Source organism: Actinoplanes sp. NPDC051513 (assembly GCF_044454685.1).
Lineage (GTDB): Bacteria > Actinomycetota > Actinomycetes > Mycobacteriales > Micromonosporaceae > Actinoplanes.
Genome location: NZ_JBITDW010000014.1, coordinates 112953 through 196218 on the forward strand (window position 1 = coordinate 112953; position 83266 = coordinate 196218).

At 72.5% G+C, this 83266-nt stretch carries 63 protein-coding genes, 1 tRNA gene and 1 pseudogene (1 of these 65 running past the window's edge); 32 read left to right on the top strand and 33 right to left on the bottom strand.

Annotation, left to right across the window (positions count from 1 at the left end):
* The 3 genes in view from fdh to nrfD are tightly spaced (each overlapping or abutting the next) and all read left to right on the top strand, a layout consistent with a single transcriptional unit that may run on beyond the window.
* On the top strand, window positions 1–881 hold the end of the coding sequence (fdh, locus tag ACIA5D_RS34145; RefSeq protein ID WP_396034520.1) for a formate dehydrogenase. 2350 nt of this gene lie to the left of the window's left edge; the window shows 881 of its 3231 coding nt (coding positions 2351–3231); the start codon falls outside the window, past its left edge; the stop codon is at window positions 879–881.
* Window positions 874–1848: a 4Fe-4S dicluster domain-containing protein gene (locus ACIA5D_RS34150; RefSeq protein ID WP_396034521.1), complete on the top strand. Its 975-nt coding sequence runs from the start codon at window positions 874–876 to the stop codon at window positions 1846–1848. Before fdh ends, ACIA5D_RS34150 begins: the two co-directional genes overlap by 8 nt.
* The gene (gene nrfD, locus ACIA5D_RS34155) at window positions 1845–2771 is read left to right on the top strand and encodes an NrfD/PsrC family molybdoenzyme membrane anchor subunit (RefSeq protein ID WP_396034522.1); all 927 of its coding nucleotides are present in this window, start codon (window positions 1845–1847) and stop codon (window positions 2769–2771) included. Before ACIA5D_RS34150 ends, nrfD begins: the two co-directional genes overlap by 4 nt.
* Before the next feature lie 50 nt (window positions 2772–2821).
* On the opposite strand, the gene ACIA5D_RS34160 is transcribed toward nrfD, so the two are convergent.
* Both ACIA5D_RS34160 and selD read right to left on the bottom strand, forming a co-directional pair.
* Entirely contained in the window at window positions 2822–3403 is a 582-nt protein-coding gene (locus ACIA5D_RS34160; protein ID WP_396034523.1) for a hypothetical protein, read from the bottom strand.
* A 66-nt stretch (window positions 3404–3469) separates the two neighbouring features.
* Entirely contained in the window at window positions 3470–4468 is a 999-nt protein-coding gene (gene selD, locus ACIA5D_RS34165) for a selenide, water dikinase SelD (protein WP_396034524.1), read from the bottom strand.
* 18 nt (window positions 4469–4486) lie between these two features.
* Between selD and ACIA5D_RS34170 the strand changes: the two genes are divergently transcribed.
* A tRNA-Sec gene (locus tag ACIA5D_RS34170) sits at window positions 4487–4582 on the top strand.
* A 7-nt stretch (window positions 4583–4589) separates the two neighbouring features.
* Here ACIA5D_RS34170 and ACIA5D_RS34175 read toward each other — a convergent pair.
* Window positions 4590–4796 (bottom strand): hypothetical protein, encoded by a 207-nt coding sequence (locus tag ACIA5D_RS34175; RefSeq protein WP_396034525.1) that lies wholly within the window; start codon window positions 4794–4796, stop codon window positions 4590–4592.
* Between the two features lie 209 nt (window positions 4797–5005).
* On the opposite strand from ACIA5D_RS34175, the gene ACIA5D_RS34180 reads away from it, so the two are divergent.
* A complete protein-coding gene (locus tag ACIA5D_RS34180; RefSeq protein WP_396034526.1) occupies window positions 5006–5332 on the top strand; it encodes a hypothetical protein in 327 nt (108 codons plus the stop codon).
* 46 nt (window positions 5333–5378) lie between these two features.
* Here the strand turns inward: ACIA5D_RS34180 and ACIA5D_RS34185 are convergent, their stop codons facing one another.
* A complete protein-coding gene (locus ACIA5D_RS34185) occupies window positions 5379–6587 on the bottom strand; it encodes an RNA polymerase sigma factor (RefSeq protein WP_396034527.1) in 1209 nt (402 codons plus the stop codon).
* A complete protein-coding gene (locus tag ACIA5D_RS34190; RefSeq protein WP_396034528.1) occupies window positions 6575–6946 on the bottom strand; it encodes a YciI family protein in 372 nt (123 codons plus the stop codon). Before ACIA5D_RS34190 ends, ACIA5D_RS34185 begins: the two co-directional genes overlap by 13 nt.
* An 82-nt stretch (window positions 6947–7028) precedes the next feature.
* Here ACIA5D_RS34190 and ACIA5D_RS34195 point away from each other — a divergent pair, with 82 nt between their 5' ends.
* The gene (locus ACIA5D_RS34195; RefSeq protein WP_396034530.1) at window positions 7029–7451 is read left to right on the top strand and encodes a YybH family protein; all 423 of its coding nucleotides are present in this window, start codon (window positions 7029–7031) and stop codon (window positions 7449–7451) included.
* Between the two features lie 3 nt (window positions 7452–7454).
* Here ACIA5D_RS34195 and ACIA5D_RS34200 read toward each other — a convergent pair whose 3' ends face one another.
* Window positions 7455–7661, bottom strand: a complete 207-nt coding sequence (locus tag ACIA5D_RS34200) for a hypothetical protein (RefSeq protein WP_396034531.1) — start codon at window positions 7659–7661, stop codon at window positions 7455–7457.
* An 87-nt stretch (window positions 7662–7748) separates the two neighbouring features.
* On the opposite strand from ACIA5D_RS34200, the gene ACIA5D_RS34205 reads away from it, so the two are divergent.
* Window positions 7749–9125: a pyridoxal phosphate-dependent decarboxylase family protein gene (locus ACIA5D_RS34205; RefSeq protein WP_396034532.1), complete on the top strand. Its 1377-nt coding sequence runs from the start codon at window positions 7749–7751 to the stop codon at window positions 9123–9125.
* 10 nt (window positions 9126–9135) lie between these two features.
* Here ACIA5D_RS34205 and ACIA5D_RS34210 read toward each other — a convergent pair whose 3' ends face one another.
* On the bottom strand, window positions 9136–10188 hold the full coding sequence (locus ACIA5D_RS34210; protein ID WP_396034533.1) for an iron-siderophore ABC transporter substrate-binding protein: 1053 nt from the start codon (window positions 10186–10188) through the stop codon (window positions 9136–9138).
* 108 nt (window positions 10189–10296) lie between these two features.
* On the opposite strand from ACIA5D_RS34210, the gene ACIA5D_RS34215 reads away from it, so the two are divergent.
* From ACIA5D_RS34215 to ACIA5D_RS34230, 4 genes are read left to right on the top strand one after another with little or no spacing between them, the layout of a single operon-like run.
* Window positions 10297–11355 (top strand): FecCD family ABC transporter permease, encoded by a 1059-nt coding sequence (locus ACIA5D_RS34215; protein WP_396034534.1) that lies wholly within the window; start codon window positions 10297–10299, stop codon window positions 11353–11355.
* Window positions 11352–12425, top strand: coding sequence for a FecCD family ABC transporter permease (locus ACIA5D_RS34220; protein ID WP_396034535.1), 1074 nt, complete (start codon window positions 11352–11354; stop codon window positions 12423–12425). The genes ACIA5D_RS34215 and ACIA5D_RS34220 overlap by 4 nt, the downstream gene beginning before the upstream one ends.
* Entirely contained in the window at window positions 12422–13246 is an 825-nt protein-coding gene (locus ACIA5D_RS34225) for an ABC transporter ATP-binding protein (RefSeq protein ID WP_396034536.1), read from the top strand. Before ACIA5D_RS34220 ends, ACIA5D_RS34225 begins: the two co-directional genes overlap by 4 nt.
* A complete protein-coding gene (locus ACIA5D_RS34230) occupies window positions 13243–14904 on the top strand; it encodes an ABC transporter ATP-binding protein (protein WP_396034537.1) in 1662 nt (553 codons plus the stop codon). Before ACIA5D_RS34225 ends, ACIA5D_RS34230 begins: the two co-directional genes overlap by 4 nt.
* On the opposite strand, the gene ACIA5D_RS34235 is transcribed toward ACIA5D_RS34230, so the two are convergent.
* Complete coding sequence (locus ACIA5D_RS34235; protein ID WP_396034538.1) at window positions 14901–16097, bottom strand: RNA-guided endonuclease InsQ/TnpB family protein; 1197 nt, start codon at window positions 16095–16097, stop codon at window positions 14901–14903. The genes ACIA5D_RS34230 and ACIA5D_RS34235 overlap by 4 nt on opposite strands.
* Before the next feature lie 230 nt (window positions 16098–16327).
* Here ACIA5D_RS34235 and ACIA5D_RS34240 point away from each other — a divergent pair, with 230 nt between their 5' ends.
* Window positions 16328–18052 (top strand): ABC transporter ATP-binding protein, encoded by a 1725-nt coding sequence (locus ACIA5D_RS34240; protein ID WP_396034539.1) that lies wholly within the window; start codon window positions 16328–16330, stop codon window positions 18050–18052.
* A 17-nt stretch (window positions 18053–18069) separates the two neighbouring features.
* On the opposite strand, the gene ACIA5D_RS34245 is transcribed toward ACIA5D_RS34240, so the two are convergent.
* The 5 genes from ACIA5D_RS34245 to ACIA5D_RS34265 all read right to left on the bottom strand — a co-directional run bounded on the left by ACIA5D_RS34245 (window position 18070) and on the right by ACIA5D_RS34265 (window position 44437).
* Window positions 18070–18276: an MbtH family protein gene (locus tag ACIA5D_RS34245; RefSeq protein WP_396034540.1), complete on the bottom strand. Its 207-nt coding sequence runs from the start codon at window positions 18274–18276 to the stop codon at window positions 18070–18072.
* A complete protein-coding gene (locus ACIA5D_RS34250) occupies window positions 18273–28811 on the bottom strand; it encodes an amino acid adenylation domain-containing protein (RefSeq protein ID WP_396034541.1) in 10539 nt (3512 codons plus the stop codon). The genes ACIA5D_RS34245 and ACIA5D_RS34250 overlap by 4 nt, the downstream gene beginning before the upstream one ends.
* Entirely contained in the window at window positions 28808–39142 is a 10335-nt protein-coding gene (locus tag ACIA5D_RS34255; RefSeq protein ID WP_396034542.1) for an amino acid adenylation domain-containing protein, read from the bottom strand. The genes ACIA5D_RS34250 and ACIA5D_RS34255 overlap by 4 nt, the downstream gene beginning before the upstream one ends.
* Entirely contained in the window at window positions 39139–43407 is a 4269-nt protein-coding gene (locus tag ACIA5D_RS34260) for an amino acid adenylation domain-containing protein (protein ID WP_396034543.1), read from the bottom strand. Before ACIA5D_RS34260 ends, ACIA5D_RS34255 begins: the two co-directional genes overlap by 4 nt.
* 85 nt (window positions 43408–43492) lie before the next feature.
* On the bottom strand, window positions 43493–44437 hold the full coding sequence (locus ACIA5D_RS34265) for a methionyl-tRNA formyltransferase (RefSeq protein WP_396034544.1): 945 nt from the start codon (window positions 44435–44437) through the stop codon (window positions 43493–43495).
* 105 nt (window positions 44438–44542) lie between these two features.
* Between ACIA5D_RS34265 and ACIA5D_RS34270 the strand changes: the two genes are divergently transcribed.
* From ACIA5D_RS34270 to corA, 3 genes are all read left to right on the top strand, one after another.
* A complete protein-coding gene (locus ACIA5D_RS34270) occupies window positions 44543–45877 on the top strand; it encodes a lysine N(6)-hydroxylase/L-ornithine N(5)-oxygenase family protein (protein WP_396034545.1) in 1335 nt (444 codons plus the stop codon).
* Window positions 45878–46018: 141 nt separating this feature from the next.
* On the top strand, window positions 46019–46669 hold the full coding sequence (locus tag ACIA5D_RS34275) for a SprT-like domain-containing protein (RefSeq protein WP_396034546.1): 651 nt from the start codon (window positions 46019–46021) through the stop codon (window positions 46667–46669).
* 13 nt (window positions 46670–46682) lie between these two features.
* Window positions 46683–47759, top strand: a complete 1077-nt coding sequence (corA, locus tag ACIA5D_RS34280) for a magnesium/cobalt transporter CorA (RefSeq protein WP_396034547.1) — start codon at window positions 46683–46685, stop codon at window positions 47757–47759.
* Window positions 47760–47768: 9 nt separating this feature from the next.
* Here the strand turns inward: corA and ACIA5D_RS34285 are convergent, their stop codons facing one another.
* Complete coding sequence (locus ACIA5D_RS34285; protein ID WP_396034548.1) at window positions 47769–48380, bottom strand: nucleotidyltransferase domain-containing protein; 612 nt, start codon at window positions 48378–48380, stop codon at window positions 47769–47771.
* Between the two features lie 27 nt (window positions 48381–48407).
* The gene (locus ACIA5D_RS34290) at window positions 48408–49349 is read right to left on the bottom strand and encodes an LLM class F420-dependent oxidoreductase (protein ID WP_396034549.1); all 942 of its coding nucleotides are present in this window, start codon (window positions 49347–49349) and stop codon (window positions 48408–48410) included.
* 82 nt (window positions 49350–49431) lie between these two features.
* Between ACIA5D_RS34290 and ACIA5D_RS34295 the strand changes: the two genes are divergently transcribed.
* Window positions 49432–50016, top strand: a complete 585-nt coding sequence (locus ACIA5D_RS34295; RefSeq protein ID WP_396034550.1) for a TetR/AcrR family transcriptional regulator — start codon at window positions 49432–49434, stop codon at window positions 50014–50016.
* Here the strand turns inward: ACIA5D_RS34295 and ACIA5D_RS34300 are convergent, their stop codons facing one another.
* Entirely contained in the window at window positions 50017–51045 is a 1029-nt protein-coding gene (locus tag ACIA5D_RS34300) for a uroporphyrinogen decarboxylase family protein (RefSeq protein ID WP_396034551.1), read from the bottom strand.
* A complete protein-coding gene (locus ACIA5D_RS34305; protein WP_396034552.1) occupies window positions 51005–53443 on the bottom strand; it encodes a putative bifunctional diguanylate cyclase/phosphodiesterase in 2439 nt (812 codons plus the stop codon). The genes ACIA5D_RS34300 and ACIA5D_RS34305 overlap by 41 nt, the downstream gene beginning before the upstream one ends.
* A 63-nt stretch (window positions 53444–53506) precedes the next feature.
* On the opposite strand from ACIA5D_RS34305, the pseudogene ACIA5D_RS34310 reads away from it, so the two are divergent.
* Window positions 53507–53632: pseudogene (locus ACIA5D_RS34310) on the top strand (winged helix-turn-helix domain-containing protein); the annotation flags it as partial.
* A 42-nt stretch (window positions 53633–53674) separates the two neighbouring features.
* Here the strand turns inward: ACIA5D_RS34310 and ACIA5D_RS34315 are convergent.
* Entirely contained in the window at window positions 53675–54358 is a 684-nt protein-coding gene (locus ACIA5D_RS34315; RefSeq protein WP_396034553.1) for an alpha/beta fold hydrolase, read from the bottom strand.
* Between the two features lie 53 nt (window positions 54359–54411).
* Between ACIA5D_RS34315 and ACIA5D_RS34320 the strand changes: the two genes are divergently transcribed.
* Entirely contained in the window at window positions 54412–55404 is a 993-nt protein-coding gene (locus ACIA5D_RS34320) for a helix-turn-helix transcriptional regulator (protein WP_396034554.1), read from the top strand.
* Between the two features lie 33 nt (window positions 55405–55437).
* Here ACIA5D_RS34320 and ACIA5D_RS34325 read toward each other — a convergent pair whose 3' ends face one another.
* Window positions 55438–56553 carry a cellulose binding domain-containing protein gene (locus ACIA5D_RS34325; protein WP_396034555.1) on the bottom strand — a complete coding sequence of 372 codons (1116 nt, stop codon included), beginning with the start codon at window positions 56551–56553 and terminating at the stop codon, window positions 55438–55440.
* Window positions 56554–56701: 148 nt separating this feature from the next.
* Between ACIA5D_RS34325 and ACIA5D_RS34330 the strand changes: the two genes are divergently transcribed.
* On the top strand, window positions 56702–57748 hold the full coding sequence (locus ACIA5D_RS34330; RefSeq protein ID WP_396034556.1) for an alcohol dehydrogenase catalytic domain-containing protein: 1047 nt from the start codon (window positions 56702–56704) through the stop codon (window positions 57746–57748).
* A 27-nt stretch (window positions 57749–57775) separates the two neighbouring features.
* On the opposite strand, the gene ACIA5D_RS34335 is transcribed toward ACIA5D_RS34330, so the two are convergent.
* Window positions 57776–58381, bottom strand: a complete 606-nt coding sequence (locus ACIA5D_RS34335; RefSeq protein WP_396034557.1) for a YdeI family protein — start codon at window positions 58379–58381, stop codon at window positions 57776–57778.
* Window positions 58382–58586: 205 nt separating this feature from the next.
* Between ACIA5D_RS34335 and ACIA5D_RS34340 the strand changes: the two genes are divergently transcribed.
* Complete coding sequence (locus ACIA5D_RS34340; RefSeq protein WP_396034558.1) at window positions 58587–59423, top strand: alpha/beta hydrolase; 837 nt, start codon at window positions 58587–58589, stop codon at window positions 59421–59423.
* A 73-nt stretch (window positions 59424–59496) separates the two neighbouring features.
* Here ACIA5D_RS34340 and ACIA5D_RS34345 read toward each other — a convergent pair whose 3' ends face one another.
* Window positions 59497–60117 (bottom strand): S8/S53 family peptidase, encoded by a 621-nt coding sequence (locus tag ACIA5D_RS34345; protein WP_396034559.1) that lies wholly within the window; start codon window positions 60115–60117, stop codon window positions 59497–59499.
* Here ACIA5D_RS34345 and ACIA5D_RS34350 point away from each other — a divergent pair.
* Window positions 60101–60751 (top strand): hypothetical protein, encoded by a 651-nt coding sequence (locus ACIA5D_RS34350; RefSeq protein ID WP_396034560.1) that lies wholly within the window; start codon window positions 60101–60103, stop codon window positions 60749–60751. The two genes, ACIA5D_RS34345 and ACIA5D_RS34350, sit on opposite strands and share 17 nt — an antisense overlap.
* 86 nt (window positions 60752–60837) lie before the next feature.
* Here the strand turns inward: ACIA5D_RS34350 and ACIA5D_RS34355 are convergent, their stop codons facing one another.
* From ACIA5D_RS34355 to ACIA5D_RS34365, 3 genes are all read right to left on the bottom strand, one after another.
* Window positions 60838–61440: a hypothetical protein gene (locus ACIA5D_RS34355; protein WP_396034561.1), complete on the bottom strand. Its 603-nt coding sequence runs from the start codon at window positions 61438–61440 to the stop codon at window positions 60838–60840.
* Window positions 61441–61568: 128 nt separating this feature from the next.
* Window positions 61569–61898, bottom strand: a complete 330-nt coding sequence (locus tag ACIA5D_RS34360) for a hypothetical protein (RefSeq protein WP_396034562.1) — start codon at window positions 61896–61898, stop codon at window positions 61569–61571.
* Window positions 61899–61986: 88 nt separating this feature from the next.
* On the bottom strand, window positions 61987–62832 hold the full coding sequence (locus tag ACIA5D_RS34365; RefSeq protein WP_396034564.1) for an AraC family transcriptional regulator: 846 nt from the start codon (window positions 62830–62832) through the stop codon (window positions 61987–61989).
* Window positions 62833–62877: 45 nt separating this feature from the next.
* Here ACIA5D_RS34365 and ACIA5D_RS34370 point away from each other — a divergent pair, with 45 nt between their 5' ends.
* Entirely contained in the window at window positions 62878–63438 is a 561-nt protein-coding gene (locus ACIA5D_RS34370) for a dihydrofolate reductase family protein (protein WP_396034565.1), read from the top strand.
* 13 nt (window positions 63439–63451) lie between these two features.
* On the opposite strand, the gene ACIA5D_RS34375 is transcribed toward ACIA5D_RS34370, so the two are convergent.
* The 3 genes from ACIA5D_RS34375 to ACIA5D_RS34385 are packed head-to-tail and all read right to left on the bottom strand — an operon-like array spanning window position 63452 to window position 66411.
* A complete protein-coding gene (locus ACIA5D_RS34375) occupies window positions 63452–64969 on the bottom strand; it encodes a tripartite tricarboxylate transporter permease (protein WP_396034566.1) in 1518 nt (505 codons plus the stop codon).
* Complete coding sequence (locus ACIA5D_RS34380) at window positions 64957–65406, bottom strand: tripartite tricarboxylate transporter TctB family protein (protein ID WP_396034567.1); 450 nt, start codon at window positions 65404–65406, stop codon at window positions 64957–64959. The genes ACIA5D_RS34375 and ACIA5D_RS34380 overlap by 13 nt, the downstream gene beginning before the upstream one ends.
* The gene (locus tag ACIA5D_RS34385; protein WP_396034568.1) at window positions 65407–66411 is read right to left on the bottom strand and encodes a tripartite tricarboxylate transporter substrate-binding protein; all 1005 of its coding nucleotides are present in this window, start codon (window positions 66409–66411) and stop codon (window positions 65407–65409) included.
* 200 nt (window positions 66412–66611) lie between these two features.
* Between ACIA5D_RS34385 and ACIA5D_RS34390 the strand changes: the two genes are divergently transcribed.
* Window positions 66612–67472: an NAD(P)-dependent oxidoreductase gene (locus ACIA5D_RS34390; RefSeq protein WP_396034569.1), complete on the top strand. Its 861-nt coding sequence runs from the start codon at window positions 66612–66614 to the stop codon at window positions 67470–67472.
* 3 nt (window positions 67473–67475) lie between these two features.
* Here the strand turns inward: ACIA5D_RS34390 and ACIA5D_RS34395 are convergent, their stop codons facing one another.
* Entirely contained in the window at window positions 67476–67691 is a 216-nt protein-coding gene (locus tag ACIA5D_RS34395) for a hypothetical protein (protein WP_396034570.1), read from the bottom strand.
* A gap of 118 nt (window positions 67692–67809) precedes the next feature.
* Between ACIA5D_RS34395 and ACIA5D_RS34400 the strand changes: the two genes are divergently transcribed.
* The gene (locus ACIA5D_RS34400; RefSeq protein WP_396034571.1) at window positions 67810–68538 is read left to right on the top strand and encodes a TSUP family transporter; all 729 of its coding nucleotides are present in this window, start codon (window positions 67810–67812) and stop codon (window positions 68536–68538) included.
* A 50-nt stretch (window positions 68539–68588) separates the two neighbouring features.
* Window positions 68589–69308 carry a hypothetical protein gene (locus ACIA5D_RS34405; protein WP_396034572.1) on the top strand — a complete coding sequence of 240 codons (720 nt, stop codon included), beginning with the start codon at window positions 68589–68591 and terminating at the stop codon, window positions 69306–69308.
* 18 nt (window positions 69309–69326) lie between these two features.
* Here ACIA5D_RS34405 and ACIA5D_RS34410 read toward each other — a convergent pair whose 3' ends face one another.
* Window positions 69327–70829, bottom strand: coding sequence for a serine/threonine protein kinase (locus ACIA5D_RS34410; protein WP_396034573.1), 1503 nt, complete (start codon window positions 70827–70829; stop codon window positions 69327–69329).
* 95 nt (window positions 70830–70924) lie between these two features.
* On the opposite strand from ACIA5D_RS34410, the gene ACIA5D_RS34415 reads away from it, so the two are divergent.
* The 7 genes from ACIA5D_RS34415 (at window position 70925) to ACIA5D_RS34445 (ending at window position 78342) form a co-directional block, all read left to right on the top strand.
* Window positions 70925–71338 (top strand): hypothetical protein, encoded by a 414-nt coding sequence (locus ACIA5D_RS34415; protein WP_396034574.1) that lies wholly within the window; start codon window positions 70925–70927, stop codon window positions 71336–71338.
* 23 nt (window positions 71339–71361) lie between these two features.
* Window positions 71362–72471 (top strand): M23 family metallopeptidase, encoded by a 1110-nt coding sequence (locus ACIA5D_RS34420; protein WP_396034575.1) that lies wholly within the window; start codon window positions 71362–71364, stop codon window positions 72469–72471.
* Between the two features lies 1 nt (window position 72472).
* Window positions 72473–73603, top strand: coding sequence for a hypothetical protein (locus tag ACIA5D_RS34425; RefSeq protein WP_396034576.1), 1131 nt, complete (start codon window positions 72473–72475; stop codon window positions 73601–73603).
* A 17-nt stretch (window positions 73604–73620) separates the two neighbouring features.
* Window positions 73621–74820: a hypothetical protein gene (locus ACIA5D_RS34430; RefSeq protein ID WP_396034577.1), complete on the top strand. Its 1200-nt coding sequence runs from the start codon at window positions 73621–73623 to the stop codon at window positions 74818–74820.
* A 68-nt stretch (window positions 74821–74888) separates the two neighbouring features.
* The gene (locus ACIA5D_RS34435; RefSeq protein ID WP_396034579.1) at window positions 74889–75170 is read left to right on the top strand and encodes a hypothetical protein; all 282 of its coding nucleotides are present in this window, start codon (window positions 74889–74891) and stop codon (window positions 75168–75170) included.
* 94 nt (window positions 75171–75264) lie between these two features.
* Window positions 75265–75855: a hypothetical protein gene (locus ACIA5D_RS34440; protein ID WP_396034580.1), complete on the top strand. Its 591-nt coding sequence runs from the start codon at window positions 75265–75267 to the stop codon at window positions 75853–75855.
* Window positions 75856–75972: 117 nt separating this feature from the next.
* Window positions 75973–78342 (top strand): glycoside hydrolase family 65 protein, encoded by a 2370-nt coding sequence (locus tag ACIA5D_RS34445; RefSeq protein ID WP_396034581.1) that lies wholly within the window; start codon window positions 75973–75975, stop codon window positions 78340–78342.
* Here ACIA5D_RS34445 and ACIA5D_RS34450 read toward each other — a convergent pair.
* From ACIA5D_RS34450 to ACIA5D_RS34465, 4 genes are all read right to left on the bottom strand, one after another.
* The gene (locus tag ACIA5D_RS34450) at window positions 78335–79480 is read right to left on the bottom strand and encodes an amidohydrolase family protein (RefSeq protein WP_396034582.1); all 1146 of its coding nucleotides are present in this window, start codon (window positions 79478–79480) and stop codon (window positions 78335–78337) included. The genes ACIA5D_RS34445 and ACIA5D_RS34450 overlap by 8 nt on opposite strands.
* A gap of 112 nt (window positions 79481–79592) precedes the next feature.
* Complete coding sequence (locus ACIA5D_RS34455) at window positions 79593–80594, bottom strand: NAD(P)H-dependent glycerol-3-phosphate dehydrogenase (RefSeq protein WP_396034583.1); 1002 nt, start codon at window positions 80592–80594, stop codon at window positions 79593–79595.
* A gap of 45 nt (window positions 80595–80639) precedes the next feature.
* Window positions 80640–80960, bottom strand: coding sequence for a hypothetical protein (locus ACIA5D_RS34460; RefSeq protein WP_396034584.1), 321 nt, complete (start codon window positions 80958–80960; stop codon window positions 80640–80642).
* A gap of 235 nt (window positions 80961–81195) precedes the next feature.
* Entirely contained in the window at window positions 81196–82947 is a 1752-nt protein-coding gene (locus ACIA5D_RS34465; RefSeq protein WP_396034585.1) for an alpha/beta hydrolase, read from the bottom strand.
* Window positions 82948–83266: the final 319 nt, after the last annotated feature.

Consider the following 83266-nt stretch of genomic DNA (forward strand, 5'->3'; position numbering starts at 1 on the left):
GCGCGTCCGCCGACCCGGACGGCAATCCGTGGTCCGAGCGAAAGCGGTACGTGTGGTGGGACACCGACAAGGGTGAATGGACCGGCGAGGACGTTCCCGATTTCGAGAAGACGAAACCGCCGTCGTATCGCCCCGAGCCGGACGCGACAGGTGTCGCCGCGATCGCCGGGGACGACGCGTTCATCATGCAGGGCGACGGGAAGGGCTGGCTCTACGCGCCGTCCGGGCTGATCGACGGGCCGATGCCGACCCACTACGAGCCGGCCGAATCGCTGGTGCGCAACTCGCTCTACGGCCAACAGGCCAATCCGACCCGCAAGGTCTACGAACGCGAGGACAACCCGACCAATCCGAGCCCGCCGGAACAGCACAGCGACGTCTTCCCGTACGTCTTCAGCACCAGCCGCCTCACCGAGCACCACACCGCGGGCGGGATGAGCAGGCAGCTCGCGTACCTGTCGGAGCTCCAGCCGGAAATGTTCGTCGAAGTTTCGCCGGAGCTGGCCGCGGAACGCGGCCTCACCCACCTCGAATGGGCGCACATCGTCACCGCGCGCGCCGCCATCGAGGCGAAAGTTCTGGTCACGTCGCGCCTCACGCCGCTGCGCGTCGAGGGCCGCGTCATCCACCAGCTCTGGCTGCCCTACCACTGGGGCTCGGAAGGCCTGGTCACCGGCGACTCGGCCAACGACCTCGTCGGCATCACGCTCGACCCCAACGTGCTGATCCAGGAGAGCAAGGTCGGCACCTGCGACATCCAGCCGGGCCGGCGTCCGACCGGGAAAGCCCTGCTCGCGTACGTCGAGGAGTACCGTCGCCGCGCCGGGCTGGTCCCGGGGCACCACACGCCGATCGTCACCAGCAGGGACGCCGATGGGTAACAGCCTGTACGGACCGCTCGACCCGGCGCCCGACGCCGGCTACGAGGACGCGCCGCCACGGATGGGTTTCTTCACCGACACGTCCGTGTGCATCGGGTGCAAGGCATGCGAGGTCGCCTGCAAGGAGTGGAACGCCATCCCGGACGACGGGTTCGATCTGCTCGGCCAGTCCTACGACAACACCGGCGGGCTGTCGGCCAACACGTGGCGGCATGTCACCTTCATCGAGCAGCCCGCGTCTCCGGCGCCGGTCTTCCTCGGCATGCCCGGCAAGGAGCTGCCCGGCGCCGACCCGGAGGCCGAGCGCGAAGATTTCCGCTGGCTGATGATGTCCAACGTGTGCAAGCACTGCACGCACGCGGCGTGCCTCGACGTCTGCCCGACGGGGGCGCTTTTCCGCACCGAGTTCGGAACTGTCGTGGTGCAGTCGGACATCTGCAACGGGTGCGGTTATTGCGTGCCGGCGTGCCCGTACGGCGTCATCGACCGTCGCGAGGGCGACGGGCGCGCCTGGAAGTGCACGCTCTGCTACGACCGGATCGGCGACGGGCTGACCCCGGCCTGCGCGCAGGCGTGCCCGACGCAGTCCATCCAGTACGGCGAGCTTTCCGAGCTGCGCACGCGGGCGGAGGAGCGCGTGGAAAAGCTTCAGGCCGAGGGCGTGTCGTCGGCGAAGCTCTACGGCCATTCCGACGACGATGGCGTGGGCGGGGACGGCGCGTTCTTCCTGCTGCTGGACGAGCCCGAGGTGTACGGGCTGCCGCCCGACCCGGTGGTGACGACGAAGGCTCTGCCCGACATGTGGAAGCGGGCCGGACTAGCGGCGCTGACCATGGCCGGCGCGGTGGTCGTGGCATTTCTGGGCCGAGGCGGAAACGGCCGAGGCGGAAACGGCCGAGGCGGAAACGGCCGAGGCGGAAACGGCCGAGGCGGAAACGGCCGAGGCGGAAACGGGAGGCGTGGATGAGCCCGCGCGGCGATCGGCCGATGGTTCCTCGCGCCGAGTTCAAGTCCTACTACGGACGGCCGATCGTGCGGCCGGCGCCGTGGACCCACGACGTCGCGGCGTATCTCTTCACCGGTGGGCTGGCGGCCGGGTCGGCGCTGCTCGCCGCGGGCGGGCAGGTCACGCGGCGGCCGCGGCTACGGCGGGCCGGACGGGTCACGGCGCTGGGCGCGCTCGCGGCGAGTGGCTATTTCCTGGTCGCGGACCTCGGCCGGCCCGAACGTTTCCACCACATGCTGCGCGTCGCGAAACCGACCTCGCCGATGTCGATGGGCACCTGGGCGCTGTCCGCCTTCGGCGTCGCGGCGGGGGCCGCGGCGCTGTCCGAGGCGGCGCCGCTGGCCCCGTCACGTTTCCTGCGGCGGGTGGCTCCGCCGGTGGGGGCGGTGGCCGGGCTGGGCGCGGCGGCGGTTGCTCCGGTGGTCGCGACCTACACCGCCGTCCTGCTGTCGAACACCGCCACGCCCAGCTGGCATGTGGCGTACCCGGAACTGCCCTTCGTCTTCGCCGGAAGCGCGCTGGCGAGCGGTGCGGGAGTCGGGTTGATCGCGGATCCCGCGCCGCCCGCCCGGCGCATGGCGGTGCTGGGCGCGGCCCTCGAGCTGTACGGCGCGCGCCGGATCGAGACGACGAAGGGACTGCTCAGCGAGCCCTACACGACCGGCCGGGCTGGAAAGTTTCTGCGCGCCGGGCGCGCCCTGACCGCGGCCGGCGTCGCGGGGGCGGTCCTGGGCCGGCGCAGCCGGGTGGTGTCGGCGCTGTCCGGGCTTTCGCTGCTCACCGCCTCGGCGCTGACGCGGTTCGGAATTTTCGACGGCGGCATGGCGTCGGCCCGCGACCCGCGGTACACGGTGATTCCGCAGCGGGAACGACTCGGCGGCTGACGATCTCGGAGACGGGGGGCGGCCGCCGGCGCCGGCGGCCGCGCCCTCGGCTACGGAAGAAACTGCTCCTCGAGCTTGACGACGGAACCGCGCCGGACGGTCAGCCAGAACGGCAGCACCGAGAGATGGTGCGCGTCGATTGTGATTCCCTCGTTCTGCTTCTCGAGGAAGGCCGGGAGCGCGGCGAAAGTGATCGTCTTGGTATCGGTGCCGCCGAGCGTGGCCAGCACCACGCACGTGGCGCCGGCGGCGGCCGGCAGGGTCCGCAGCTTGGTGTTGTTGTTGATGATCATGTAGTCGTTGTCGGGGCCGTCGGGCTGGTCGGGATGCTGCTTCTTCCACTCGGCCTTGGCCGCCTCGCCGGTCAGGAACTCGATGAGGTCGAAGGTGACGGTGTTCTTGGTGGCGTCCAGCCCGGTGAGGTAGACGGGGCTGCGGCCATCGGGCAGGACCGGCGACGGGGCCGCGGACGGCGTGCTCGCGGCGGTTGCGGCGGGCGTCGCGGGCGCGTCGCCCACCCCGGCGGCGGCGCTGCCGCTGCTGTCGCCACTCGGCGCCGCCTTGTTCGCCGTCGTCGGCCCGCTGCACCCAGCGAGCGCGAGGGCGACACAAACCACCATTACCGACTTCATATTCGCTCCACGTCTATCGAAACGGCGGCCGGGCCGCCGTGAAGGTGGCTAAAGTTTGGCGGCCCTCTAACGGACCTCCACGGTCACTCCCCCGGCGCGGGCCCCAAGCAGCTCCCCCACCACCGGGTGCCCCGGGATCTCGCCGGCCACCAGCAGCCCACCCGAGGTCTGGGCGTCGGCGAGCAGCAGGAGCTCGCCCTCGGCGGCGTCGCCAGGGTCGAGGTGCGGCCGCACCCAGTCGAGGTTGCGCCGGGTGCCCCCGCTCACGAAACCGTCGGCCAGGGCCTGGCGGGCGCCCGGCAGATACGGGACGGCCGCCGCGTCGATCCGGGCCGTGACCCCGCTGGCCCGGGCCAGCTTGTGCAGGTGCCCGAGCAGCCCGAACCCCGTGACATCGGTCGCGCAGACCACGCCCGCCTCGAGCGCCGCCGCCGAGGCGTCCCGGTTGAGCGTCGTCATCGCCGCCACCGCCTCGGGGAAAGTCTCGCCCGTGGCCTTGTGCCGGCTGTTGAGGACGCCGATGCCGAGGGGCTTGGTCAGCGTGAGCGGCACGCCCGCCTTCCCGGCGTCGTTGCGCATCAGCCGCGCCGGGTCGGCCACGCCGGTCACCGCCATGCCGTACTTGGGCTCCGGATCGTCCACGCTGTGCCCGCCCGCCACGTGGCAGCCGGCCTCCCGCGCGACGTCCAGCCCGCCCCGCAGCACCTCCGCCGCAAGCGACATCGGCAGCAGCTCCCGCGGCCAGCAGAGCAGGTTGACCGCCACCACGGGAGTTCCGCCCATGGCGTAGACATCGGACAGCGCGTTCGCCGCGGCGATCCGCCCCCAGTCGTACGCGTCATCCACCACCGGCGTGAAGAAATCCGCCGTCGCCACGACGGCGGTTCCGCCGGCGATCCGCACGACCGCCGCGTCATCGCCGTCGTCGAGCCCGACGAGCAGCTCCCCCACCCCGCGGGACGGGCCGCCGACCAGCCCCGAGACCACCGCCTCGAGCTCCCCCGGCGGAATCTTGCAGGCACATCCGCCGCCATGCGCGTACTCCGTGAGCCGTTTGATCGTCACTCGTCTAGTGTGTGCCCCGGAGGCGTTCAGGTGGCTGGTGCCCCTCCCGGTCTTCAAAACCGGTGCGGTCCGGCATCCGGGCCGGGCGGGTTCGATTCCCGTCCGCCTCCGCCATCGGCTTTTACGGCGAGTGAAGGCGGGGCAGGAACGTCCGGAGCTCGCTCGCGGCGACGCCGTCCGAGGCGCGCCACCAGCAGACCGGATAGGACAGCTCGACGTAGTGGGCGGGCGGCAGTTCCCGCGCCGCGTACGGAATGAAGGCGTCCGCATAGCCCGGCCGGGAGCTGGTCCGCAGGATGCCGCAGACCCCCAGGATGTCGAGCACCACACTCCGCTCGTCCTTGTTCCCCGGCAGGCGCCTTCAGCGCCGAGGCGGCCTGGGCCGCCGTGGTCTTCGCCGGCAGCGCCCGCAGCGCGTCGATCAGTCTCTGGGCCAGCTCCCCGTCGGCGTCCTGGGGCTCGAGACGCGGCGCGCGGGCGAACTGCTCGAGGTCGAAGGCCACGTAGCCGAGGTCGTCGCGGCGGACTCCGCCCCACTTGAACCGTTCGAAGTTCATCGCGTTGCGGTCGATCGGCTGGGCCTCGTCGATCAGCCCGCAGACGTCGCAGCGGTGGGCGTCCACCCCCGGCCGGAAGCCGTGCGCGGGCAGATGCCGGGCCACGGCGTACGACCCGAGGGCCGAGCGCAGGTCCATCCGTTTCGCGGTCAGCCCGGCCAGGAAGGCGTCGCCGACCTCGTCGGTGCTCAGCCGGGCGACCGCCGCACGGGCCGCCTCGACCACCTCGTCGTGCCCGGCCACCCACGGTTCGTCGAACATGATCCCGGCCTCCCCCTGTGTGGGCCACAAGATCGGGGAACGCTAACCGCTTGAATGGATACGTGCAAAGACGCGGATGAACCCGGCGCACGTCACGAAAGTTGCGCGGCCCGCGACTCGAGATACCGCCGCTCCGGCAGGCTGAGCGTCAGCTTCGCGGCCGTCCGGTATTCGTCCCGCGCGGCGTCGAGCGACCCGGCTCTTTCCAGCAGGTGAGCGCGCACGGCCGCGACCCGGTGGCGACCCGGTGGCCCGGCCGCCTCCAAAGCCTCCACATCCGCCAACGCCTTCAATCCCACCAGCGGGCCGTCCACCTCGGCCAGCGCGACGATGCGGTTGAGCGTCACCATCGGCCCGGGCGCGAGCGCCTCGAGGAGCCGATACAGCTGGAGAATCTGCGGCCAGTCGGTCGCGGCGGCCGACGGCGCCTCGTCGTGGATGGCCGCGATCGCCGCCTGCACCTGGAACGGGCCGACCGGAAAGCGCGCCAGCGCGTCGGTGATGAGGGAGACTCCCTCGCCGATCGCCGCGGCATCCCACCGTGAGCGGTCCTGGTCGGCCAGGGCGATCAGCATGCCGTCCGCGCGCGTGCGCGCGGGGCGTCGCGCGTCGGTGAGCAGCATCAACGCGAGCAGGCCGGCCACCTCGCCGTCGTCCGGCAGGCGGTCGCGCAGCTGCCGGGTCAGGCGGATCGCCTCGGTGGTCAGTTCCACGCGGTGCAGCGATCGTCCCGAGCTTGCGGTCGAGCCCTCGTTGAAGATCAGATACAGAACCTTCCGTACGCCGGTGAGCCGCTCGCCGATCTCGCCGGTGGGCGGCATGACGAAACGCCCGCCGGCGGCGCGGATGCGCTGCTTGGCGCGGCTGATCCGCTGGCCGATGGCCGGCTCCGGGACGAGCAGTGCCCGCGCGATCTCGGCCGTGGTCAGGCCGCCGACCGCCCGCAGGGTCAGCGCGACCTGGGCCGGCGGGGTCAGCGCGGGGTGGCAGCAGAGCAGGAGCAGCGTGAGCTCGTCGTCACCCCGTACGGCCGGGGGTGGATCCGGTGGGATCGCCTCCCGGCGCCGTCGCGCCTGCTCGCTGCGCACCGCCTCGATGTGGCGTCGGGACGCCACCCGGATCAGCCAGGCCCGGGGATCGTCCGGAACGCCTTCGGCGGGCCACTGGCGGGCGGCGGCGAGCAGCGCCTCCTGCACGGCGTCCTCGGCCGCGCCGAAGTCGCCGTAGCGGCGCGCCACCGCGGCCAGGACCTGCGGCGCCGCGGTGCGCAGCAGGTCCTCGAGGGCGGTCAGAACTCCCATCCGCTCATGTCGAGCACCGGGCGCACCTCCACCTCGGTGTATTTCGCGTCGGGCACCTTCGCCGCCCAGGCGACGGCGTCGTCGCTCGAAGCGCAATCGATCAGGTAGAAGCCGGCGAGATGCTCCTTGACCTCGGCGAACGGGCCGTCCGACGGGATCGTGCGGCCGTCGCGGACGGACACCCACTTCGCGAGGGACGGGTCGGCCAGGCCCTCGGAGGCGACCAGCACGCCCGCGTCGGCCATCTCGTCGGTGAGCCGCAGGTGGTCGCGGCCGAACGTCATCCGCTCGTCGTCGGACATGGTGTCCCACGCGGCGAGGCTGCGCGGATTCGACTGGATGAGAATCAAGTACTTCATGTTTCCTCCTTCGCTCACCAGGATGTCGAAGCCGGCCGCACGGTTTCGACGTCCCCACGGAAACTTCTTCGAGGAGGACGACATGCAGGAGATCAGGGACGTCATTCTGGCGCGGGCCGAGCGGTTGCAGGCCGGCGACGCGGCGGGAACGCAGCAGCACAACGCGCCCGAGGTGGTGGAGTACACCCTGGCCCCGCCGCTGGGCGGGCCGGCCGACGGGCGCGACCCGAAGCCCCTGGAGGCGTGGCTGGCCGGGTTCGAGGCGCCGCCGCGGCGCGAGGTCACCCATCTCGAGATCACAGCGGACGGCGACGTGGCCTTCGCGACCAGCATCGACTCGATGTCGGCGACGCCGAAGGGGTCGAGCGAGTCGTTCACGCTCTGGTACCGGGTGACGCTCGGCCTGCGCCGCATCGACGGCCGCTGGCTGGTCACCCACAGGCACGAGTCGGTGCCGTTCCTCATGGACGGCTCGTTCCGGGCCGCGATCGATCTGGAGCCGTAAGGATCAGCGGTCGGCCGGGCGGTCGGCGCCGTCGCAGGCGTCATCGGTCAGATCATCGAGGACGTCGATCAGATCGGGGCCCTCGTGGCCGACGTCGACCGACCGGCCGACCAGGCCCAGCTGCACGGCGCATTCCCGGCCGAACCCCTTGACCATCCGGTCGGCCCGGGTCGGATGCCCGCACCGCGGGCACCGCCTCATCTCCGCCATGCCCGCACCATAGTCTGCGCCCGGGCCGGATGGCCCAGGCCCTTGCGTCGACTGGCGTCCCCGTTCCGCGTGCATTACACCTTGCTTATGTCGCAGTGGAAAGAAGTGCTGGAGGAAGCGGCCCAGTACGCCGTGGGCTATCTCGACGGGCTGCCCGACCGGCGGGTCGGCAGCAGCGCCACCCTCGACGAGCTGCGCGAAACGCTCGGCGGCGAGTTGCCGGAGCGGGGCGAAAGTCCGCGGGACGTGATCGCCTCGCTCGCCCGGCACGCTGATCCGGGAGTGGTGGCGTCGTCGAGCGGCCGGTTTTTCGGTTTCGTGATCGGCGGGGCCACGCCGGCCGCGCTGGCCGCGGACTGGCTGACCTCGGTCTGGGACCAGAACGCGGGGCTCTACGTGATCGGGCCGGCGGCGAGCGTGGTCGAGGAGACCGCGGGGCGGTGGCTGGCCGGCCTGCTCGGGCTGCCCGACGGGGTGTCGGCCGGATTCGTGACCGGGGCGCAGATGGCGAACTTCACCGGGCTCGCGGTCGCGTTGCACGAGGTGCTCGGGAAGGCGGGCTGGGACGTAGCGGAGAGCGGGCTCCGGGGAGCGCCGCCGGTCCGGGTTCTCGCCGGGCGGGGGCGGCACGGGACGATCGATCGGGCGCTGCGGTTCCTGGGGGTGGGTACCGGGGCGATCGTCGAGGTCGAGATGGACGATCAGGGGCGGATGCTGCCTTCGGCCCTGGGCGACGCCCTGAAACTTTCCGCGGGCCCGGCGATCGTGTGCGCGCAGCTGGGGAACGTGAACAGCGGGGCGCTCGACCCGGTCGGCCAGATCTGCGACCTGGCGCACGCGCACGGGGCCTGGGTGCACGTCGACGGGGCGTTCGGGTTGTGGGCAGCGGCGAGTCCGCGGCTGCGGGGGCTGGTCGACGGCGTGGGGAAGGCCGACTCGTGGGCCACCGACGCGCACAAGTGGCTCAACGTGCCGTACGACTCGGGGCTGGTCTTCTGCGCGCACCCGGACGCGCATCGGGCCACGATGGGGGCGCGGGCCGGCTATCTGGTGCACGCAACGGAGGGTGAGCGGGACGCGCTCGACTACGGGCCGGAGCACTCGCGGCGGGCGCGGGGCTTCGCCGTGTACGCGACGCTGCGCGCGCTCGGCCGGGACGGCGTGGCCGAGCTGGTCGATCGGTGCTGCGCGCTGGCCGCGCGGTTCGCCGAGCGGCTCGCGGCGTCCGGCCGGGTCGAGATCCTCGGGGATGTGGTGCTCAATCAGGTGCTGGTCCGGGTGCCGGGTGCGGATGCCGACGCGCGGACCCGGGAGCTGATCGATCGGGTCCAGCGCGACGGCACCTGCTGGATGAGCGGCACGACCTGGCAGGGGAAGGCCGCCATGCGGATCTCGGTGTCGAACTGGTCCACGTCGGAGGCCGACGTGGACCGTTCGGTGACCGCGATCCTTTCGCTGATCTAGGCGTACGGGGTCAGGCGGCCGGGCGCCCCACCGGGGTGGCCGGGTCGCCATCGACCGCGGCCTGCAGCAGCGGGGTCAGCTTGTCCAGCAGGAACGGCAGGCTCAGCGGGGTGACGAACGAGGTGGCCGCGCCGGTCAGCTCCTCGTTCTCCAGGTAGATGTCGCGGCCCTCGGTCTTCACCTTGAGCTTCGCGTAGAGCGGGTCGGCCTGCACCTTCGCCTTGTCGGTGTCGTACTTGTCGACCAGCCAGATCAGCACGTCGGTGTCGAGCAGGTCGGTGCGCTCCTTGCTCAGGTTCGCGCCGAAGTCCTTGCCGGTCACCTCGGCCAGCCCGTCCGGCAGCTTGAAGCCGAGATCGGTGAGGAAGCGCCCGCGCGCGTCCTGCGGACCGTAGACGTAGTAGCCCTCGTACGTGGTGGCCATCAGGGCGGTGGCGCCGGCGAATTTGGGGTTGGCGGCCTTGACCGCCGCGAACTTCGCCTCGACATCGGCGACGACCTTCTCGGCCTGTTCCGACTTGCCGACCGCCTTGCCGACCGTCCGGGTGACCTCCTGCCAGGAGACGCCGTACTCGGCCTGGTCCTTCGGCTGCGCGAGCACCGGGGCGAGCTTCGACAGCTTGTCGTACTCGTCCTTGGTCAGGCCCGAGTACAGGCCGACGATCAGGTCCGGTCGCAGCGCCGCGACCTTCTCCACCTGGACGCCGTCGGTGTTGGTGAGCACCTCCGGCTTCGCGTTGCTGCCGAGCGCGGCCTCGGCCCACGGCCAGATCGCGCCGGGCTTCTCGCCGAACCACTCGGTGGTGGCCACCGGCACCACGCCCAGCGAGAGCAGCGCGTCCTGCTCGACCAGTCCGACCACGACGATCCGCTTGGGCTCGGCCTTGACGGTCGTGGTGCCGTACTTGTTGTCGATCGACACCGGGAACGCGTTGGCAGCGGGAGCACCGCTGTTCGAGGACGCCGCCGGCTCCTCAGTGCTCCCGCCGCACGCCGCGAGAACGAGCAGGAGCCCGGTCGCCGCTGTCGCGCCGACGGTCCGCCGGATATGGGTTAGCCGCACGGCTGATCCTTTCTGCGTCAAGGGGGGAGGCCGACCTGGGATGGCCTCCGACCCGCAGTGTAGGTTAGCCTCACCTAATCCTACGAGCTCAGAGGGGTAGGAAAACGCGTGACCGCAGGCACCGGCGTACGCCCGGCGCCGGCGAGCGTCCCGCCGGACCAGAAGGCGGCCTCGCGCATCGTGCGCCGCTGGACCGGGCTCGCCGTCGGACTCGCCCTGCTCGCCCTCGCCGTGGCGCTGAGCATCGCGGTCGGCAGCCGCACGATCGGCCTGTCCACCGTCTGGCAGGTGCTCTGGCACGACGACGGAACGCCGGAAGCGGTGATCGTGCACCAGCTGCGCCTGCCGCGGACGGTGCTTGGCATCGGCGTGGGCGCCGCGCTCGGCCTGGCCGGCACGCTCATGCAGGCGCTGACCCGCAACCCGCTCGCCGAGCCCGGCCTGCTCGGCGTCAACCTGGGCGCCTCCACCGCGGTGGTGCTGGCGATCGCGTTCCTCGGCGTCTCCTCCCCCACCGGCTACGTCTGGTTCGCGTTCCTCGGCGCCGGGCTCACCTCGGTCACCGTGTTCGCGCTCGGCGGCTCCGGCCGCGCCCCGACACCCGAGCGGCAGGTGCTCGCCGGCGTCGCGTTCACCTCGGTGCTCGGCGCGATCGTCTGGGCGATCCTGGTGTCCAAACGCGAGGTGTTCGACCGCTACCGGCACTGGGACGTGGGCTCGCTCGCCGACCGGGAGACCTCGACGATCGTCCAGCTCGCCCCGTTCATCGTGGCCGGGGTGGTGCTCGCGCTGGCGCTGGGCCGGCAGCTGAACGCGCTGGCGCTCGGCGACGAGTCGGCCACCTCGATGGGGGCGAAGCCGGGCCGGATCCGCGCGCTCGGCATGGTCGCGATCACCCTGCTCTGCGGGGCCGCCACCGCCGCGGCCGGGCCGATCTGGTTCCTCGGGCTCGCCGTCCCGTACGCGGCCCGCATGTTCGTCGGCTCGGACCACCGCTGGATCCTGGCGTACGCGCTGGTTCTCGGCCCGACGCTGCTGCTCGTCTCGGACGTGATCGGCCGGGTGCTGGTCGCCCCGGCCGAGTTGCCGGTCGGCGTGGTCACCGCGTTCCTCGGGGCGCCCCTGTTCATCGCGCTGTGCCGCCGACGCCGGCTGAGTGTGCTGTGACCGCCCCGGGGTTGCGCCTGAGCCGGGTCGGCGGCGCGCGGCGGATCGTCATCGGCAGCCGGTCCGGCCGTTTCTCGCTGCGGCTGCCGTTCCGCTCGGTGCTCGTCGGCGCCGGGCTGGCACTGACCTCGCTGGCCGTCTCGGTGGTCAGCCTGACCTCGGGCGACTTCCCGGTGCCGGTGTCCGACGTGCTCAAAAGCCTGATCGGGCTGGGCGACACGGCGACCGACTTCATCGTCCTTGAACTGCGGCTCCCCCGGGTGCTGATCACGCTGCTGGTCGGCGCGGCCTTCGGGGCCAGCGGCACGATCTTCCAAGGGCTGACCCGCAACCCGCTGGGCAGCCCGGACTTCGTCGGCCTGACGGTCGGCGCGGCGACCGGCGCGCTGATCGTGATCCTGCTGCTCGGCGGCGACGGGTTCAGCGTGGCGGTCGGCGCGATCGCCGGCTGTCTGGCCACCGCGGTCGGCATCTACCTGCTCGCGTTCCGCCGCGGCGTGCAACCGTTCCGCCTGGTGCTGATGGGGATCGGCATCTCCGCGCTGCTCGAGGCGGCGAACTCGTACATGATCTACCGGGCCCGGCTGGACGAGGCGATCGCCGCGCAGGTCTGGCTGATCGGCAGCACCAACGGGCGCGGCTGGACCGAGGTGACACTGGTCGGCGTCGCGGTCGTGGTGCTGCTGCCCATCGTGCTCTACCACGGCCGGCACCTGGACATGCTGGCGCTCGGCGACGAGACCGCGACCCTGCACGGCGTCCCGGTCGAGCGCAGCCGGGCGGTCCTCGCGCTCTGCGGGGTGGCGCTCGCCGCCGCCGGCACCGCCGCGGCCGGGCCGATCGCGTTCGTGGCGCTCGCCGCCGGCCCCCTGGCCGGACGGCTCACCCGCTCGCCGCACGCCGGGATCCTGCCCGGGGCGCTGATGGGCGCGGCGCTGCTGAGCGTCAGCGACTGGCTCGCCCAGCACGCGTGGCCGGGCGGGGACATCCCGGTCGGCAACGTCACCGCCGCGCTCGGCGGCATCTACCTCACCTGGTTGCTGGTCCACGAGCGACGGAGAGTGGCATGAGCACGAACGACCCGCGGCTCGAGGCGGAGACCCTGACCCTGGCCTACGACAAGCGGGTGATCGTCGAGGACCTCGACGTGAAGATCACCGACGGGTCGTTCACGGTGATCGTCGGCCCGAACGCGTGCGGCAAGTCCACCCTGCTCAAGTCGCTCGGGCGGGTCCTCAAGCCGCGGTCCGGGGCGGTCCTGCTGGACGGCCAGGCGATCGCCTCCTACCCGTCCAAGCAGGTGGCCAAGCAGCTGGGCATGCTGCCGCAGTCGCCGGTGGTGCCGGGCGGGATCGTCGTGGAGGAACTGGTTGCCCGCGGCCGGTTCGCACACCAGAAGCTGCTGCGGCAATGGTCACCCGAGGACGAGGCCGCGGTGACCGGCGCGATGCGGCAGACCGAGGTGACCGACCTGGCCGACCGGTTCGTCGACGAGCTCTCCGGCGGCCAGCGCCAGCGGGTGTGGCTGGCCATGGCGCTGGCCCAGCAGACCCCGATCCTGCTGCTCGACGAGCCGACCACCTTCCTCGACCTGTCCCACCAGTTCGAGGTGCTCGACCTCTGCGCCGAGCTGCACGAACAGGGCCACACGATCGTGGCGGTCCTGCACGACCTGAACCACGCCTGCCGGTACGCCACCGAGCTGATCGTGATGAAGGCCGGCGCGGTGGTCGCCCAGGGCGCGCCGTCCGAGGTGATGACCGCGGAGCTGGTCGAGCGGGTGTTCGCCATGCCCTGCCAGGTGATGGACGACCCGGAGACCGGCACCCCGATGGTCGTTCCGGCGAGCCGGGAACGCCGCAGGGCGGGGTCCTCGAAGGTGTCCGCGTGAGCGGGGTCCTTCGGGAAGCACTGACGGGGCAGCGCCGCGATCTGATCCTCGGGACCGCGATGGTCAGCGGGCATCAGGCGGGCGAGGCCGCGGTCCCGTTCCTGATCGGCGTGATCATCGACCAGGCGGTCGACGGCGGCGCGGACGAGCTGGTCCTCTGGCTGGGCGTGCTGGCCGCGGTCTACGTGACGCTCAGCTACAGCTACCGCTGGGGCGCCCGGTTCGGCGAGCGCGCCTCCGAGCGGGCCGCGCACGAGGTGCGGATGCGGATCACCCGGCGGGTGCTGCACGAGCGCGGCGGCGCCGAGACCGACCGGCTGCCCGGCGCCCTGGTGTCGATCGCGACCGGCGACGCGGCGCGGGTCGGCGCGGTGGCGGTCGCGGTCACCTACGCGATCGCCGCGAGCTTCGGCCTGATCGTCGCGGCGGTCCTGCTGCTGAACATCTCGATCCCGCTCGGCCTGCTGGTCCTGCTCGGCACCCCGCCCCTGCTGTGGCTGACCCACAAGGTCGGCGAGCCGCTCGAGGAGCGCAGCGAGGCCGAGCAGGAGCACGGCGCGCAGGCCTCGGGCATCGCCGCCGACCTGGTCGCCGGGCTACGGGTGGTGAAGGGGCTGCGGGCCGAGAACGCCGCGCTGGCCCGCTATCGGCGGCGCAGCCGCAGCGCGCTGACCGCGACCGTGCGGGCCGCCGGGGCCGAGGCCGCCTATCAGGGCGTGGTGCTGACGCTCAGCGGCGCGTTCCTCGCGGTGGTCGCGGTGGCCGGCGGTCTCCTGGCGGCACGCGGCGACCTGACCGTCGGGCAGCTGATCTCCACGCTCGGCCTGGCCCAGTTCCTGGTCAATCCGATGTCGACGTTCGCCTGGGTGGGCGCCGACTGGGCGCAGGGCCGGGCCTCCGCCCGCCGCGTGCAGGCCGTGCTGAACGCTCCCGAGGCCGTCAACGGCGGAGATCAAGAGCTTTCCCTTCCCGTACGGGGTGAGCTCACGCTCCGCGGCATCCGGGGCGGCATCGACCTCGACGTCGCGCCGGGTGAACTGGTCGGGATCGTGGCGAGCGACCCGGCCGACGCCGCCGACCTGGTCCGCCTGCTGGGCCGTGCCTACGACCCCGCCGACGGCCGCATCGAGCTGGACGGCCGGGCGCTGACCGCCCTGGCCCCCGAGCGGTTGCGGGCCGCGCTGCTCGCCACCGAGCACCACACCGACATCTTCGACGGCACCGTGCGCGACGCGGTCTCCCTCGGCGGCCGGGCGGACCCGCGCACGGTCGACGCGGCGGTGGCCGCGGCCGGCGCCGACGAGGTGGCCCGCACCCTGCCGGACGGCCTGGACACGATGCTCGACGACCGGGCGCGCTCGCTCTCCGGCGGCCAGCGGCAGCGGATCGCGCTGGCCCGCGCGCTCGCCGGGGAGCCGCCGGTGCTGGTCGTGCACGACCCGACCACCGCGGTCGACGCGGTGACCGAGGCCCGGATCGCCGGCCGGCTGCGCACGATGCGCGCGGGCCGCACGACCGTGCTGATCACCACGAGCCCGGCGCTGCTCGCGGTCACCGACCGGGTGATCGTGATCCGCGACGGCAAGGTCCGCACCGACGGCACCCACGCGGGACTCGTCGCCCACGACGCCGAATACCGGGAGACGGTTCTCGCTTAACGGCTCCCCACGGATGAATCCGGGGGATTCCCAGCTCGGACTGCATACCAACCACCGTCCCGGAAGGAGGCGATCGTATGTCTAACGTCGTCAGCACTGGCACGGCCACGTTCAGCCGTGGCGAGGATCATCCTCGCGGCGTTGAGGTCACGGTCTGCGGTGTACCCGCATTCCGCGCACTCGAAGACGCGCAGACCCAGCCCGAGACGTTCCTTGGTTCTCGTACCGCACTGCGAGCAGGTCATCGTGGTGTAGGCGGGCGGCACCAGCACCACCGTCCGGCCCGCCCGTGCACCCCGATAGATCAGTTCTCGTTTGCACGCACCGATCGCCGCGTCGGCGGCCTTGCGAGCCATCCGGGTCTTGGCCAGGAACCTCGGCTTGAAGTCCTCGACCGCGATCAGGTTGTGGTGGTCCACGACCCGCTTGGCCCATTGGCGCGCGTCATGGGTGTTCTGCCGGGCGGCCCGCTTCTCGACCCGCGCCGCCCGCCGCTTCGCGTCCAGGTAACCCTTGGACGGAGCCAGACCTTTGGCCCGGCGGCGACGGGCCATCGCCCGCTGCGCCCTCGCCCGTTCGGCGGCACACCGCTTGCGGTGGCCCAGGTGCGGCAGATCGAACACCGGATCGGTCGTAGCCGCAGTGGTCTTGACACCCCAATCCACGCCGATACCCGCTCCGGCGGGCTCGTCGGCGGCCACGGCCGCACGTCGGACCACAAAGGACGCGTACCAGTGGCCCAGATTGTCGCGGTAGACCCGCACGCTTGTCGGCTCGGACGGCAGGTCACGCGACCACACCACCGGCACCATGACCTTGCCGGGCAGGCAGAGCCGGCCGTGCTTGATCCGGAAGCCACGGGTGGTGTATTCGAGGCTGGGCAGGGACGTCTTGCGCTTCTTCGCCTTCGGTCGGCCCCGGCCCTTGACCGTGAACGACGCGTCCAACGCGGCCGCGTAAGTGCGCAGCGTCTGCTGCTCGGCGACCTGCGAACCCAAACGCAGCCAGGCGTTACGACCCCGGGCCTCGGTCAGCAGCTTGGACAGCTTGCACATCGTCGGCTTGCGGCCGGTCTTCTGCTGATGGACGGCCTCGTTCCAGAGCCACCGGCAGCGGCCCCACTCCGAGAGCAGCGCAGCCTCGGCCCTGCGACCGGGCCGCAGACGGTAGGTGTAACGCACTGTCTCGGACATACTAGACACGGTAGTGATGGTAGTTATGTAGTGTCAATCAAGGATGGGGCCAGGTTCCTGTACCTCAAGTCCCGCATACCCACGCTGTGGACCAACAGGTATTTCGCCGCCACCGTCGGCGCCGCCGCGGAAGTGGTGAAGCGATATATGTCGAGAAGCAACGCAATCTCCAACCTACCGCTCCGTTACCTACCCATGGCTGAAGCCAGGGGTTTCTCAGGAGCTAAACGATGAGCACCGCCGCGCTGCTGCCGATCGCGACCGGGCGGCGGACCCGCGCCCAGCTGAAGGTCCTCGTCCGGCCGCTCCGGCGCCGCCTGGCCGGCGCGATGCTGCTGATGATCGCGGGCACGATCGCCGGCCTGGTCACCCCGCCACTGCTCGGCCACATCGTCGACCTGGCCACCACCGGGGGCAGCACGGCCGATTTCGTGCTCACCGGGGTGGGGCTGATCGCCGGGGCGCTCGGCGAGGCGGCGCTGGCCGGGATCGGGTTCGCGCTGCTCGCCCAGGTCGGCGAGAGCGTGCTGGCCGGGCTCCGCGAGCGGTTCGTCGAATCCGCGTTGCGGCTGCCGCTGGAACAGGTCGAGCGGGCCGGCGCGGGCGACCTCACCTCGCGGGTCACCAACGACGTCACGGTGATCGCCGAGGCGGCCCGCAGCGCGCTGCCCGAGTTCGTCCGGGCGATGCTCACGATTGTCCTCACGCTGGCCGGGCTGGCCGTGCTGGACTGGCGGTTCCTGGTCGCCGCGCTGATCGCGGTGCCGGTGCAGGCCTACACCGTCCGGTGGTACGCCCGGCGGGCCGTGCCGCTCTACGCCCGGCAGCGGATTGCCGTTGCCGATCAGCAGCACCACCTGCTCGCCACGATCGACGGCGCCCCGACCATCCGCGCGTTCCGGCTCGCCCCCGAGCACCGCGACCGGGTCGGCGCGAAGTCCGAGCAGGCGGTCGACCTGTTGCTGCGCGGGGTGGCGCTGCAGACCCGGTTCTACGCGCGGCTGCACGTCGCCGAGTTCGCCGGGCTCGCCGCGGTGCTCGCCACCGGGTTCTTCCTGGTGCGCGGCGACGTGGTGACCATCGGCACGGCGACCGCCGCGGCGCTCTACTTCCACGGGCTGTTCTCGCCGATCAACACCGCGCTGGCGCTGGCCGACGACGCGCAGGCGGCCGCCTCGGGGCTGAACCGGCTGGTCGGCGTCGCGGACCTCGCCGTCCCCGATCGGGTGCCGGCCGCGGCCGGGGCGGGACCGGATGCGGTCGTCGTACGCGATCTGGGGTTTTCCTATCGGCCCGGGCGCCCGGTGCTGGCCAGCGTCGACCTGACGATCGCGCGGGGCGAACGGGTCGCGGTGGTCGGCGCCAGCGGCGCCGGCAAGACCACCCTGGCCAAGATGATCGCCGGGGTGCACCAGCCCACGGCCGGCCGGGTCGAGGTGCCCGCGGGCGAGGTCGCATTGATCACCCAGGAGGTGCACGTTTTCGCCGGTCCGCTCGGCGACGACCTGCGCCTGGCCCGGGCCGGCGCCTCCGACGAGGACGTTCGCGCGGCGCTGGCGAAGGTGGACGCGCTCGGCTGGGTCGGCCGGCTGCCGCACGGCCTGGACACCGAGGTCGGCTCGGGCGGGCACGTGCTCACCGCGGCCCAGGCCCAGCAGCTGGCGTTCGCCCGGCTGATCCTCGCCGACCCGCCCGTCGCGATTCTGGACGAGGCGACGGCCGAGGCGGGCAGCGCGGGCGCCCGGCTGCTCGAACGGGCCGCCACGGCCGCGCTGGAGGGGCGCACGGCGCTGATCGTCGCGCACCGGCTCACCCAGGCGGCGGCCGCCGACCGGATCGTGGTGATGGAGGCCGGACGGGTCGTCGAGGTCGGCCCCCACCAGGACCTGATCAAGCACGACGGGCCGTACGCGGTGCTCTGGCAGGCCTGGTCGGACCAGCGCGCCCAGGACTGAGCGCGCCGGTCCCCGTCCTACGAGGCGTCGATCAGGCTCTGCGGGCGCATGTCGGTCCAGTTCGCGTTCACGTAGTCCAGGCAGTCCTGCCGCCCGGCCGGGCCGTGCACGGTCCGCCAGCCGGCCGGCACCTCGGCGAACACCGGCCACAGGCTGTGCTGGTTCTCGTCGTTGACCAGCACGAGAAACGTGCCGTCGGCGTTGTCGAACGGGTTGGTGCTCATCGGATGCTCCTCGTGCGGATGTGGGTTACCAGGGCTTGCAGGGCGTCGAACCAGGCCGCGGCCAGGTCCTGGACCTGCTTCTCGGCGAGCACGGCGTCGGGCCATGCCCAGGTGGCGGTCAGCTGCGGCCCGGCCACCCGGTCCTCGGTCTGGGCGTTGACCACCAGCTCGTACGTCTCGGGCATGGCGTCGTCGGCGCCGTTCTCGGCCGCCTCCGCCTCCGGCGCGTACTCCCAGTCCTGCGCCTCCGGGAAATCGAACCGGCCCATGTAGTTGAACTGGATCGGCGGATGCGGGAGGGCGGCCAGCGCCGGTCCGGTGCGCGGGTTGAGGTAGCGCAGCAGGCCGTAGCCCATGCCGCTGTCGGGCAGCGCGGCCAGGTGCTCGCGCACCCGGGTCACCGCCTCGGCCACCGCCGATCCCCCGGCCGCCAGGTCGATCCCGGCCGTGTCCAGCAGGATCGGGAAGATGTTGGTGAACCAGCCGACCGTGCCGGAGAGGTCGGCGCCGGGCACCAGGTGCTCCTCGCGGCCGTGCCCCTCCAGCGCGACCTGCACCGCGTCGCCGGGGCGCCAGCGGGCCACCGCCACCCCCAGGGCGCCGAGCAGCACATCGTTGATGCTCGCGCCGAGCGCGGCCGGCACCGTGGTCAGCAGCGCCTCGGTGACGTCGGCGGGCAGGGCGAGGGTGTGGTCCTTGAGCGTGCCGGCCACGTCGAGGCTCGGGTCCAGCGGGCGGATCACCGGCAGCGGGTCGCCCTGGCCGGCGATCTCCGTCCACATCGGAAGCTCGGCCTCGCGCTGCGGCGACTGAGCCTGGGCCGCCAACCCGGTGGCCCAGCGCCGGAAGGAGGTGCTGGTGGCCGCGGTGATCAAGGTGCGGCCGGCGACCGCGTCCCGCCAGGCCGCGCCGATCTCGGGCAGCAGCACCCGCCAGGACACCCCGTCGACGACCAGGTGGTGGACGAGCAGCAGCAGGCGGCCGGGCCGGGCCGGCCCGGCATCCAGCCAGACGGCCCGGATCATCACGCCCTGGTCCGGGTCGAGCGCGGCCTGGGCGATCCGGGCCTGTTCGGCCACCGCGTCCCGGAGCCCGCGCTCGTCGAGCCCTTCGACGTCGACGCGGACGGTGAAGCCGGCGGCTTTCCTGGAAGAGGGCGGCGGCACAGTCAGGGACCAGTCGCCGCTGCGGTCCAGTCGCGCCCGCAGCAGGTCGTGCCGGTCGGTGACGGCCTGCAGCGCGGCCAGCAGGTGCTCCCAGCCGAGGTCGGCCGGCACCTGCACCACCGCTGACTGGTTGAAGCCGTCGATCGGCCCCTCGACCTCGCTGAGCCAGCGCATCACCGGGGTGAGCGGGAACGACCCGACGCCGTCGGCGGCCTGCTCGCCGGCCGGGTCGAGCGCGGTGGCGACCAGCGCGAGCCCGGCCACCGTGCGCTCGGCGAACACCTGCCGCGGGGTGATCCGCAGGCCGGCCGCGCGGGCCCGGCCGACCAGCTGCATGGCCACGATGCTGTCGCCGCCGAGCGCGAAGAAATCCGCCTCGACGTCGACCGTCTCCAGGCCCAGCGCGGCCGCCACGACCTCGCTCAGCGCGCGCTCGCGGTCGTTCGCGGGCTCGCGGCCGGCGTTTTCTCCGGCGAGGCCGGGGGCGGGCAGCGCGGCCTTGTCGAGCTTGCCGTTGGCGAGGGTGGGCAGCCGGTCGAGCCGGATCAGCGCGGCCGGGACCATGTAGTCGGGCAGCTCGGCGGCGACCGCGGCCCGCAGCGCCGCCGGGACCAGGTCTTCCGCACCGACCACGTAACCGGCGAGCCGGCGGAGACCCGGTCGGTCCTCGCGGGCGATCACCACGGCCTCGGTGACGCCGGGCTGGGCGGCGAGGACGGTCTCGATCTCGCCGAGCTCGATCCGGAACCCGCGGATCTTGACCTGCTCGTCGACCCGGCCCAGGTATTCGACCCGGCCGTCGCCGGTCCAGCGGACCAGGTCGCCGGTGCGGTACATGCGATCGCCGGGCGCGCCGAACGGGTCGGGGACGAACCGCTCGGCGGTCTGCCCGGGACGGCCCAGGTAGCCGCGGGCCAGCCCGGCGCCGGCCATGTAGAGCTCGCCGGCGATCCCGGCGGGCGCGTGCCGCAGGGCGTGGTCCAGGACGTAGGCGCGGGCGCCGCCGACGGCCCGGCCGATGACCGGTGTACGGGTGTCGGCGATCCGGGCGGACAGCGCGTCCACGGTGGCCTCGGTCGGCCCGTACAGGTTGAACGCCTCGGTGTCCGGCAGCGACCCGAGCCGCTCCCAGAACGCCGGCGCGATCGCCTCGCCGCCGACCCCGACCACCGCGAGGGGGCACTTCCCGTCGCGGATCAGCCCGGCGTCGGCGACCTGCGCGAAGTGCGAAGGGGTCAGCTCGATGAAGTCGATGCCCTCGTCGCGGATCAGCGTGGCCAGCTGCTCGGGGTCGCGCTGGACCGGCTCGGTGACGATGTGCAGGGCGTGGCCGTCGAGCAGCCACAGCTGCGGCTGCCAGGAGGCGTCGAACGCGAACGACCAGGCGTGCCCGACCCGCAGATGCCGCCGCCCGGTGGCCTCGCGCGCGGGCCGGTGCAGCTGGGCGTTGTGGCTGCGGAAGAGGTTGACCAGGTTCCGGTGGGTGACCACGACGCCCTTCGGGCGGCCGGTCGAGCCGGAGGTGTAGATGACGTACGCCGGATGCTGCGGCCGGGCCCGGCCGGGGTTCAAGTTTTCGCCGGCGTGCTCGCTCTCGTTCACCAGCACACGCGGGACGCCGTCGGCAGCGATGTCCACGCCTTCGGCGGTGACCAGCAGCTTCGGCCTCGCGTCGTCGAGCATCGCGGCGATCCGCGCGGCCGGGTAGGCCGGGTCGAGCGGCAGGTAGGCGGCGCCGGACTTGAGCACGCCCAGGATCGCCGTGATGGCGTCCGCGGTGCGCGGCACGGCGAGCGCCACGATGTCCTCGGGACCGGCCCCGCGCTCGCCGAGCAGCCGGGCGAGGCGGTTGGCCCGCGCGTTCAGCTCGGCGAACGTCCACCGCACGTCCCCGCAGACGACCGCCGTGGCGTCCGGCGACTCGGCGGCCCGCCGCTCGAACAGCTCGGTGACCGTCTCATCGGTGCGCGGGACCGGGGCCGGGTTCCAGCCGCTGCGGTCCTCGCCCGAGGCCAGGTCGAGCCGGCCCACCGGGCGCTCGGGGTCGACGGCGAACGCGGTCAGCACCGCGGTGAGCGCGACGACGATCCGCCCGGCGACGGCGACGGTGAACAGGTCGGGCCGGTATTCCAGGCCGACCCGCAGGCGATCGCCGGGGTCGACCACCCAGGTCAGCGGATAGTGGGTGGCGTCGCGGCCGCCCGCGTCGGCGGCGGCAAGCAGCGAGTCCTCGTCGTCGCCGCGGTCCGGGTAGTTCTCGACGATCAGCAGCGTGTCGAACAGCTCGCCGGCGCCGGCCAGCCGCTGGATGTCGGCGAGCCCGAGGTACTGGTGGTCGAGCAGCGCGGACTGCTCGTCCTGCACCCGGGCGAGCAGCGCGCGGACGGGTTCGGCCGGGTCGATCCGGACGCGGACCGGCACGGTGTTGATGAACAGGCCGATCATCGACTCGACGCCGGGCAGCTGGGCCGGGCGGCCGGAGACGGTGGCGCCGAACACCACGTCGTCGCGGGCGGTGAGCCGGCCCAGCACGATGCTCCACGCCGCCTGCACCAGCGTGTTCAGCGTCAGGCCGCGGGAGCGGGCGAGAGCGGTGAGGCTCGCGGTGACATGCCGGGGCAGCTCGCGGTCGATCAGCTCGGGGACGGCCGGTTCGCGCTGCGGGTCGGCCGGGGCGAGCCGGGTGGCGTCCTCGATGCCGGCGAGCGCGGTGCGCCAGGCGTTCTCGGCCGCGGTGCGGTCCTGCCCGGCGAGCCAGGCGAGGAAGTCCCGGTACGGCGTCACCGCCACCGGCTGCCCGGCGTAGAGGGCGGCAAGCTGCTCGATCAGCGGCCCACGGGACCAGCCGTCGAGCAGCATGTGCTGGTGGGTGAGGATCAGCCGGTAGCCGCCCGCGACCCGGACCAGCATCATCCGCAGCAGCGGCGCGGTGGCCGGGTCGAAGCGGCGGCCCTCCTCGGCCAGGCACCGCTCCCAGGCGTCGCCGTCACCGTCGTCCAGCTCGACGACGGCCCAGGGCAGGCCGACGTGCCGGGATACCACCGCGGCCGGGCGGCCGGAGCCGAGCTGGTGGAACGAGGCGCGCAGGTTCGCGTGCCGCTCCAGCAGCGCCTGGCCGGCGGCCCGCAACCGCTCCGGCTCCACCGAGGCGGGCAGGTCGAAGACCATCTGCACGGTGTAGAGGTCGAGGCCGCCCTCGTCGAACGCGGCGTGGAACAACAGCCCGGCCTGCAGCGGCGAGAGGGGCAGCACCTCGGCCACGTCCAGGCCCAGCCCGGCGATCTCGGCGGTCTCCGCGTCGGTCAGCTCGACCAGCGCGCCGACGCCGGCGGCCGCGGTGAACGCGGATCCGGCCGCGGCGGCCAGCGCGGCCGGGGTGCGCAGCTGGAACACCTGCCGCAGGGTCAGCGACAGGCCGGCCGCGCGGGCCCGGCCGACCAGCTGGATCGAGACGATGCTGTCGCCGCCGAGGCCGAAGAAGTCGTCCTCGACACCCACCGACGGCACCCCGAGGACCTCGGCGAACAGGTCGCAGAGCAGTTGCTCGCGCGGGGTGCGCGGGGCCGTGCCGGTGCTCGCGGCGGCGAGGTCGGGGGCGGGCAGCGCGGCCCGGTCGAGCTTGCCGTTGACGCTCGCCGGCAGCGCCTCCAGCTCGACGAACGCGGACGGAACCATGTGGTCGGGCAGCGTCCGGCGCAAGGCGTCCAGGTCAGCCGGGCCGCCCACGACGTAGGCGACCAGGCGGCCGTCGCGGACCACCACCGCGCAGGGCCGGTCGATCGCGGCCTCGATCTCACCGAGCTCGACCCGCTGCCCACGGATCTTGACCTGGCCGTCGCCGCGGCCGAGGAACTCCAGGACGCCCTCCGCGGTCCAGCGGACCCGGTCGCCGGTGCGGTACATGCGCTCGCCCGGCTCGCCGTAGGGGTCGACGACGAACCGCCCCGCGGTCAGGCCGGGCTGCCCGCGATAGCCGCGCGCCAGCTGGACGCCGGCGAGGTAGAGCTCGCCCGGCACGCCCACCGGCACCGGGCGCAGCGCGTCGTCGAGCACGCTCACCCGGGTGTTCCAGACCGGTCCCCCGATCGGCACGCTGGTGGTTCCGGTCCCGTCGGCGGCCGGCCAGTACGTGACGTCCACCGATGCTTCCGTCGGGCCGTACAGGTTGTGCAGCCCGGCGTCCGGGAGCACCTCGGCGAAGCGGTCGGCCAGGGTGGCCGGCAAGGCCTCGCCGCTGCAGATCACCCGGCGCAGGCTCGGGCAGCCACCGCTCGAAGGCAGGAACGCGGCGAGCATCGACGGGACGAAGTGGACGGTGGTGATGCCTTCCCGGCGGATCAGGTCGGCCAGGTATGCGGGGTCGCGGTGGCCGTCCGGTTTGGCGACGACCAGGGTGGCGCCGGCGATCAGCGGCCAGAAGAACTCCCACACCGACACGTCGAAGCCGGCCGGGGTCTTCTGCAGCACCCGGTCCGCGCCGGTGAGCCCGTACTCGTGCTGCATCCAGCGCAGCCGGTTGACGATGCCGGCGTGCTCGACCGCCACACCCTTGGGCGCGCCGGTCGAGCCGGAGGTGTAGATGACGTACGCCGGGTTCTGCAGCCCGGGCGCGGTCGGCTCGACCGCCGGGTCGTCGAGCGGCTCGTCGAGCCGGATCGCCTCGCCCGGCAGCCGGTGGGCCGTCGAGGAATGCGCGAGCACGGCGACCGGCTTGGCGTCGGCCAGCATCCCGGCCAGGCGGGCGTCCGGGTGGTCGAGGTCGAGCGGCAGGTAGGCGGCACCGGCCCGCACCACGGCGTGGATCGCCACGACGAGGTCGACCGAGCGCGGAAGGGCCAGTGCCACCACGGTTTCCGGGCCGGCCCCCGCCGCGGCCAGCACCCGGGCCAGCCGGTCGATCCGCGCGTCCAGCTCGCGGTAGGTCAGCCTCTCCCCGGCCGGGCCGACCAGCGCGAGGGCGTCCGGCGTGGCCGCGACCTGCGCGCAGACCAGGTCGGGAAGGGTGGCCGCGGCCAGCGCCGCCACCGGGCCGGCGCCCCCGGCCGGCAGCGCGTCCAGCAGCCCGATCCGGCCGACCGGCGCGTCCAGCCCGGCGGCGAGCCCGTCGACCAGCGCGACGAGGCCGTCGGCGAGTCGGGCGGCGAGGGCGGGTTCGAAGACGTCCGGCCGGAACTCGACGGCGAGCCGCAGGGTCTCCCCCGGCTCGGCGATCAGGGTGAGCGGGTAGTGGGTGGCGTCGTGGCCCTCGGTCCCGGTGACCGGCAGCCCGCCGGCCTCCCCGCCCTCGTCGTCGGGATAGTTCTCGAACACCACGAGGGTGTCGAACAGCTCGCCGTGCCCGGCGATCCGCTGGATGTCGGTGAGGCTGAGGTACTGGTGCTCCATCAGCGCGGACTGCTCGTCCTGCAGCCGGTCCAGCAGCGCGTGCGCGGGTTCGGCCGGGTCGATCCGGACCCGGACGGGGACAGTGTTGATGAACAGGCCGACCATCGACTCGACGCCGGGCAGCTGCGGCGGGCGGCCCGCGACGGTCGCGCCGAAGACCACGTCGTCGCGGCCGGTGAGCCGGGCCAGCAGCAACGCCCAGGCGGCCTGCACGACGGTGTTGAGGGTGAGCCCGCGGGCCCGGCCGGCCGCGGCGAGCGCGGCGGTGCGGCCGGCGCTCAGCTCGACCTCGACGACCTCCGGGGTGAGCGCCTCGCGCCGGCCGCCGGGGCCGACCCGGGTGGGTTCGGTCAGCCCGGCCAGCGCGGCGGTCCAGGCCTGTTCGGCGGTGGATCGGTCCTGCCCGGTCAGCCAGGCGAGGTAGTCGCGGAACGGGCGGCCCGTGGTCGTCGCCGACCGATCCCGGTAGATCGCGGACAGCTCAGCCATCAGCGGGCCTCGGGACCAGCCGTCGAGCAGCAGGTGGTGGTGGGTGAGCACGAGCCGGTGGGTGTCCGGGCCGGTGTGCACGAGGGCGAACCGGATCAGCGGGCCGGTCGCCGGGTCGAACCGGTGGCCCTGCCGGTCGAGGATCCGTTGCCAGGCCCGCTCGTCCGGGGCGTCGGCCTCGGTCCAGGGCACGGTGACCGTGGCCGGCACGACGCTGACCGCGGTGCCCGAGGTGAGGTGGTGGAACGAGGCGCGCAGGTTGCCGTGCCGGTCCAGCAGCGCCTGGGCGGCGGCGCGCAACCGCGTGGCGTCGACCGGGCCGGTCAGGTCGACCACCATCCGGACCGTGTAGACGTCCGGGCCGGCGTCGTCGAGCAAGGTGTGGAAGAGCAGGCCGGTCTGCAGCGGCGAGAGCGGCAGCACTTCCCGTACGGCGAAGCCGAGCCCGGCGATCTCGCGCCGGTCGGCCTCGGAGAGCGTGACCAGCGACAGGTTCGCGGGCACGGCGTCGGCGCCGGTGACGGTCCCCGCCACCGCGACCAGCCTGGCCGGGGTGCGGTTCTGGAAGACCTGCCGGGGCGAGAGCACCAGGCCGGCGGTGCGGGCCCGGCCGACCAGTTGCATCGACATGATGCTGTCGCCGCCGAGCGCGAAGAAGTCGTCGCCGATGCCGATCCCGGCGACCCCGAGGACCTCGGCGAAGATGTCGCAGAGCAGCTTCTCGCGCGGCGTGCGCGGGGCGCGTGCGGTGCGGCCGGCCGTGAAGTCGGGGGCGGGCAGGACGGCCCGGTCGAGCTTGCCGTTGACGCCGACCGGGAGCTTCTCCAGGGGCACGACCGCGGCCGGGACCATGTAGTCCGGCAGGACCGCGGCCACGTCGGTACGCAGTCGGGCCGGATCGGCGCTCCCCACGACGTACGCGACGATGCGTTTGATCCCGGCGTCGGTGCGCAGCACCACGGCGGCCTGCCGGACGCCCGGCTGGCCGGCGACGACGGCCTCGATCTCGCCGAGCTCCACCCGGAACCCGCGGATCTTCACTTGGTGGTCGGCCCGGCCGGCGAACTCGATCACACCAAGCGACGTCCAGCGCGCCAGATCGCCGGTGCGGTACATCCGGGAGCCGTGGCCTGCGAACGGATCCGGCAGGAAGCGCTCGGCGGTCAGGCCGGGCCGGCCGAGGTAGCCGCGGGCCAGGCCGAGACCGCCGAGGTAGAGCTCGCCGACCGTGCCGGGCGGGACCGGGTTGAGGCCGCTGTCCAGCACGTAGGCGAGCTGGCCGGGGTCCGGCACGCCGATCGGCACGGTTCCGGTGATGACCGGAGTGACCGGCCACAACGTGGCGTTGACGCTGGTCTCCGTCGGCCCGTACGCGTTGAACATGTTGCGGCCGGGCGCGAACCGCTCGGCGAGGCGGGCCGGTACCTCCTCGGTGCCGACGAGCAGGTGCACGCCGAGCGGCAGGTCGACGTCGGCGGGCAGCGCACCGAGCACGGACGGCGGCAGCGCCATGTGGGTGACTTCGTGTTTGACGATGTAGTCGACCAGCGGCGCGCCCGGCGCCCGCAGCTCGGCCGGCACGACGACCAGGGCGCCGCCGGAGAGCAGCGCCCAGCACATCTCCCAGTAGGCGAGGTCGAAGCTGGGCGAGGCGAGCTGCAGGGCCCGGCTGTGTTCGGTGATGCCGATCCGCCGGGTCTGGGTGGCGAGCAGCTTGGCCACGCCCTCGTGGGTCACGACGACGCCCTTGGGCCGGCCGGTGGAGCCCGAGGTGTAGATGACGTACGCGGCGTCCAGCGGCCCGGGCTCGCGCGGCTCGGCCTGCGGTCCGTCGCCGGGCAGGTCGGCTGCGGTGATCGTGCACAGTGGACGGGCGTCGTCGAGCATGTACTGCAGGCGCTCCTGCGGGTGGTCGAGGTCGAGCGCGAGGTAAGCGGCGCCGGAGCGCAGCACGCCGACCAGCGCGATGATCAGGTCGGCCGAGCGGGGCAGCGCGACCGCGACGACCTCGCCGGGTCCGGCGCCCCGGGCGGCGAGCGACCGGGCGAGGCGGGCCGAGCGGGCGTCGAGCTCGGCGTAGGTGAGCTGTTCGTCCTCGCCGACGATCGCGACGTGCTCCGGGTACGCGGCGGCCATCTCGGCGAACCGGCGGGGGAAGGTCGTGAGCTCGATCCCGTCGGCGTGACCGGCCCAGTCGTCGAGCAGCCGGGAGCGCTCGGCCGGGTCGAGGATGTCGAGGCGGCCGACCGGGCGGGACGGGTCGTCGGCGATCGCGGCCAGGATGCGGATCAGCCGGTCCAGCAACCGCTGCGCGGTGGCGGCGTCCACCACGTCCGCGCGGTGCCGGATCTCCAGGTTGATGCGGTCGCCGGGCTCGGCGATCAGGACGAGCGGGTAGTGGGTGGCGTCCTCGTCGTACGCCTCGGTGACCTGGAGCCCGGCCACCGGCTCGGCCGGGCCGCCGGGGTAGCTCTCGAAGACGGTCAGCGTGTCGAACAGCTCGCCGTGCCCGGCGAGGCGCTGGATCTCGCCGAGACCGAGGTACTGGTGCTCGATCATCGCGGCCTGCTCGTCCTGCAGACGGATCAGCAGATCGAGGGCGGGCTCGGCGGGGTCGATCCGCACCCGGACCGGGACGGTGTTGATGAACAGGCCGATCATCGACTCGACGCCGGGCAGCTGCGGCGGGCGGCCGGCGACCGTGGCGCCGAAGACCACGTCGCCGCGGCCGGTGGTGCGGGCCAGCAGCAGACCCCAGGCGGCCTGGACGAGCGTGTTGACGGTGAAGCCGTGGGCGCGGGCCAGGTCGGCGAGACGGGCGCTCAGCGGCTCCGGCAGCGCGGCCTCGACCGCGTCCGGGATCGACGGCTCGGTGGAGGCGCCGATCCGGGTCGGCTCTTCCAGACCCGAGAGGGCCTCGCGCCAGGCGGTGACGGCGGCCGCCTTGTCCCAGCGGGCGAGCCAGGCCAGATAGTTCTTGTACGGGGTGGCCGGGGGCAGTTCCCGCCCGGCGTAGAGGTCGAACAGCTCGCGGACCAGAAGCGGCGACGACCAGCCGTCGAGCAGGATGTGGTGGTGGCTGATGACGAGCCGGTGGACGTCGTCGGCGAGCCGGGTCAGCGTCATCCGCATCAGCGGCGGCCGGGCCATGTCGAAACGCGGAGTCTCCTCGACTTCCGGCTCGGTCGCGCGGTACTCCCACGGCAACTGCACCCGGGTGGGGATCGCCGCGACGGTCGTACCCTTGGCCGTGCGCCGGAAGCCGGCCCGCAGGTTGGGGTGCCGGTCCAGCAGTGCCTGCCCCGCGGTCCGCAGCCGTTCGACGTCGAGGTCGCCGGTGAGATCGAGCGCGGTCGACACCGTGTAGACGTCCGGGCGGCCCGCTTGTCGCAGTTCTGGTCTGGGCGGGACGGCGTCGTACAGGGCGTGGAACAGCAGGCCCTCCTGCAGCGGCGACAGCGGCAGGACGTCCTGGAGCCCGGTCTTGTTCGTCACTGCGTCTCCCACTCGGACTCGAAGCCGGCGAAGTCGGCCTCGAGGCTGTCGATGTCGTCCTGGCTGAGGTCGACCAGATCCAGGTCGGACGGGGTGTAGCCACCGCCGTCCGTACCGGTGGCCAGCGCTCGCAGCGCGGCCCGGAACCGATCGGCCAGCTCGTGCACCTGCTCGGCGGTGAGCAGGCCGCGCGGCCAGGTGAAGGTGGCGGCGAGCCGGGGCCCGCCGGGGTGGTCCTCGGTGATCGCGTTGATCTCGAGGGGATAGTCGGCGGGCATGGCCTCGTCGGCGCCGCCGCCCCAGCCCTCGCCGGCCGGCTCCCACGGCCCGTCGCCCGCGTCCCCGGCGGTGAACCGGCCGAGGTAGTTGAACCCGATCAGCGGCTGCGGCTTGCCGGCCAGCGGCGCCGCGGGATGGGACCAGCGCAGCAGGCCGTACCCGACGCCGCTGTCCGGCACCGCGCGCAGCCGTTCCTTGACGACCTTCAGCGCGTCGCCGGGGCTCTGGGCCCCGAGGTCGAGCCGCACCGGGTATTCGGTGGTGAACCAGCCGAGGGTCCGGGACAGGTCGGCGCCCGGCACGAGCTGCTCCTCCCGTCCGTGCCCCTCCAGCGTGACCAGCCAGCCGGAGTGGCCCGCCCAGTCGCGCAGGGCGAGCGCCAGCCCGGTCAGCAGCACGTCGTCGACCGTGGCATGGAATCCGGCCGGAACGGTGGTGAGCAGCGGCCCGGTCTCGTCCGGCGGCAGCGTGACGGTGTGCTCGTCGCAGGTGCCGACGGTGTCCCGGGCCGGGTCGAGCTCGCGGCGGCCGAGCGCGACGCGCGGTCCGTCGAGGACCTCGGCCCAGTACGGCGCCTGGCTCTCGGTGCGCGGGTCGCGGGCGAGCCGGTCGAGCTCGCGGGACCAGCGCCGGAACGAGGTGCCCGACCGGGTCAGCTCCCGGCCCTGCCAGGCGTCGGCGAGGTCGGGCAGCAGGATCCGCCACGAGACGCCGTCGACGACCAGGTGATGGACGACGAGCAGGACGTACGGGCCGGTGAGCACCGCCTGCAGCAGCACGCCCCCGGCCGGGTCGAGCCGTTCGCGGGCCGCAGCGGCGATCCGCGGCAGCGCGTCCGGGTCGTCCGTCTCCACCCGTACCGGATCGATCGGCGCTCCCGGCCCGGGGATCTCGATGCCGTCGGCGGTGATGCGGGCGCGCAGCAGATCGTGCCGATCGGCGAGCGCCTGCAACACCTCGGTGAGCCGGTCGGCGGTGACCCCCGCGGGGGCGTGCAACAGCATCGACTGGCTGTAGCCCCGGATCGGGCCGTCCACATCGAACAACCAGCGCATCACCGGGGTCAGCGGAGCGCTCCCCCACGCCTGGCCCGGCTCCTCGGTCGCCGGCGCGGTCTCGACGACGGCGGCCAGGGCGAGCGCGGCCGGGGTCTTGTGCCGGAACACGTCCCGCGGGCTGATCCCGAGACCGGCCGCGAGGGCCCGGCTGACCAGCTGGATCGAGACGATGCTGTCGCCGCCGAGAGCGAAGAAGTCGTCGTCGGCGCCGACCGCAGGCAGGCCGAGCACATCGGCGAACAGGTCGCACAGCTGCTGCTCGCGGTCGTTGCGGGCGGCGGCGCCGCCGCTGAGCTGGCTGAAGTCGGGCGCGGGCAGCGCGGCCACGTCGAGCTTCCCGGCGATCGTCCGGGGCAGCGCGCCGAGTTCGACGAACGCGGACGGGACCATGTAGTCGGGCAGCTTCGCACGCAGCGCGTCGAGGTCGGGCGGCCCGCCCACGACGTAGGCGACCAGCCGGCCGTCGCGGACCACGACCGCGCTCGTGCCCCCGAGGGCCGCCTCGATCTCACCCAGTTCGATCCGGAAGCCGCGGACCTTGACCTGGCCGTCGGCGCGGCCGGCGAACTCCAGCACGCCGTCGCGGTTCCACCGGGCCAGGTCGCCGGTGCGGTACATCCGGCCGCCTTTTTCGGCAAACGGATCCGCGACGAACCGCGACGCGGTCATGCCGGGCAGGTTGAGGTAGCCGTGTGCCAGACCGGGCCCGGCCACGTACAGCTCGCCGAGCACGCCCGGCGGCACCGGCTGCAGCGCCGCGTCGAGCAGGTAGGTGCGCACGTTGGCGAGCCGGTAGGGCGAGCGGGCCGGGCCGGACCAGCCGTAGGCGTCGACCGAGGCCTCGGTCGGCCCGTAGAGGTCGTGACAGTCCAGGCCCTCGACCGCGCAGATCTGGCGCCACAGTTGCGGATCGATGGCCTCGCCGCCGACCAGCAGGGTGCTGAGGCCGGCGTCGAGGATCCCGGCCGGGATGAGCTCGCGCAGGTAGGTCGGGGTCACGTCGAGCACCTCGACCCGGCGTTCGCGCACGTAGCCGACGAGTGCGGCGGCGTCGCGGTATTCGTCGTCGTCCAGCACGTGCAGGGCGTGGCCGTTGAGCATCCACACCAGTGGCTCCCACGAGCCGTCGAAGGTGAACGAGGCGACGTGCGCGACCCGCCGCTTCGGGCCGGGCATCAGGCGCCGGCCGTGCGTGGCGGCGAGGTTGACGATGCCGCGGTGCGGTACGAGCACCCCTTTCGGGCGCCCGGTCGACCCGGATGTGTAGATCACGTACGCCGGATCGTCCGCAGCGACCGCCGGAAGAATGCCGCGGTCCGGCAGCGCGGCATCGCCGACCGTCAGCCGGGGGCCGGACCACGGCACATCGAGCCCGTCAGTGGTGACCAGGATCGCCGGCGCGGCGTCGTACAGGATTCCGGTGATCCGGTCGGCGGGCTGGTAGGCGTCGAGCGGCAGATAGGCTGCGCCACTGCGGAGCACACCGAGGATGGCGGGCACGGTCAGCGGGCGGGCGGTGGCCAGCGCGACCAGGCCGCCCCGGCCGACTCCCTTCGCGGCCAGCGCGCCGGCCAGCCGCGACGACCAGTCGTCGAGCTCCTCGAAGGTCCAGGCGCGGCCGCCGGAGACGAGCGCGATCGCCCGCGGGGTGGCCGCCCGCTGGGCCTCGAACAGGTCCGTGATCGAGCCGGCCGGCGCCGGTTCGGGTGCGGCGGCGAGCAGCGCGGTCCGCTCGTCCGGGGCGAGCACGTCGATCCGGCCGACGGTCCGGGCCGGGTCGGCGGCGACCGTGGCGAGGACCCGCTGCAGTCGCTCGACCAGGGTACGGGCAGAGGCGAGGTCGTAGCGGTCGGTGGCGAACTCGAGGGTGCCCTCGATGCCGCTGCCGCCGGCCGCGTCGGCGAAGTCGAACGAGAGGTCGAACATCGCCGCTCGGTGGCCGACCGGTTCCGGCCGCCCGTCCAGGTCGCCGAGGCGCCACACGTCCGTGCTGCCGGGCAGGTAGGAGACCATCGTCTGGAACAGCGGATGCCGGCCGAGCGAACGGACCGGGTTGAGCGCCTCGACGAGATGCTCGAAGGGCACGTCCTGACGATCAAAAGCCGCCAGATCCGTTTCCCGTACGCGTGAGAGCAGTTCCCGGAACGACGGGTCACCGCTGGTATCCGTACGCAGAACCAGGGTGTTCACGAAGAAGCCGACCAGATCGTCCAATGCCGCATCCGGTCGGCCCGCCACCGGAGAGCCCAGCGGAATGTCGGTGCCGGCGCCCAGACGGGTCAGCAACACCGCCACCGCCGCCTGCACGACCATGAACATGCTCGTGCCGGTGCTGCGGGCGAGCTGCCGAAGGTCGTGGGCGACGGTTTCCGGCACGGCGAACTCGACGATCCCGCCGTGGTGGCCGGCCTCGGCCGGGCGGGGCCGATCGGCGGGCAGGTCCAGTTCCTCGGGCAGTCCGGCGAGCGCCTCCCGCCAGCCCGCGACGTCGAGGGCCTGGTTCCGCTGCCAGAGCGCGAAATCCGCGTACTGCACCGGAAGCGGCGGGTACGACGGCGCGCGACCGGCGCGCCGGGCCTCGTACGCGGTGGTCAGGTCCCGCAGCAGCGGCTCCTCCGACCACTCGTCGCCGGCGATGTGGTGCAGCAGCAGAAGCAGCACGTGCTCGTGCGGCCCGGCCGGGAACAGGTCCACGCGCAGCGGCGCCTCCCGGTCGAGCTCGAACGCGTGCCCGGCCGCGCTGTCCAGGTCGCCGCCGGAGTGGAAGGTGACCGGAACCGCCCCGGCGCCGAGGACGTGCTGATACGGCGTGCCGTCGACCTCGGGGAAGACGGTCCGCAGCGTCTCGTGCCGCTCGGCGACGTCCCGGACCGCGGCGGTCAGGGCTGCCCGGTCGAGCGGCCCGCGCAGCCGCCACGCCATCGGGATGTTGTAGGTCGGGTTCGGCCCTTCGAGCCGGTAGAGGAACCACAACCGTTGCTGGGCAAAGGAGAGCGGCACCCGCGCAGGGCGGGGACGCGCGGTGACCGGTTCCCGGGTGACCCTGGTGAGGCGTGGCAGGAGCGCTGCGACGGTCGGCGTGTCGAAGACGGCCCGCGCCGGCAGGTCGACGCCCATCTCGGCGCGGACCCGCCCGGCGAGGCGCATCACCAGCAGCGAGTGGCCGCCGAGCGCGAAGAAGTCGTCGTCGATGCTCACCGCCGGCAGGCCGAGCACCTCGGCGAACAGGTCGCACAGCTGCCGCTCGCGACCGGTGCGGGCGGCCCGGCCGCGGCTGAGCGCCGACCGGGAGGGGGCGGGCAGGGCGGCCACGTCGAGCTTGCCGGCGACCGTGCGGGGAAGCGTGTCCACCTCGACCAACGCGGCCGGGATCATGTGGTCGGGCAGCTCGGCCCTCAGTTTGCCGAGGTCGGCCGGGCCGCCGGCCACGTACGCGATGAGCCTTCCGTCGCGGACCACGACCGCGCTGTTGCCGCCGAGCGCCGCCTCGATCTCGCCGAGCTCGATGCGGAAGCCTCGCACCTTGACCTGGTTGTCGGCCCGCCCGGCGAATTCGAGCACTCCGGCGGCGTTCCAGCGGGCCAGGTCGCCGGTGCGGTACATCCGGCCGCCTCTTTCGGCAAACGGATCCGCGACGAACCGCGACGCGGTCATGCCGGGCAGGTTGAGGTAGCCGTGTGCCAGACCAGGCCCGGCCACGTACAGCTCGCCGAGCACGCCCGGCGGCACCGGCTGCAGCGCCGCGTCGAGCAGGTAGGTGCGCACGTTGGCGAGCTGATACGGCTCGCGCGACGCGCTGTGCCAGCCGTAGGCGTCGACTGAGGCCTCGGTCGGCCCGTACAGGTCGTGGCAGACGAGCCCGTCGACCGCGCAGATCTGGCGCCACAGTTGCGGATCGATCGCCTCGCCGCCGACCAGCAGCACGCTCAGCCCGGCCTCGAGCACCCCGGCCGGGATCAGCTCGCGCAGAAAAGTAGGGGTCACGTCGAGCAGGCCGACACCCTGGGCGCGCAGCAGCGGCACGAGCACGGCCGGGTCGCGGTACTCGGCGTCGTCGAAGACGTGCAGCGCATGCCCGTCGAACAGCCAGATCAGCGGCTCCCACGAGCCGTCGAAGGTGAACGAGGCGACGTGCGCGACCCGGCGCTTCGGGCCGGGCATCAGCCGGGCGCGGTGGGAGGCGAACAGGTTGACGATGCCGCGGTGCGGGACCACGACGCCCTTGGGCCGGCCGGTCGAGCCGGAGGTGTAGATGACGTAGGCCGGGTCGTCCGCACCGACCGCCGGAAGAATGCCGCGGTCCGGCAGCGCGGCATCGCCGACCGTCAGCCGGGGGCCGGACCACGGCACGTCGAGCCCGTCGGTGGTGACCAGGATCGCCGGCGCCGCGTCGGCCAGCATCGCGGCCACCCGGTCGCTGGGCTGGTAGGCGTCGAGCGGCAGATAGGCCGCGCCACTGCGGAGCACGCCGAGCAGCGCGGGCACGGTGAGCGGGCGAGCGGTCGCCAGCGCCACCAGATCACCCCGGCCGACCCCCTGCCCGGCCAGCGCGCCGGCCAGTCCCGCCGACCAGTCGTCCAGCTCGGCGAAGCTCCAGGCGCGCCCGCCGGAGACCAGTGCGACGGCCTGCGGCGCGGCCGTCACCTGGGCCTCGAACAGGTCCACGATGGACCCCGCCGGGATGTTCTCGTGGGGCGCGGGCAGCAGGAGGGCGCGCTCCTCCGGGGCGAGCACGTCGATCCGGCTCACCACCGTGGCCGGATCGGCGGCGACGGCGGCCAGGACCCGCTGCAGCCGCTCGACCAGGGTCTTCGCGGAGGCCGTTTCGTAGCGGTCGGTGGCGAACTCGAGCTCGCCGCGTACGCCGTCGCGGGTCTCGAAGAAGTCGAACGACAGGTCGAACATGGCGACGTGCTGGCGTACGTGCCCGGTCTCGACCCGCAGCGAGCCGAGATGCCAGGTGCTGTCGGCCTCGCCCAGGTAGGAGACCATCGTCTGGAACAGCGGATGCCGGCCGAGCGACCGCGCCGGGTTGAGCGCCTCGACCAGATGCTCGAAGGGCACGTCCTGACGATCAAAAGCCGCCAGATCCGTCTCCCGTACGCGCGAGAGCAGTTCCCGGAACGACGGGTCACCGCTGGTATCCGTACGCAGAACCAGGGTGTTCACGAAGAAGCCGACCAGATCGTCCAATGCCGCATCCGGGCGGCCCGCCACCGGCGAGCCCAGCGGAATGTCGGTGCCGGCGCCCAGACGGGTCAGCAACACCGCCACCGCCGCCTGCACGACCATGAACATGCTCGTGCCGGTGCTCCGGGCGAGAGCCCGCAGCCGAGCGGTCACCTCACCGGGCAAGTCGAAGCGCACCACGTCGCCGCGGTGGCTGGCCGCGGCCGGGCGCGGCCGGTCCGCCGGAACGTCGATCTCGTCGGGCAGCCCGTCGAGCGCCTCCCGCCAGCCCTCGATGTCCAGCGGCTGCTGCCGTTGCCAGAGCGCGAAATCCGCGTACTGCACGGGAAGCGGCGGGAAGGCCGGCGCCAGACCGGCGCACCGCGCGGTGTAGGCGGCCACGAGGTCGCGGCGCAGCGGCACGTCCGACCACTCGTCGCCGGCGATGTGGTGCAGCAGCAGGACCAGGACGTGCTCGTCCGGCCCGACCCGGAACAGGCGGGCGCGCAGCGGGGGTTCCTCGTCGAGCCGGAACCCGTACGCGCCAAAGGATTCCAGCCGCTCGGCCAGCGCGCCATCGGCGATCTCTTCGACCGAGATCGGGACCGGCCCGGCCGGCAGCACCCGCTGGAACGGCTCGCCGCCGTCGTCGGCGAACACCGTCCGCAGGGTCTCGTGCCTCCCGGCCACGTCGGCGACCGCGGCGATCAGGGCATCCGTGTCCAGCCGTCCGCGCAGACGCCACGCGATCGGGATGTTGTAGGTCGGGTTCGGCCCCTCGAGCCGGTAGAGGAACCACAACCGTTGCTGGGCAAAGGAGAGCGGGACCCGGTCGGGCCGCGGCTGCGCGGTCAGCGGCGCCCGGGTCGAGCCGGTCAGGCGCGGCAGCAGCCCGGCCACGGTCGGGGTCTCGAACACCGCGCGCACCGGCAGGTCGACGCCGAGCTCCGCGCGGACCCGCCCGGCCAGGCGCATCACCGACAGCGAATGGCCGCCGAGCGCGAAGAAGTCGTCGTCGATGCCGACCGCGGGGACGCCGAGCACCTCGGCGAACAGGTCGCACAGCTGCTGTTCGCGAGTGCCCCGGGCGGTGCGGCCGCCGGCCGGCGCCGAGATCTCCGGATCGGGCAGCGCGGCCACGTCGAGCTTGCCGGCGACGGTCCGCGGCAGGGCGTCGACCTCGACGAACGCCGATGGAATCAGGTAGCCGGGCAGTTTGGCCCTCAGCCGGTCGAGGTCGACCGGGCCGACTGTGTAGGCGATGAGCCGGTCGTCGCGGACCACCACCGCGCTCCGGCCCCCCAGCGCCGCCTCGATCTCGCCCAGCTCGATCCGGAAGCCGCGCACCTTGACCTGGCCGTCGGTGCGGCCGGCGAACTCCAGCACGCCGTCGTCGTTGCGGCGGACGAGGTCGCCGGTGCGGTACATCCGGCTTTTCCCGGCGAACGGATCCGCCACGAACCGCGAGGCGGTCATGCCGGGCAGGTTGAGGTAGCCGTGCGCGAGACCCGGGCCGGCCACGTACAGCTCGCCGAGCACGCCCGGCGGCACCGGCCGCAGCGCCGCGTCCAGCACGTAGGTCCGCACGTTGTCCAGCCGGTAGGCGTGGCGGTCCGGCCCGTGCCAGCCGTAGGCGTCCACCGAGGCCTCGGTCGGGCCGTACAGGTCGTAGCAGTCCAGGCCGTCGACTGCGGTGATCTGTTGCCACAGCTGCGGATCGGTAGCCTCGCCGCCGACCAGCAGCATGCCGAGCCCGGCGTCGGGCACCCCGGCCGGAATCAACTCGCGCAGGTAGGTCGGCGTCACGTCGAGGAAGTCGATCCGCTGCTCGCGAAGGTAGCCGACGGTAGCGGCGGCGTCCCGGTAGACGTCGGCGTCGAGCACGTGCAGGGCGTGCCCGTCGAGCATCCAGATCAGCGGTTCCCAGGATCCGTCGAAGGTGAACGAGGCCACGTGCGCGACCCGTCGCTTCGGGCCCGTCATGAACCGTGCGCGATGGGTGGCGAACAGGTTCACGATCCCGCGGTGCGGCACCACGACACCCTTGGGCCGCCCGGTCGAGCCGGAGGTGTAGATGACGTAAGCCGGGTCTTCGGGTGTGACCGGTTCCCCGGCGGCCTCGACCGGCTCAGAACTCTCGGAGACGTGCAGCCGCCGCCCCTCCCAGGGCAGGGAAACGCCTTCCTCGGTGACGACGAGCGCGGGCGCGGCGTCCTCGAGCACGGCGGCGATGCGGTCGTGCGGCTGGTCCAGGTCGAGCGGCAGGTAGGCGGCGCCCGCGGTCATCACGCCGAACATCGCCTGCGGGGTGAGCGCCCGGGGCAGCGCGAGCGCGACCCGGTCCCCGCGGCCGGCACCCAGTTCGCGCAGCCGGGCGGCGAGCGCCCCGGCCCAGCCGGAGACCTCGGCGAACGTCCACTCGCGGCCGCCGGCGACGAGGGCCACCGCGTCCGGACTCCGGTCGGTCTGCGCGGCCAGCAGGCCGGGGATCGTGGCGTCGGCCAGGGGCGCCACGACCGCGTCGAGCAGCCCGGCCCGCTCGGCCGGGTCGAGCACGTCGATCGTGGCGAGCGGGGCCGACGGCGCGTCGCACAGCCGGGTCAGCACGACGGTCAGCCGGTCCAGCAGCCGCGCGGCGGCGGCCGCGGTGAACAGGTCGCCGCGGTACTCGAGGTCGAGGTGCATCCGCTCGCCCGGGCGGGCGGTCAGCGTCACCGGATAGTGGGCGCAGTCGCGGATCGACGCGCCGGTCACCCGCGCTCCCCCACCGGCCGACGGCAACGACGAGCCGAGCGGGTAGTTCTCGAAGACGGTCAGCGTGTCGAACAGCTCGCCGTGCCCGGCCAGCTGCTGGATCTCGGCGAGGCCCAGGTGCTGATGATCCATCAGCCGGGCCTGGCCGCCCTGCAGGCCACGCAACGCGTCGACGGCCCGGGCGGCCGGATCGAGCCGCACGCGGACCGGGATCGTGTTGAGGAACAGGCCGATCATCGTGTCCGAGCCGGGCAGGTCGGGCGGGCGGCCGGCGACGGTCGCGCCGACCACCACGTCGTCGCGGCCGGTGAGCGCGCCGACGACGATCGCCCAGGCGCCCTGCACGAGCGTGTTCCGCGTGAGCCCCTCGGCCCGGCCGAGCGCGGTCAGCCGGGCGGTGAGGGCGGCCGGCAGGTCCCGCAGCACCCGCTCGGGCACCATCGCGCGGGCCGGCGGGCGCGCGGCCAGCAGGGTCGGCCCGTCCAGCCCGTCGAGGGCGTCCCGCCAGGCCGCGGTGGCGGCCGCCCGGTCCTGGGCGGCCGTCCAGGCCAGATAGGTGCGGAAGTCGGCCGGTGGCGGCAGCGTCTCGCCGCGGTAGAGCGCGAACAGCTCGTCCAGCAGCAGGGGCATCGACCAGCCGTCGAGCAGCAGGTGGTGGTGGGTGACGACGAGCCGGTGATCGTGCGGGCCGAGCGAGAGCAGCGCCATCCGCAGCAGCGGGGCGGTGGCCGGCTCGAAGCGGGTGGTGAGGTCGTCGTCGAGGAACTTCGGCAGCTCGTCGGCGGCGAGCGACATCGTCGTCCACGGCAGGGCGACCTGGGTCGGCACGATGGCGACCGTGTCGCCGTTCTTGCGGCGGCGGAACGCGACCCGCAGGTTGGGCCGCCGGTCGAGCAGCGCCTGCCCGGCCGCCCGCAGCCGCTCGGCGTCGACCGGGCCGGCCAGGGTGATCGTCAGCTGTCCGGTGTAGACGTCCGGGCCGTCCGCGGCCAGCTGGGTGTGGAACAACAGGCCTTCCTGCAGCGGGGTGAGCGGCAGGATGTCGCTGATCCGGGAGGCGGGCGCGGTCACGGGAGCTCCCATTCGGTCTCGAACTCGTCGATCTCGTCCTGGCTCAGCGCCAGGGTGAGGTCCGACGGGGTGAGCCCGCCCGCGGCCGGTCCCCGGGCGTGCTCGACCAACGCCCCGAGCGCGTCGAACCAGCCGGCGGCCAGCTCGGCGACCGCCGCCCCGGAGAGCAGGTCCCGCGGGTAGGCCCAGGTCACGCCGAGCTCCGGCCCGTCGGCGCCGTCCTGCACGTACGCGTTGATCTCCAGGGTGCAGGGCGCGACCGGCATGCCCAGGTCGAAGCCGCCGGCCAGGATCCCGTGCCCGGCGACCGGCGTGAAGTCAGCGCCCGGCCCGGCCGTGAACCGGCCGAGGTAGTTGAAGCTGATCTGCGGGGCGGGCAGCGCGGCCAGGGCCGGCGAGGTGTCCGGGTTGAGGTAGCGCAGCAGGCCGTAGCCGATGCCGTGGTCGGGGATCGCGCGCAGCTGCTCCTTGATCCGCTTGAACGCGGCGCCCGCGGCCGGTCCGCCGGCGAGCGCCTCGGTCAGGTCGGCGTCGCCCGGGTCGAGCCGCACCGGGAACACGCTGGTGAACCAGCCGAGCGTGGACGCGAGGTCGGCGCCGGCCACGATCTGCTCCTCGCGGCCGTGGCCCTCGAGGGCGATCAGCACGGACCGTTCGCCGCCGCCGCGCCACTTCGCGACCGCGAGGGCGAGTCCGGTGAGCAGAACGTCGTTGATGCCCGCGTTGAAGGCGGCCGCGACGCCGGTGATGACCGGCTCGGTACGGGCGGCGGGGAGCCGGACGGTGTGCCGGGCCACCGACGCCAGGTCGTCGACCGGGCGCAGCGGGCGGTGGCTCAGCGCCGGGTCCGGCCCGTCGAGAATCCGTTGCCACAGCGGCAGTTCCGCGGCCCTCCGGCCGGCCGCCTCGCGGAGCCCGAGGGCCCAGCGGCGGAAGGAGGCGCCGGTGTGCGAGGTCGCCCGGGACCCCCAGAGCGCGGCCAGGTCGTCGGGCAGGATCCGCAGCGAGACCCCGTCGACCACGCTGTGGTGGACCACCAGCAGCAGGTGACCGGCGGCCGGGAAGAACACCGCCTGGGCCATCACGCCCCGGGCCGGGTCGAGCCGCAGCGCCGCCGCTGCCTCCTCGGCCGCGACCGTCGCGCCCTCGGCGGCCACCCGCAGCCACGGGCCGGCCGTCCCGCGCGGCGCGACCCGCAGCACGCCGGCCGGCCGGTCGAGGGTGGCGCGCAGCAGGTCGTGCCGGTCGGTCAGCTCGGCCAGAACCGCGGCCAGGTCGTCGGCCTTCGCGCCGTCCGGGGTGGTGACGACGATCGACTGGCTGAACGCGGTGAGGTCGCCGCCGGTCTCGTCCAGCCACCGCAGGATCGGGGTGAACGGGATCTCGCCAATCCCGTCGTCCGGCGACTCCGGACGGGCGGTCGCCGGCTCGGTCACCACCTCGGCCAGGGCGGCGACCGTGCGCGCCTCGAACACCTGGCGGGCGGTGCAGACCAGCCCGGCGGCGCGGGCGCGCAGCACGAGCTGGATCGAGACGATGCTGTCGCCGCCGAGGCTGAAGAAATCGTCGTCGATGCCGACGCCGGGCACGCCCAGCACATCCGCGTACAGCTCGCAGAGAACCTTCTCGCGCGGTGTGCGCGGGGCGGTTCCGGTGGCGAGCACGGCGTAGTCGGGGGCGGGCAGCGCGGCCCGGTCAAGCTTGCCGCTGGTCAGCACCGGCAGCGCGTCGAGCAGCACGAATCCGGTGGGGACCAGGTAGGCGGGCAGCCAGGATTCGGCGTGCAGGCGCAGCGCTTTCCCGAGCGTGGCCGGGTCGGTGAAGGCGGCCGGCGTGTTGGCGAGCGGAACGGTCGCGCCCGGCCGGTAGTCGCCGGCGGGCGCCTCGCCGAGCTGGAAGACGGCGTCGAGCGCGCCGCTGAGCGAGTCGCCGTTCCAGGTGACCGCGACGTGGTGACTGCCGAGCGCGGCGAGGTCGGCGGCGGCGGCGCCGTCGGCAAAGCCCAGTAAAGCGTTGGGAATTCCAGTGATGCGCACCCGCTGCGGGTTTTCCGAGAGCAGCTTGCGCACGGCGTCCAGCCCCGTCCACGCGTGAACCTGTTCCGGGCGAGGGTCGCCGGCGGATGACGTGGAGAGCACGACGTCGTACCGGTAACGGGTCAGCTCGTTGTCGTGGCGGGACTGCTTCACGCGTACGTCAGCAGTTTGCATCCCGAGAGTCCCGAAATAATCCGGATCCAGCAGCAGCTCGCGCTCGGCCCGCAGGGCCGCCTCGACCTCGTGGCCCGGCTGCTGGGCCGCGATCGCCTCGTGCAGCGCGCGGTGCAGCCGCAGATTGCGCACGTCACCCACGAAGATGCGGCCGCCGGGAGCGAGCCGGGTGACCGCCGCCCGCAGCACCGAGGTCAGGTAGTCCGCGCTCGGGAAGTACTGCGCCACGGAGTTGATGACGACCGTGTCGAAATGGCCCTCGGGCACGCCGGTCAGGTCGCGTGCCGGCTGCGCGCGCAGCACCACGCCCGGCATGTCCGCGGTGGCGCCCCGCAGCGTCGCGATCGCCTCCTCGGAGAGGTCGAGCCCCCAGTAGCTCTCCACGTCCGGCGCGAGCCGGGACAGCAGCAGTCCAATGCCGACCCCGATCTCCAGGATCCGTTGCGGCGCCAGGGCTTTGATCCGGGCGACGGTCTCGTCCCGCCACTCGCGCATCTGCTCCAGGGGGATCGGCGAGCCGTCGAAGCTGGAGTTCCAGCCGGTGAAGTTCTCGTCGAAGCGTTCCACCCGGCCGGCCTGGTAGAGCAGCTCGTGCAGCTCCTTCCACTCGGCGACCTGCGCATCGGCCTTCTCCTGCGGTGCCTCGGCGTGGTCGGCCGACACGACGTAGGCGGCCAGCCGGACGTCGCCGGGCCGGTCCTCGCGGGCGATCACCGCGACCTGGCCGACGCCGGGGTGGCGGGCCAGCACCGACTCGACCTCGCCCAGCTCGATCCGGTAGCCGCGCACCTTGACCTGGTCGTCGACCCGGCCGAGGAAGTCCAGCCGGCCGTCGCCGCGCCACTGGGCGACGTCGCCGGTGCGGTACATTCGGCCGCCGGCCTCGTCGAACGGGTTGGCGACGAACCGCTCGGCGGTCAGGTCGGGCCTGTTCACATAGCAGCGGGCCAGGCCCGGACCGGCCAGGTACAGCTCGCCGGGGACGCCGGGCGCGACCGGGCGAAGGGCGGAATCCAGCACATACGCGTCGGTGGCCGGGTCGGGACGGCCGATCGGCACCGACGAGCCGTCGATCCGGTCCGGATCGCACTCGCCGAGCGTCGAGTTCACGGTGGCCTCGGTCGGCCCGTACGCGTTGAACATCCGGCGGCCGTCCGCCCAGCGGGCCACGAGCTCCGGCGAGACCCGCTCGGTGCCGGCCAGCAGGATGCCCGGCGGCAGCTCGCACTCCGGCGGAAGCGCGGCCAGCAGCGCGGGCGGCAGGATCATGAAGTTCGTCCGGTGCCGCATCGCGTACTCGGTCAGCGCGAGCCCGGCGACCCGGCGGTCGGCGGGCACGACGACGATCCGGCCGCCGGAGCAGAGCGAGAGCATCAGGTCCCAGAAGGCGACGTCGAAGCTGGGCGAGGCGAAGTGCAGCACGCGGACGTCCGGGGTGAGCCCGAACCGCTCGAACTGGGTGGACATCAGCTTCGCGACGCCGGAGTGGGTGAGCAGCACGCCCTTGGGCCGGCCGGTGGAGCCGGAGGTGTAGATGACGTAAGCGGCGTGTTCGACCCGCAGCCCGTCGCGTGCCGGATCGGTGGCCGCCGCGTGCCCGAGCTCGGCGATCACGGCCGGGTCGTCGAGCAGCAGCCGCGGCATGCCCGCCGGGCGGGGCAGCCGATCGTCCGCCTCGGCGGTGGTGACCAGGCAGAGCGGCTCGGCGTCGCCGATCAGGTAGCCGAGCCGTTCGGCCGGGTCGGCCGGGTCGAGCGGCAGGTAGGCGGCGCCGGCCTTGAGCACGGCCAGCTCGGCCACGATCATCTCGATCGAGCGGGGCACCGCCAGTCCGACCACCCGGTCCGGCCCGGCGCCGCGCGCGATCAGCAGGTGGGCCAGCCGGTTCGCCCGGGCGTCCAGCTCCGCGTAGCTGATCTCGGTGTCCTCGAAGACCACGGCCACCGCGTCCGGATCGCGCCGGACGCTCGCCGCGAAAACCTCGGGAAGCGTGGCCGGCGCGACGGTGAGCGGGCCGCCGCTGGACCACTTCATCGCCTCGATCGTGTCGTGCATGCGTCGCTCCTGCTGGTACTGGATGGGGGCGCGTGGCATCCGGGCCCCGCCCTGGTCGGCGCGGCCCTCTTCAAAAACGGGAGACCTAGGGGTGCGAGGTCAGGTATCCGCCCATCGAGCGGAAGTACTCGCCGGCGGGCAGTTCGGTGTCGTCGTCGAGGCGGATCCGGTCGATCGCGAGGCCGTGGCTTTTGCCCCGGCGGGCCTCGGCGCCGGCCACGATGACCACGGCGTCGCCCTCGCGGTAGAAGATGCGGCCGGGCGTGCCGCCGTAGATGCCGTCGGAGACGTGCGCGGCGGCGATCCGCAGCCGCTGTCCGTTGTGGAAGGCGTACGCGTTCGGGTACGGGTCGGACTGCGCGCGGACCAGCCGGTCCAGCTCCTCGGCCGTCCACGTCCAGTCGATCCGGTTGTCCTCTTCGGACCGCTTGTGGAAGAAGCTCGCCCGCGAGCGGTCCTGCGGGGTCCAGTCGGTGCGGCCGGAGGCGATCAGCGCGAGCCCGTCGACGGTGATCGGGCCGAACAGCTCGAGGGTCTTGTGGAAGAGATCGGTGGTGGTGTCCCGGTCGCCGACCGGGACCGAGCGCCGCAGCACGATGTCGCCGGCGTCCAGCGTGCCGTCCATCATGTGCGCGGTGACCCCCACCTGTTTCTCGCCGTTGATCAGCGCCCAGATCAGCGGCGAGAAGCCGGCGTACTTGGGCAGCAGCGAGTCGTGCACGTTCAGCGTGCCGAGGCGGGGCAGCGAGAAGATCTGGGGCGGGATCCACGTACGCCAGTTGGTCGCCACGATGACGTCGGGGTCGGCCTCCTTGAGCGGGCCGAGCAGGTCGTCCTCGGGCCGGTCGCGCACCTCCACCGGGACGCCGTGCCCGGCTGCGAGATCGGCGACCGAGTCGCTCCAGATCCGCTCGTACGCGTGGTCGCTCTTCGGGTGGGTGACCACCAGCGTGACCTCGTGCTCCGAGTCCAGCAGCGCCTGCAGGGTGCGATGCCCCCACGTCTGGTACCCGAACATTGTTACCCGCACGGTTCCTCCTGACCCGTCCCAGCCCGCAAAAGTTAGGTTAGTCTAACCTAGCTCCGGGCCACCGAAGAGGGTGCTTCGCTCGGCCTTCACGAAGGGGACTTGCCGATGTCACCGACCGATCCGCAGGGCGCAATTCCGGTCTACGACCTGGTGGGAGTCGGTTTCGGTCCGTCCAATCTGGCGTTGGCGATAGCCGTGGAGGAGCACAACGGACGCGCCGGTCAGGATCCCGTCACCGCGGTTTTCCTGGAACGTCAGGGCTCGTTCGGCTGGCACCGCGGAATGCTGCTGGAGGACGCCACCATGCAGGTGTCGTTCCTCAAGGACCTGGTCACGCTCCGCAACCCGACCAGCGAATACAGCTTCGTGTGCTACCTCAAGGAGCGCGACCGGCTGATCGACTTCATCAACCACAAGAGCTTCTTCCCCCTCCGCGTGGAGTTCCACGACTACCTGGAGTGGGCGGCGGCCAAGGTGGACGACATGGTTCAGTACGGCCATGAGGTCGACGAGGTCGTCCCGGTGGTCCGCGACGGGGTGGTCGAGGCGTTCGACGTGCTGGTCCGGCACGCCGGCGGGGTCAGCTCGTACCGGGCGCGCAACCTGGTCGTCGCCACCGGGCTGCGTCCGCAGATCCCGTCCGGGGTCGACTCGTCCGAGCGGATCTGGCACAGCCGCGATCTGCTCACCAACATCGGCCGGCTGGACGGCGCCGACCCGTCCCGGTTCGTGGTCGTCGGCGCCGGGCAGAGCGCCGCCGAGGTCACCGCGTTCCTGCACGAGCGGTTCCCGCGGGCCGAGGTGTGCGGGGTGTTCTCCCGGTACGGCTACTCCCCGGCCGATGACAGTTCGTTCGCCAACCGCATCTTCGACCCCGCCGCGGTCGACGACTACTTCGGCGCGCCGCCCGAGATCAAGACCATGCTGATGAACTATCACAGCAACACGAACTACGCGGTGGTCGACAACGACCTGATCGAGGAGCTGTACCGCCGCACGTACCGGGAGAAGGTCAACGGGGCGCGGCGGCTGCGGCTGCTCAACGTGTCCCGGCTGGCCGGCGCCAAGGAGGCGCAGGACGGCCGGGTCGAGGTGACGATCGAGACGCTCACCACCGGCGAGTTGTCCACGCTCGAGACCGACGTGCTGATCTGCGCAACCGGATACCAGCCGGTCGACCCGTTCCCGCTGCTCGGCGACGTCGCCCGGCACTACCGGCGGGACGAGTTCGGCCGGGCCGTGGTCGAGCGCGACTACCGGATCGTCGCCGGCCCGTCGGTCGCTGCCGGCGTCTACCTGCAGGGCGGCACCGAGCACACGCACGGCATCACCGCGTCGCTGCTCTCCAACGCCGCGGTGCGCTCCGGCGAGATCATCGAGTCGATCGCCGCCCGGCTCAGCGCGGACCGGCCGCTCGCGGTCGCCGCCACCATCGGCTGATTCCGGCAACGGGACTGATGCACGGCGAGGCCCGGCGTGAGCCGGGCCTCGCCGTCGTCTGGCACCATGGTCCGGCGTGTGCGAGCGGGCGGGGAGCAGCGGTTGGATCTGACGGAAGCGAGGCAGCTCGCCTCATCCCTGATGGCTCGGCATGGGCTGGCCGGGTGGCGCCTGGTGTTCGACGACGCCAAGACCCGGGCCGGGGTGTGCCGCTACGACCGCAAGCAGATCGGACTGTCCCGCCCGCTGATCTCCCTCTACGAGGCCGAGCAGGTCACCGAGACGGTGCTGCACGAGATCGCCCATGCTCTGACCGGGCCGCGGCACGGCCACGACCGGGTCTGGCGGGCCACCGCACGGCGTATCGGCTGCTCGGGTTCGCGCTGCATGCCGGCGGACGCGCCCAGCGTCGACGGGCCGTGGGTGGGTGTCTGCCCGGCCGGTCACCGCGCGACGGCACACCGCCGGCCGATCCGCGTCAAGTCGTGCCGCGACTGCGCCCGCGGCTTCGACGCCTCCGCGATCTACACGTGGTCACATCGCGGCGAGCCGGCGTCGATGGACCCCCGCTACGAGGCCGAGCTGGCACGCATCCGTGCCGGCCGATCCACGACGCCGGCCGCGCCGATTCCGCTCCAGGTCGGTGAACGGGTCCGGCTGACCGGTACGGGCCGATATGCGGGCCTGGCCGGCACGGTCGTCAAACGTGGACGCACCCGCTACCACGTCCAGACTGGAGCCGGCCTGCTGAGCGTGGCCTTCACCGCGGCGCAGCCCCTCCGGCCCCAGTAGGCTCCCCCCGGGGGTGACGAGAGACGTGGACGTCCGACGCGACTGGCAGCCGCCCGGGGCGGCAGGCCGGCGGCGGGCCGACCACACCGCGATCGTGGGCTGCGACCTGTTCGTCGACGGCGTCGCCGTCGAGAGCCCCGGCCCGGCCGCCGATCTGGCGCTGCTGTACTCGAAGGCGCGGGAGCGGGAGGGCGCCTTCGTGTGGCTCGGCCTGCACGAGCCCACCGAGGCCTCGCTCACCCGGGTCGCCGAGGTGTTCGGCCTGCACCCGCTGGCGGTCGAGGACATCCTGCACCGCGAGCAACGGGTGAAGATCGAGCGATACGAGGACGTGCTGTTCCTCGTCGTCCGGGCCGCCCAGTACGTCGACCACGAAATGTTCACCGCGACCAGCGAGATCGTCAGCACCGGTTTCGTCCGCCTCTTCGTCGGCCCGCACTTCGTCGTCACCGTGCGGCAGGGCACCGTCATGGAGCTCGGCTCGCTGCGCGCCGACCTGATCTCCGACCCGGCCATGCTGGCTCAGGGCCCGTGGTCGGTGGTGCACGCGATCCTGGACCGCCTCGTCGACTCCTACGTCGAGATCGTGGGCGCGATGCAGACCGACGTCGACCTGACCGAGGCGGCCGTGTTCGCGTCCGGGACATCGGTCACCGTCGAGCAGATCTACCAGCTCAAACGCCAGCTGATCAAGTTCAAGGCGGCCGTGCTCCCGCTCCAGCGCCCGCTGGCCGCCCTGACCGACAAGCAGTTCACCGACCTGCCCAAGGAGATCCGCCGCTATTTCAGCGACGTCGCCGATCACCACGCCGCCGCCGTGGAGCAGGTCATGGCCTTCGACGATGTGCTCAACGCCCTCCTCCAGGCCCGCCTCACCCAGCTGACCGTGGAGCAGAACGACGACCTGCGCAAGATCGCCTCCTGGGCGGCCATCGCCGCGGTGCTGACCGCGATCGGGGGCATCTACGGCATGAACTTCGCGCACATGCCCGAGTTGACCTGGCGATACGGCTATCCGAGCGTGATGCTGCTCATGCTGATCAGCGCCGCCGTCCTCTACTGGCTGCTGCGCCGCGCCGGTTGGCTGTGACGCCGCCGGTCAGATTCCGCTCCGGAGCCGGGCGCGCCACGGATGGTCCGGGTGGACCAGGCCGAGCGTCGCGTCCAGCCACCCGCGTTCCGCACGCGACATCAACGGCAGGGCGCCGGTGAAGTCGGCCTCGTCCTTGTCCCGCCGGTGCTTCGCCTTGAACAGCAGCGTGGCCTCGATCGCCAGGTACGGCACTCCGTCGTCCGTACGCCGGATGATTTCCGCGTACGGCCGGCGGATCCGCCGCTCGTCGCGGCGGCAGACCCAGACGTCCCCGTCGTGCGGTTCGCGGAAGACGTCGAAGCGCCACCGGCCGGCCGCCCGGTCCCAGGCCCAGGTCTGGTGCGATTCGCCGGCCAGCGCCTCGGCCGTGAGCGGCACGAGGACGCCCTCGCCCGCCGGCACCCAGAAGTCGAGCTCGGGAAACAGCGGCGGCAGCAGCGCGAAATGCGCGGCCGGCACGGCGATCTCCAGGTCCTCGTGGTCGCGGGTCTGCTCTCCACGGAACAGGTCGACCGACCAGCCCGCCGCGACGTACCAGGGAACCGGCAGGTCGTGGAGACGCCCGGCGATCCGGCGCGGATGCCAGGCGTCCCACGCGTCGACGTCGGGATGACTCACGACGGCGACCCTACCGGGCCACGCCCGTCAGGCCGCGACCAACGGCTTGAGGGCCGCGCCGACCCGGGCGACCATGCCCGGCCGGTGGCCGTTGCGGACCAGGTTGATGGTGAGGCCGTCGATGCCGGCGCCGAGGATCTTCTCGTGCAGTTGCTCGGCGACCTGGTCGGCCGTGCCGACGAAGGCCCGGTCGCGCCGGTCGGCGGGGATGGTCTCGCCGAGCTCCTTGGCCTCCTGCCCGGTCTCGCCCACCATGCCCATCACCAGGAAGCTCGTGCGCAGGGTGGCCGGGTCGCGGCCGATCTCCTCGCACCGCTCGCGCAGCACGGCGACCTTGCGCGGCAGGTCGGTGACGTCGCAGATGATGTTCATGTGGTCGGCGAAGCGGGCCGCCAGCCGGAAGGTCTTCCGCTCGCCGCTGCCGCCCAGCATGATCGGGATGGCCGGCCGCAGCCGCGGGTTGTTCATGGCGCCGCGGGCCGTGTACCACTTGCCCTCGAACGACGCCTGGTCGCCACGCAGCATCGGCGCGATGATCGTGAGCGCCTCTTCGAGGCGCTCGAACCGCTGCCCGAAGCTGCCGAACTCGAAGCCGTAGTCGTGGTGTTCCCGCTCGAACCAGCCGGCCCCGATGCCGAGGACGGCCCGGCCCTTGGAGACCACGTCGAGCGTGGTCACCGTCTTGGCCAGCAGCGCGGGATTGCGGTACGTGTTGCCGGTGACCAGCGTCGACAGCTGGATCGTCGAGGTGGCCGAGGCGAGCGCGCCGAGCGTCGTGTACGACTCGAGCATCGCCTGGTCGGGCGTGCCGATGCCCGGCAACTGGTAGAAGTGGTCCATCACCAGCACGGTGTCGAACCCGGCCGACTCCGCCTCGCGCGCCTGCGCGGCCACGGTGTCGAACAGGTCCTCGACGGGGACGCCGGGGTAGGTGAAGTTCGGAATCTGGTACCCGAGCCGGATGGTCACGCTGTCTCCCGGATGTAAGAGGGCTATCACATGTTAATGTATGAGACCTCTTACATCCGGGCAAGCGCATCGGGAGGGCGGCGTGTCGGCCTATCACCACGGCGACCTGCGCGCCGAGCTGATCCGGCTCAGCTTCGACCTGCTCGCCGAGTGTGGCCTCGAGCGCTTCTCGGTGGCCGCGGTCGCCCGCCGCGCCCAGGTCAGCCCGGCCGCGCCGTACCGCCACTTCCCCGACCGTGGCCACCTGCTCAGCGCGGTGTCCGCCGTGGCCGCCCACGAGCTGAACGCCGAGATCGTCACCGCCGCCGACGCGGCCGGCGCCGACCCCCAGGCAAGGCTCGCCGCCGTGGCCGGCGCCTACGTGCGGTACGTCGTGCGCACCCGCGCCGGCTTTCCGGTGATCTTCGCCGCCGAGCTGTACGAGATGCCCGACGACTCCCGCCGGGAACAGACCCGCGCCCTGATCAGCACGCTGACCGACCTCGCCTTGGCGACCGCCTGCACGTCGCACGAGGAGGCGATCCGCCTCGTCGAGGCAACCGTCGCGGTCGCCCACGGCTACGCCTCGCTGTTCACCGACGGCTTCTTCACCCACAGCTCGCGGACGGTCGACGACGTCGCCGCCCGCGCCACCGCGGCCGCGCGGGTCCTGATCGCGCAGCGATAGTCACCCGCGGCGCAGAATCTCGGCGGCGCCGGCCATGGCGCGCATCTTGCCGGTCGCCGATTCCCACGGCAGGTATTTCATGCCGCAGTCCGTGGCGATCACCACGTTCTCCGGCGCCACGTAGGGCAGGGCGCGCCGCACCCGTTCGACGACCGTGCCGACCGTCTCGACCGCCGGGTCGGAAAGGTCGATGACGCCCACCATGATGGTCTTCCCGGCCAGGTGCTTGAGCACCGACGTGTCGAGATGCGACTGGGCGGTCTCGATCGAGATCTGGTCGCAGGCGCAGTCGGCCAGCTCCGGCAGGAAGGAGTAGCCCGACGGCCGCTCGTGGACGATCGCGGCGTACCCGAAGCACAGGTGCACCGCCGTCGTGCCGGTCACCCCGTCGAGCGCGCGATTGAGGGCCTTCACCCCGTACGCGCGGGCGGCCTCGGGCCGGGCCTGAAGATACGGCTCGTCCAGCTGGACGATGTCCGCGCCGGCCGCGAAGAGGTCACGCACCTCGGCATTGACGGCGTCGGCATAGGCGTACGCGAGGGACTGCGGGTCGCCGTAGTAGTCGTCCTGCGTCTGCTGCGACATCGTGAACGGGCCGGGCACCGTGACCTTGATCGTGCGGTCGGTGTGCTCGCGCAGGAACCGGACGTCGGCCGCCTGGATCGGGCCCGGCCGGCTCACCTCGCCGACCACGCGGGGCACGGGGTTCGGCTGTCCGCTGCGGTTGACCACCGTTCCGGGGTTGTCGAGGTCGAGCCCGGTCAGGGCCGTCGCGAAGTGATTCGAGTAGCTCTCCCGCCTGATCTCGCCGTCGGTCAGGATGTCCAGCCCCGCGTCCTCCTGGGCGCGGATCGCGAGCAGCGTCGCGTCGTCCTGCGCGCGGGCAAGGTGCTCGGGCGCGGGCCGCCACAGCTCGGTCGCCCGCACGCGCGGCGGGAACCGGCCGGCGAGCCGGGCCCGGTCGATCAGCCACTCCGGCTGCGGGAAGCTACCCACGAGGGTGGTCGGGAACAGCGGAAGCGCTGGCATGATGTGGCCCTTCGATCGCAAGAGCCCCAGTATTCCTGGTCTTGCTCAGGAGAGCCCGCTGCCGGCTTTCTTCGGGGGCCCGCGGGGACGCGGACCGCTGACGTGCCAGCAGGCGCGACACCCCGTCGGCGGTCATCGGCTCGGCCAGGTGGAAGCCCTGGCCGACGGTGTAGCCGAGCTCGCGGAGCACGGCCACCTGCTCGGCGCTCTCGACCCCCTCGGCGACGGTGTCGAGGCCGAGCGCACGAGCGAGCTGGATCACCGCGCGGGCCACCGCCTGCCGGGCGTCGGCGGCGGCCGGGCGGCCGTCGTCGATCTCGATGCCGTCCACGAACGATTTGTCGAGCTTGATGATCGCGGCGGGGAAGGCGCGCAGCAGGCTCAGCGACGACTCGCCGGTGCCGAAGTCGTCGAGGGCGAGGCGGATGCCCGTGCGGTCCAGTTCGTGCAGGGCGAGGGAGACCTGCTGGCCGCGCTGCACCGCCGACTCGGTCACCTCGAGCACCAGGCGCTCGCAGGGCAGCCCGCTGTCGGCGAGGGCGCTGGTGACGTCGGAGACGAAGTCGGGGTCGTGCAGTTGCCGCGCGGACACGTTCAGGCCGGCCTCCTTCAGCGCGTCCGGCCCGAACTCGGCCAGCCACGCCGCCGCCTGGCGGCAGGTCTCGCGCAGCACGAACCGGCCCAGCGGCACGATCAGGCCGGTGCGTTCCGCGGCCGGGATGAACTCGGCCGGGCCGACCACGCCGCGGGCCGGGTGATGCCACCGGATCAACGCCTCCACGCCGATCGGGCCGTTGCCGTCCAGCCGCATGATCGGCTGGTAGACCACGCGGAACTCGTCGTTCTCGAGGCCCCGCCGCAACTCGCCACCGAGCTGCATGTGCGCCAGGACGGGCTCGCGCATGCCGTCGGCGTAGCGCACGAAGCCCGCGTTGCCCTGCTGCTTGGCGGTGTACATCGCGACGTCGGCGTTCAGCAGCACCGAGTCGACGGTGGCGCCGGGCGCGGCGACGGCGATACCGATGCTGACCTGCACCAGCAGGCGGTGCTCGCTGATCGGGCGGGTGAACGCGGCCAGCAGCCGCTGGGCCAGCTCGTCCGGGTCGGCGCCGGCGCCGGTGAGCAGCACCGCGAACTCGTCACCGCCGACCCGCACCGGCAGGCCGCCGTCGCCGGCCTCGGCCCGCAGCAGCCGCGCGACCGAGATCAGCAGGCGGTCGCCGGCCCCGTGGCCGAGCAGGTCGTTGACGGTCTTGAAGTCGTCGAGGTCGACGAGCAGCACCGACGCCGTGCCGGTCGTCTCCAGAGCATCCCTGAGCCGGTCGCGGAACAGCGCCCGGTTGGCCAGCCCGGTGAGGCCGTCGTGGCTGACCTCGTACTGCAGCCGCTCCTCCTGGACCCGCGTGTTCCGCAGCAGCCGGGCGTTCTCCCGGTACGCGATGTACTGCCGGACCGTGACCAGCGCGGTCACCGCGACCGTGGCGATCAGGGCGACCCGGACCGGCCAGCGCAGGGGCGCGCCGAGCGCGACCGCGATCAGCGGCACGTCGACCGCCACGATGGCCAGGTAGGGCAGCCACACGCCCATCCGGGCCGAGTCGCGCCGCAGCCCACGATCGGCGCGACCCTGGGCCGCGACGCCCAGCGTCACCAGCAGCGGGGCCAGCGGCATGACGATCGCCTGGGCCGGGATGCTCGCGACGTACCCGAACTGCACCGCGAGCACGGCCACGACCCCGGCCGGGACACCGCCGGCGGACGCGATCAGCCGCACCGCGTCGCGGTCGACCGGGCCGCCCACGATGTACGAGACCTTCGTCGCGGCGCCGGCCGCGATCAGGAAACAGAGCGCGACCAGCAGCATCGCCTGGCGGCTCCACGGCTCGCGGGCCGACAGCATCGGCGCCAGCCCGACGTACCACAACACGGCCGAGCACCCGAGGAACGCGATCGTCCGATCCAGCGCCACGCGCCACCGCTCGACACCGGCGTTCGCGACGACCGGCACCCGGGCCAGGGCCCAGATGGCGATCACGAAACCGATGGCCACGCAGGCCGCCGCCGGCGTCGGCATGCTGCGGGTACGGGCCTGGGCGGCGTGGGCGAGCATGTCCGCGGCCAGCCAGGCGTACCCGATCGTGATCACGCCGACGGCGAGCAGGACGGCCCGCCAGAACCGCCGGGCGACCGGATCGAGACCGAGGTCACGGCGGGACATCCGGTGGACGGACGCGGCCGCCAACGCGCCACCGACCGGGACGAAGACGTACGCGAATGCCTCGGTGCCGGCGCCGATGGTCAGGTAGGCCACGCACCAGGCGGTGCCGAGAACGGCAACGGCGGCGGTGGCCCGCACGAAGCGCCGGGCGGCCGGCCACCGATGCATCGTCCGCGTCACGGCCCGACACTATCGGCCTTGATATGTACCTGATCTCACCCGAACGTTCCACATTCGCCGTACGACGGCGGGTCCAACGTGGTCGATGTCTACGTCCGCTATCTGCGGGACAAAGTCGACCGACCGTTCGGTAGGGACACCATCCAGACCGTGCGGGGCGTGGGCTACCGGCTCGACCCCGGCGCCTGATTCGGACCAGGCGCCGGCCGCGGACCGGGCGCCGGCTGCGGATCAGGCGCCGGCCAGGATGTGGGCCAGCTCGGCCGGCCTGGTCAGCATCGGCCAGTGCCCGGAGTCGATGTCGACCAGGTCGACGTGCTTGACCTTGGCGAGCTCGGGCAGCTCGCCCGCGTCGAGCCATTCCCGGAGCTGGGCCGGCGTGTACTCGGGGCACACCATCACGACGGGCACGTCGTAGCGACGCTCGTCGGTCAGCCGGACGATCCCCTTGGCCACGCCCTCGGGAACGGGAACGGCGGCCTCCGAGAAGCTCTTGCGCGCCTGCTCGTCGAGGTCGGCCGCGTCCGCGCCCTCGAACGGCTCCCAGCCGGGAAACGGCATCACGCCGTTCTCGACCGGGAAGAAGCTCGCATAGGCGTCGCCGTCGGCCGACGGGAACCCGCCGATCATCACGACCTTGCTCACCCGCTCGGGCCGCGCGTCGGCGGCCAGCCAGGCCAGGGCGCAGGCGACGGAGTGGCCCACGACCACCGAGGCGCCGGGCCCGGCGTCGACGGCCGCCACCGCCGCGCCGACCTGGTCGCCGAGCGTCGCCGAGGTGTTCCCGTCGCCCTGACCGGGCAGGGTCACCGCCACGGCGCGGCGGCCCCGCTCCCCCAGCGCGGCGACGACGCCGTCCCACGCCGACGCATCGAGCCACAGGCCACCGAGAAGCACGATCTGTTCGTCAGTCATGCCACCAACCTAGGACCCATTCCGGACGTTCTGCTTCCGGTACGGTGCGAGAGGTGGAGAACGTTCCGAGTCCCACCGCCCGGGCCCTGCGCACGCTCGAGATCCTGCAGGCCCGCCCCGGCACGACCGCCGACCAGCTGGCCGCCGCGCTCGGCGTGACCGAGCGGGCCGCGCGCCGCTACGTCGGGATCCTCCGCGAGGCCGGCATCCCGGTCGAGTCGGTCCGCGGGCCGTACGGCGGCTATCGCCTCGGCCGCGGCGCCCGCCTGCCGCCGGTCGTCTTCACCGAGGAACAGGCGCTCGGCCTGGTCATGGCGGTGCTCGACGGGCAGCCGTCCGCGATCGACGCCGGCGACCCGGTCGGCGCGGCGCTCGGCAAGGTCATCCGGGCGCTGCCGGAGGGCGTCGGACGGCAGGCGGCGGCGCTGCGGGCGTACGCGTCGGCCGCCCCTGACCGCCGGGCCGCGCGCGCCGACCCCGCCACGACGAGCGACCTGGTCGCGGCCGTCGCCGGCCGTCGCCGGGTGGCCGTCACCTACGCGAACGAGAGCGGCGACGAGTGGCTGGCCGAGGTCGATCCCTGGGCGGTGGTGGTGCGCTTCGGCCGCTGGTATCTGCTGTGCCACTCGCACCGGGCCGGCGCGATCCGCACGTACCGGATCGATCGCATCCGTGGCGTGCGGCAACTGCCGCAGCGCTTCATGCCGCCCGACGGGCTCGACCCGGTCGCGGCGCTCGAGGAGAACCTGGGCGCGGGCTGGCGGTACCCGACCCGTGTGGTGTTCCACGAGCCCTACGAGCGGGTGGCGCCGTGGATCCGGCCGCCGATGGGCCGTCTGCAGGCCGCCGGCGATCGGTGCCTGCTCATCGGCAGCACGACAAACACGCAGATGTACGCCCAGGAGTGGCTGGCCGCGATCCCGTTCGGCTTCACCGTCGAGCAGGGACCGGAGCTGCGGGACGCCGTCGCCGCCGTCGCCGCCCGCCTCACGGCCGCGGTGTCACCCGCCTGTCCGGACGCAGACGCCACCGTGTCACCCGCCTGACGTTCCGACGCACGCGGCCGCGTGGCACCCGCCTCAGGTGAGGGCGCAGGTCACCGCCGGGGCCGTGTTGGTGGCGGCCGACGAGGCGAGGAATCCGAAGGTGGCGGCGCCCCCGGCGGCGAGACGGCCGTTCCAGTCGACGTTGCGGGCCGTCACCACCGCGCCGGACTGGATGACCGTCGCGTTCCACGCCTGGCTGACGGTCTGGCCGTTGCCGAACGTGAACGTCGCGGTCCAGCCGGAGGAGGCCGTCGCCGCGCCGTTCTTGACGGTGACCTCGCCCTGGAAGCCGCCGCTCCACTGCGAGACCACCCGGTAGGCCGCCGTGCAGGCGCCGGCCGGCGGCGCGGTCGTGGGCGGGGTCGTGGGTGCGGTCGTGGGCGGCGTCGTCGGTGCTGTGGTCGGCGGGGTCGTCGGCGCTGTGGTCGGCGGGGTCGCGCCGCCGAGCACCCGCGCCACGACGGGATACCAGGCGTCGGACATCTTCTGGAAGCCGGTGTCGTTCGGGTGGACGCCGTCGACGTTGTCGGCCACCGCGTCGTACCCGGTCCACAGGTCGGCGACGGAGATCGGCGATCGGGTCGTGCTGAGCCCGGACGCCCAGGCCGGGATCGCGTTGTCGAGCGCAGCCACGTCGGCCGGGCAGGTGGCGCAGGCGGCCGCGCTCATCGGGATGATCTGCGCGACGACGATCTTCACGTCGGGGTTCTGGGCGCGCATCTGGCCGACCAGCTTGGTGAAGGCGGCCAGCTTGTCCGGCAGCGGGATGTAGCCGCCCCACATGTCGTTGGTGCCCAGATGCATGAGGACGACGTCCGGCCGGGCGGCGGCCAGCCACGGCGGCAACTGGTCGTTGGCGGCGATGCCGGTGGCCGAGTAGCCACCGTGTCCCTCGTGGTCGAAGTCGTACGAGTAGCCCGGGTTGCAGCCCCCGCCGTCGGACTGAGTGCCGACGAAGTCGATGCCCGTGTAGCCGGAGGTCTGCAGGCGGTGCCAGAGCTTGGCCCGCCAGCAACCGGGCCCGGCGGTGATCGAGTCGCCGAGCGCCATGATCCGTACGGGGGTGGCGGCGAGGGCGGACGGCGCCACGGCGACCGAGGCGGCGACCGCGAGCAGGACGGAGAGCAGGAGGGCGCCGCGGCGTTTCACCAGAGAATCCCCTCGGATCGAAGCCAGTCGATGGGAGCGCTCCCAAAGCATCGACGCCTTTCCCGTACGAGTCAAGCCGTCCCATATTGCGACGGCCGCCGCCGCGTCCCGCCGATAGCGTCGGTCGACGCCAATCAGGGAGGCCCTCATGAAGGCTCTCGTCTATCACGGCCCCGGCCGCAAGGCCTGGGAGGACGTTCCCGAAGCCACGGTCCAGGAGCCGACCGACGTGGTCGTGCGGGTGGACACCACCACAATCTGCGGCACCGACCTGCACATCCTGCACGGCGACGTGGCCGCCGTCACCGACGGCCGCATCCTCGGCCACGAGGCGGTCGGCACCGTCACGGCGGCCGGCGACGCGGTCAAGGGATTCGCCACCGGCGACCGGGTGCTGGTGCCGGCGATCACCAAGTGCGGCCGGTGCGAGTACTGCCAGCGCGGCATGCCGTCGCACTGCCAGACCGTGGGCGGGATCGGCTGGATCTTCGGCCACCTCATCGACGGGACCCAGGCCGAGCTGGTCCGGGTGCCGTACGCCGACACGTCGCTCTACGCGGTGCCCGGCAACGTCACCAACGAACAGGCGATCTTCCTGGCCGACTCGCTGCCCACCGGCTACGAGGTCGGCGTGCTGGCCGGCGAGGTGCGCCCCGGCGACACGGTGGCCGTGGTCGGCGCGGGCGCGGTCGGGCTGGCCGCCATCCTCACCACCGGCCTGTGGGGCGCCTCCCGGGTCATCGCGATCGACGCGAACAAGTTCCGCCTGGAGAAGGCCCTCGAGTTCGGCGCGACCGACGTGTTCGAGGCCGGCCAGGGCACGGCCGGCGACGTCCTCGCGCTCACCGACGGGCTCGGCGTCGACGTCGCGATCGAGGCAGTCGGCTTCCCCGAGACGCTGCTGACCGCCGCGTCGCTGGTGCGGCCGGGCGGCACCATCGCCAACATCGGCGTGCACGGCGTCCCGGTCGAGCTCCCGATGCAGGACATGTGGATCAAGAACGTGCGGCTGACCATGGGCCTGGTCGACACGGTCTCGATCCCGACGCTGCTCAAGATGGTGGCCAGCGGGCGGATCCCGGCCGAGAAGATGGGCACGCACTCGTTCACGTTCGATCAGATGGACGAGGCGTACGGCGTCTTCGGCAACGCCGCCGCGAACTCCGCCCTGAAGGTCATCATCACGCAGGCCTGACAGTTCACATGATGGTGAAGGTAGCGATTACGGCGAGTTCGGAGGCTTGGCCTTCTGCGGGTAGATCGTCTCGTGGCGGGACAGCATGGCGACGAACTCGCCGATCTTTCGCTCGCGGGTCTGCGCCCGTTTGACGGCATTGACGCGGTAGATGAGAGCGAAGCGGTTGGCCTTGGTGAGTACGTCGAACATGGCTTGGGCGGCCGGGACGGCGGCGATGGCGGCGAGGAGGTCGGCCGGCACCTCGGCTTCCGACGGCGGGGCGTAGGCCGTCGCCCACCGCCCGTCCGCTTTCGCGGCGTCAACCGCGGCGCGGCCTGCGGGCAGCATTCGCCCCTGCGCCTCGAGCCGGGCCACGTGGGCGACGTTGCGTTGTGACCAGGCGCTGCGGGATCTACGAGGGGTGAACCGGATCCACGAGGTCTCCTGATCACGTTTCCGGGCCTGCCCGTCGATCCAGCCGAAGCACAGGGCCTCGTCGACCGCCTGCTGCCAGGTCAGCGTGGTGACTATGCCGCCCTTTTTGGTCAGGGCCAGCCAGACGCCGGGCGACGTGGAGTGGTTGGCCGACAACCACGCGCGCAGCGCCTCGGCGTCCGCGACGATCAACTCATCCAGCTCGGCGCTCCCCATGACGGCAGGCTAACCGACGCGACGTGGCCCGTAGCCTCTGCCTGTTGGCCGGCCGGACCCGCCGGGCTGCCGACGCGCCGGCCGCCGATCCTCCGTCAGCGGCTTCAGCCTCTGCAAATTCAGACGCCGGTCATGATCGCGCGCACGGCCACATCACCGGGGAACGCCGAGCGCGCGGGAGCCGGAGCGGTCTGACAATGGAACGATGCCCAGGGTGGTGACTCTCGTGCGGGTAGCGCTCGCCGTACTCGTGCTGTGGGTGCTGGTCGCTGCGGCGGCCTGGCTGCTGCAGCGGCGGCTCATCTACTTTCCGGACCGGTCGTCGCCGCCGGCGGCGGCCCGGGTGCTTCCCGGGGCGCGCGACGTCACCCTGCGCACCACCGACGGGCTAAGCCTGACCGCCTGGTTGATCGAACCGCCGCTGGAGACCCCCGGCCCACACTTGGCGGTGCTGCTCGCGCCGGGCAACGCCGGCAACAGGCTGGCCCGTGCCCCGCTTGCCGCCGCCCTGGCCGGTCGGGGCTTCACCGTGCTGCTTGTCGACTACCGCGGCTACGGCGGCAACCCCGGCAGCCCGAGCGAGGACGGACTCGCCCGCGACATCGAGGCGGCGCGGACGTTCCTCGTCGAGCAGGCCGGCATACCGGCCGAACGGCTGCTGTACTACGGCGAGAGCCTCGGCGCGGCGGTGGTGGCCGCGCTGGCGGCGAAATACCCGCCCGCCGGCCTGATCCTGCGGTCGCCGTTCACCGATCTGCCGGCGGCGGGCCGCCAGCATTATCCGTTCCTGCCGGTGCGCCTGCTGGCACGCGACCGCTTCCCGGTGACCGAGGCGGTCGCGCGGGTCGCGGCACCCACGCTCATCGTGTACGGCACGGCCGACTCGATCGTGCCGCCGCAGCTAAGTCTGGCCGTGGCCGGCAAGGCCGCGGGACCCGTGCGGGTCGTAGCCGTCCAAGGCGCCGACCACAACGACGCGTCCCTGCTCAACGGCGCCCAGCTCATCGACGCGATCGCCGAGCTGGCCGCCGGCGCCGCCTGACCCGGGCACACCGCCAGAAGCCGACCGCGGTCCGCCGGCGCCCGCAGCGTCCGGGACTGGGATTTCCTTCCGGTCAGGCGGTCGTGGGCGTGTCCGGGAGCAGCCGGAGGACGCTGCCGTAGCCGTCGAGCCGGGGCTCGCCGGCGAGCAGCCGGTCGAGCGCCGCGCGAGGTGAGAGGCCGGGGTTCTCGTAACACAGCCGGGCGACGGCGCCGCTGACCTGCGGCGCGGCGAACGAGGTGCCGGTCCACATCGCCCACGCGTCCGGGCCGAAGGTCTGGTCCGGGAAGTCCGGGTCGGGTTCCGGTGGGACGGCACCGGGCACGAACGGCGCCACCACGCCCACGCCCACGGCCGAGCAGGTGAGCCAGGAACCGTGGCTCGAGAACGGGGCCGGCCGCAGGTCGTCGGTGAGCGCGCCCACGGCCACCGCGCCGGCGAAGGCGGCCGGGAACACCGGCTCGGTGGTGCCCAGGTTGCCGGCGGCGGCCACGATCAGCACGTGCGGATGGTTGGCGACGATGTCCTCCACCGCGGCCCGCATCGCGGGCGGTGGCGTGCCGTCGGCCGCGGGAGTGCCCAGCGAGGCGTTGATGATCGTGGGCCCGGTGGCGTCGGCCGCCGCCGCGCGGAGCGCCTCGGCCACGTCGGAGTCGGTGCCGAGCCCGTCGCCGCGGGTGAACCGGTACGCCACGATCTCGCAGGCCGGCGCCGGAAACCGGCGAGCGGTGGCGGTCGAACGGCAGGCCGGTGCCGGACGCCCCGCGCTCCTGCCGGGCCTGGATCCGGTCGAGGAGCTGCCGGGCACGCTCCGGCCGGCCGGACAGGGCGCGCACCTGCCGGGTGGCGTGCTCCCGGTCGGCGGCCAGTTGTGCCGTGGTGCGGTGTTCCGGGAAGGCCCATCCCGGTCTCGCGTGCCGTCTGCCGGCGGCGGAACGCCCGGGCAGGGCCACCGTGGCCGCGCCCAGGATCCCGCCGGATTTGGCTTGGGAAACCACGAAGTCCGCCACGAAGATGGCTACGTGAAGGCAATCTACCCAGACAACGGCGACGGCGACCGGGAAGCCGTGCCCGGCCTGCGCCCCGAAACCGAAGGCGCGGCCGACGTCACGTCACTCACGCTTGAAGTCGACGGAGAGATGTTCGCCCTCCGCCCCAACGACTTCGGCGGCACCGACTACACGTGGCTGAGCGGGCCGAACCCCGGCTACGGATTCGGCGTGAGTCCGACCCCGGACCCGTCACTCGACCGGCACACGGAAAATATCCGCGACTTCCTGGCCATCGTCGACCCCACGACCGGATACATCGAAGACGAGGAGCAGTAGAGCTACTAGAGGTAGCAGACCACGCTTCGCGGCAATGCGAGTGCAGTGCTCCTGACGTGCTGGCCCGGTCCTGCGTGGCCTGCCGGTCAGGCTTCCGTCCGGCGGTGCAGCCGGCTCAGGTGCAGACCCCACGGGTGATCGGCGCGGACACTGACCACGTACCAGTCACCGTCGAACCGCTCGAAGACCTGGCCGTCCGACCAACGCTCACCCATCGGCACCACATCAGGGCACCAGGCGAATCCGGCGTACGGCGCCATGCCGGTGCCTTTGATCGCGTAGATCATGCAGCCCTGTTGCCAGCCGACCGACTCGAACGCGTAGATCCCCACACCCCACGGCGGCGCAGGCGTCGAATCCGGCGCGGCGGCCTCGTCCGCGGCCCAGCGCTCGAGTTCCGCCCGGTGCAGCGGGAACAGCGCCCGCCCGACCAGGTCACCGGACGCCCCCGCGACACCGGCCGCGAACACCACCGGCACCACGAGCAGCGGCCACCACTGCCGGAACCGCCGCTCGGGCACCGCCCCGAGGTACGACACGCCGGTCACCAGCCAGGCCAGCCCAACCCCGGACCAGGCCAGCAGCGCGGCGACCACCACGCCGTAGTAGCCGCCGGGCACGCTGACGCCCCACAACAGCAGCGCCACCGCGACCACCGAGGCGGCCACCGGCCACCACGGAGCCCGCACCCCCGGTACCTCCACGAAGCCCCCTCAGCCGAACCGCCCGTGAGAGTAGCCACCGAACGCCCGTCACCTCACCCGCGTCCCGACGTCGAGGGCAGCGGCCACCCATGAGCGGGTGACCGCCGCCGCGGTCAGTGCAGGCAGATTCGGCCCGGCGCGAACCCGGTGATCGGCTGCGAGCGGACGACCTCTTCGCCGGCGCTCAGCTGGAAGTTCGGGTTGCCGCCGACGCAGTACGAGATCGCGGTCTGGTTGGTGATGCCGATCATTTCCGTGCCGTTGGGGAAGGCGTAGGCCTGTCCCTCCGGCACCGCGGTGATGACGCCCTTGGGCTCCTGCACGCAGACGTACCCCTTGAAGCAGGGGACGGTCGGCGCGGCGGAGGCGGGCACGGCCGGGGCGAGCGCCACCACGGCGGCGAGGGCGGAACCGGCCAGTGCGTTCTTGACAAATGTGGACATCGTGGAACCCCCGTTTCATCGACGTTCATCGGACGGTAACAAAACTGGAGATCATCTACCGTCCCGTCTTGGTGGGAACAAGGTTGGATTACCGCGTCGAAGTGGCAGAACTCCTGCTGATCCGTCGGCGGTACGCGGAGGGCGTCTCGCCGCAGTGCCGGGCGAACGAACGGGAGAACGCGCCGGCGTCGTCGAAGCCCACCGCCCGGGAGACCTCTAGGATGGAGCGGTCTTCCTCGGCCAGGATGGCCATCGCGCGGAAGACCCGCGCGCGAAAGAGGTACGTTCGCCAGGACATGCCCAGGTGGGTGCGGAACGCGCGGCGCAGGGTCCGGTCGGAGACCCGGACGGCGCGCGCCACGTCGCCGGCCGTGACGCCGTCGAGGTGCGCTCGGGTGTAGTCGGCGGCCTCGGCGACGATGGGGTCGGTCGAGACCGGCAGGTTCAGCGGCCTCTCGTCTTCGAGCGCTTCCGCGATCAGGTGGCCGAGGGTCCGGAAGAACGAGTCGGCCGCCGGCCCGGACTCGGCGCGATCGATCGGCCATCGCTCCGAGTGGAGCAGCATCTCGCGCAGCAGCGGCGAGATCGCGAGCACCCGTACGCGATCGCCTGGTTCTGCGACAAGTCCCGGTTCGAAGAGCACGGCGAGTGTTCGCGCGCCGGCGTTCAACGTCGTCTGATGACGCAGCCCGGCCGGGATCCAGGCCGCCTGGTGGGGCGGTAGCAGGTAGTGACCGGCCTCGGTCCTGACCTCGACCAGCCCACGGCAGGCGTACTCGATCTCGTGTACGTCGTGGAAGTGCCGGCCGGTGACCGTCCGGTCGCCGTCGTACGTCAGGCTGCCCGCGGACCAGTGGGTGTCGCCTCGCAGGTCCACCAGGCCGGTGGTGGCCGTTCGAGCGTGATTGTCGGCCGAATCCGCAGGGACGGTCATGGGTCCGGAACCCTACAGTCTGAGCGACGCGAAAGGGAGGGCCAGATGGCCAAGCTGATCTGTACGGCGATGACCTCGCTCGACGGATACATCGCCGACGCGAAGGGTGATTTCACGTGGGCCGCGCCGGACGCCGAGGTGCACGCCTTCGTCAACGACCAGGAACGGGACATCGGGACTTATCTGTACGGACGCCGGCTCTACGACACGATGGTCTTCTGGGAGACGGCACCCGCGGGACCCGCCGAGCCGGCTGTCATGGCCGACTACGCCGAGCTGTGGCGGGCCGCGGACAAGATCGTGTATTCCACGACGCTGACTTCGGCCCGGAGCGCCCGGACCCGCGTGGAGCGGACGTTCGACGCCGATGCCGTGCGGGCGCTCAAGGACTCGGCGGAACGTGACTTCAGCATCGGCGGCGCGGAACTGGCCGCCCACGCGTTCCGGGCCGGGCTGGTGGACGAGGTCCGGCTGTTCATCTCCCCCGTCATCGTCGGCGGCGGCACCCGTTTTCTGCCGGACGAGCTGCGGCTCGATCTGCGAACGGTGGACGAGCGCAGGTTCGACGGCGGCTGCGTCCACCTGCGTTACCTGGTGTCTCGTTGACGGCCGAGATCCGTTACTCGTCCTCGGTGAACACGACCTCGCGGCGGCGGCGGATCGCCGGGAAGGCGGCGACGGCGAGCGCCGCCATCGTCAGGATCAGGAAGGCCGCCGAGATCGGGCGGGTGAGGAACACCGTCGGGTCGCCGTGCGAGATGATCAGCGCGCGCCGCAGGTTCTCCTCGAGCAGGGGGCCGAGGACGAAGCCGAGCAGCAGCGGCGCCGGCTCGCAGCCGCACTTGATCAGCACGTAGCCCAGGAGCCCGAAGAAGGCGATCGCGTACACGTCGAACGGGTTGTTGCCGAGGGAGTAGGTGCCGATCACGGCGAACAGGACGATCATCGGGAACAGCACCTGGTACGGGATGCGCAGCATGCGCACCCAGATGCCGATCAGCGGCAGGTTCAGCAGCACGAGCAGCACGTTGCCGATCCACATCGACGCGATCAGGCCCCAGAACAGCGCCGGCTCGTCGTTGATGACGTTCGGGCCGGGGGTGATGCCGTGCACGATGAACGCACCGACCATCAGCGCCATCACCGGGTGGGCGGGCAGGCCGAGGGTGAGCAGCGGGATGAACGACGTCTGCGCGGCGGCGTTGTTGGCCGACTCCGGCCCGGCGACGCCCTCGATCGCGCCGTGCCCGAACTCCTGCCGCCTCCTCGAAATTCGTTTCTCCACCGCGTAGGAGGTGAACGAGGCCAGCACGTGGCCGCCGCCGGGCAGGACGCCGAGCGCGGCGCCGACTCCGGTGCCGCGCGCGATGGGGCCGACGATCCGGCGCCGGTCCTCGCGGGTCGGCCAGAGGTTCGTCACCTTGCTGAGCAGCGCCGGGCGGTCGTGCTCGTTCTCCAGGTTGCGCAGGATCTCGGCGATGCCGAACATGCCGACGGCGACGGACACGAAGTCGATGCCGCCGTAGAGCTCGCGCTGGCCGAGCACGAACCGCGGCGTGCCGGTGTAGATGTCCTGCCCGACCGTGCCGAGCAGGATGCCGAGCGCGATCATGGCCAGGGCCTTCAGCGCCGAGCCCCGGGCCAGCGCGATCGACACGATCAGGCCGAACAGCACGAGCGCGAAGTAGTCGGCCGGGCCGAACTTCAGCGCGATGTCGGCCAGCGGCGGCGCGGCGACGGCCAGGACGACGGTGGCGACGGTACCCGCGATGAACGAGCCGATCGCGGCGGCGGCCAACGCCGGGCCGGCGCGGCCCTGGCGGGCCATCTCGTGGCCGTCGAGCGCGGTGACCGCCGCCGAGGACTCGCCGGGCAGGTTGATCAGGATCGCGGTGGTCGAGCCGCCGTACTGGGCGCCGTAGTAGATGCCGGCCAGCATGATCAGGGCGGTCACCGGCTCGAAGTTGAAGGTGATCGGCAGCAGCATCGCCACCGTCGCGGTCGGCCCGATGCCGGGCAGCACGCCGACCGCCGTCCCGAGCAGCACGCCCACGAAGCAGTAGAGGACGTTCTGGAGCAGGAAGGCGGTCGAGAAGCCCAGCACCAGGTGGTCGAGGAGGTCCATCACCAGCCCCACAGCGGGATCCGCAGCTGCAGCCCGACGATGAAGATGAGCGTGGCCGCCACGGTCAGCCCGGCCGCCACCGCCAGCGCGGTGAGAAACCGCACCCGTTTGCTGGCCAGCGCGGTGAGCAGCGCGGTCACCAGCGACGTCGGCACGAACCCGAGCCGCCGCACGAAGAAGCCGAAGAACACGACCGCGACGGTGATGAGGGCGATCGCCCGCCAGGGCACCGCCCCGAGCGGGATCGCCTCGCCGGCGACGAGGCCCTTGACGACGATCGCCAGGCCCAGACCGGCCACGATCGCGCCGGCCAGCAGCGGGAAGGCGCCGGGGCCCATCCGCAGCGGGGTCCCCCGGTCGTAGCCGAGGGACCCCACCACGAACGCGCCGCCGATCAGGACGAAGATCACCCCGGCGAGCACGTCCGCCAGGGACCGTCCGCGCTGCATCTAGGAGGCCTGGACGCCGGCGTCGGCGATGACCTTCGACCAGGTTGTGAGCTGCTCCTCGAGGTGCGCCTTGTGCGCCTCCGGAGTGGCGTCGGCGGCCGCGACCGGCGCGGTGCCGAGCTTGGCCATCTGGTCGATGACCGCCTGGTCCGCGAGGGCCGCCTTGAGCGCCTCCGACAGCTTCTGCACGATCTCGGGCGAGGTGCCGGCCGGGACGTACAGGCCGTGCCAGACGCTGACCTGAAGCTGCGGCATCCCGGCCTCGGTGGTGGTCGGCAGATCGGGCAGGCTCTTCACGCGTGAAGGGGTGGTGACCGCGTACGCCTTCACCTTGCCCGCCGAGATCTGGCCGGTGGTGTTGGTCGTCTGGTCGCACATGAAGTCGACCTGGCCGCCGACCAGGTCGGTCAGGGCGGGCCCGGTGCCCTGGTACGGCACCTCCTGGAGCTTGACCCCGGCCGCCGACTGGAACAGCAGCCCGCACAGGTGCGACGCCGCGCCGCGGCCCGCGTTGGCGAGCGTGACCTTGCCGGCGTTGGCCTTCACGTACGTCACGAGGTCGGCCAGCGTGGCGGGCGGGAAGTCCTTGCGGGCCACGACGGTCATCGGCACCTCGGTGACCAGGCCGATGGTCTGGAAGTCTTCGAGCGGCTTGTAGCCGAGGTCCTTGTACAGAGCCGGCGCCGTCGACATGCCGATGTGGTGCATGAGCACGGTGTAGCCGTCGGGCTCGGCCCGCGCGACCTGGCCGGCGGCGACCGTGCCGCCCGCGCCCTCGACGTTCTGCACGACGATCTTGCCGCCGAGCGCCTTCGCCATCGGCTCGGCGATCATCCGGGTGACGGTGTCGGTCGGTCCGCCGGCGCTGAACGGCACGACGAAGGTGATGTTCTGCTCCGGATAGTCCGCGGCGGCGCCGTTCCCGCTGCCCCCGTTGCCGGAACAGCCGGCGACGAGCATGGCAGCGACGAGCGCGGCGGCCGTCCATGGCCTTCTGCACGTCATCGGAGGCTCCTCTCCCATCGGGATCCATCGATGATCGTATTGACCCTGTGAGGTAGATCACCAGATCGGCGGACCGTCTGTCGCCGAACCGCTACCCGGTAGCGGGAATGCCGATGGTGCGGCCAGCGGTGATGTCGCGGCCCGCCCCGTCGCGCGACGCTGGGATGGGGCAGCTTGGCCGTGGAAGAAGGAGAGAGCGCATGGACAGGGTCGCGGTACTGGGCACGGGGATCATGGGATCGGCGATGGCCCGCAATCTGCTGGCCGCCGGAGTGCCCACCACGGTGTGGAACCGGTCGCCGGAGGCCACCGCGCCGCTGGCGACGGCCGGCGCCACGGTGGCCGGGTCGGCGCCGGAGGCGGTCGCCGATGCTCGCGTCGTCATCACCATGCTGCCGACCGCCGAGATCACGCAGTCGGTGATGTTCGACGACGGCGTGGTCGAGGCTCTGCCGGCGGATGCGGTGTGGGCGCAGATGGGCACGATCGGTCTCGCCGCCACCGGCGGGCTGGTCGCGCGGCTGACTCAGGCGCGGCCCGACGTGTCGTACGTGGACGCGCCGGTGTCGGGGAGCAAGGGGCCGGCCGAGGCGGGGCAGCTACTGGTCCTGGCCTCCGGGCCGGCCGTGGCGGAACCCGTGGTGCGCGAGGCGTTCGCCGCGGTCGGGCGCAGGACGGTGTGGCTGGGAGCGGCCGGACAGGGCACCGCGATGAAGCTGGCCGTCAACGCGTACATGTCGATTTTGATCGAAGGCGTGGCCGAGGCGCTCGAGCTCGCCGGTCATCTGGGCATCGATCCCGCCCGTCTCGCCGAGGCGATCGAGGGCGGGCCGCTGGACGCGCCGATCACCGACGCCAAGCTGCACAAGATGGAGATGGACGACGTCACGCCGGAGTTCCCGCTGCAGTGGGCCTTGAAGGACGTGAATCTGGCGCTCACCGCGGCCGGCGGGAATCACCTTCCGCTGCTGCACGCGCTGTCGGGGCAGTGGAAGGCGGCGGTGGACGCCGGGCACGGGCGGGAGGACATCAGCGCCGCCCGTGCCGCGGTGGGGCGATGAGCGTCACATCCGGCCGATGGTCGTCGTAGCCCAGCTCATCCGGAGGACCGCGGCCTCGGGGTGGACGTCGAACTCGGCGGCCGCGCAGCCGCGGATGCCCAGCGCCAGGAGCGTGCTGGTCACCGCGTTGCGGACCTCGTCGGCGGAGGGCTGCTCGGACGACGGGAGCCGGGAGGCGAACAGGGCCTCGGCGCGTGCGGTGTCGAACGTTGTCCTCATGCCCTTACCCTCGCGCCTTCGCCGGCCGTTGTCGTCGCTGCCAGCCTCCAACCCCGCTACCAGGTAGCAGGTACGTCCGGCCGCGCGGGGCCGAGGGGATGGCGGCGATGATGCAGGGATGATTCATGGGCCGGGGTGGCTCACGGTCGCCGTGGTGGCGGTCGTGGCGGTGGCCGCCGCGTTGCAGGCGCTCAGCGGGATCGGCTTCGCGCTGGTGGCCGGGCCGCTGCTCATCCTCGCGCTGGGACAGTCCGACGGCGTACGCCTGACCGTGACGCTGGGGTTGCTGCTCAACGCCATGATCCTGGCGGGGACGCTCCGGCACACCCGGTGGGGCGACGCGGCGCGCCTGTTCGTCCCGGCCGCCCTGCTGGTCTGGCCGGCGGCGCTGGTGACCGGCCGCCTGCGCGAGGACTGGGTGCTGGCCTTCGCCGGCGTCGCCGTGCTGGCCGGGGTGGGACTGATCGTCTCCGGCCGGCGGGCGCACTGGGTCGACCGGCCGGCCGGGGCGATCGCCGCGGGCGCGGCCGGCGGCGTGCTCAATGTCCTCGCGGGGGTCAGCGGGCCCCCGGTGGCGCTGTTCGTGGCGCACCGCGCTTGGGCGCCCCGGGTCTCGACCGCCACGGTGCAGGCGTACGCGCTGCCGTTGAACGCCGTGACGCTGGCGGTGTTGGGGCCGCCGGCGGGCCGGCCGGCGCAGTTCCTCGGCGCAGTCCTCGCCCTGCTCGTGGGCGCGGGGGTGGCGTGGCCGTTCGCCCGCCGGATCGGGCCCGGGACGGTGCGCGCCCTCGCGCTGGCGATGGCCGCGGTCGGCGCGATCTCGCTCATCGCTCGCGCCCTTGCCTAGAGCGCGCCGCCGCGTAGTCTGCCGGTGACGACGCGTAGGGAGGCGGGACCGTGCGGGTGGCCGGCGTCATCGTGCAGAGCTGTGACGATCCGCCGACGGTGCGCGAGCTGGCGCCCGGGCAGGCGGCCACGTTCGGCCGCGGGTCGGCGGGGCGGCCGGTGGACATCGCCCTGCCGGACGTGGCGATCTCGCGGGTGGCCGGGCGGATCCTCGCGGTGGAGGACCACTGGCTGGTGAGCAACCTGAGCGCGCGCAGCACCTACGTCATCGAGAACCCCGAGGGTGGTGGCGAGTTCATCAAGGTCGCGCCGCGCCGGTTGGAGATGCCGGTGCCGTTCGAGTTCTCGCGGGTGGTGGTGCCGGGCACCGACCGGTCGGCCGCCTTCTTCGTTTTCGCACCCCAGCACACGTACGCGGACATCGCCGCCACGCCGGACGGCTCGGCCGACGCCACGCGCACGTCGTTCCCCCTCGACGAGACGGCGAAGTACTTCCTGATCCTGCTCACGCTCTGCGAGCCGCGGCTGCGCAACGCCTCCAGCCCGGTCATCCCCACCGCGCCCGAGATCCTGGAGCGGCTGGCGGGGCTGGGGCTGACCCGCGCCGCGGTCAACTTCCACATCGACTATCTCGCCCGCGAGAAGCTGCGGGTGAAGTCGCCGACCGGCGCCGAGAGCACCAAGGCCGATTGGCAACGCAATGCGATCGTGTCGCTTGCGCTTCAATTCAATCTGGTACGGGAGGAGCACCTCGCCCTGCTGGACGGCTGACCCTGCTGCGGCCCCGGCTCAAGCGGCCGGGCGGTACTGGGTCAGATACGTGCGCAGCTTGCCCATGTACGCGGTCAGCTTGGGCCGGTCCGTCGGCACGCCGCCGGCGTTGCGGACCACGTCGGTGGAGGTGCGGTAGGCGGCGGCCAGGTTCTCCTCGGGGCTGCCCGGGATCTCCTCCAGCTTGGGGGCCATCCAGCACAGGTAGCGGCCCACCGCGGGAATGGACGTCTCCGGCGGGAACGGGGGCGTGGGGATCTGGTCCCGCTGGCCGGCCGGCAGGTAGAACTTGAGCACGCCGGGGGTCCAGCGGGCGATGCCGTACTCGTCGGCCGCGGGGTCGGACAGGTTGGGGTCGAAGCCGCTCTCGGCCTTGAGCATCGCCGCCACGAGCACCGGCGCCACGGCCTTGTTCTCGGGGCACATGGTGCCGGCCTCCACGATGAGGTCGTAGTAGGCGGGCGGGATGTCGGCGTCCGTACGGAAATAGCCGTTGTACTTGGACGCCGCCGCCGGATGGCCCGGCAGCGCCCAGACCAGCGCGACCACGACGCCGGCCGTGCCCAGCAGGCTCGCGACGGCCACGCCGTGCTTGCGGCGCCGGAAGCGCCGGGGCGGGCCGGAGGCGGCGGCGAGCTCGAGGGCGCGCCGGTGCAGCGACGCCGCGTCGTGCCGGCGCCGGGTGGCGTGGTCGGGCGCCAGGCAGTCGGCGACGAAGCGCCGCCACGGCTCGCCGAGCCCGTCCGGCAGGTTGAGGGCCGCCTGGCCGGACACGTACGCGGTGGCGGCCGAGGCGCGCGCCCGGGCGGTGACGCCGGGGAACGGGAGCCGGCCGGTGAGCAGCTGGCAGGCGGCGACGCCGACGGCCCAGATGTCGGCGGTCTGCCGGACGGCGGCGCCGTGGCAGCGCACCGGCTCGGACCACCGCTCCGGCGGGACGAAGTCGGAGGTGCCGCCGGGCGGCAGGTAGGCGTGGGTGCCGTCGATGTGCGCCGCCAGGCCGAAGTCGGCGAGCCGCGCCGAGCCGTCCGGCATGAGCAGGATGTTGCCGGGTTTCAGGTCGCCGTGCACCCAGCCGGCCCGGTGCAGGTGGGCCAGGGCGCCGCACACGTCGGCAACGATGCGCGGGGCGTCCGGCAGCCCGCCGCCGTCCGCCCGTTCCAGGGCCGTGGCCGCCGATCCGGCCGCCAGCTCGAGGGCCAGGACGGTCACGCCGTCGAGCACGGGGTCAGCCGGGTCGTCGATGACGATGATGTCGAGCACCCGGATCAGGCCGGGGTGCTCGACGTGCCGGTGCACGGCGACCTCCCGGTCGGCCATGTCGGCGAGGTGACTGAGCTGGCGCGAGGTCAGGGTGCCGGTCGGGATGAACTTGAGCGCGGCCTCGCGCGGCTCGCCCGCCCCCACGCGCACGGCGCGGTAGACGCTGCTCCAGCTGCCGCTGGCCAGCGCCTCCCCCACGCGCCACCCGCCGACGACGTAGCCGCTCGGCACTCGCACGGTGCAGGTGTCCTGCTCCATACCTGGAACCTTTCAGGTACCGGGATCGAACACCGTCCATGATGCTCACTCGCGCAAGCCCCGTCCGGGGGCTCGCAACGACGAGGGGGACATTCATGAAGGTCAAAATCTTGGCCGCTGCTGGGCTGGCGGTGGCGGCGTTCGCCGCGACCGGCGCCGCGCCGGCGCAGGCCGCGCCAGCTCAGGTGCCGTGCACGCCCGGCTCCGGCGGCAAGGTCTATTGCAACTTCTGGGTTCCGGGCGACGGCTACTCCGGGGGCAGCCCGGTGGTCGAGGGGTCGTGGCTTGTCGGATATCTGCCGCAGGGCCGCAACTGGATCATCTGCCAGGAGGAGGGCCCGGTGACCTACCTGCACGGCTATCCCTACTACAACAAGTGGTTCGCGTGGACCACCGCCGAGAACGGCAACACGGGCTGGGTCAACGCCGTCGCGGCGTCCGGCGGCGACAACAACGGGAAGTTCTCGAACACGCCGTCCTGCAACGGCGTCCACGGCTCGCCGTTCTGATCCGCAGCCTCGAAAGGACGCTCATGCGACGCATCTCCCTGTTCGCCCGGGCCGCGGCCGTCATCGGCGCGGCGCTGGTCGCCGCCGGCGTGATGGCGGCGCCCGCCCAGGCGGCCGCACCTACCTTCAAGGCGCCGTTCCCCTGCGGCCAGCGATGGACCTACCAGCACCACGACGGCGAGGTGCGGCTGGCGCTGGACTTCATCCGCAACGACGGCGGCACGACCGCGGGCACCCCGGTGCTCGCGTCGGCGGCCGGCACCGCCGCGCGCAAGTACCAGGCCGGCGGCGCCGGCAACTACATCGACATCAACCACGGCGGCGGCTGGCACACCTACTACTTCCACCTGTACGCGTACTCCGTCGACGACGGCGCGTACGTCGCGCAGGGCCAGCAGATCGGGATCACCGGGACCACCGGCAACTCCGACGGCGAGCACATCCACTACGAGCAGCTCTACAACGGCGCCGGCCAGACCATCGTGATCGAGGGCGCGTCGCTCGCGCCGTACCCGGGAAGCTACGGCGTCAAGTCGCTGACCAGCACCAACGGCTGCGGCGGCGGCTCGGGACCGGGCAAGTACTGGGTGGACACGTTCGCGGCGGCGCCCGTCTACGCATCGCCGGCCAGCACGACCCAGACCGGCACGCTCAACAAGGGCACCAATTACGTCTTCTGCAAGGCGTGGGGCCGCCAGGTCGGCAGCGGCAGCGCCTTCAACCACTGGTGGCTCAAGACCGATCCCGACACCGGGCCGGCCGGGCAGTACGTCTCGGCGTACTACCTGAGCCGGTGGGGCAACGACGAGGCCAAGGACAACAGCGGCGTGGTCATCCCGGACTGCGCGGGTGGCAGCCGGCCCAAGTACTGGGTGGACACGTTCCAGGCGGCCGCGGTGTTCGCGTCGCCGACCAGCACCGGCCAGACCGGCACGCTGAACCAGGGCACCAACTACGTGTTCTGCAAGGCGTGGGGGCGGCAGATCGGCTCCGGCAGCGCCTTCAACCACTGGTGGTTGCGCACCGATCCCGACGTCGGACCGGCCGATCAGTACGTCTCGGCGTACTACCTGAGCCGGTGGGGCAACGACGAGGCCCGGGACAACAACGGCACCGTCATCCCGGACTGCTGACATGGCGCCGATCATCGGGAAACCGCTGAAAGCCCTGGTCGCGATGGTGTGCGTGCTCGCGGCGACGGCCCTTTCCAATGCGGCTCCGGCTCAGGCCGGGGCGGTGCACGCCGCGGGCTCGGTGGTGGTGCCGGCCGGGGTCACGGCCGGGATCGCCGTCTACGACCGGCAGACCGGGACCTTCACCGAGCAGCAGAACGTGGACCTGCAGTTCCGGTCCGCGTCCGTGGTCAAGCTGCTCATCGCGCTGGACTACCTCTGGGACCGCGGGCCGGACTACGCCATCCCGGCCGCCGACCGGACCCGTCTCGACGCGATGCTGCGCAGCAGCGACGACGATGCCGCCTCGTACTACTGGGTGCAGCGCGGCTACGAGGCGGTGATCAACCGGATGGTGCCCCGCCTGGGACTGCTCCGGACGGCGCCGCCGCCGAGCTCCCAGCGCGGCTACTGGGGCTACACCGCGATCAGCGCGTCTGACGTCGTACGCGTCTATCGGTTCCTGCTGGATTCGGCGCCCTTGCCGGTCCGGCAGTACGTGATGGGCAACCTGCGGCAGAGCACGCGATGCGCGGCCGACTCCTACGACCAGTACTTCGGCATCCCGAGCGTCTTCGCCGGGCCGCGGGCGATGAAGCAAGGCTGGTCGGGCTTCGGGAACGCCCCGATGACCTGCACCGGAGGCGCTTCAGTCCGAGCCCGCGCGGCCGGGGTCGACCTGGTTCGGGAGGCGCTGCACACGACCGGCACGGTGGGGGCGGACGATCGCGCCATCGTGGTCGTGCTGACCCTGCACCCGGACGGCACGCCGTTCGCCACCGCCTACAACACGTTGAACGGCATCGTCCGCTCCCTGAACGTGCCCGGTGGCACGCGGCTGCCGGGAACTTCGTTCGGCACATGGGGCGCCGGCGTGCGGGTGCGCTCCGGGCCGACCACCGCCTCGGCACAGCTGGCGGTCGTGCCCTCCGGTGTCGACGTCCTGGTCTCGTGCCAGGCGCTCGGCCAGGAGGTGGTCGTGAGTCCCTACCGCAACCCGTGGTGGGCCTACCTGCCGCAGTTCGGCGGCTACATGACCAACATCTACGTCAATTCACCCGACAACAAGCTGCCGGGCGTCCCGGACTGCTGAATTTTGGAGGTCAGCTCATGCTCTGGAAGAGACTCGGCGTCATGGGGGCCGTGGTGGCCGCGGCGCTTGCCACCGCGGTCGGCCCCGCACATGCCAATCCGGACGTTCCCGGGCCGGCCGGGAAGCCGGTGCCGCTCTCGATGGTCGCCGCGATCGCGTACGCCAACTGCGTCTCCGGCGGCGCGACCAGCTCGGACACGACGGTCGCCAACAACCTGCGCGCGCAGATGAACGGGCAGCGGGTGGGCACCGCCCTCAACGGCTACCACGTGTCGTGTGCCCGGGCGATCACCGCGACGGTGGCCGGCCGCGGCCTCGACAAGCGGGCCGCGGTCATCGCGATCACCACCGCGATCACCGAGTCGTCGCTGCACAACTACACCGAGGCGGTCGACCACGACAGCCTCGGCCTGTTCCAGCAGCGGCCGTCGCAGGGCTGGGGCACGCCGGCCCAGCTGATAGACCCGGTCTACGCGACGAACGCGTTCCTCAACGCCATGATCCGCAAGTACCCGAACAACGCGTGGATGAGCGGCGACATCGGGGCGATCTGCCAGGCGGTGCAGGTCTCCGCCTTCCCGGACGCGTACCGCAACGAGGTGCACGACGCCCAGCTTCTCGCCAACGCGCTGTGGACCGGCGGTGGCGGCTCGGGCGCCAGCCGATACTGGGTGGACACGTTCGCGGCGGCGCCGGCGTACGCGTCGCCGACCAGCACCACGCAGACGGGCACGCTGAACCAGGGCACCAACTATGTGTTCTGCAAGGCGTGGGGGCGGCAGATCGGCAGCGGGAGCACCTACAACCACTGGTGGCTCAAGACCGACCCGGACACCGGGCCGGCCGGGCAGTACGTCTCGGCGTACTACCTGAGCCGGTGGGGCAATGACGAGGCCAAGGACAACAACGGCGTGGTCCTCCCGGACTGCGCGGGGAGCAGTCGGCCCAAGTACTGGGTGGACACGTTCGCGGTGGCCCCGGTCTTCGCCACGCCGACCAGCACCACCCAGACGGGCACGCTGAACCAGGGCACCAACTACGTGTTCTGCAAGGCGTGGGGACGGCAGATCGGCTCCGGCAGCGCCTTCAACCACTGGTGGCTGAAGACCGACCCGGACAGCGGGCCCGCCGACCAGTATGCGTCGGCGTACTACCTGAGCCGATGGGGCAACGACGAGGCGCGCGACAACAACGGGACGGTGATCCCCGACTGCTGAGCGAGTGGGCGCTTGCCCACTTTGAGTGGGCAAGCGCCCACTAAGCGCCCACTGGGCATCATGAGCGCATGACGGTCACGATGCGCACCGCCGCCGAGCGCCCCGACCTGTGGGAACGGGGCATCCCCTCGGCGGCGGTGTGGCCCACCCTCCCGGACAGCATCGACGCGGCGATCGAACAGAGCTTTATCCACACCCGGGCGGGCGAGCCGATGAACACGCTGTGCGCGGTGGCGGCGGCCCGACGGGCAGTTGCTCGACCCCTGGACGCGGGTGCACGAGCGGCTCGGCGCGCGGGTGTCGACACCGCTGCCGGAGTCGATGCTCATCACCCGCACCGTGGGTGGTGACTTTGGTCCCGTGCGAGTCGGGCTCTTGGCCTCAGGCGCGCGGCTGCCCGTGCGAGCACGCTCATAGCCAAGGACATCGATCGAGGAGGACACCATGACCACCACCGGCCGGGGCTCGGCCGCCCACCTGGAAAAGGTCGAGGCGCCCGGCTCCATGCTGACCGAAGCCGCCGCGAAGGCGCTCGCGGTCCTGCGCATCTCGACGGGCTTCGTGTTCCTGTGGGCGTTCTTCGACAAGACCTTCGGCTGGGGCTACGCCACCCCGTCCGCCAAAGCCTGGATCAACGGCGGCTCCCCCACCAAGGGCTTTCTGTCCGGCGTCGAGGTCGGGCCTGGCTGGCTGCAGGATTTCTTCCACGGCATCGCCGGCGACGTGTGGACCAACTGGCTGTTCATGCTCGGCCTGCTCGGCATCGGCCTCGCCTTCGTGCTCGGCATCGGCATGCGCCTCGCCGCCGGCGCCGCGGTCGCGATGATGGCCATGATGTGGCTGGCGGAGTTCCCGCTGGACAGGACCACCGCGGGTGGCGAGCCCAGCGGCTCCACCAACCCGATCACCGACTACCACTTCGTCTACGCGGTCACCGGTGTCGTCCTGGCGCTCACGTACGCCGGGCACACGTGGGGCCTCGGCAAACGGTGGGCCGCCCTCCCCTTCGTCCAGAAGAACCGCTGGCTCATCTGACCCGCACGGCGCCCCACGCCGCCCGGCCCTGTCCAGGGCCGGGCGGTCGTCGTTTTTCGCCGCTCATCGGTGAAGGATGGGATCCGACATTGTCGTCGCGGGCGAGCGGAGGCTCAGGTGATCCGACATCCGGCGTACCCCGTCGAGCCGTGGCAGGTGCGCGAGACGCAGTTCGACACCCAGGTGCTGGCCCGCGCCGAGTCGATCTTCGCGTTGTCCAACGGGCACATCGGGCTGCGGGGCAACCTCGACGAGGGCGATCCGCACGCCCTGCCGGGGACCTATCTGAACTCTTTCTACGAACTGAGGCCGCTGCCGTACGCCGAGGGCGGCTACGGCTATCCCGAGTCGGGCCAGACGATCGTCAACATCACCAACGGCAAGCTGATCCGGCTCATGGTCGACGACGAGCCGCTCGACGTGCGCGATGGCCGGCTGCGGCGGCACGAGCGCGTCCTCGACCTGCGGGCCGGGGTGCTGCGCCGCGAGGTCGAGTGGGAGTCCGGCGCCGGCCGCGCGGTGCGCGTCCGCTCGACCCGGCTGGTGTCGTTCACCCAAAGGTCGATCGCCGCCATCGAGTACGAGGTCACGCCGGTCGACGCCCCGGTCCGGGTGATCGTGCAGTCCGAGCTGGTGGCGAACGAGACCCTGCCGGGCCCGCTCAAGGACCCGCGGGTCTCGGCGGTGCTCAAGGCGCCGCTGGTGGCCGGGGACTTCCACGCGAGCGGCGCCGGCGCGGTGCTGGCCCACGTCACGCGCGAGAGCGGCCTGCGGCTCGCGGCCGCGATGGACCACTTCGTCGAGGGTCCGCCCGGTGTGCGCTGCACCAGCGAGGCGCAACCCGACCTGGCCCGCACCACGGTGGCCTGCCGGCTGGCGCCCGGGCAGCGGCTGCGCCTGGTCAAGCTGGTCGGCTACGGCTGGTCGAGCCGGCGGTCCGCGGCCGCGATCCGTGACCAGGTCGCCGCGGCGATCCAGGGCGCCCGATTCGAGGGCTGGGACGGCCTGCTCGCCGCGCAGCGGGCCTATCTGGACGATTTCTGGGCCGGCGCCGACGTCGAGCTGGATGGCGACGCCGAGGTGCAGCAGGCGGTCCGCTTCGGCATGTTCCACGTGCTCCAGGCCGGGGCGCGGGCCGAGAAACGGCCGGTCGCGGCCAAGGGCCTGACGGGTCCCGGCTACGACGGGCACGTCTTCTGGGACACCGAGCGCTATGTGGTGCCGGTGCTGACCTACATCCAGCCGCGGGCGGCGGCCGAGGCGCTGCGCTGGCGCCACGCGACGCTCGACCTGGCCCGGGAACGGGCGGCCACACTGGGCTGGGCCGGCGCGGCGTTCCCGTGGCGGACCATCCGCGGTCACGAGTGCTCGGGCTACTGGCCGGCCGGGACGGCGGCGGTGCACCTCGCGGCCGACATCGCCGACGGCGTGGTGCGCTACGTGAACGCGACCGGCGACGAGGCGTTCGACCGGGACGTCGGCGTCGAGCTGCTGACCGAGACCGCGCGGTTGTGGGTGTCGTACGGCCACCACGATCGGCACGGCGTGTTCCACCTCGAGCGGGTCACCGGCCCGGACGAGTACACCGCGGTCGCCGACGACAACGTCTACACCAACCTCATGGCGCAGCGGAACCTGGCTGCGGCCGCCGACGCCGCGGCGCGGCACCCCGAGCGGTTCCGGGCGCTGGGCGGCAGCGACGACGAGATCCGGGCCTGGCGGGCCGCGGCGGCCGCCATGCACATCCCGTACGACGAAGAGCTCGGCGTCCACCCGCAGGTGCGTGACTTCACGCTCATGAAGGAGTGGAACTTCGCCGCCACCCGCCCGGACGACTACCCGCTGCTGATGCACTTCCCGTACCTCGACCTGTACCGCACCCAGGTCGTCAAGCAGGCGGATCTCGTGCTCGCGATGCACTGGTGCGGCGACGCGTTCACCGCGGAGGACAAGGCCCGCAACTTCGACTACTACGAGCGCCGCACCGTCCGGGACTCCTCACTGTCCGCGTGCGCCCAGGCCATCATCGCGGCCGAGGTGGGTCACCTGGAGCTGGCGCACGACTACATCGGCGAGGCCGTCCTCATGGACCTCTACGACCTGCACCGCAACACCGGCGACGGGATGCACATCGCGGCCCTGGCCGGTGGCTGGCTGACCCTGGTCGCCGGGCTCGGCGGCATGCGGGACCACGGCGGCGTGCTGTCGTTCGCGCCCCGCCTGCCGCGGCGGATCGACCGGCTCGCGTTCTCCCTGCTGTGGCGGGGTCTGCGCGTGCAGGTGACGATCCGCCCCGGGGAGGCCACCTACTCGCTGCGGGACGGGCACGACGGGGCCGAGCTCGAGCTGGTGCACCACGGCGAGCCGCTGGTGCTCACCACCGCCGCCGCGGTGACCCGGCCGATCCCGGCGATCGTCCCCCTGGCCGGCGACCCGGTCCAGCCGCCGGGCCGCAGTCCCATCCACCGGGAGGAGCTGCTCAAATGACCCGCACGCCGCGGGCGAACACCGCGCGGACGCGGAGCAGAGCCCCGAGGTCGGCCAGCGGATTGCCGTCCACCGCCACGATGTCGGCGTCGTAGCCGGGCGCCAGCCGGCCCTTCCTGCCGGCCAGCCCGCACGCCGCCGCGGCCGTCGAGGTGGCCAGGCGCAGCGCCTCCCCCGGCGGCACGCCGATCATCGTGGTCTGGGCGAGCGCGTGGCGCAGCACGTCGTGCGGCTTGGGGCGGCCGATGCCGGCGTCGGTGCCGATGAGCAGGTGCGCGCCGGCCTCGTACAGGGCGCGGGTGTTGGCAATGATGCGCGGCATCCGCATCGCCACCACCGGGGGCGGCGCAACGCCGTCCATCGGCACGACGCCGGCGGTGAGGCCGACGGCCACCTGGCTGTCGGCGATGCGGCGGATGAGGTCGCCCGGGTCGTCGACGCCGTCGGCGCTCCAGAACGAGACGTGCTCCATGCCGTCGGCGCCGGCGTCGAGGGCGCTGCGGATCGCAGCGGTGCCGTGGGCGTGCGCGGTGACCGGCAGGCCGAGCCGATGCGCCTCGCCGACGATGACCCGCAGCTGCCCGGTGGTGAACTGGGAGGTCTCCTGGCGGGTGCCCGGGGTCATCGTGCCGCCGCTGGCCATCACCTTGATGACGTCGGCGCCGCGCTCGGCCCGCTCGCGCACCGCGGCCCGCAGCAGGTCCGGCGCGGTGCCGGTCGGCCCGCCGAGGAAATGGCAGTGCCCGGCCGCGGTGGTGATCGGCGGCCCGGCGGCGACGATCGTGGGCAGATCAGCGCGGCCGCGCAGCCGCAGCGACAAGTAGTCGCGGTCGCCGAGGTCGCGAACCGTGGTGATCCCGGCCCGCAGGGCGGCGCGACCGGCGGCCGCCATGGCTTCCAGGGCCGCGTCGTCGTCCCGCGCGGCCAGAGCGGCGACCGGGTCGGCGCTCGCGTCGAAGACGAGATGGACGTGGGTGTCGATCAGACCCGGCAGCAACGTGGCGTCGCCGAGGTCGACGACCTCGGCGCCGTCGCCGGAACCCGGAACGATCGACGGGCCGTCCACCACGAGAACGGGGTCGCGGACCAGAGCCGGCGACCCGTCGAACATGGCCGCGGCCCGGATCACGAGCGTCATACCGTGACTCCCCGGTAGTGGGCGCGGAGGACATCGAGGCCGAAGCCGTTCGACGGGTCGCGCCAGACGGAGTGCGCGTGGTTCGTCATGGTTCCAATCTAGGGCCCGATCGTCACCCGGGTTCGGATTCGTGACCGGCCGGGTGGGCACGCAGCAGGCCGTCATAGGCCCGCTCGGCGGTGATGTCACCGGTGACGACGCGGTGGATCGTACGAGTGATGGGCATTGCCAGCCCGTGATGGTCGGCCAGCCGGACCGCGGCGTGGACGGTCTTGACGCCCTCGGCGACCTGCCCCATCTCGGCGAGGATGTCGTCGAGGCTCCGCCCCCGGCCGAGTTGCTCGCCGACGTGCCGGTTGCGGCTGTGCGGACTGATGCAGGTCGCCACCAGGTCGCCCATCCCGGCCAGCCCGGCGAGCGTGCTCGGCTCGCCTCCCATCGCGACCGCCAGCGTGGTCAGCTCGGCAAGCCCGCGGGAGATCACTCCGGCCCGGGTGTTGTCGCCGACGCCCAGGCCCTGGGCGATGCCGGTGGCGATCGCCACGACGTTCTTCAGCGCTCCGCCGACCTCGCAGCCGATCACATCGTGGTTGGTGTACACCCGCAGCAGGCCCCGGCGGAACACTCGTTGTATCTCGGCGGCGACGGTGAGATCTTCCGTGGCGATCACCGTGGCCGCCGCCATGCCTGCCATGATCTCCTTGGCCAGATTGGGACCGGTGAGCGCGGCGGCCGGGTGTCCCGGGAGCACGTCCTTGATCACTTCGGTCATCCGCAGCAACGAGTCGCGCTCGAGACCCTTGCTGAGGCTCACCACGGGGATCCAGGGGTGCAGGTCGGGGCGGACGCTCTCCAGGGTGGCGCGGAACGCTCCGGTGGGCACGCCGACGACGAGCAACTCGGCATGGGCGGCGGCCTCGGCGAGGTCGGCGGTGGCACGAAGCCGGCCCGGCAGCGGGAAGCCTTCGAGATAGCGCTCGTTGGTGTGCTTGGCGTCGATCTCGTCGGCCGTGGCCGGGTTGCGCGCCCAGATCAGCGATTCGTGGTCCCGGCGGGTGAGGACGGACGCGACCGTGGTACCCCATGAACCCGCGCCCAGCACCGTGATCCGCATGGTTCCCCTTTCGCCGGCACGCGTTGAGGATACGGTGGTCTCGGGTCAGGTTCGCGTTCGAAACGGCGGAAGACGGCGGTCGGCGGCGATCCGGTCCACCGCCTGCTTGGCCTCGAGCAGACTCGCGCCGGTCTGCTTGCGGTAGGCGCGGACGGCCTCGATGGTCCGCCCGTTCTCCAGATGCCGGACCACCTCCGGCTCCTCGGGCGCGGCGATGCCGAGGTGGTCCATCACGAGATCGAGCTTTCGCTGGACGGCCGCCAGCTGGGTCGCCGAGCTGCGCCGCTCCTGGAACCAGGCCCCGGCCGCGGCGGCGACCGACCCCATCGTGGCGATGACCAGCAAAACCGCTTCCCACGAATCCATCAGCTCATCCAACCAGCCGTACGCAACCGCACGCGCCACCTGTGCCCGGGACCCGGGCTTCGTCCCACGCCCGGTCCCCGTTGAGGTCATCGCCGGTCAGCCTGGCGGAGCATCGCTTCCGTTTCGGGATCGGGCATGATCACCCGGGCCTCTTGCGCACAGAGCACGACGACTTTCGGCTCCGGCGAGACGCGGCGCCCGCTGCCGGGCGCCGCGTTCCGTTGCCCTTACCTGATCACCGGGTGCCGTTGAGGGTCGACGGCATCGGCGGGCCCGCGACCGGCGGCCGCTTCGACTCCGCCACCGCGGCCTTCAGCGCCGACGCGCTCTTCGCCGGGTCGTCCGGCAGCGGCTCCAGGAACGGCTGGTACGCGCCCTGGCAGACCGTGCCCTTCGCCGGCAACGTGCCCTTCAGCAGGTAGTTGTCGATCGCGTTGGTGGCACAGTCCGACGTGCCGTAGGACGTGTGACCCCAGTTCGTGTTCGACAGCAACCGGCTGCCCGGCAGCCGCTTGTTCGCCGACACCGCGTCGTCGTAGTTGGTCGCCGGGTCCCACTTGGTGCCGACGATCAGCACCGGCGCGGCGGTGCGCCGGTTCCACGGACCGGTGTACGCGTCCTCGTCCCGGACGGTCCAGGTGTTCCGCGCGCACTGCGCGGTGCTCCAGCCCCAGGCCCGCCCGAAGTACGGCGCCCGCTTGTCGGCCTTCGCCATCAGCGCCGGCCACGAACCCGCGTCCTTCGGGTGCAACGCGTCCGTGCAGTCCACCGAGGCGAACGTCTCGAACCCGTTGTCGTACGGGAAATCCCGGGCCGGCTTCTTCGCCCGGGCGTCCTTGATCCGCTTCACCAGCCCCTTGCGCGCGGTGGCCTTGGCCGCCGCACTGGACGAGGTGAGCAGCGTGTAGACGAACTGCGAGTCCATCGTCACCCAGTCGCCGGCGCCGACGTCGTACAGGTCGCCGAGCATGGCGCCGACGAAGTCCGCGTACGTGATGGTGAAGCTGCCGCCTTCTTCGTCGGTCACCACGAGCGGCTTCTTGCGCAGCTCACGGGCGATGTAGTCGAAGTTCGCCACCGGGTCGCCGGCCGCGAACTCGCAGTACTTCTCCCCCGCGGCGTCGCACCGCTTGAGGATCTCGCGCAGCGCCCGGTACGCCCCGTCGGCCGAGCGCAGCCGCTCGTCCTGCTCCTGGTTCGCGGTCTTCTTGGTGCCGACCCAGTGCTCCGGGTCGAGCACGCCGTCGACCACGATGGCCCGGAACCGGTCCGGGAACATGTTGGCGTAGTACTGACCGATCGCGGTTCCGTAGCTGAAGCCGAGATAGTTCAGCTTCTTGTCACCGACCGCCCGGCGCAGCACCTCCATGTCGCGGACCACCTCGGCGGTGGACATCGCGCCGGTGAGCGGCTTGCCCGTGGTCGAGCAGGCCTTGCCGAACTTCTTGGCGGCGTTGACGTACTTCGCCTCCTCGGCCTTGCCCCACGGGAAGGCCACGTTCATGTCCTGCAGCACCGCGGTCTGGTCCTTGACCGACTTCCAGCACTTGACGTTCGCGCTGGCCGCGATGCCGCGCGGGTCCACACCGACGATGTCGAACCGGTCGAGCACCGATTTGCTCAGGAAGTACGGCGCGAACAGCGCGATGTCCGTGCCCGAGCCGCCGGGCCCGCCCGGATTCAGGAACAGGCTGCCGATCTTGTGCTTCTGGTCCTTGGCCTTGATCCGGAGGATGGCGACCTCCGTCTTCGCCCCCTTCGGGTTGTCGTAGTCCAGCGGGAGCAGCGTCGTGGCACATTCGGCGATGTCGTAGCACTTGTACCAGCCGAGCTTCGGCGTGGGCACGCTGTCGACCCGCTTGCGCTCCTGCTTCGACGTCACGTCGGCCTTGGCGCGGGCACTGGCCGCGGCCGGCGCCCCCACGCCCGCGACCAGCAGACTGGCGACCATTCCGGCCACGAGGACGGTTCTGCCGAGAGGTGGCATGCACAATTCCTTCCGTTCGAGCGATGCGGCGGGACAGCCGCGCTCGGGATAGTAGGAAATGAATGCCACACATGCGCATACGCCAATCCGGAATGTTTCCCACCAGGCAACTATTGGCGCCACTAAATCGAGCCAGGTCCACGATGGATTGCCCGAAAGTGCAGAACATTATTTGGTACGCGCACAGCCGGGGGGCCTTGCCCCCTGATCTTGGACACTTGAATCTGGGATCTTGAGGTTCCAGGTAGATCAGGAGTCCTGAAGCAAGATGGCGAACAAGCACTATCCCGTGGAGTTCAAGGCCGAGGCGGTGGCGTTG

What these genes read in the sequence shown, in the direction of transcription:
- ACIA5D_RS34460 (WP_396034584.1), bottom strand. Translation starts at nt 80,960, where the DNA reads ATGGATTCGTGGGAAGCGGTTTTGCTGGTCATCGCCACGATGGGGTCG.
- ACIA5D_RS34195 (WP_396034530.1), top strand. Translation starts at nt 7,029, where the DNA reads ATGCAGGAGATCAGGGACGTCATTCTGGCGCGGGCCGAGCGGTTGCAG.
- ACIA5D_RS34450 (WP_396034582.1), bottom strand. Translation starts at nt 79,480, where the DNA reads ATGACGCTCGTGATCCGGGCCGCGGCCATGTTCGACGGGTCGCCGGCT.
- ACIA5D_RS34335 (WP_396034557.1), bottom strand. Translation starts at nt 58,381, where the DNA reads ATGGGGAGCGCCGAGCTGGATGAGTTGATCGTCGCGGACGCCGAGGCG.
- ACIA5D_RS34385 (WP_396034568.1), bottom strand. Translation starts at nt 66,411, where the DNA reads ATGACGTGCAGAAGGCCATGGACGGCCGCCGCGCTCGTCGCTGCCATG.
- ACIA5D_RS34465 (WP_396034585.1), bottom strand. Translation starts at nt 82,947, where the DNA reads ATGCCACCTCTCGGCAGAACCGTCCTCGTGGCCGGAATGGTCGCCAGT.
- ACIA5D_RS34240 (WP_396034539.1), top strand. Translation starts at nt 16,328, where the DNA reads ATGAGCACCGCCGCGCTGCTGCCGATCGCGACCGGGCGGCGGACCCGC.
- ACIA5D_RS34400 (WP_396034571.1), top strand. Translation starts at nt 67,810, where the DNA reads ATGATTCATGGGCCGGGGTGGCTCACGGTCGCCGTGGTGGCGGTCGTG.
- ACIA5D_RS34360 (WP_396034562.1), bottom strand. Translation starts at nt 61,898, where the DNA reads ATGTCCACATTTGTCAAGAACGCACTGGCCGGTTCCGCCCTCGCCGCC.
- ACIA5D_RS34160 (WP_396034523.1), bottom strand. Translation starts at nt 3,403, where the DNA reads ATGAAGTCGGTAATGGTGGTTTGTGTCGCCCTCGCGCTCGCTGGGTGC.
- ACIA5D_RS34430 (WP_396034577.1), top strand. Translation starts at nt 73,621, where the DNA reads ATGCTCTGGAAGAGACTCGGCGTCATGGGGGCCGTGGTGGCCGCGGCG.
- ACIA5D_RS34330 (WP_396034556.1), top strand. Translation starts at nt 56,702, where the DNA reads ATGAAGGCTCTCGTCTATCACGGCCCCGGCCGCAAGGCCTGGGAGGAC.
- ACIA5D_RS34275 (WP_396034546.1), top strand. Translation starts at nt 46,019, where the DNA reads ATGGCTCGGCATGGGCTGGCCGGGTGGCGCCTGGTGTTCGACGACGCC.
- ACIA5D_RS34150 (WP_396034521.1), top strand. Translation starts at nt 874, where the DNA reads ATGGGTAACAGCCTGTACGGACCGCTCGACCCGGCGCCCGACGCCGGC.
- ACIA5D_RS34395 (WP_396034570.1), bottom strand. Translation starts at nt 67,691, where the DNA reads ATGAGGACAACGTTCGACACCGCACGCGCCGAGGCCCTGTTCGCCTCC.
- ACIA5D_RS34190 (WP_396034528.1), bottom strand. Translation starts at nt 6,946, where the DNA reads ATGAAGTACTTGATTCTCATCCAGTCGAATCCGCGCAGCCTCGCCGCG.
- ACIA5D_RS34455 (WP_396034583.1), bottom strand. Translation starts at nt 80,594, where the DNA reads ATGCGGATCACGGTGCTGGGCGCGGGTTCATGGGGTACCACGGTCGCG.
- ACIA5D_RS34235 (WP_396034538.1), bottom strand. Translation starts at nt 16,097, where the DNA reads ATGTCCGAGACAGTGCGTTACACCTACCGTCTGCGGCCCGGTCGCAGG.
- ACIA5D_RS34435 (WP_396034579.1), top strand. Translation starts at nt 74,889, where the DNA reads ATGACGGTCACGATGCGCACCGCCGCCGAGCGCCCCGACCTGTGGGAA.
- ACIA5D_RS34225 (WP_396034536.1), top strand. Translation starts at nt 12,422, where the DNA reads ATGAGCACGAACGACCCGCGGCTCGAGGCGGAGACCCTGACCCTGGCC.
- nrfD (WP_396034522.1), top strand. Translation starts at nt 1,845, where the DNA reads ATGAGCCCGCGCGGCGATCGGCCGATGGTTCCTCGCGCCGAGTTCAAG.
- ACIA5D_RS34315 (WP_396034553.1), bottom strand. Translation starts at nt 54,358, where the DNA reads ATGACTGACGAACAGATCGTGCTTCTCGGTGGCCTGTGGCTCGATGCG.
- ACIA5D_RS34270 (WP_396034545.1), top strand. Translation starts at nt 44,543, where the DNA reads ATGTCACCGACCGATCCGCAGGGCGCAATTCCGGTCTACGACCTGGTG.
- ACIA5D_RS34380 (WP_396034567.1), bottom strand. Translation starts at nt 65,406, where the DNA reads ATGCAGCGCGGACGGTCCCTGGCGGACGTGCTCGCCGGGGTGATCTTC.
- ACIA5D_RS34300 (WP_396034551.1), bottom strand. Translation starts at nt 51,045, where the DNA reads ATGCCAGCGCTTCCGCTGTTCCCGACCACCCTCGTGGGTAGCTTCCCG.
- ACIA5D_RS34415 (WP_396034574.1), top strand. Translation starts at nt 70,925, where the DNA reads ATGAAGGTCAAAATCTTGGCCGCTGCTGGGCTGGCGGTGGCGGCGTTC.
- ACIA5D_RS34370 (WP_396034565.1), top strand. Translation starts at nt 62,878, where the DNA reads ATGGCCAAGCTGATCTGTACGGCGATGACCTCGCTCGACGGATACATC.
- ACIA5D_RS34245 (WP_396034540.1), bottom strand. Translation starts at nt 18,276, where the DNA reads ATGAGCACCAACCCGTTCGACAACGCCGACGGCACGTTTCTCGTGCTG.
- ACIA5D_RS34200 (WP_396034531.1), bottom strand. Translation starts at nt 7,661, where the DNA reads ATGGCGGAGATGAGGCGGTGCCCGCGGTGCGGGCATCCGACCCGGGCC.
- ACIA5D_RS34340 (WP_396034558.1), top strand. Translation starts at nt 58,587, where the DNA reads ATGCCCAGGGTGGTGACTCTCGTGCGGGTAGCGCTCGCCGTACTCGTG.
- ACIA5D_RS34260 (WP_396034543.1), bottom strand. Translation starts at nt 43,407, where the DNA reads ATGCACGACACGATCGAGGCGATGAAGTGGTCCAGCGGCGGCCCGCTC.
- ACIA5D_RS34205 (WP_396034532.1), top strand. Translation starts at nt 7,749, where the DNA reads ATGTCGCAGTGGAAAGAAGTGCTGGAGGAAGCGGCCCAGTACGCCGTG.
- ACIA5D_RS34185 (WP_396034527.1), bottom strand. Translation starts at nt 6,587, where the DNA reads ATGGGAGTTCTGACCGCCCTCGAGGACCTGCTGCGCACCGCGGCGCCG.
- ACIA5D_RS34410 (WP_396034573.1), bottom strand. Translation starts at nt 70,829, where the DNA reads ATGGAGCAGGACACCTGCACCGTGCGAGTGCCGAGCGGCTACGTCGTC.
- ACIA5D_RS34425 (WP_396034576.1), top strand. Translation starts at nt 72,473, where the DNA reads ATGGCGCCGATCATCGGGAAACCGCTGAAAGCCCTGGTCGCGATGGTG.
- ACIA5D_RS34365 (WP_396034564.1), bottom strand. Translation starts at nt 62,832, where the DNA reads ATGACCGTCCCTGCGGATTCGGCCGACAATCACGCTCGAACGGCCACC.
- ACIA5D_RS34390 (WP_396034569.1), top strand. Translation starts at nt 66,612, where the DNA reads ATGGACAGGGTCGCGGTACTGGGCACGGGGATCATGGGATCGGCGATG.
- ACIA5D_RS34440 (WP_396034580.1), top strand. Translation starts at nt 75,265, where the DNA reads ATGACCACCACCGGCCGGGGCTCGGCCGCCCACCTGGAAAAGGTCGAG.
- ACIA5D_RS34420 (WP_396034575.1), top strand. Translation starts at nt 71,362, where the DNA reads ATGCGACGCATCTCCCTGTTCGCCCGGGCCGCGGCCGTCATCGGCGCG.